General features: G+C 73.3%; 102 protein-coding genes, 1 rRNA gene, 15 pseudogenes and 2 riboswitches (1 of these 120 running past the window's edge). Of the genes and pseudogenes, 61 read left to right on the forward strand and 57 right to left on the reverse strand.

Annotated features, from left to right (window positions below; all coding sequences use genetic code 11):
• From rrf to ACFW6P_RS12475, 11 genes are all read left to right on the forward strand, one after another.
• Positions 1-95, forward strand: a 5S ribosomal RNA gene (rrf, locus tag ACFW6P_RS12425); the annotation flags it as partial.
• A 107-nt stretch (positions 96-202) separates the two neighbouring features.
• Entirely contained in the window at positions 203-811 is a 609-nt protein-coding gene (locus tag ACFW6P_RS12430) for a CDP-alcohol phosphatidyltransferase family protein (RefSeq protein WP_386356119.1), read from the forward strand.
• Between the two features lie 114 nt (positions 812-925).
• Positions 926-3,421, forward strand: coding sequence for a sugar phosphate nucleotidyltransferase (locus ACFW6P_RS12435; RefSeq protein ID WP_386356116.1), 2,496 nt, complete (start codon positions 926-928; stop codon positions 3,419-3,421).
• A 98-nt stretch (positions 3,422-3,519) separates the two neighbouring features.
• A complete protein-coding gene (locus tag ACFW6P_RS12440) occupies positions 3,520-4,434 on the forward strand; it encodes a DUF881 domain-containing protein (protein ID WP_386423612.1) in 915 nt (304 codons plus the stop codon).
• Entirely contained in the window at positions 4,431-4,763 is a 333-nt protein-coding gene (locus ACFW6P_RS12445; RefSeq protein ID WP_006134295.1) for a small basic family protein, read from the forward strand. The genes ACFW6P_RS12440 and ACFW6P_RS12445 overlap by 4 nt, the downstream gene beginning before the upstream one ends.
• A 5-nt stretch (positions 4,764-4,768) precedes the next feature.
• Positions 4,769-5,698: a DUF881 domain-containing protein gene (locus ACFW6P_RS12450; protein ID WP_386423614.1), complete on the forward strand. Its 930-nt coding sequence runs from the start codon at positions 4,769-4,771 to the stop codon at positions 5,696-5,698.
• Positions 5,699-5,759: 61 nt separating this feature from the next.
• A complete protein-coding gene (locus tag ACFW6P_RS12455; RefSeq protein WP_386423616.1) occupies positions 5,760-6,710 on the forward strand; it encodes an FHA domain-containing protein in 951 nt (316 codons plus the stop codon).
• Between the two features lie 54 nt (positions 6,711-6,764).
• Entirely contained in the window at positions 6,765-7,499 is a 735-nt protein-coding gene (locus ACFW6P_RS12460; protein ID WP_386423618.1) for a MerR family transcriptional regulator, read from the forward strand.
• 85 nt (positions 7,500-7,584) lie between these two features.
• Entirely contained in the window at positions 7,585-8,058 is a 474-nt protein-coding gene (locus ACFW6P_RS12465; protein ID WP_386356101.1) for a bifunctional nuclease family protein, read from the forward strand.
• A 295-nt stretch (positions 8,059-8,353) separates the two neighbouring features.
• Positions 8,354-9,040: a MerR family transcriptional regulator gene (locus ACFW6P_RS12470; protein ID WP_386423620.1), complete on the forward strand. Its 687-nt coding sequence runs from the start codon at positions 8,354-8,356 to the stop codon at positions 9,038-9,040.
• 136 nt (positions 9,041-9,176) lie between these two features.
• Positions 9,177-10,745: a DNA polymerase IV gene (locus tag ACFW6P_RS12475; protein ID WP_386423622.1), complete on the forward strand. Its 1,569-nt coding sequence runs from the start codon at positions 9,177-9,179 to the stop codon at positions 10,743-10,745.
• Here ACFW6P_RS12475 and ACFW6P_RS12480 read toward each other — a convergent pair.
• Positions 10,661-11,038 carry a PRC-barrel domain-containing protein gene (locus ACFW6P_RS12480; RefSeq protein WP_386356093.1) on the reverse strand — a complete coding sequence of 126 codons (378 nt, stop codon included), beginning with the start codon at positions 11,036-11,038 and terminating at the stop codon, positions 10,661-10,663. The genes ACFW6P_RS12475 and ACFW6P_RS12480 overlap by 85 nt on opposite strands.
• 112 nt (positions 11,039-11,150) lie before the next feature.
• Positions 11,151-11,246, forward strand: a riboswitch (glycine riboswitch).
• A 176-nt stretch (positions 11,247-11,422) separates the two neighbouring features.
• Here ACFW6P_RS12480 and gcvP point away from each other — a divergent pair.
• Positions 11,423-14,308, forward strand: coding sequence for an aminomethyl-transferring glycine dehydrogenase (gcvP, locus tag ACFW6P_RS12485; RefSeq protein ID WP_386423623.1), 2,886 nt, complete (start codon positions 11,423-11,425; stop codon positions 14,306-14,308).
• Positions 14,309-14,412: 104 nt separating this feature from the next.
• Here the strand turns inward: gcvP and ACFW6P_RS12490 are convergent.
• The 3 genes and pseudogenes from ACFW6P_RS12490 to ACFW6P_RS12500 form a co-directional block, all read right to left on the reverse strand.
• A pseudogene (locus tag ACFW6P_RS12490) lies at positions 14,413-14,942 on the reverse strand (transposase); the annotation flags it as partial.
• Between the two features lie 267 nt (positions 14,943-15,209).
• The gene (locus tag ACFW6P_RS12495; protein WP_386356087.1) at positions 15,210-15,416 is read right to left on the reverse strand and encodes a DUF5999 family protein; all 207 of its coding nucleotides are present in this window, start codon (positions 15,414-15,416) and stop codon (positions 15,210-15,212) included.
• A 399-nt stretch (positions 15,417-15,815) separates the two neighbouring features.
• Complete coding sequence (locus tag ACFW6P_RS12500) at positions 15,816-16,400, reverse strand: hypothetical protein (RefSeq protein WP_386423625.1); 585 nt, start codon at positions 16,398-16,400, stop codon at positions 15,816-15,818.
• Positions 16,401-16,950: 550 nt separating this feature from the next.
• On the opposite strand from ACFW6P_RS12500, the gene ACFW6P_RS12505 reads away from it, so the two are divergent.
• Positions 16,951-18,471 carry a glutamate-cysteine ligase family protein gene (locus ACFW6P_RS12505; protein WP_386356081.1) on the forward strand — a complete coding sequence of 507 codons (1,521 nt, stop codon included), beginning with the start codon at positions 16,951-16,953 and terminating at the stop codon, positions 18,469-18,471.
• A gap of 67 nt (positions 18,472-18,538) precedes the next feature.
• Positions 18,539-19,339 (forward strand): CPBP family intramembrane glutamic endopeptidase, encoded by an 801-nt coding sequence (locus tag ACFW6P_RS12510; RefSeq protein WP_386356078.1) that lies wholly within the window; start codon positions 18,539-18,541, stop codon positions 19,337-19,339.
• A gap of 72 nt (positions 19,340-19,411) precedes the next feature.
• Here the strand turns inward: ACFW6P_RS12510 and ACFW6P_RS12515 are convergent, their stop codons facing one another.
• On the reverse strand, positions 19,412-20,230 hold the full coding sequence (locus ACFW6P_RS12515; RefSeq protein WP_386356075.1) for a PhzF family phenazine biosynthesis protein: 819 nt from the start codon (positions 20,228-20,230) through the stop codon (positions 19,412-19,414).
• 175 nt (positions 20,231-20,405) lie between these two features.
• Here ACFW6P_RS12515 and ACFW6P_RS12520 point away from each other — a divergent pair, with 175 nt between their 5' ends.
• From ACFW6P_RS12520 to ACFW6P_RS12535, 4 genes are all read left to right on the forward strand, one after another.
• The gene (locus ACFW6P_RS12520) at positions 20,406-21,035 is read left to right on the forward strand and encodes a PadR family transcriptional regulator (protein ID WP_386356072.1); all 630 of its coding nucleotides are present in this window, start codon (positions 20,406-20,408) and stop codon (positions 21,033-21,035) included.
• Between the two features lie 44 nt (positions 21,036-21,079).
• The gene (locus tag ACFW6P_RS12525; RefSeq protein ID WP_386356069.1) at positions 21,080-21,217 is read left to right on the forward strand and encodes a hypothetical protein; all 138 of its coding nucleotides are present in this window, start codon (positions 21,080-21,082) and stop codon (positions 21,215-21,217) included.
• A gap of 72 nt (positions 21,218-21,289) precedes the next feature.
• On the forward strand, positions 21,290-22,294 hold the full coding sequence (locus ACFW6P_RS12530; protein WP_386356126.1) for a DMT family transporter: 1,005 nt from the start codon (positions 21,290-21,292) through the stop codon (positions 22,292-22,294).
• A 228-nt stretch (positions 22,295-22,522) separates the two neighbouring features.
• The gene (locus ACFW6P_RS12535) at positions 22,523-23,476 is read left to right on the forward strand and encodes a DMT family transporter (protein ID WP_386423627.1); all 954 of its coding nucleotides are present in this window, start codon (positions 22,523-22,525) and stop codon (positions 23,474-23,476) included.
• Between the two features lies 1 nt (position 23,477).
• Here the strand turns inward: ACFW6P_RS12535 and ACFW6P_RS12540 are convergent, their stop codons facing one another.
• Positions 23,478-24,164, reverse strand: a complete 687-nt coding sequence (locus ACFW6P_RS12540; RefSeq protein ID WP_386356064.1) for a pyridoxamine 5'-phosphate oxidase family protein — start codon at positions 24,162-24,164, stop codon at positions 23,478-23,480.
• Between the two features lie 36 nt (positions 24,165-24,200).
• Here ACFW6P_RS12540 and ACFW6P_RS12545 point away from each other — a divergent pair, with 36 nt between their 5' ends.
• Positions 24,201-25,532: an aminotransferase class I/II-fold pyridoxal phosphate-dependent enzyme gene (locus ACFW6P_RS12545; protein WP_386356061.1), complete on the forward strand. Its 1,332-nt coding sequence runs from the start codon at positions 24,201-24,203 to the stop codon at positions 25,530-25,532.
• A 252-nt stretch (positions 25,533-25,784) separates the two neighbouring features.
• On the opposite strand, the pseudogene ACFW6P_RS12550 reads toward ACFW6P_RS12545, so the two are convergent.
• A pseudogene (locus ACFW6P_RS12550) lies at positions 25,785-26,237 on the reverse strand (EamA family transporter); the annotation flags it as partial.
• Here ACFW6P_RS12550 and ACFW6P_RS12555 point away from each other — a divergent pair.
• Positions 26,237-27,040 (forward strand): annotated as a pseudogene (locus tag ACFW6P_RS12555) (LysR substrate-binding domain-containing protein); the annotation flags it as partial. The pseudogenes ACFW6P_RS12550 and ACFW6P_RS12555 sit on opposite strands and share 1 nt — an antisense overlap.
• Positions 27,041-27,047: 7 nt before the next feature.
• Here ACFW6P_RS12555 and ACFW6P_RS12560 read toward each other — a convergent pair.
• Both ACFW6P_RS12560 and ACFW6P_RS12565 read right to left on the reverse strand, forming a co-directional pair.
• Positions 27,048-27,521 (reverse strand): pyridoxamine 5'-phosphate oxidase family protein, encoded by a 474-nt coding sequence (locus ACFW6P_RS12560; RefSeq protein WP_386356058.1) that lies wholly within the window; start codon positions 27,519-27,521, stop codon positions 27,048-27,050.
• 262 nt (positions 27,522-27,783) lie between these two features.
• Positions 27,784-28,251: a Rieske (2Fe-2S) protein gene (locus tag ACFW6P_RS12565; protein ID WP_386356056.1), complete on the reverse strand. Its 468-nt coding sequence runs from the start codon at positions 28,249-28,251 to the stop codon at positions 27,784-27,786.
• Positions 28,252-28,390: 139 nt separating this feature from the next.
• Between ACFW6P_RS12565 and ACFW6P_RS12570 the strand changes: the two genes are divergently transcribed.
• The 7 genes from ACFW6P_RS12570 (at position 28,391) to ACFW6P_RS12600 (ending at position 34,548) form a co-directional block, all read left to right on the forward strand.
• The gene (locus ACFW6P_RS12570; protein ID WP_386356053.1) at positions 28,391-29,146 is read left to right on the forward strand and encodes a HipA family kinase; all 756 of its coding nucleotides are present in this window, start codon (positions 28,391-28,393) and stop codon (positions 29,144-29,146) included.
• The gene (locus ACFW6P_RS12575; protein WP_386356050.1) at positions 29,143-29,556 is read left to right on the forward strand and encodes a DUF3037 domain-containing protein; all 414 of its coding nucleotides are present in this window, start codon (positions 29,143-29,145) and stop codon (positions 29,554-29,556) included. Before ACFW6P_RS12570 ends, ACFW6P_RS12575 begins: the two co-directional genes overlap by 4 nt.
• Before the next feature lie 290 nt (positions 29,557-29,846).
• Positions 29,847-30,608, forward strand: coding sequence for a 3-oxoacyl-ACP reductase FabG (gene fabG / locus ACFW6P_RS12580; protein WP_386356047.1), 762 nt, complete (start codon positions 29,847-29,849; stop codon positions 30,606-30,608).
• Between the two features lie 12 nt (positions 30,609-30,620).
• Positions 30,621-31,379: an SDR family oxidoreductase gene (locus ACFW6P_RS12585; RefSeq protein WP_386356044.1), complete on the forward strand. Its 759-nt coding sequence runs from the start codon at positions 30,621-30,623 to the stop codon at positions 31,377-31,379.
• Positions 31,380-31,574: 195 nt separating this feature from the next.
• Entirely contained in the window at positions 31,575-33,161 is a 1,587-nt protein-coding gene (locus ACFW6P_RS12590) for an ABC transporter substrate-binding protein (protein ID WP_386356042.1), read from the forward strand.
• 92 nt (positions 33,162-33,253) lie between these two features.
• Entirely contained in the window at positions 33,254-33,937 is a 684-nt protein-coding gene (gene ung / locus ACFW6P_RS12595) for a uracil-DNA glycosylase (protein ID WP_386356039.1), read from the forward strand.
• Between the two features lie 119 nt (positions 33,938-34,056).
• Positions 34,057-34,548 (forward strand): tetratricopeptide repeat protein, encoded by a 492-nt coding sequence (locus tag ACFW6P_RS12600; RefSeq protein WP_386356036.1) that lies wholly within the window; start codon positions 34,057-34,059, stop codon positions 34,546-34,548.
• Positions 34,549-34,774: 226 nt separating this feature from the next.
• On the opposite strand, the gene ACFW6P_RS12605 is transcribed toward ACFW6P_RS12600, so the two are convergent.
• The 3 genes from ACFW6P_RS12605 to ACFW6P_RS12615 form a co-directional block, all read right to left on the reverse strand.
• Complete coding sequence (locus ACFW6P_RS12605; RefSeq protein WP_386356033.1) at positions 34,775-35,293, reverse strand: hypothetical protein; 519 nt, start codon at positions 35,291-35,293, stop codon at positions 34,775-34,777.
• Positions 35,294-35,405: 112 nt separating this feature from the next.
• Entirely contained in the window at positions 35,406-35,918 is a 513-nt protein-coding gene (locus ACFW6P_RS12610) for a DinB family protein (protein WP_386356030.1), read from the reverse strand.
• Between the two features lie 43 nt (positions 35,919-35,961).
• Entirely contained in the window at positions 35,962-36,555 is a 594-nt protein-coding gene (locus ACFW6P_RS12615; protein WP_386423629.1) for a TetR/AcrR family transcriptional regulator, read from the reverse strand.
• 87 nt (positions 36,556-36,642) lie between these two features.
• Here ACFW6P_RS12615 and ACFW6P_RS12620 point away from each other — a divergent pair, with 87 nt between their 5' ends.
• Together ACFW6P_RS12620 and ACFW6P_RS12625 are read left to right on the forward strand one after the other, a co-directional pair.
• On the forward strand, positions 36,643-37,827 hold the full coding sequence (locus ACFW6P_RS12620; RefSeq protein WP_386423631.1) for an FAD-dependent monooxygenase: 1,185 nt from the start codon (positions 36,643-36,645) through the stop codon (positions 37,825-37,827).
• 13 nt (positions 37,828-37,840) lie between these two features.
• Complete coding sequence (locus ACFW6P_RS12625; protein WP_386423632.1) at positions 37,841-38,746, forward strand: Gfo/Idh/MocA family protein; 906 nt, start codon at positions 37,841-37,843, stop codon at positions 38,744-38,746.
• Here ACFW6P_RS12625 and lnt read toward each other — a convergent pair.
• The 5 genes and pseudogenes from lnt to ACFW6P_RS12650 form a co-directional block, all read right to left on the reverse strand.
• Complete coding sequence (gene lnt, locus ACFW6P_RS12630; protein ID WP_386356018.1) at positions 38,670-40,244, reverse strand: apolipoprotein N-acyltransferase; 1,575 nt, start codon at positions 40,242-40,244, stop codon at positions 38,670-38,672. The two genes, ACFW6P_RS12625 and lnt, sit on opposite strands and share 77 nt — an antisense overlap.
• 234 nt (positions 40,245-40,478) lie before the next feature.
• A complete protein-coding gene (locus ACFW6P_RS12635; protein ID WP_386356016.1) occupies positions 40,479-40,658 on the reverse strand; it encodes a hypothetical protein in 180 nt (59 codons plus the stop codon).
• Positions 40,659-40,754: 96 nt separating this feature from the next.
• The gene (locus ACFW6P_RS12640; RefSeq protein WP_386356014.1) at positions 40,755-41,630 is read right to left on the reverse strand and encodes an undecaprenyl-diphosphate phosphatase; all 876 of its coding nucleotides are present in this window, start codon (positions 41,628-41,630) and stop codon (positions 40,755-40,757) included.
• 158 nt (positions 41,631-41,788) lie between these two features.
• Positions 41,789-42,026: pseudogene (locus tag ACFW6P_RS12645) on the reverse strand (transcriptional regulator); the annotation flags it as partial.
• 73 nt (positions 42,027-42,099) lie between these two features.
• Positions 42,100-42,891 carry a TVP38/TMEM64 family protein gene (locus ACFW6P_RS12650; RefSeq protein WP_386356011.1) on the reverse strand — a complete coding sequence of 264 codons (792 nt, stop codon included), beginning with the start codon at positions 42,889-42,891 and terminating at the stop codon, positions 42,100-42,102.
• Positions 42,892-42,928: 37 nt separating this feature from the next.
• On the opposite strand from ACFW6P_RS12650, the gene ACFW6P_RS12655 reads away from it, so the two are divergent.
• From ACFW6P_RS12655 to ACFW6P_RS12665, 3 genes and pseudogenes are all read left to right on the forward strand, one after another.
• A complete protein-coding gene (locus ACFW6P_RS12655; RefSeq protein WP_386423634.1) occupies positions 42,929-43,132 on the forward strand; it encodes a hypothetical protein in 204 nt (67 codons plus the stop codon).
• Positions 43,133-43,137: 5 nt separating this feature from the next.
• Positions 43,138-43,686 (forward strand): annotated as a pseudogene (locus tag ACFW6P_RS12660) (EF-Tu/IF-2/RF-3 family GTPase); the annotation flags it as partial.
• 62 nt (positions 43,687-43,748) lie between these two features.
• Complete coding sequence (locus tag ACFW6P_RS12665) at positions 43,749-44,594, forward strand: spermidine synthase (protein WP_386356005.1); 846 nt, start codon at positions 43,749-43,751, stop codon at positions 44,592-44,594.
• On the opposite strand, the gene ACFW6P_RS12670 is transcribed toward ACFW6P_RS12665, so the two are convergent.
• Together ACFW6P_RS12670 and ACFW6P_RS12675 are read right to left on the reverse strand one after the other, a co-directional pair.
• Positions 44,556-45,890, reverse strand: a complete 1,335-nt coding sequence (locus ACFW6P_RS12670; protein WP_386356002.1) for an MFS transporter — start codon at positions 45,888-45,890, stop codon at positions 44,556-44,558. The genes ACFW6P_RS12665 and ACFW6P_RS12670 overlap by 39 nt on opposite strands.
• 40 nt (positions 45,891-45,930) lie before the next feature.
• Positions 45,931-46,932, reverse strand: a complete 1,002-nt coding sequence (locus ACFW6P_RS12675) for a hypothetical protein (protein WP_386355999.1) — start codon at positions 46,930-46,932, stop codon at positions 45,931-45,933.
• Positions 46,933-47,094: 162 nt separating this feature from the next.
• Here ACFW6P_RS12675 and ACFW6P_RS12680 point away from each other — a divergent pair, with 162 nt between their 5' ends.
• Positions 47,095-47,547: a DUF4442 domain-containing protein gene (locus ACFW6P_RS12680; RefSeq protein ID WP_386355996.1), complete on the forward strand. Its 453-nt coding sequence runs from the start codon at positions 47,095-47,097 to the stop codon at positions 47,545-47,547.
• A gap of 63 nt (positions 47,548-47,610) precedes the next feature.
• Here the strand turns inward: ACFW6P_RS12680 and ACFW6P_RS12685 are convergent.
• Positions 47,611-48,039: pseudogene (locus tag ACFW6P_RS12685) on the reverse strand (UTP--glucose-1-phosphate uridylyltransferase); the annotation flags it as partial.
• Positions 48,040-48,372: 333 nt separating this feature from the next.
• Between ACFW6P_RS12685 and ACFW6P_RS12690 the strand changes: the two are divergent.
• A complete protein-coding gene (locus ACFW6P_RS12690) occupies positions 48,373-50,757 on the forward strand; it encodes a phosphoketolase (RefSeq protein WP_386355993.1) in 2,385 nt (794 codons plus the stop codon).
• Between the two features lie 72 nt (positions 50,758-50,829).
• Positions 50,830-51,453: a DedA family protein gene (locus ACFW6P_RS12695; protein ID WP_386355990.1), complete on the forward strand. Its 624-nt coding sequence runs from the start codon at positions 50,830-50,832 to the stop codon at positions 51,451-51,453.
• 15 nt (positions 51,454-51,468) lie between these two features.
• Here the strand turns inward: ACFW6P_RS12695 and ACFW6P_RS12700 are convergent, their stop codons facing one another.
• Positions 51,469-51,996 (reverse strand): gamma carbonic anhydrase family protein, encoded by a 528-nt coding sequence (locus ACFW6P_RS12700; RefSeq protein ID WP_386355988.1) that lies wholly within the window; start codon positions 51,994-51,996, stop codon positions 51,469-51,471.
• Between the two features lie 110 nt (positions 51,997-52,106).
• Here ACFW6P_RS12700 and ACFW6P_RS12705 point away from each other — a divergent pair, with 110 nt between their 5' ends.
• Complete coding sequence (locus ACFW6P_RS12705) at positions 52,107-52,898, forward strand: acyltransferase (RefSeq protein ID WP_386355985.1); 792 nt, start codon at positions 52,107-52,109, stop codon at positions 52,896-52,898.
• Positions 52,899-52,908: 10 nt separating this feature from the next.
• Here the strand turns inward: ACFW6P_RS12705 and ACFW6P_RS12710 are convergent.
• A pseudogene (locus ACFW6P_RS12710) lies at positions 52,909-53,754 on the reverse strand (EamA family transporter).
• A 97-nt stretch (positions 53,755-53,851) separates the two neighbouring features.
• Between ACFW6P_RS12710 and ACFW6P_RS12715 the strand changes: the two are divergent.
• Positions 53,852-54,424: a helix-turn-helix domain-containing protein gene (locus ACFW6P_RS12715; protein ID WP_386355983.1), complete on the forward strand. Its 573-nt coding sequence runs from the start codon at positions 53,852-53,854 to the stop codon at positions 54,422-54,424.
• A gap of 43 nt (positions 54,425-54,467) precedes the next feature.
• A pseudogene (locus ACFW6P_RS12720) lies at positions 54,468-55,021 on the forward strand (YbaK/EbsC family protein); the annotation flags it as partial.
• Between the two features lie 23 nt (positions 55,022-55,044).
• On the opposite strand, the gene ACFW6P_RS12725 reads toward ACFW6P_RS12720, so the two are convergent.
• Positions 55,045-56,109, reverse strand: coding sequence for a cation diffusion facilitator family transporter (locus ACFW6P_RS12725; RefSeq protein WP_386355980.1), 1,065 nt, complete (start codon positions 56,107-56,109; stop codon positions 55,045-55,047).
• 61 nt (positions 56,110-56,170) lie between these two features.
• Here ACFW6P_RS12725 and ACFW6P_RS12730 point away from each other — a divergent pair, with 61 nt between their 5' ends.
• Entirely contained in the window at positions 56,171-56,530 is a 360-nt protein-coding gene (locus tag ACFW6P_RS12730) for an ArsR/SmtB family transcription factor (RefSeq protein WP_386423636.1), read from the forward strand.
• On the opposite strand, the pseudogene ACFW6P_RS12735 reads toward ACFW6P_RS12730, so the two are convergent.
• Together ACFW6P_RS12735 and ACFW6P_RS12740 are read right to left on the reverse strand one after the other, a co-directional pair.
• Positions 56,517-56,729: pseudogene (locus tag ACFW6P_RS12735) on the reverse strand (FAD-dependent monooxygenase); the annotation flags it as partial. The gene ACFW6P_RS12730 and the pseudogene ACFW6P_RS12735 overlap by 14 nt on opposite strands.
• A 44-nt stretch (positions 56,730-56,773) precedes the next feature.
• On the reverse strand, positions 56,774-57,196 hold the full coding sequence (locus ACFW6P_RS12740; protein ID WP_386356123.1) for a CoA-binding protein: 423 nt from the start codon (positions 57,194-57,196) through the stop codon (positions 56,774-56,776).
• A 412-nt stretch (positions 57,197-57,608) separates the two neighbouring features.
• On the opposite strand from ACFW6P_RS12740, the pseudogene ACFW6P_RS12745 reads away from it, so the two are divergent.
• The 5 genes and pseudogenes from ACFW6P_RS12745 to ACFW6P_RS12765 form a co-directional block, all read left to right on the forward strand.
• Positions 57,609-57,962: pseudogene (locus ACFW6P_RS12745) on the forward strand (hypothetical protein); the annotation flags it as partial.
• A gap of 653 nt (positions 57,963-58,615) precedes the next feature.
• Entirely contained in the window at positions 58,616-59,176 is a 561-nt protein-coding gene (locus tag ACFW6P_RS12750) for a SixA phosphatase family protein (protein ID WP_386355974.1), read from the forward strand.
• Between the two features lie 9 nt (positions 59,177-59,185).
• A complete protein-coding gene (locus tag ACFW6P_RS12755) occupies positions 59,186-59,812 on the forward strand; it encodes a YigZ family protein (protein ID WP_386355971.1) in 627 nt (208 codons plus the stop codon).
• A gap of 191 nt (positions 59,813-60,003) precedes the next feature.
• Positions 60,004-61,167 carry an exonuclease SbcCD subunit D gene (locus ACFW6P_RS12760; RefSeq protein ID WP_386355969.1) on the forward strand — a complete coding sequence of 388 codons (1,164 nt, stop codon included), beginning with the start codon at positions 60,004-60,006 and terminating at the stop codon, positions 61,165-61,167.
• Positions 61,164-64,160, forward strand: a complete 2,997-nt coding sequence (locus ACFW6P_RS12765; RefSeq protein WP_386355966.1) for an AAA family ATPase — start codon at positions 61,164-61,166, stop codon at positions 64,158-64,160. The genes ACFW6P_RS12760 and ACFW6P_RS12765 overlap by 4 nt, the downstream gene beginning before the upstream one ends.
• Before the next feature lie 12 nt (positions 64,161-64,172).
• Here the strand turns inward: ACFW6P_RS12765 and ACFW6P_RS12770 are convergent.
• Positions 64,173-64,618, reverse strand: a pseudogene (locus tag ACFW6P_RS12770) (Lrp/AsnC family transcriptional regulator).
• A gap of 94 nt (positions 64,619-64,712) precedes the next feature.
• Here ACFW6P_RS12770 and ACFW6P_RS12775 point away from each other — a divergent pair.
• Together ACFW6P_RS12775 and ACFW6P_RS12780 are read left to right on the forward strand one after the other, a co-directional pair.
• A pseudogene (locus ACFW6P_RS12775) lies at positions 64,713-65,177 on the forward strand (rhodanese-like domain-containing protein).
• A 45-nt stretch (positions 65,178-65,222) separates the two neighbouring features.
• The gene (locus tag ACFW6P_RS12780; RefSeq protein ID WP_386355960.1) at positions 65,223-65,741 is read left to right on the forward strand and encodes an immunity 21 family protein; all 519 of its coding nucleotides are present in this window, start codon (positions 65,223-65,225) and stop codon (positions 65,739-65,741) included.
• Between the two features lie 94 nt (positions 65,742-65,835).
• On the opposite strand, the gene ACFW6P_RS12785 is transcribed toward ACFW6P_RS12780, so the two are convergent.
• Both ACFW6P_RS12785 and ACFW6P_RS12790 read right to left on the reverse strand, forming a co-directional pair.
• The gene (locus tag ACFW6P_RS12785) at positions 65,836-67,527 is read right to left on the reverse strand and encodes a DUF885 domain-containing protein (RefSeq protein ID WP_386355957.1); all 1,692 of its coding nucleotides are present in this window, start codon (positions 67,525-67,527) and stop codon (positions 65,836-65,838) included.
• 31 nt (positions 67,528-67,558) lie between these two features.
• Positions 67,559-68,050, reverse strand: a complete 492-nt coding sequence (locus ACFW6P_RS12790) for an Lrp/AsnC family transcriptional regulator (RefSeq protein WP_386355954.1) — start codon at positions 68,048-68,050, stop codon at positions 67,559-67,561.
• Between the two features lie 67 nt (positions 68,051-68,117).
• Here ACFW6P_RS12790 and ACFW6P_RS12795 point away from each other — a divergent pair, with 67 nt between their 5' ends.
• Positions 68,118-69,329, forward strand: coding sequence for a trans-sulfuration enzyme family protein (locus ACFW6P_RS12795; RefSeq protein ID WP_386423670.1), 1,212 nt, complete (start codon positions 68,118-68,120; stop codon positions 69,327-69,329).
• A gap of 9 nt (positions 69,330-69,338) precedes the next feature.
• On the opposite strand, the gene ACFW6P_RS12800 is transcribed toward ACFW6P_RS12795, so the two are convergent.
• From ACFW6P_RS12800 to ACFW6P_RS12815, 4 genes are all read right to left on the reverse strand, one after another.
• Positions 69,339-70,592, reverse strand: a complete 1,254-nt coding sequence (locus ACFW6P_RS12800; protein ID WP_386355952.1) for a GNAT family N-acetyltransferase — start codon at positions 70,590-70,592, stop codon at positions 69,339-69,341.
• Between the two features lie 127 nt (positions 70,593-70,719).
• Positions 70,720-72,282, reverse strand: coding sequence for an alkaline phosphatase D family protein (locus ACFW6P_RS12805; protein WP_386423637.1), 1,563 nt, complete (start codon positions 72,280-72,282; stop codon positions 70,720-70,722).
• A 127-nt stretch (positions 72,283-72,409) separates the two neighbouring features.
• On the reverse strand, positions 72,410-73,849 hold the full coding sequence (locus ACFW6P_RS12810) for a PLP-dependent aminotransferase family protein (protein ID WP_386423639.1): 1,440 nt from the start codon (positions 73,847-73,849) through the stop codon (positions 72,410-72,412).
• A gap of 51 nt (positions 73,850-73,900) precedes the next feature.
• Positions 73,901-74,731, reverse strand: a complete 831-nt coding sequence (locus ACFW6P_RS12815; protein WP_386423641.1) for an alpha/beta fold hydrolase — start codon at positions 74,729-74,731, stop codon at positions 73,901-73,903.
• 92 nt (positions 74,732-74,823) lie between these two features.
• Here ACFW6P_RS12815 and ACFW6P_RS12820 point away from each other — a divergent pair.
• A pseudogene (locus tag ACFW6P_RS12820) lies at positions 74,824-75,150 on the forward strand (RNA polymerase subunit sigma-24); the annotation flags it as partial.
• Positions 75,151-75,344: 194 nt separating this feature from the next.
• Positions 75,345-76,091: a GntR family transcriptional regulator gene (locus tag ACFW6P_RS12825; RefSeq protein WP_386355941.1), complete on the forward strand. Its 747-nt coding sequence runs from the start codon at positions 75,345-75,347 to the stop codon at positions 76,089-76,091.
• 268 nt (positions 76,092-76,359) lie between these two features.
• On the opposite strand, the gene ACFW6P_RS12830 is transcribed toward ACFW6P_RS12825, so the two are convergent.
• From ACFW6P_RS12830 to ACFW6P_RS12840, 3 genes are all read right to left on the reverse strand, one after another.
• A complete protein-coding gene (locus tag ACFW6P_RS12830; protein WP_386423642.1) occupies positions 76,360-77,517 on the reverse strand; it encodes an ROK family transcriptional regulator in 1,158 nt (385 codons plus the stop codon).
• A gap of 87 nt (positions 77,518-77,604) precedes the next feature.
• Positions 77,605-78,243, reverse strand: a complete 639-nt coding sequence (locus ACFW6P_RS12835; RefSeq protein WP_386355935.1) for a response regulator — start codon at positions 78,241-78,243, stop codon at positions 77,605-77,607.
• Complete coding sequence (locus tag ACFW6P_RS12840; protein WP_386355932.1) at positions 78,240-78,611, reverse strand: hypothetical protein; 372 nt, start codon at positions 78,609-78,611, stop codon at positions 78,240-78,242. The genes ACFW6P_RS12835 and ACFW6P_RS12840 overlap by 4 nt, the downstream gene beginning before the upstream one ends.
• 382 nt (positions 78,612-78,993) lie before the next feature.
• On the opposite strand from ACFW6P_RS12840, the gene ACFW6P_RS12845 reads away from it, so the two are divergent.
• Positions 78,994-79,422, forward strand: a complete 429-nt coding sequence (locus ACFW6P_RS12845; protein WP_386355929.1) for a hypothetical protein — start codon at positions 78,994-78,996, stop codon at positions 79,420-79,422.
• A gap of 5 nt (positions 79,423-79,427) precedes the next feature.
• Here the strand turns inward: ACFW6P_RS12845 and mug are convergent, their stop codons facing one another.
• From mug to bioB, 13 genes are all read right to left on the reverse strand, one after another.
• On the reverse strand, positions 79,428-79,973 hold the full coding sequence (mug, locus tag ACFW6P_RS12850) for a G/U mismatch-specific DNA glycosylase (RefSeq protein WP_386355926.1): 546 nt from the start codon (positions 79,971-79,973) through the stop codon (positions 79,428-79,430).
• Between the two features lie 13 nt (positions 79,974-79,986).
• Entirely contained in the window at positions 79,987-81,429 is a 1,443-nt protein-coding gene (gene purB / locus ACFW6P_RS12855; protein WP_386355923.1) for an adenylosuccinate lyase, read from the reverse strand.
• 117 nt (positions 81,430-81,546) lie between these two features.
• Entirely contained in the window at positions 81,547-82,320 is a 774-nt protein-coding gene (locus ACFW6P_RS12860) for an SGNH/GDSL hydrolase family protein (protein WP_386355920.1), read from the reverse strand.
• Positions 82,321-82,836: 516 nt separating this feature from the next.
• Entirely contained in the window at positions 82,837-83,850 is a 1,014-nt protein-coding gene (locus ACFW6P_RS12865) for a hemolysin family protein (protein WP_386355917.1), read from the reverse strand.
• Complete coding sequence (locus ACFW6P_RS12870) at positions 83,847-85,187, reverse strand: hemolysin family protein (protein WP_386355915.1); 1,341 nt, start codon at positions 85,185-85,187, stop codon at positions 83,847-83,849. The genes ACFW6P_RS12865 and ACFW6P_RS12870 overlap by 4 nt, the downstream gene beginning before the upstream one ends.
• Positions 85,188-85,470: 283 nt before the next feature.
• On the reverse strand, positions 85,471-85,914 hold the full coding sequence (locus ACFW6P_RS12875; protein ID WP_386355912.1) for a GNAT family N-acetyltransferase: 444 nt from the start codon (positions 85,912-85,914) through the stop codon (positions 85,471-85,473).
• A gap of 146 nt (positions 85,915-86,060) precedes the next feature.
• On the reverse strand, positions 86,061-88,628 hold the full coding sequence (locus ACFW6P_RS12880) for an ABC transporter permease (protein WP_386355909.1): 2,568 nt from the start codon (positions 88,626-88,628) through the stop codon (positions 86,061-86,063).
• A gap of 4 nt (positions 88,629-88,632) precedes the next feature.
• On the reverse strand, positions 88,633-89,448 hold the full coding sequence (locus ACFW6P_RS12885) for an ABC transporter ATP-binding protein (protein ID WP_386355906.1): 816 nt from the start codon (positions 89,446-89,448) through the stop codon (positions 88,633-88,635).
• Positions 89,449-89,614: 166 nt separating this feature from the next.
• Positions 89,615-90,292 carry a class I SAM-dependent methyltransferase gene (locus tag ACFW6P_RS12890; RefSeq protein ID WP_386355903.1) on the reverse strand — a complete coding sequence of 226 codons (678 nt, stop codon included), beginning with the start codon at positions 90,290-90,292 and terminating at the stop codon, positions 89,615-89,617.
• Positions 90,293-90,654: 362 nt separating this feature from the next.
• A complete protein-coding gene (gene bla / locus ACFW6P_RS12895; protein WP_386357664.1) occupies positions 90,655-91,581 on the reverse strand; it encodes a class A beta-lactamase in 927 nt (308 codons plus the stop codon).
• Positions 91,582-91,668: 87 nt separating this feature from the next.
• A complete protein-coding gene (gene bioD / locus ACFW6P_RS12900) occupies positions 91,669-92,400 on the reverse strand; it encodes a dethiobiotin synthase (RefSeq protein ID WP_386357662.1) in 732 nt (243 codons plus the stop codon).
• Position 92,401: 1 nt separating this feature from the next.
• On the reverse strand, positions 92,402-93,682 hold the full coding sequence (locus ACFW6P_RS12905; protein ID WP_386357661.1) for an adenosylmethionine--8-amino-7-oxononanoate transaminase: 1,281 nt from the start codon (positions 93,680-93,682) through the stop codon (positions 92,402-92,404).
• A complete protein-coding gene (gene bioB / locus ACFW6P_RS12910) occupies positions 93,675-94,841 on the reverse strand; it encodes a biotin synthase BioB (RefSeq protein WP_386357659.1) in 1,167 nt (388 codons plus the stop codon). The genes ACFW6P_RS12905 and bioB overlap by 8 nt, the downstream gene beginning before the upstream one ends.
• Positions 94,842-94,991: 150 nt before the next feature.
• Between bioB and ACFW6P_RS12915 the strand changes: the two genes are divergently transcribed.
• Positions 94,992-96,119, forward strand: a complete 1,128-nt coding sequence (locus tag ACFW6P_RS12915; protein WP_386357657.1) for an 8-amino-7-oxononanoate synthase — start codon at positions 94,992-94,994, stop codon at positions 96,117-96,119.
• A gap of 53 nt (positions 96,120-96,172) precedes the next feature.
• On the opposite strand, the gene ACFW6P_RS12920 is transcribed toward ACFW6P_RS12915, so the two are convergent.
• Both ACFW6P_RS12920 and ACFW6P_RS12925 read right to left on the reverse strand, forming a co-directional pair.
• Positions 96,173-96,403 carry a DUF397 domain-containing protein gene (locus ACFW6P_RS12920; RefSeq protein WP_386357655.1) on the reverse strand — a complete coding sequence of 77 codons (231 nt, stop codon included), beginning with the start codon at positions 96,401-96,403 and terminating at the stop codon, positions 96,173-96,175.
• 9 nt (positions 96,404-96,412) lie between these two features.
• Positions 96,413-97,273, reverse strand: coding sequence for a helix-turn-helix domain-containing protein (locus tag ACFW6P_RS12925; RefSeq protein WP_386357653.1), 861 nt, complete (start codon positions 97,271-97,273; stop codon positions 96,413-96,415).
• Positions 97,274-97,486: 213 nt separating this feature from the next.
• Between ACFW6P_RS12925 and ACFW6P_RS12930 the strand changes: the two genes are divergently transcribed.
• Complete coding sequence (locus ACFW6P_RS12930) at positions 97,487-97,945, forward strand: ATP-binding protein (RefSeq protein ID WP_386357651.1); 459 nt, start codon at positions 97,487-97,489, stop codon at positions 97,943-97,945.
• 354 nt (positions 97,946-98,299) lie between these two features.
• Here the strand turns inward: ACFW6P_RS12930 and ACFW6P_RS12935 are convergent, their stop codons facing one another.
• The 3 genes from ACFW6P_RS12935 to ACFW6P_RS12945 form a co-directional block, all read right to left on the reverse strand.
• Positions 98,300-98,773 (reverse strand): C40 family peptidase, encoded by a 474-nt coding sequence (locus ACFW6P_RS12935; RefSeq protein WP_386357649.1) that lies wholly within the window; start codon positions 98,771-98,773, stop codon positions 98,300-98,302.
• A 2-nt stretch (positions 98,774-98,775) separates the two neighbouring features.
• Positions 98,776-98,948, reverse strand: a riboswitch (cyclic di-AMP (ydaO/yuaA leader).
• A gap of 377 nt (positions 98,949-99,325) precedes the next feature.
• Positions 99,326-99,634, reverse strand: coding sequence for a hypothetical protein (locus ACFW6P_RS12940; protein ID WP_386357647.1), 309 nt, complete (start codon positions 99,632-99,634; stop codon positions 99,326-99,328).
• A 7-nt stretch (positions 99,635-99,641) separates the two neighbouring features.
• The gene (locus ACFW6P_RS12945) at positions 99,642-100,277 is read right to left on the reverse strand and encodes an ATP-dependent Clp protease proteolytic subunit (protein WP_386423645.1); all 636 of its coding nucleotides are present in this window, start codon (positions 100,275-100,277) and stop codon (positions 99,642-99,644) included.
• 90 nt (positions 100,278-100,367) lie between these two features.
• Between ACFW6P_RS12945 and ACFW6P_RS12950 the strand changes: the two genes are divergently transcribed.
• The 8 genes from ACFW6P_RS12950 (at position 100,368) to ACFW6P_RS12985 (ending at position 107,222) form a co-directional block, all read left to right on the forward strand.
• Positions 100,368-100,655: a type II toxin-antitoxin system Phd/YefM family antitoxin gene (locus ACFW6P_RS12950; RefSeq protein WP_386357643.1), complete on the forward strand. Its 288-nt coding sequence runs from the start codon at positions 100,368-100,370 to the stop codon at positions 100,653-100,655.
• A gap of 281 nt (positions 100,656-100,936) precedes the next feature.
• Positions 100,937-101,239 (forward strand): urease subunit gamma, encoded by a 303-nt coding sequence (locus tag ACFW6P_RS12955; RefSeq protein WP_386423646.1) that lies wholly within the window; start codon positions 100,937-100,939, stop codon positions 101,237-101,239.
• 11 nt (positions 101,240-101,250) lie between these two features.
• A complete protein-coding gene (locus ACFW6P_RS12960; protein ID WP_386357639.1) occupies positions 101,251-101,562 on the forward strand; it encodes an urease subunit beta in 312 nt (103 codons plus the stop codon).
• The gene (locus ACFW6P_RS12965) at positions 101,555-103,276 is read left to right on the forward strand and encodes an urease subunit alpha (protein WP_386357638.1); all 1,722 of its coding nucleotides are present in this window, start codon (positions 101,555-101,557) and stop codon (positions 103,274-103,276) included. Before ACFW6P_RS12960 ends, ACFW6P_RS12965 begins: the two co-directional genes overlap by 8 nt.
• A 10-nt stretch (positions 103,277-103,286) precedes the next feature.
• A complete protein-coding gene (locus ACFW6P_RS12970; RefSeq protein ID WP_386357637.1) occupies positions 103,287-103,961 on the forward strand; it encodes an urease accessory protein UreF in 675 nt (224 codons plus the stop codon).
• Between the two features lie 84 nt (positions 103,962-104,045).
• Entirely contained in the window at positions 104,046-104,729 is a 684-nt protein-coding gene (gene ureG / locus ACFW6P_RS12975) for an urease accessory protein UreG (protein WP_386357635.1), read from the forward strand.
• The gene (locus ACFW6P_RS12980) at positions 104,726-105,484 is read left to right on the forward strand and encodes an urease accessory protein UreD (RefSeq protein WP_386357634.1); all 759 of its coding nucleotides are present in this window, start codon (positions 104,726-104,728) and stop codon (positions 105,482-105,484) included. Before ureG ends, ACFW6P_RS12980 begins: the two co-directional genes overlap by 4 nt.
• A gap of 157 nt (positions 105,485-105,641) precedes the next feature.
• Positions 105,642-107,222: an alpha/beta hydrolase gene (locus ACFW6P_RS12985; protein WP_386357632.1), complete on the forward strand. Its 1,581-nt coding sequence runs from the start codon at positions 105,642-105,644 to the stop codon at positions 107,220-107,222.
• Between the two features lie 59 nt (positions 107,223-107,281).
• Here ACFW6P_RS12985 and ACFW6P_RS12990 read toward each other — a convergent pair.
• Positions 107,282-107,758 (reverse strand): annotated as a pseudogene (locus ACFW6P_RS12990) (NAD(P)-dependent oxidoreductase); the annotation flags it as partial.
• A 175-nt stretch (positions 107,759-107,933) separates the two neighbouring features.
• A complete protein-coding gene (locus tag ACFW6P_RS12995) occupies positions 107,934-108,662 on the reverse strand; it encodes a lysophospholipid acyltransferase family protein (RefSeq protein WP_386423648.1) in 729 nt (242 codons plus the stop codon).
• A gap of 353 nt (positions 108,663-109,015) precedes the next feature.
• Between ACFW6P_RS12995 and ACFW6P_RS13000 the strand changes: the two genes are divergently transcribed.
• Complete coding sequence (locus ACFW6P_RS13000) at positions 109,016-109,471, forward strand: RpiB/LacA/LacB family sugar-phosphate isomerase (RefSeq protein ID WP_386357628.1); 456 nt, start codon at positions 109,016-109,018, stop codon at positions 109,469-109,471.
• 1 nt (position 109,472) lies between these two features.
• Here the strand turns inward: ACFW6P_RS13000 and ACFW6P_RS13005 are convergent.
• Positions 109,473-110,718, reverse strand: a pseudogene (locus tag ACFW6P_RS13005) (PP2C family protein-serine/threonine phosphatase).
• A gap of 66 nt (positions 110,719-110,784) precedes the next feature.
• A protein-coding gene (locus ACFW6P_RS13010) for a SpoIIE family protein phosphatase (RefSeq protein WP_386357626.1) crosses the window boundary here: on the reverse strand, positions 110,785-111,989 show its 3' end. Its footprint extends 1,252 nt past the window's final position; only the last 1,205 of its 2,457 coding nucleotides appear in the window; its start codon lies off the right edge, out of view — the gene reads right to left on this strand; it ends in the stop codon at positions 110,785-110,787.

The following is a 111,989-nucleotide window of genomic DNA, read 5'->3' on the forward strand; positions in this document are numbered from 1 at the left end:
AAACGCCCGGTTACATTCCGAACCCGGAAGCTAAGCCTTACAGCGCCGATGGTACTGCAGGGGGGACCCTGTGGGAGAGTAGGACGCCGCCGAACTCCTCTTAGAGCTCTGGCTCTTGGGCACAGCCCGAGAGCCAGAGCTTTTTTGCGTTGCGGTAAGGTCAGTGAGCATTGTTCGTACGTTTCCCCCAGGAGGCACCCGGGTGGAGGTTCAGGAGACTCGCGTCCAGACGGACCGTGTGCTCACCATCCCGAACATCCTGAGCATGGCTCGTCTCCTCGGCGTGCCTCTCTTCCTGTGGCTGATCCTGCGGCCTGAGTTCGGTGGGCCCAGGAGTGACGGCTGGGCTCTCCTGGTACTGGCCCTGAGCGGCGTCACCGACTACCTGGACGGCAAGCTCGCCCGGCGCTGGAACCAGATCAGCAGCCTCGGCCGGCTTCTCGACCCCGCGGCCGACCGGCTCTACATTCTTTCGACCCTGGTCGGGCTCACCTGGCGCGAGATTCTGCCTCTGTGGTTGACCGCCGTACTTCTGGCCCGGGAACTGGTTCTGCTGGTGATGGTGGGCATCCTCCGCCGGCACGGTTATCCGCCGCCGCAGGTGAACTTCCTGGGCAAGGCCGCCACCTTCAACCTGATGTATGCCTTCCCGTTGCTTCTGCTCAGTGACGGAAGTGGTTGGATCTCGTCACTGGCTGCTATTTTCGGATGGGCGTTCGCCGGATGGGGTACAACCCTGTACTGGTGGGCAGGAGTCCTCTACGTGGTCCAAGTCCGCCGCCTGGTCCGTGCGGACGCCATGGCCGATTGAACTCGGGGATTGCCCCGGCCTGCGCGCTGCGATGGCCCGATGTCTCAAAGTGCGGGACAATCTTCGCGGGGAAGTCGGCTAGACCGTCGTCTCTTTGAGGAGGACGCTTCCGACATGAAGGCCGTAGTGATGGCCGGAGGCGAAGGCACGCGCCTTCGTCCCATGACCTCAAGCATGCCCAAGCCGCTCCTGCCTGTGGCCAACCGCCCGATCATGGAGCACGTGCTGCGGCTGCTCAAAAGGCATGGGCTCAACGAAACAGTCGTGACCGTCCAGTTCCTGGCCTCGCTCGTCAAGAACTACTTCGGTGACGGCGAAGAGCTCGGGATGGAGCTCACCTATGCCAACGAGGAGAAGCCACTCGGTACCGCCGGAAGCGTGAAGAACGCGGAAGAGGCGTTGAAGGACGACGCCTTCCTCGTCATCTCCGGCGACGCTCTGACGGATTTCGACCTCACCGAGCTGATCAATTTCCACAAGGAGAAGGGCGCTCTGGTCACGGTCTGCCTGACACGTGTGCCCAACCCCCTGGAATTCGGCATCACCATCGTCGACGAAGAAGGAAAGGTGGAGCGCTTCCTGGAGAAGCCCACCTGGGGCCAGGTCTTCTCCGACACGGTGAACACCGGCATCTACGTGATGGAGCCCGAGGTCTTCGACTACGTCGACCCGGACGTGCCCGTCGACTGGTCCGGCGACGTCTTCCCGCAGCTGATGAAGGAAGGCAAGCCGATCTACGGCTATGTGGCCGAGGGCTACTGGGAGGACGTCGGCACCCACGAGAGCTATGTGAAGGCCCAGGCCGACGTACTCGAAGGCAAGGTCGACGTCGACATCGACGGATTCGAGATCTCGCCGGGCGTGTGGGTCGCCGAGGGAGCCGAGGTGCACCCCGACGCCGTCCTGCGCGGGCCCGCCTACATCGGTGACTACGCCAAGGTCGAGGCCGGCGCCGAGATCCGCGAGCACACCGTGGTGGGCTCCAATGTCGTGGTCAAGAGCGGTGCGTTTCTGCACAAGGCCGTCGTCCACGACAACGTCTACGTGGGGCCGCACAGCAATCTGCGCGGCTGCGTGGTCGGCAAGAACACCGACATCATGCGTGCGGCCCGGATCGAGGACGGGGCGGTCATCGGTGATGAGTGCCTGATCGGTGAAGAATCGATCGTCCAGGGCAATGTGCGGGTCTACCCGTTCAAGACCATCGAGGCCGGTGCCTTCGTCAACACCTCGGTGATCTGGGAATCCAGGGGCCAGGCGCACCTCTTCGGCGCCCGCGGCGTGTCCGGGATCCTGAACGTGGAGATCACGCCGGAACTCGCCGTGCGTCTGGCGGGTGCGTACGCGACGACCCTGAAGAAGGGCTCGACCGTCACCACGGCCCGCGACCACTCGCGTGGTGCCCGTGCGCTGAAGCGGGCGGTGATCTCGGCGCTGCAGGCCAGCGCCATCGACGTCCGGGACCTGGAGAACGTGCCGCTGCCGGTGGCCCGGCAGCAGACCGCGCGAGGCAGTGCGGGCGGCATCATGATCCGTACCTCACCCGGGGTGCCGGACTCCGTCGACATCATGTTCTTCGACGGACAGGGCGCCGACCTCTCGCAGGGCAGCCAGCGCAAGCTCGACCGGGTGTTCGCGCGGCAGGAGTACCGGCGTGCCTTCCCCGGCGAGATCGGTGACCTGCACTTCCCGGCCAGTGTCTTCGACTCGTACACCGGGTCGCTGCTGCGGAACGTCGACACGACCGGGATCGCGGAGTCCGGGCTCAAGGTGGTCGTCGACGCCTCGAACGGCAGCGCCGGTCTCGTGCTGCCGAGCCTGCTCGGAAAGCTCGGGGTCGACTCGCTGACCATCAACCCCGGTCTCGACGAGTCGAGGCCGACGGAGACGGGCGACATGCGCCGGTCGGGGATGGTGCGGCTCGGCGAGATCGTGGCGTCCTCGGGGGCCGCGTTCGGCGTGCGGTTCGACCCCGTCGGTGAGCGGCTGTCGCTCGTCGACGAGAAGGGCCGGATCATCGAGGACGACCGGGCGCTTCTGGTCATGCTGGACCTCGTCGCCGCCGAGCGGCGCAGCGGCCGGGTCGCCCTCCCGGTGACCACCACCCGGATCGCCGAGCAGGTGGCGGCGTACCACGGGACCCAGGTCGAGTGGACGACCACCTCGCCGGACGACCTCACGCGGGTCGGCGGCCAGGAAGGGACGATCTTCGGCGGTGACGGCAAGGGCGGCTTCATCGTCCCCGAGTTCAGCAGCGTGTACGACGCCACCGCGGCGTTCGTCCGGTTGATCGGGCTGGTGGCGCGGACGCAGCTCACCCTCAGCCAGATCGACGCGCGGATCCCGCGGGCGCACGTCCTCAAGCGGGACCTGGCGACCCCGTGGGCCGTCAAGGGGCTCGTGATGCGGCGGGTCGTCGAAGAGGCCGGAGACCGCTCCGTGGACACCACGGACGGTGTGCGGGTGGTGGAGACCGACGGCCGCTGGGTGATGGTTCTGCCCGACCCGGCCGAGGCCGTCACCCACCTGTGGGCCGAGGGGCCGGACGACGCCTCCGCGCAGGCCCTGCTCGACGAGTGGTCGGCGGTCGTGGACAGCGCCGGCCGCTAGAACGGGCCGCACGCGCGCGTGCCGGACAAGTGTCCCCAACGGGGCCTGTCCGGCACGCCGGAGGGCCCGTTCGGAGGTGGTGCTCGCGACGTGCGACGATGTGCGGCATGCCGCAGCAACCCCCCATTCGGAGCACTCCCGCGCGGCCCCGGCGCCCGGACGCGTCCATGTCGTTGATCACCAACGTCATGGACCACAGCCTCGACGACGGTTACGCCGAGGCCGCAGAACGGAAGAAGGCCGCGGGCGACGGTGGCCTGCCGAAGACCCTCCGCGCGAAGTTGGGGCTGGCGGCCGGCCTGGTGCTCGCGGCCCTCGTCGTGACCGTCGGAGCCGCCCAGGCCCGGGTCTCGGCTCCGGTGGTGGCCAAGGAGCGGGAAGAGCTGGTCGACCGGATCGACCAGGAGTCCGAGGCGGCGGACCGGCTGGAGGACTCCGTGGACGACCTGCGCGCGGATGTCGGCGCGCGGCAGCGCGAGGCGCTGAAGCACAGCGGGGGCAGCGCGGAGTCCGAGCTGGTGGGGATCTCGTCCGGTTCCGTCGCGGTGCACGGGCCGGGGGTGAAGCTCGTGGTGAACGACGCCAGGGAAGCCGGCACGGGCGGTGACGGCGATCCGCGCGGCAGCTCGGGATTCTCCGACACCGGCCGGGTGCGTGACCGGGACATGCAGCGTGTGGTCAACGGGCTGTGGGAGTCGGGCGCCGAGGCGATCTCCATCAACGGGCAGCGGCTGACCGCGCTGTCCGCGATCAGGGCCGCCGGAGACGCGATACTGGTCGACAACAAGCCGCTGGTGCCGCCGTACACGGTGCTCGCGGTGGGGGACGGGCCGCGGCTGAGCGCGCGGTTCCAGAACAGCGCGGACGGGCTGTATCTCGACGCGCTGCGGGAGAGCTACGGCATCAGGACGGGCATATCCGCGGAGGACGACCTCCGGCTGCCTGCTGCTCCGAGCCTGATCGTACGTACAGCACAGCCGAGCACTGAGAAGAGCGAGAAGGGCACATCGTGATCGCTGTACTGGGCCTCATCGTGGGAGTGGTGGCCGGCCTGTTGGTCCGGCCCGAGGTTCCGGCGGTGGTCGAGCCGTATCTGCCGATCGCCGTCGTGGCGGCCCTGGACGCCGTCTTCGGAGGGCTGCGGGCCATGCTCGACGGCATCTTCGACGACAAGGTGTTCGTGGTGTCGTTCCTGTCGAACGTGGTCGTGGCCGCACTGATCGTGTTCCTGGGCGACAAGCTGGGTGTGGGTGCCCAGCTGTCGACGGGCGTGGTGGTCGTGCTCGGTATCCGGATCTTCTCCAACGCCGCGGCGATCCGCCGCCATGTGTTCCGGGCGTGAGGCCGATGAGCGAACACGACGACCGGCGGGCCGGCGAGCAGGGCGACATCCGTGCCGGCCGGCGCGACGCCAGCGGCCAGTCCGGGAACGGGCTGCGCAGGGAACTGCCCCAGGAGGTGCCGGCCAGGGCGGTGCCCGCCGCCCAGGCCGTCCCCGGCCAAGCGCACGCGCCGGAGCCGGAAACGGAACCGGAGGCGACGTCCGAGCCGCGGCTGACCGGGCGGCAGCGGCTGGCGCAGGGGCTGTGGCCGCCGCGGGTCACCCGGGCCCAACTCATCGTCGCGCTACTGCTGTTCGGCCTCGGGTTCGGGCTGGCGGTGCAGGTGGCGTCGAACAGCGACAGCGACAGTGCCCTGCGCGGGGCGCGGCAGGAAGATCTTGTTCGCATCCTCGATGAACTGGATGACCGTACTCAACGTCTTGAGGACGAGAAGCAAGGTCTGGAGAAGCAGCGCGACGAGCTGGAGAACAGCTCGGACCAGGCCGAGGAGGCTCGGAGGCAGACGATCGAGAAGGAGAGGCAACTCGGCATCCTGGCGGGCACGGTGGCCGCGCAGGGGCCCGGCATCACCATGACGATCGAGGACACGAAGGGGACGGTCGAGTCGGACATGCTGCTCGACGCGATCCAGGAGCTGCGGGCGGCGGGCGCCGAAGCGATCCAGGTGAACGGCGTGCGGGTGGTCGCCGGCACCTATCTCACGGACCCGGGCAAAGGCGTGAGCGTCGACGGGAACAAGATCAACGCGCCCTACCGTTTCAAGGTCATCGGCCAGCCGCAGGACCTCGAGCCGGCGCTCAACATCCCCGGAGGCGTGGTGCAGACTCTCGAGAAGGAACACGCCAGCGTGGTGATCGAGCGGTCGACCAAGATCGTCGTGGACGCCTTGCGAGCAGCGAAGCGGCCTGACTACGCTCGGTCGTCCTCGCAGTGAGCGGGGGGTGCATGGGCGACGTCCGGCGAGGGCATGAGGTTGCGGGGGGTCGGCGCACCGAATGGGTGGTGCGTGGTGGAAACTGTCTGGTGCAGACGGACGTTGTCAGGATGTCCGGGTCCGCCAGAGTGTTCAGTCAGGGTTCGTCCTGCCCCACGGGCGGGTCTGTTTCGGTCAAGGGGAATCGCCCGTGAAGTTGTTTGCGAAGTTGTTCGGCAAGAGCGCGCGAGAGGGCGGCGACAACGCCACCGCTCGTCATCGCGCACAGCCTGACGCGGAAGGCCAGCGGCCGCTCTTCCGCGACCAGGTCGGAGGCCCCGGTGGTGACGTCTCCGGAGGTCAGGGCGCACCGTCGGTTGACCCTGCACAGCCCGGCGGCATAGCTTTCGGTCAACCGTCAGCCTCGGGTGCGGGTGGGCTCTCCGACCCGTACGCGTCCCATGCCCCTGGTGGGCAGCCGCCGCAGGAGGATCCGATGTCGGCTCTGGTGTGTACGAGGTGCGGTAACCGCAACGCGGAGAACAGCCGCTTCTGCTCCAACTGCGGCGCGCCGCTGCGTCCGGGGGCGACCCCGGAGCGTCCGTCCGAGACGACCTCCACGATCTCCATCTCCGGTCTCGAGGCCTACGACAGCGAGACCACCGGCCAGACGCCGATGCCGACGCTGTCCCCCGAGGCGCAGGCCGCCGTGGACGCGCTCCCGCTGGGCTCCGCGCTCCTGGTGGTGCGCCGCGGGCCGAACTCCGGCAGCCGCTTCCTGCTGGACGGCGACCTGACCACGGCCGGGCGTCATCCGCAGAGCGACATCTTCCTGGACGACGTGACGGTCTCCCGGCGGCACGTGGAGTTCCGCCGCGGTCAGGACGGTTCGTTCACGGTGGCCGACGTGGGCAGCCTGAACGGCACGTACGTGAACCGCGAGCGGATCGACCAGGTCGCCCTGAACAACGGCGACGAGGTCCAGATCGGCAAGTACCGGCTGGTCTTCCACGCGAGCCAGCGGGGTTACTGACCCGGATTCCGTCCGGACAGGCCCCGGCGAAGGTCCATCCGTCAGGGAAGGTCCATGCTGCGAACACCGAGCGGCGGTGCCGGACACGGCACCGCCGCCACGGACAGGCTGATGAGCATCGGCACCGTGCTCAACGTGCTGCGCGACGAGTTCCCCGAAGTGACCATCTCCAAGATCCGATTCCTGGAGTCGGAAGGGCTCATCGAGCCGCAGCGGACTCCCTCGGGGTACCGCAAGTTCAGCGCGCACGACGTCGAGCGGCTCGGTCACGTCCTGCGGATGCAGCGGGACCACTACCTGCCGCTGAAGGTGATCCGGGAGCATCTGGAGGCCATGGAGCGCGGTGAGGCGGCCCCGCTGCCCGCTGTGGCCCGTCAGCGCGACGGGGAGGCCGTCGCCGAGCCCTCCGAGGGTCCCGTGGCCGCCAGGATCGGTCGTGCGCAGCTGCTGGCCGCAGCCGGCGTCGGGGAGGCCGAGCTCGCGGAGTGGGAGTCGTACGGGCTCGTCACTCCTCTGGAGGACGGGGCGTTCGACGCCAGTGTGGTCACCGTGGCGGCGCTGGTCACCGAGCTGGGGCGGTTCGGGATCGAGCCGCGTCATCTGCGGATGGTGAAGGCCGCCGCCGACCGTGAGGCCGGTCTGGTGGACCAGGTGGTGGCCCCGCTGAAGCGGCACCGGAACCCGCAGACCAGGGCGCATGCGCAGGACCGCGCGAAGGAGCTGGCGGGGCTGACGCTGAAGCTCCACGCGGCGCTGGTGCAGACGGCGCTGGGAGTGCGTCTGCCCTGAGGGGAGCGGGGCGAGAGGGGCCGGATCAGGCGCCCGATCCCTGCTCGACTACCCAAACGTCCCGAGCACGGCCTAGGGTTGCTGTGTGAACGAGCTCGATGTCGTAGGTGTCCGGGTGGAAATGCCCTCCAACCAACCGATCGTGCTGCTGCGTGAAGTGGGAGGCGACCGCTACCTCCCGATCTGGATCGGACCGGGGGAGGCGACGGCGATCGCCTTCGCCCAGCAGGGCATGGCTCCCGCGCGGCCGCTGACCCACGACCTGTTCAAGGACGTGCTGGAGGCCGTGGGCCAGGAGCTCACGGAAGTGCGCATCACTGACCTGCGGGAGGGCGTCTTCTACGCGGAACTGGTCTTCGCCAGCGGTGCCGAGGTGAGCGCCCGCCCGTCCGACGCCATAGCGCTCGCCCTGCGCACCGGGACGCCGATCTACGGCAGTGACACGGTGCTCGACGACGCCGGTATCGCGATCCCGGACGAGCAGGAGGACGAGGTGGAGAAGTTCCGTGAGTTCCTCGACCAGATCTCCCCGGAGGACTTCGGCTCCAGCAGCCAGTGAGCTCCGGCCGGACCGGACGGCGTAGGAGGCGCAGGTCGGTGACGCCCGGGGGCGGCTCGGCGGACGAGGCGGTCCGCGGCGGGCCCTCCTTGCGTGCGGAGGGGGGCAGGTGCCGGAGGTGAGTGAAAGCGTCTCACGGCCCACGCCGAACGCATTCGGCTAGCCTTTCCCCGCGGTGGGGCACGGGAAACCACTCTTAGGGTGATTATCACCCGGCGTGGCGAGTGTGGCGATCGTTGACGCACCCCTGGTGACTGCCTACCGTCGAGAAGGCAGGTCAAGGACGGAGGTCGGCGTGAGAAGCAGCGGCGGCGGTACGGCTGGGGGTGGCCCCGAGCGCAGTCTCAGGGCGAGCGGTCCGTACCCTCCCACCGGCTCACGGCTCCGCTCGAGCGGGGGAGGATGTGCCCGGCCCGACGGTGCGGCCGATCACGCTCCGCAGCGACCCACGGCGGTGCCGAGCAGCGGAGGGACGACGTCCATGGCGTCCGAGCAGATCGGCTATCGCGGCCCCACGGCGTGTGCGGCCGCCGGCATCACGTACCGCCAGCTGGACTACTGGGCCCGCACCGGGCTCGTCGAGCCGAGCGTGCGCCCCGCCTACGGATCGGGGACGCAGCGGCTCTACAGCTTCCGCGACGTCGTCGTCCTGAAGATCGTCAAGCGGTTCCTCGACACCGGGGTGTCGCTGCAGAACATCCGCACGGCCGTCCAGCACCTTCGGGAGCGCGGGTTCAGCGACCTGGAGCGGATGACGTTGATGAGCGACGGCGCAACGGTCCACGAGTGCACGTCGCCGGACGAGGTCCACGCCCTGCTCCAAGGGGGCCAGGGGGTGTTCGGGATCGCCGTGGGCGTGGTGTGGCGGGACGTGGAGAGCGCGTTGTCGCAGCTGCACGGGGAGCGGATCGACACCGGCGAGACTCTGGTCGGGCCCAACCCGGCGGACGAGCTCGCGCGGCGGCGGAACCGGGCCGTCTGAGGCGGGGCCCGGGCGGTGTGCCCGGCCGCAGGGACGTTTCCTCGTCGGGGTGCGCGGGGCTCTCCGGACGGGGTGAGCGGGAGCGGTCGGGGTGGCCGCCGGGACGTTGTCAGTGGCGTAGGGCAGCATCGGAGTCGTGAGAACCGCGCCCACGATCCTGCATCTCGACATGGATGCCTTCTTCGCCTCGGTGGAGCAGGCGTCCAAACCGAGTCTGCGCGGGAAGGCCGTGGTCGTGGGGGGCCTCGGACCACGGGGTGTGGTGGCCACGGCGTCGTACGAGGCGCGGGTGTTCGGAGTGCACTCGGCGATGCCCGTGGGCCAGGCCCGGCGGCTCGCCCCCCATGCCGCGTACCTGGTGCCGCGCTTCCAGCTCTACAAGTCGATCAGCGAGCGGGTGATGGAGCTGTTGCGGGCGCTGTCGCCCCTGGTGGAGCCCTTGAGCCTGGACGAGGCGTTCGTGGACCTGGAGGCCGGGGGAGAGGCCTGGGACGAGGCGTCGGCGCGACGGGTCGGGGTGCGGCTGCGCGCGGACATACGGGAGGCCACGGGGCTCACGGGGTCGGTGGGGCTGGCCGCGTCCAAGATGCTCGCCAAGATCGCCTCGGAGCAGGCCAAACCCGACGGGCTGGTGGTGATCGAGCCGGGGACCGAGCGGGCGATGCTCGGGCCGATGTCGGTGCGGACGCTGCCGGGCGTCGGCCCGGCGACGGGCGACCATCTGCGGCGGGCCGGGATCACCACGGTCGAGGAGATCGTCGAGGCGGGCGAGGACGAGCTGGTGCGACTGCTGGGGAAGGCGCACGGGCACGGGCTGTACGCCATGGCGCTGGCGCGGGACGACCGGCCCGTGGTGGCGGAGCGCGAGGCGAAGTCCGTGTCGGTCGAGGACACCTACGACGTGGACATCCATGACCGGCTGCGGGTCGGGCTGGAGGTGCAGCGGCTCGCCGACCGGTGCGTGCGCAGGCTGCGCGGGGCGGGGCTGTCGGGGCGGACCATCGTGCTGAAGGTGCGGCGCTACGACTTCTCGACGCTCACCCGCTCCGAGACCCTGCGCGGACCGACCGACGACCCCGCGGTGATCCGTGAGGCGGCCGCCCGGCTGCTGGACTCGGTGGACACGACGGGCGGGGTGCGGCTGCTCGGCGTGGGCGTCAGCGGCCTCGCCGACTACACGCAGGAGGACCTGTTCGCGCAGGCGGCGGGGGAGCGTAGCGTCGCCGCGGGGCCCGTCGAGGAACACGCCGTGGAGCCGGCCGGGGAGCAGCCGGCCCTCGCCGAGCGGCGCTGGCCCTCCGGGCACGATGTGCGGCACGACGAGTTCGGGCACGGGTGGGTGCAGGGGAGTGGCCTGGGGAGGGTCACCGTCCGGTTCGAGACGCCCGGCTCGCGGCCCGGGCGGGTGCGGACCTTCCGGGTCGACGACCCGGCGCTGGAGCCGGCGGATCCGCTGCCGCTGGTGTTACGAAGACCCGGGGAGGGCGGCGCCGCCGGCTCCGCGGGGGCGGAGGCGGCGCGGGACGAGGCGCCGGGTCCGTCTTCCGGGGTGGGCGGGGACCTGTCGTCCGGCGCCCTCGCCGTAGACGTCCGCGGTCCGGCCGGGGGCGGCCACAGGGCTCAGGTCGTCGTTTCGTCCCGGTCCGCCAGCCTGCCGAAGTCACGGTCCGGGAGCGGGGGAGGGGCGGCGACGTCGAGGCCGTAGTGGTGGTAGAGCTGGAGCTCCTGCTCGGGGGAGAGGTGGCGGCCCACGCCGAAGTCGGGGGCGTCCTTGATCAGGGCCCGTTCGAAGGGGACGTGCAGGGCGCCGTCGATCAGTTCGCTGGGCTCCAGGGGGACGAACGCGTCCCGGCTGAACAGGCCGGTCCGTATCGCCGCCCACTCCGGCTCGCCGGTGGCGTCGTCGAGGTAGACCTCGTCGATGGTGCCGATCCTGGTTCCGTTGCGGTCGAATGCCTTGCGGCCGATCAGGTTGCGCGGATCGATCTCGGTACGCACGGGTCCTCCACGTGGTCGCACTCATCCGTATCCCCTACAAAACGGCACAATGGAGGAGGCGGCCACTCGAAGGTCCGTGCGGGGCCCTCGCTGGTACGCTGGCAGCGGCCGCTGACCCCGTGCGGGAGAGTCCTCCGGACATCACCGGAGGCGCCGAAGGAGCAAATCCTCCCCGGAATCTCTCAGGCACACGTACCGCACGGACGAGGTCACTCTGGAAAGCAGGGCGGGTGTCGACGGCTTCCGCTCTCACCGACGGTGAAAGCCGGAGGCCTTCGGGCGATCCGGTGAAGCTCTCAGGTCGAGATGACAGAGGGGGAGGCCGTTCGGGTACCCGCGCCGTGGTGCCCCTCGAAGGTCGTGTCAGACCAGGAGGCCTCCGCAATGACCGCCCATCGCATTCCGCTCTCCGAGCTCGAAGAAGCAATCCCCTTCGAGCAGCGCCACATCGGCCCCGATCACGAGGCCCGCGCCAAGATGCTCGCGCAGGTCGGCTACGGCTCGCTGGACGAGCTGACGGCCGCCGCGGTCCCGGCCGTGATCAAGAGCGCCGAAGCGCTCGGCCTCCCGGGGGCCCGCAGCGAGGCCGAGGTGCTCGACGAGCTGCGCTCCCTGGCCGACCGCAACCAGGTCCTCGGCTCCATGATCGGGCTCGGCTACTACGGCACGTTCACCCCGCCCGTCATCCTGCGCAACGTCATGGAGAACCCGTCCTGGTACACGGCCTACACGCCCTACCAGCCGGAGATCTCCCAGGGGCGCCTGGAAGCCCTGCTGAACTTCCAGACCGTGGTCGCCGACCTCACCGGACTGCCGACGTCCGGCGCCTCCCTGCTCGACGAGGGCACCGCCGCCGCCGAGGCCATGGCGCTGTCGCGGCGCATGGGCAAGAACAAGAAGGGTCTGTTCCTGGTCGACGCGGACGCGCTGCCGCAGACCATCGCCGTGATCCGGACGCGGGCCGAGCCGACCGGTGTGGAGGTCGTCGTCGCCGACCTCGGCGACGGCATTCCGGCGGAGATCGCCGAGCGTGAGATCAACGGCGTGCTGATCCAGTACCCGGGCGCCTCCGGGGCCGTCCGCGACATCAAGCCCGTCATCGACCAGGCGCACGAGTTCGGCGCGCTCGTCACCGTCGCCGCCGACCTGCTCGCCCTGACGCTGCTGAAGTCGCCCGGTGAGCTCGGCGCGGACATCGCCGTCGGGACGACGCAGCGGTTCGGTGTGCCGATGGGCTTCGGCGGTCCGCACGCGGGCTACCTGGCGGTCCAGGAGAAGATGGCGCGGAGCCTGCCCGGGCGACTCGTGGGCGTCTCCGTGGACGCCGACGGCAACAAGGCCTACCGGCTCGCCCTGCAGACGCGTGAGCAGCACATCCGCCGCGAGAAGGCGACCAGCAACATCTGCACCGCGCAGGTGCTGCTCGCCGTCATGGCCGGCATGTACGCCGTGTACCACGGGCCGGAGGGCCTCAAGGGCATCGCGCGGCGCACCCACCGCTACGCCACGGTCCTCGCCGCCGGGCTCGCCGGCGGCGGGGTCGAGGTCGTGCACGGCTCCTACTTCGACACCCTGACCGTGCGCGTCGCGGGCCGGGCCGCCGAGATCGTGGCCGCGGCCCGGGACAACGGGGTCAACCTGCGCCTGGTCGACGCCGACCACGTCTCGATCGCCTGCGACGAGACCACCACCCGGGCCCAGCTGCGGGCCGTGTGGGCCGCCTTCGGCGTCGAGGGCGTCGTCGAGGCGCTGGACGCGGCCGCCGAGGACGGCCTCCCGGCCGCTCTGCTGCGCACCGACGAGTACCTGACCCACCCTGTCTTCCACCAGTACCGTTCCGAGACGGCCATGCTGCGCTACCTGCGCCGGCTGGCCGACCGCGACTACGCACTCGACCGCGGCATGATCCCGCTGGGCTCCTGCACCATGAAGCTCAACGCGACCACGGAGATGGAGCCGGTCACCTGGCCCGAGTTCGGGCAACTGCACCCCTTCGCGCCCGCCGAGCAGGCGGCCGGCTACCTCACGCTCATCCGTGAGCTGGAGGACCGCCTCGCCGAGGTCACCGGCTACGACAAGGTCTCCCTCCAGCCGAACGCCGGGTCGCAGGGCGAGCTGGCCGGTCTCCTCGCCGTGCGCGGCTACCACCGGGCCAACGGCGACGAGCAGCGGACCGTGTGCCTCATCCCGTCCTCCGCGCACGGCACCAACGCCGCCAGCGCCGTGATGGCCGGCATGAAGGTCGTCGTCGTGAAGACCGCCGACGACGGCGAGATCGACGTCGACGACCTGCGGGCGAAGATCGAGCAGCACCGGGACCAGCTCGCCGTGCTGATGATCACCTACCCGTCCACGCACGGCGTGTTCGAGGAGCACGTCTCCGAGATCTGCGCGCAGGTGCACGAGGCGGGCGGCCAGGTCTACGTCGACGGCGCCAACCTCAACGCGCTCGTGGGGCTCGCCAAGCCGGGTCACTTCGGCGGTGACGTCTCGCACCTGAACCTGCACAAGACCTTCTGCATCCCGCACGGCGGCGGCGGCCCGGGCGTCGGCCCGGTGGCGGTGCGCGAGCACCTCGCGCCGTACCTGCCGAACCACCCGCTGCAGCCCGAGGCCGGGCCGGAGACGGGCGTGGGTCCCATCTCCGCGGCGCCCTGGGGCTCCGCGGGCATCCTGCCCATCTCCTGGGCGTACGTCCGGCTCATGGGCAGTGAAGGGCTGAAGCGTGCCACCCAGGTGGCCGTGCTGAGCGCCAACTACATCGCCAAGCGCCTGGAGCCGCACTACCCCGTGCTCTACACCGGCCCCGGCGGCCTCGTCGCGCACGAGTGCATCATCGACCTGCGCCCGCTGACCAAGGCGACCGGCGTGAGCGTCGACGACGTCGCCAAGCGGCTGATCGACTACGGCTTCCACGCGCCGACGATGTCGTTCCCGGTGGCCGGCACGCTGATGATCGAGCCGACCGAGTCCGAGGACCTGACCGAGCTCGACCGGTTCTGCGAGGCGATGATCGCCATCCGCGCGGAGATCGAGAAGGTCGGCTCCGGCGAGTGGCCCGCCGAGGACAACCCGCTGCGCGGCGCCCCGCACACCGCGGGCGCGCTCGCGGGGGAGTGGGAGCACGCCTACAGCCGTGAGGAGGCCGTCTTCCCGGCCGGCGTCTCCGTCGCCGACAAGTACTGGCCGCCGGTGCGCCGCATCGACCAGGCCTTCGGCGACCGGAACCTGGTCTGCTCGTGCCCGCCGCTGGACGCGTACGAGGACTGATCGACCGAGCTGGTCACAGCGAGGGGCTCCGCGACGCGGGGCCCCTCTCCGTCGTGCGGGGGGTGCCTGTTGAGTCGGCACGGAGCCCCGGGTTCGACGTCGTCGGGCGTGCGGGGTTCGCGGAAAGTTCCGTCGCTGAGCATGGCGAACAGGACGCTGACGCGGTGGCGGGCGAGGCGGAGGAGGACCTGGGTGTGGGTCTCGCCGCGGGCTCGGCACGTGTCGTAGTAGGTGCGCGAGGCGGGGCGTGGAGCGCGGTGAACGCGGACAGGAACATCGCGCGTTTGAGCCGCCGGTTCCCGGTTCTGGGGGCGTGTTCGCCGTGGATCGAGGTCCCGGACGACTTGGTCGCCGATGCGAGGCCGACGTAGGAGGCCAGGTGGGCGGCGCTCGGGAAAGAGCTGCCGCCGCCGACGGTGACCAGGAGAACCGCGGCGGTCCTGACGCCGATGCCGGGCATCGAGGTCAGGACCTGGGAAAGAGGGTGAGCCTCCAGCGGTTCGTTGCTCTGGGTTTCCAGGGCCCGGCGTTGTTCGTGGACGGCCGCGAGTGAGACGGTCAGGGGCGGGATGACGATGTCGAGGGTTCCGGTGCCGGGGACGACGACGGTCTGCTCTTCGAGTGCGTCGAAGACGGCCCCGAGGCCGGCGGCCCTCTTGCAGGACTCCGAAACACAACGGCGGGATCGCAGGGCAGCTCCGCATACCGGAGCCCGGCGATGGACACGAAGTCGCCGGCCGTGACGCAGTCGAACCGGTACGGTCCGGTGGCCTGCGCTGAATCGTGTTCCGTCGCTCATGGTCCACGGTGACGGTCGCCGAAAACGCGTCGGGGCCGGTGCGCAGTGTGTGCCTCCGGCCCCTCATGTCTGCGGGCGGGGTCCCGGCCCGCCCGGCGGCCGTCAGGCGGCCGTCATCACCTGGCTGCCCGCGAGCGGACGGTGCGGGGCGATGACCCGGCCGTCCGGCAGGAGCTCACCGGTGTCCTCGAAGAGCACCACGCCGTTGCACAGCAGGCTCCACCCCTGCTCCGGATGGTGCGCCACGAGGCGGGCGGAGTCCCGGTCGGCGGAGTCGGCGGACGGACACGGTGTCTGGTGCTGGCACATGGGTGGGATCTTTCGCTCTGTCGTGATGGACTAGGTGACCGGGCTGGTCGAGTCGGTCGTCGTGTGTGTTCCGCGGCTGGAAGTGTCGTTCATGGCCGCCCCCGTGTGATAAGTCGTCGGAACCCAGTGTTGCCCCACGGGCGTCGTTCCGCAGGGATTTCGCAGCACCGCTTCTCACAGGTTCATGACGCATCACCCGCGCGGGCGGTTCATCCCAACTGCACTGTCCCTTCGGGTGGTTCGCAGTGGCCGGATGGGGCTAGTCCGGTCGGGTCGGCGGCGGTTCGAGGCTCGTGCGAGCCGTTCGGTGCTCGTAAGAGCGGTCGCCGGGCGGAAATGGGCGGATCCCGCCTGCCGGCTGGCGGCGACGGGATCCGTGAACGAGGGTGGCCCGCTGTGTCAGGCGGGGGAGTCGAGCAGCCGGGTCGGGGTCGCCCGGTGGGTCAGCACCGGGAGCAGTTCGGCGACGCGGTGCGGACGGTGGGACGCGATGCCGGGAGGCGCCGGGGCCAGCGGGACGAGCAGGTCGGTGGCGGCGGGATGGCCGGTGCCGCCGTCCGCGGTGCAGTCCTCGTGGAGCCAGAGCGTCAGCATGTACAGGCCCGGCACCGACAGCAGCCGGGGCTGGTACGCCTGCGGCATCGTCTCGGCCAGGCGCAGGGCGCGTTCGGTGGAGGGGATGTACGGCCCCTCGAAGAAGTGGGAGAAGGCCCAGCCGTCGGGCGTGAGCATGGTGTCCGCCGCGGCCACGGCGCGCTCCCCGCTGCGGATCACGAAACGCCACCCGGCCAGGTGCGTCGCCGCCACCCCCTCGGGCGTGACCTGGTCGAGGAGGTGCACCGGCAGCGGGAGCTCGGGTGTGGTGGGCCCCTGTGCGCGCAGCAGGGAGGGAGTTCGGGCCTCGCGCACCGCGGTGGGGGAGGAGAGCGCGGTCAGGACGGAACGAAGTGCGGGCGCGGGAGCCTGGGGGACGTGCAGCGGCATGGTGGGTCGCCTCTCATTCGAAGGCACGGTGGCGCGAGGGCGGGGCGGACGGCGCTGTCAGCTCGCGAAGGGAGGCAGCGGGGCGGGGACCGGGGTCTGAACGAGAGGGGGGCGGGGTCCACCGAACGTCGCGTCGGCGGCCGGACCCATCGACCGTGGGCGCCAACCTGCTGCCTTCTCGCGGAGTTTATACGACACGGGTTCAGACTGTGTTTCCGCTAGCTGTTTCCGGTGAGTAGAACAAGAGTATATTCGGTCGGTGATACGCGAATGTCATCCCGATTCCGGACGGTGGGTCGCGGCGATGACCTCGGTGGATGTCCGCGGACCGGTCGGCCTATTCTCGTCGGCGTTTTTCACGAGTTCGCCGGGTTCGATAGCGGAGCCACGCGTCATGCCGGATGAATGTGCCATCGGTCACACGAGACCAGCGTAGCGGCGGACAGGCCCGTCCGGGGACGTTATCGATCGCTTTCCCTGGGCATCCTCCACCTGACCGGGACCCGGCCACCGGGTCTTCGGCCGGCACCATCCGAGGAGGGACGCTTCCATGGGCGAGAAGGTCGTGGCAGGCGGGTTCGACCTGTCCGATCGCCAGCGCTACCGCGACAAGCTGCGTCAGTGTCTGACGGGCTTGGAGCGACTCCTGGCGGAGAAGCGGTTCGACCGCCCGAAGAACCTCATGGGCCTGGAGATCGAATTGAATCTCGCAGGCTCCGACGGCATGCCGAAAATGTTGAACGGGCAAGTCCTCGAACGCATCGCGAGTCGCGATTTCCAAACAGAACTCGCCATGTTCAACCTGGAAGTGAACATTCCGCCACACCGGCTGGGGGGCCGGGTATTCGACCGGCTCGCCGAGGAACTCCGTACGTCACTGGCATATGCTGACCGAAAAGCCGGAGAGGTCGACGCGGGAATCGTGATGATCGGCATTCTGCCGACCCTCGACCGTGACGACCTGGTCTCGTCGAACCTCTCGGACGTCGACCGCTACACCCTCCTCAACGACCAGATCGTGGCCGCCCGCGGCGAGGAGTTCACCCTCGACATCGAGGGCGTGGAGCACTTGAGCTGCACCTCGAAGTCCATCGTCCCGGAGGCCGCCTGCACCTCCGTGCAACTGCACCTGCAGGTCACCCCGGGCCGGTTCGCCGACGTGTGGAACGCGGCCCAGGCGGTCGCCGCCGCGCAGATCGCCGTCGGCGCCAACTCGCCCTTCCTGTTCGGCCGCGAGCTCTGGCGCGAGTCGAGGCCCCCGCTCTTCCAGCAGTCCACCGACACCCGCCCGCCCGAACTGCAGGCCCAGGGCGTCCGCCCGCGCACCTGGTTCGGCGAGCGCTGGGTGGACTCGGCGTACGACCTCTTCGAGGAGAACCTGCGCTACTACCCGGCCCTGCTGCCGATCTGCGACGGCGAGGACCCACTGGAGGTGATCGACCGGGGCGGCACCCCCTCCCTCGCGGAACTCGTCCTGCACAACGGCACGATCTACCGCTGGAACCGCCCGGTGTACGGCGTCGCCGACGGCGTCCCGCACCTGCGCGTGGAGAACCGCGTCCTGCCCGCCGGGCCCACCGTGCTCGACGTCGTCGCCAACGCGGCGTTCTACTACGGACTCGTCCGCGCCCTGGCCGAGGAGAGCCGGCCGGTGTGGACCCGGCTGCCGTTCGAGGCGGCCGCCGCCAACTTCGACGCCGCGTGCAAGGACGGCATCGACGCCCGCTTCACCTGGCCCCGGCGCGGCCGGTTCAGCGGCACCGCCGAGGTCGACGCGGTCAGCCTGGTCCGCGACGAGCTGCTGCCGCTCGCCGAGGCGGGGCTGGACGCCTGGGGCATCGAGCCGGCCGACCGCGACCTGTACCTGGGCGTGATCGAGGAACGCTGCCGGCGCCGGGTGAACGGGGCGAGCTGGCAGGTCGCGACCTTCCACCAGGCCCTCGACACCGGACTCTCCCGCGAGGAGGCCCTGGCCGCCACGACCCGGCGCTACCGCACGCTGATGCACAAGGGGGACCCGGTGCACACCTGGCCGGTGGGACCGACGGAGCCGCTGCCGCCGCTCAGCTGACGCGCCCGCGGGCCAGTGCCACGCTGCCGCCATACTGATCCGACAGGCCGGTGAAGAGGAGGCAGGTGTGCAGGCGGAGGCGAGCCCGGTGGGCGATTCCATTCCCCAGCAGGGGCTCTCACGGCGGATGCTCCGCGACGAGACACTGCTCGTCCTCGCGCTGTCGCTCGGGGCGAGCGGAGTATCCGCGCTGATCAGCTTCATCGGCTCGGTCACCAGACCGGGCGGGCTCAAGGACCAGGCGGCCACGATGAACGCCTCGGCCGCGCCCGGCCGGCCCTGGCTCGACCTGGCCTGGCAGCTCTTCGGGATCACCACGGCCCTCGTGCCCGTCGCCCTCGTCGCGCACTTCCTGCTGCGCGAGGGCGCGAGCCTGCGCACGATCGGCTTCGACCGCACCCGCCCCTGGCCCGACCTCGGCCGCGGCGCGGCGATCGCCGCGGTCGTCGGCAGCACCGGCATCGCCTTCTACCTGGCGGCCCGCGGCCTCGGCTTCAACCTCACGGTGGTGCCCGAGGCGCTGCCGGAGGTGTGGTGGAAGTACCCCGTGCTGATCCTCTCCGCGATCCAGAACGCGGTGCTGGAGGAGGTCATCGTCGTCGGCTACCTGCTGCGCCGCCTCGGCCAGCTGGGCTGGAGCCCGACGGCCGCGCTGGCGGGCAGCTCCGTGCTGCGCGGCTCCTACCACCTCTACCAGGGCATCGGCGGCTTCGTCGGCAACCTGGTGATGGGCGTCGTCTTCGTCTGGCTCTACCGCCGCTGGGGCCGCGTCGGCCCCCTGGTGGTGGCCCACTCGCTGCTCGACATCGGGGCGTTCGTGGGATACGGGCTCCTGGCGGGCAAGGTGGGCTGGCTGCCGACGGCGTGACGCGCCGGAGCACCGCACCGGGGGCGTACGACGGTGCCGTACGCCCCTTCGTCCGGCTGCCGTCCGTATGCCTCAGGCGAGCAGCTCGCCGTCGATGACGGTGACCGCCCTGCCGGACAGCAGGGTGCGGTCCCCGCGCAGCTCCGTGCGGACGCGGCCGGAGCGGGGCGAGGCCTGGAGGCCGGTGAGGACGGCGCGTCCCAGGCGCTCGGACCAGAACGGGGCGAGCGCGGTGTGGGCGCTGCCCGTCACCGGGTCCTCGTCGATTCCGACGTTCGGGAAGAAGCAGCGCGAGACGAAGTCGTAACCCCGGGACGGATCCTGCGCGCGGGCCGTGGCGATGACGCCGCGGTCGGAGTGGGCGGCGAGGGCCCTGAAGTCGGGGCGGAGGCCGTGCACCGTCCTCTCGTCGGCCACCTCCACGAGCAGGTCGCCGACCTGGGGCCCGGTGTAGCGGACGGTGAGCGGCTCGGCGCCCAGGGCGTGGGCGAGGCCGCCGGGCGGATCGACCGGGGTGAGCGGGGCCGTGGGGAAGTCCAGCGTCAGGGAGCCGTCGTCCCGCCCCGTCGCGACGAGGACGCCGCTGAGGGTGGCGAACCGCACCGGGCCCTCGTGAGCGCCGGTGTGGCGCAGGACGTGGGCCGTGGCCAGGGTCGCGTGGCCGCACATCGCGACTTCGGTGACGGGGGTGAACCAGCGCAACGCCCAGTCGGCCTCGCCGCCCTCGGGGAGGGGGTGGGCGAAGGCCGTCTCGGCGTGGTTGACCTCGATGGCGACGTCGCGCAGCCAGGTGTCGTCCGGGAAGGCGTCCGTGTCGGGCAGGAGCAGGACTCCCGCCGGGTTTCCGGAGAAGGGGCGATCGGTGAAGGTGTCGACGATTCGGATCCGCATGCCCCGACGCTAGAGGCACCGCGAAGCCGGGGACTTAAAGGTCGATCGGCGAGTCCTGGCCCGGATCGCCGGGCCGGGCCACAGCGCGCGGCAGTCGGCAGGGCCTTGTCGGACCCGCTCTTCCGATATATCGTTGAGTTATCGACGACAGATCACGGAATGGAGAGTGGTGGCGATGCGCAGCCACGGTTTCGAACACGGACACGGCGGACCGCGGCACGGCCGGGGCGGTTTCGAGAGCCTGCGTGCCGCCTTCGGCCCCTTCGGCCCGGGCGGCCCCGGTGGCCCCGGCTGGGGAGGGCCCGGCGGCCCGGGCTTCGGGTCCGGCCCCTGGGGTGGCCGAGGGCGCGGCGGGCCGAGGGGAAGGGCGCGGCGCGGTGACGTGCGGGCCTCGATCCTGGCCCTGCTGAAGGACCGCCCGATGCACGGTTACGAGATGATCCAGGAGATCGCCGAGCGCAGCGGCGGCGCCTGGAAGCCCAGCCCCGGCTCGGTGTACCCCACGCTCCAGCTGCTGGAGGACGAGGGCCTGATCGTCAGCGAGTCCGAGGGCGGCAAGAAGCTGTTCTCGCTCACCGAGGCGGGCCGGACCGCCGCCGCTGAGGGGCCCGAGGCGCCCTGGGAGGAGGCCTCCCGCGGCGTCGACTGGGAGGCCCTGGGCGAGATCCGCCAGGCCGGCTTCGGTCTGATGGAGGCCTTCGGCCAGGTCTGGAAGACCGGCAGCAAGGAGCAGCGCGAGAAGGCGCTCGTCGTCATCAACGAAGCGCGCAAGAAGCTGTACCTGATCCTCGCCGACGAGGACTGACCGGCACCCAGGGGCGCCCCCGGAGCGATCCGGGGCGCCCCTGGGTGCCGGTCGACCCGCAGGCCCGCGCGGTCGAGGTCCTCCAGCGCGCCGGAATCGACCCGCACGAGGTGCGCGCCCGGCTGGACGATCAGACCGCCCGGCCCTCGGGATGCGCCGGAGGCGGCGAGACCGCGCACTGACCGGTCCGGCGCCGTCCGGGCAGTGAGACAGGTGTCATGGGGGGTGACGCTCCTGTCATGGCCTGTCATCATGTGCCGGTGCCTATGTCTGACAGCAGTCCGAGCGGGCGCGGCAGGGGTGTGGGGCTGGGCCTCGCACTGGTCTCCGCGGTCGCCTTCGGCGGATCCGGTGTCGCGGCCAAGCCGCTGATCGAGGCGGGCCTCGACCCGCTGCACGTGGTGTGGCTGCGGGTGGCCGGGGCGGCCCTGGTGATGCTGCCGCTCGCCGTGCGCCACCGGGCGCTGCCGCGCCGCCGTCCCGGACTGCTCGCCGGGTTCGGTCTGCTGGCCGTCGCCGGGGTCCAGGCCTGCTACTTCGCCGCGCTCTCGCGCATCCCGGTCGGGGTGGCGCTGCTCATCGAGTACCTGGCGCCCGCACTGGTGCTGGGCTGGGTGCGCTTCGTGCAGCGCCGGCCGGTGACGCGCGCGGCGGCGGTCGGGGTCGCTCTCGCGGTCGGCGGGCTGGCCTGCGTCGTCGAGGTGTGGTCGGGGCTGGGTTTCGACGCCCTCGGGGTGCTGCTCGCGCTCGGCGCCGCCTGCTGCCAGGTCGGCTACTTCGTGCTGTCCGACCATGGCGGTGACGCCGGCGAGGAGACGCCCGACCCGCTCGGCGTCATCGCCTACGGGCTGCTCGTCGGCGCGGCCGTGCTCACGGTCGTCGCCCGGCCGTGGAGCATGGACTGGTCCGTGCTCCGGGGCACCGCGCTCATGGACGGCACGCCCGTCGCCGCCGTCGTCCTGCTGGCCTGGATCGTCCTCGTCGCCACGGTCGTCGCGTACGTCACCGGAATCGTCGCCGTGCGCCGGCTCTCCCCTCAGGTCGCCGGGGTCGTGGCCTGCCTCGAAGCGGTCATCGCCACCGTCCTGGCCTGGGTCCTGCTCGGCGAGCACCTGTCGGCGCCGCAGATCGCCGGGGGCGTGGTCGTGCTGGTCGGCGCGTTCATCGCGCAGTCCTCGACGCCCGGGAAGGGCTCCGGCGACCCGGTGGCGAGGGGGGGACCGGAAAGGGAGTTGTCCCAGCGGGGAACGGCGGCCTAAGGTGCCGATCATGCCTTCCGACGCGCTCGTTCTCCCGCCTCCGGCCGCCTGAGGCGGGCCCTCCGGCCCCCGCGCCCGGTGCTCTTGCCCCCGGGCCGGTCGGTGCTGCCCGCAGACGAAGCCCGCGGACCCCGCTGATCACCTCCGATCCGGGGCCCTTCCCGAACTTCCGCGCACCCGCCCCGGTTCCACCGGCGCGCGCGTCGTGCGCGTCTGCGGAGAGAACCCGTGTCGAACACTTCCCTCGGCCTGCCCGTCGGGCGAGGCCTGCTCTATCTGATCGTCGCCGGTGTCGCGTGGGGCACCGCGGGCGCGGCCGCCTCCCTGGTCTACCGGGCCAGTGACATGGGGCCCGTCGCCCTGTCCTTCTGGCGGTGCGCCGCCGGTCTGGTGCTGCTGCTCGCCGTGCGCCTGGTGCGGCCGTCCGCCGCAGCGGTGGGACGGGAGCCGCTCGGGCGTCGGGTGCGGAGGGCCGGGGTCACCGGCCTGGGCCTCGCGGTCTTCCAGACGGCCTACTTCGCCGCCGTCTCCGCCACCGGGCTCGCCGTCGCCACCGTCGTCACCCTGGGCGCGGGGCCCGTGCTCATCGCGCTCGGGGCCCGGCTGCTCCTGGCCGAGCGGCTCGGACGCGGCGGCGCCGTGGCCGTCATGGGCGCGCTCACCGGGCTGGGGGTCCTCGTCCTCGGCGGCGGGGACACGGCCGCACGGCCCTGGGGCGTGCTGCTCGCGCTGGTGTCGGCGGCCGGGTACAGCCTGATGACGCTGCTCACCCGGCGGTGGGGGCGGGACGGCGCGGCCGACGCCTCCGGGACCACCGTCGGTGCGTTCGCCGTCACGAGCCTGTGCCTGCTGCCGTTCGCCGCGGCGGAGGGGCTGGTGCCGCACACCGGGGATGCCGTGCGGCTGCTGGTCCTGCTGGGGTACGTCGCCGCCGTGCCCACGGCCCTGGCGTACGGGCTGTACTTCGCGGGCGCGGCCGTCGTGCGGTCGGCCACCGTCTCCGTGATCATGCTGCTGGAGCCGGTGAGTGCGACCGTGCTCGCCGTCGTCCTGCTCGGTGAGCGGCTGACTCCGGCGACGGTGGCCGGAACGCTGCTGATGCTGGGGGCGGTCGCGGGGCTCGCGGCGGGGGAGCTGCGCAGGCCCGGGGAGCGGCCGGTGCCGGTGACGACGGCCCCGTAGGTCAGGCGCCGGGCAGGTAGCCGGGCAGGTCCGTGTCCGCCGCCAGGGCCGGGTCGGGGACCGGGGTGCCGTAGGTCCTCCGGACCGGGACCACTCCGGCCCAGTGGGGGAGACCGAGGTCCTCCGGTTCGTCGTTGACGCCGCCGGTGCGCAGCTTCGCGGAGACCTCCTCCAGGTCCAGGCGGATCACGGCCGTGGCGGCCAGCTCCTTGGTGTTCGCCGGCCGGGAGTCGGCCGACCGGCCCGGCACGACCTGGTCCACCAGGGCGTCCAGTGCCCGGCGTTTCTCCTCGGGGTCCGTGACGTCGCGGGCGACGCCGTGCACCACCACCGAGCGGTAGTTGATCGAGTGGTGGAAGGCCGAGCGGGCCAGGACCAGGCCGTCGACGTGGGTGACGGTCAGGCACACCGGCAGCCCCGGGTCGGCCTGACCCGCCGCCCGCAGCGGACGCGAGCCGGTCGAGCCGTGCACGTACAGCCGCTCGCCGACCCGGGCGTACAGCGTGGGCAGCACGACGGGCGCGCCGTCCCGCACGAAGCCGAGGTGGCAGACGTACGCCTCATCCAGTATCGAGTGGACCAGGTCCCGGTCGTAGGAGGCCCGCTTCGCCGAGCGAGTGGGGACGGTGCGGTCGGTCGGCGTGTAGGCGGTGGGCGGCTGGGCCGGCGTCCGCGTGCTCCCCTGCATGGGCGCTCCTTTTTGCACTAGTGCATACTGTTGTTTGTGCTAGGAGAGTATCGGATCAGTGGGCGTCGCGCGGCGGACATTTCCGCGAGCATCGAGCGGGCGGTGGGAGCCGGTGAGCTGCTGCCGGGCCAACTGCTGCCCCCAATGCGGGAGTTGGCGCAGCAGCTGGGGGTGAACCCGAACACGGTCGCGGCCGCGTACCGGACCCTGCGGGAGCGCGGGGTCATCGAGACCGCCGGCCGGCGCGGCAGCCGGGTGCGGCCCGCACCGGCCACGACCGGGCGGGACCACATCAGGGTCGACGTCCCGGAGGGCGTGCGGGACGTGGCGAGCGGCAATCCGGACCCGGCACTGCTGCCGCCGCTCGCCGACGCCTTCGCCGCGGCCGCGGCGCAGGGCGATCGTGAGCCCGTCCTGTACGGACAGGCCCCCGTCGAACCCGAACTGGAGCGCCTGGCGCGGGCCGGCCTGGTCGCCGACGGGGTCCCGGGCGGCCCGCTCGCCGTGGTCTCCGGAGCGCTCGACGGGGTCGAACGGGTGCTGGCGGCCCACCTCAAACCCGGCGACGCCGTCGCCGTCGAGGACCCCGGCTGGGGCCGCACCCTCGACCTCGTGCCGGCGCTCGGCCTGCGGACGGTCCCCGTCGGCGTCGACGACGACGGGCCGCGCGCCGAGGACGTGCGCCGTGCGCTGGAGTCCGGGGCCCGCGCCCTGATCGTGACGTGCCGGGCGCAGAACCCGACCGGCGCCGCGGTGGGCGCCGCACGCGCGCGTGCCCTGCGGTCGGTGCTGCGGCGGTTCCGGGAGGTCCTGCTGATCGAGGACGACCACGGCCACGGCATCGTGGACGTGCCCCTCCAGCCCCTGGCCGGCGCGACCCGGCACTGGGCGTTCGTGCGCTCCGCCGCCAAGGCCTACGGGCCCGACCTGCGCCTCGCGGTGCTCACCGGCGACGCCGTCACCGTCGACCGCGTCCACGGCCGGCAGCGGCTCGGGCCCGGCTGGGTCAGCAGGCTGCCGCAGCGGGCCCTGGTCCGGCTGTGGGCCGACGGCGCGGTGGACGCGGGCGCGGTCGCGACGGCCTACGGGCGACGCCGGGACGCGCTGATCGGCGCGCTCGGCCGGCGCGGTCTGGCAGCACACGGGCGCAGCGGCATGAACGTGTGGGTGCCGGTGCCGGACGAGACCGGGGCCGTCGCACGGCTGCTGCACGCCGGTTGGGCGGTCGCGCCCGGTGCCCGTTTCCGGATGAGCGCGTCGCCCGGGATCCGGGTTTCCGTCTCGACTCTGACGGAGTCGGAGGCCGAACCGCTGGCCGATGCGATCGCTTCGGCCGTGGGGCCGGCGCCGGTGCGGAGTTATGTCTGAGGCGAGGGCGCCGGCGCCGGTGTGGAGTGAGTGAGTGCGACGCGGGGAGCCGGCGAGGGTGGGGAGTGAGCCTGACGCGGGAGTGCCGACGCCCGTGCCGGACTCGGCCGGGGCCCGCGGGGCTGTCGCGCGGCGGCCGGGCGGTCGCGGCCCGTGCCCGCCTCTTGCCATGAACCAGGGTGCCGGCGGCCCCGCCGCTCCCGGCTCGGCGGCCGGGCCGGACGGTGTCGGGTGGGGCCCAGACCCCGGTCCTCACGTCCGCGGCTTCGGGCGGACCTGCGTCAGCGCCGCGCCCGTGAGTACGATCGCCGCCCCGACCGGGGTCGACCAGGCCAGCGACTCGCCCAGGAGGGCGACGCCCGCGGCCGTGGCGATCACCGGGATGAAGTACGTGACCATCTGGGCGGTCGTCGGGCCGACCTCGGCGACCAGGCCGTACTGCACGAGCACGGCGAGGCCCGTGCCCAGGGCGCCCAGGGCGGCGATCGCCAGCAGCGGCACCACCGGCAGACTCGTCGGCAGGGCGGTGAACAGCGGGGTGACGACGGCCAGCTGCACCGTCGCGAGCAGCAGTTGCGCGCCGGTCATCGACAGGTGCGAGTGGCCGGTGCCCGCCAGGGTGCGGCGGACGTAGATCCAGCCGACCGGATAGCTGAGGGAGGCCAGCAGGGCCAGGGCCGTGCCGGTCGCGTCCAGGCCGGTGAACGCAGCAGATGTCCAAGCTGGAGCGGGAGGTCGGCCAGCGGCTCCTGGCCAAGAACGGCCGGGGCGTGCGGCTCACCGACGCGGGCCGGCTGCTCGCCGAGCACGCGCAGCGCATCCTGTCGCCGGTCGAACTCGCCCAGGCGGATCTGGAGGCCCAGCGCGGCCAGGTCGCCGGCGAGCTCAGGCTGGCGGCGTTCCCGACGGCCGCACGCGGTCTGTTCCCCCACGCGCTGTCCGCGCTGCGCGAGCGGCACCCCGCGCTCCGGCTGCGCTCCAGCGAGCTGGAACCGGCGCAGGGCATCGCCGGGGCCGTACGCGGCGATCTCGACCTCGCCGTGGTGCTCGACTGGTACAACAAGCCGATGGCGCTGCCCGAGGGCCTGGTCAAGGCGTCGATCCTGGACGACCCGGCCGATGTCGCCCTGCCGGCGGACCACCGCCTCGCGGGGCGCGACGAGGTGGACCTCGGCGAGTTCGCCGACGACGAGCGGATCACCCGGAACGACGGGGAGTTCTCCCACGAGTGGCTGATGTTCACCCTCCGCTCCATGGGCGTCGAGCCGATCGTCGGCCACCGCGCGGCCGAGACCCACACCCAGCTCGGGCTGGTCGCCGCGGGCCTCGGCGTGTGCATCGCCCCCCTGCTCGGCCGCAACCCCGTGCCCGAGGGCGTCGTGACCGTCCCCGTCCGGCAGCGGGTCCGGAGGCACGTGTACGTCGTCTGGCGCGCGGACGCCGACCGCCGCCCCTCGATCCGGGCGGCGGTGGAGGCCCTGCGGGCGGCGGGGGAGAGCGTCGGCTGAGCCCGCCCTACCGCGCCGCCCCCAGCTTGCGGAAGTCCCAGGAGACGATCTTCCGCGGTGTCAGCCGCACCCAGGCGTGCCGGCCGTCGTGCGGCATCTCCTCCAGGCCGAAGTTCTTGCGGGCGAACAGCGTCTCCGGCACGTCCAGTTCGGCGCACAGCTCCCCCGTGCGCGGAATCTCGCCCACGAACTCGGCCGTGCCCGACAGCTCGGCCCCGCGCAGCTCGTCGTACTCCTCGCCGGTGTCGACGACGATCGCCACCCGCGGGTCGCGCCGCAGATCCGCCCACCGCTTGCTGCGCACGACCGAGTACAGCCACATCGAGGTGCCGTCCCAGGCGAACCACAGGGTGCTCACGTGCGGGGCGCCGTCGGCGGACACCGTGGCGACCCGGCAGGTGCGCTGCGCGGTCAGGAAATCGTCCAGCTCGCCCGGCGTCATCATGATCTTCCGGCCCCGGCGCTGCTGCGTGACGCCCATGCTCCCCCTCTTTCCTTCCCTCACCTCGTGCCAGAGGAGATCCTCTGACATCACGTCAGAAAAGGATGGGTTCTCCACCGCCGGGGCGCAACGCCCGCCCGGCCCGGCCGGCCCGCCGGCCGCGGGCGGGACCGGGCCCCAGGACACCATCGCGGGGGCGCGCTGCGACCGCACCCCGGGGACGATCCGCCGGACCCCGTGCGTGGCCGCCACGCTCGCGGCCACGCACGGGACACCGCCCGCCCGACGCGGGCGCGCGAGGTCAGGCCAGGGTGATCGAGTCACCGTTCACGGTGACCTGCTTCGCCTCCAGCGGCTTGACCGCCGGCCCCTTCTTCACGCTGCCGTCGAGCACGGAGAACCGACTGCCGTGGCAGGTGCAGGAGATGATGTCGTCCTTGAGATCCACCATCGGGCAGTTCTGGTGGGTGCAGATCGTGGAGAAGGCCTTGAAGTCGCCCGCAACCGGCTGGGAGACGACGACCTTCTCGTCCTTGAAGATCTTGCCGCTGCCCTCGGGGATGTCGGCGGTCTTCGCCAGCGCGGCGCCACCGGCCCCCGCTCCGTCGGACGCGCCACCGCCCGCCGCGTCCTGCCCGGCCGACGCTTCGGAGGCCTTGTCGTCCGAACCGCACGCCGTCAGCGCCACGGTGAGCCCCGCCGTGCCCACCGCCGCCACGACGGCTCGGCGGTTCGGTCCCGACAACGGCTGAACTGATTCGCTGGTCATGCTGACGTTCCTTCCGCGGATTCGTGATCTGCCGAGAGGTACGGCCCCCGGCGACCGGCTGTTCACGCACTGCCGAAATCCTGACCCATGGGCGCATGGCCGCCGTCGGCGGGCCCGCCCACGTCAGTAACCTGGGGCGATGCTCAAGGAAGTGATCGCGACCCGTTTCATCGCGCCGCTGCGCGAGGGCGGCTCCCTGCCGGGACTCGTGGAGGCCGACGACCTCGGCACGTACGTCCTGAAGTTCAGCGGCGCCGGACAGGGCCGCAAGACGCTGGTCGCCGAGGTGGTCTGCGGGGAGCTCGCACGCCGGCTGGGCCTGCGGGTGCCGCGGCTGGTCACCGTCGACCTCGACGCCGAACTGGGACTGGGGGAACCCGACGAGCAGGTGCAGAGCCTGCTCCGCTCCAGCGCGGGCACGAACCTCGGCATGGACTTCCTCTCCGGCGCACTCGGCTTCGACCCGCTCGCCTTCCGGGTGGACCCGGAGGAGGCCGGGCGGATCGTCTGGTTCGACGCGCTCGTCAACAACGTCGACCGGTCCTGGCGCAACCCCAACCTGCTCATGTGGCGGGGCGAGCTGTGGCTCGTCGACCACGGGGCGACCATGATCTGGCACCACAACTGGCCGGGCGCCCAGGGCTCGGCGGCCCGACCCTACGACGCCTCCGACCACGCCCTGGCGCCCTTCGCGCCGGACGTCGCCGCCGCGGCGGCCGCCCTGGCCCCCAGGATCACCGAGGAACTCCTCGCCGACGTCACCGCCCGGATCCCGGACGTCTGGCTGGCGGACGAGCCCGGCTTCGCCGCACCCGACGACCTGAGACGGGCCTACGCGCGACCGCTGCTGGCCCGCGCCGCCGTCATCCACGAGCGCATCCAGGGGATCAAGTGAACGACCGGCACATCATCAAGGGCGCTACCCGGGAGCGCCAGGTCTACGAGTACGCGGTCCTGCGCGTCGTCCCGCGCGTCGAACGCGGCGAGTGCGTCAACGCCGGTGTGCTCGTCTACTGCCGCGCCGAGTCCTATGTCGGCGCCCGCACCCATCTGGACGAGGCCCGCCTGCTGGCCCTGGACCCGGAGGTGGACGTGGCCGGAGTCCGCGCCGCCCTGCGGGCCGTGGAGGGCATCTGCGCGGGCGGCCCCGCGGCCGGCCCGGCGGCGGCCGACGACCCCGGCCGCCGCTTCCGCTGGCTGGCCGCCCCCCGCTCCACGATCGTCCAGCCCGGCCCGGTCCACACGGGCCTGACCACGGACCCGGCAGCGGAGACGGAACGGCTGCTGGACGTGCTGGTGCGGTAGGCCGTCGCAGGCCCCGTCCGGCCGTCCGGCGCCTCACCGGCCGTCCGACCGGTCCGCAGAGGCGCCGGGCCGCCGCTGTCCGGGCCCGCGTCCTCCTCCAGGTCTTCCCCGGGCGTCCTTCTGCGGCTGGGCGCGGTCTGGGCCGTTCGGGTGTTCCGCGGCGCCTCGCGGGGCAGGTCGGCGCGGGTGATGGATCACATGCCGCTTCCGGCCGTTGACACCGGGTGCCAGGGCTTCTAGCGTCCTCCACACAAGGTACTAAGCGGTCGCTCACCTGAGGAGAACGAGTCATGCCCACCACTGAGCAGCGGGTCGCCGTCGTGACCGGTGCCGCACGAGGGATCGGTGCCGCCACTGCCGTACGGCTGGCCGCGGAGGGCCGTGCGGTCGCCGTGCTCGACCTCGACGAGGCGGCCTGCAAGGACACCGTGGAGAAGATCACCGCCGCGGGGGGCAGGGCGATCGCGGTCGGCTGCGACGTCTCGGACGAGGCGCAGGTCGAGGCCGCCGTCGCGCGGATCGCCGAGGAGCTCGGCGCCCCGACGATCCTGGTCAACAACGCGGGCGTGCTGCGCGACAACCTGCTCTTCAAGATGAGCGTCTCCGACTGGGACACCGTCATGAACGTGCACCTGCGCGGCGCGTTCCTGATGTCCAAGGCCTGCCAGAAGCACATGGTGGACGCCGGCTTCGGGCGGATCGTGAACCTGTCGTCGTCCTCGGCGCTCGGCAACCGCGGCCAGGTCAACTACTCCGCCGCCAAGGCCGGACTCCAGGGCTTCACCAAGACCCTCGCCAAGGAACTCGGCAAGTTCGGCGTCACCGCCAACGCCGTCGCCCCCGGCTTCATCGCCACGGAGATGACCAAGGCCACCGCCGACCGCGTCGGCATGGGCTTCGAGGACTTCAAGGCCGCCGCCGCCACCCAGATCCCCGTGGCCCGTGTCGGCGAGCCGGAGGACATCGCCAACGCCATCGCCTTCTTCACGGGTGAGGCGGCCGGCTTCGTCTCCGGCCAGGTGCTGTACGTGGCCGGCGGACCGCTCGACTAGAGGACGGCCGACATGACTTCCGCAGAACTCTCCGGCAGGGTCGCCCTGGTCACGGGCGCCAGCCGCGGCATCGGCTACGGCGTCGCCGAGGCGCTCGTCGCGCGCGGCGACCGGGTCGTCATCACCGGCCGCAACGAGGACGCCCTCAAGGAGGCCGTCGAGCAACTCGGCGCCGACCGCGCGGTGTACGTGGCCGGCAAGGCGCACGACGAGGCCCACCAGGCCGTCGCCGTCGAGCGTGCGATGGAGGCCTTCGGCCGCGTCGACTTCCTGGTCAACAACGCCGGTACCAACCCGGTGTTCGGTCCGATGGCCGACCTGGACCTGAACGTCGCGCGCAAGGTCTTCGAGACCAACGTGATCTCCGCGCTCGGCTTCGCCCAGAAGACATGGCACGCCTGGCAGAAGGACAACGGCGGCGCGATCGTCAACATCGCCTCCGTCGCGGGCCTGTCGCCCTCGCCTTTCATCGGCGCCTACGGCGTCAGCAAGGCGGCGATGATCAACCTGACCGTGCAGCTCGCGCACGAGTTCGCGCCCAAGGTGCGGGTCAACGCGATCGCCCCGGCCGTCGTCAAGACCAAGTTCGCCCAGGCGCTGTACGAGGGCCGCGAGGAGGAGGCCGCCGCGGCCTACCCGCTCGGCCGGCTCGGTGTGCCCTCCGACATCGGCGGCGCGGCCGCGTTCCTCACCTCCGGGCAGTCCGACTGGGTCACCGGCCAGACGCTCGTCGTGGACGGCGGCATCTTCCTCAACGCCGGCACCGGCTGACAACCCCGCGCACGCGGTGCGGTACGGGCGCTCCTCGTCGCGGGGGGCGCCCGTACCGGTGCGACCACCGCATAGCGCCAGGAAACGTAGTCAGAGGTTTAGTGATCAAGGAGTGATGGTCCTGGGAGGGTCAGCAGGCTCGGCACTGCGGTATGGTCTGCCGACCCTTGGTATGGCAGATCGAGGAGCGTGCGCGTGTTCAACCGGAACCGGTGCCTGCGGCGGGTGGCGGCCATCGCGTCCATATCGTCCCTTCTCGCCGGGTGCGGCGTGCTGTCGTCCGACACCCCGGACGACGAGGGGCCGATCGTCGTGGGCAGCACCAGCTCTCCCAGCACGCTCGACCCTGCCGCGTCGTGGGACAGCTCCTGGGAGCTGTTCCGCAACATCTACCAGACGCTGCTCAGTTACCCCCCGGGCGCGACCGAGCCCGAGCCGGACGCCGCCGAGAAGTGCGCCTTCAGCGACGCCTCGAACCAGGTGTACCGCTGCGAGCTGCGCGAGGGACTGACGTTCTCCAACGGCGACGCGCTCGACGCCCAGGCCGTCAAGTACTCCTTCGACCGCATCCGCAGGATCAACGTCAACGGCGGCCCCGCCGGACTGCTGGGCAGCCTCGACCGGGTCCAGGCGCCGACCGACCGCGAGGTGGTCTTCCACCTCAACAAGCCCGACGCCACCTTCCCGTTCGTGCTCGCCACACCGGCCATGTCGATCGTGGCCCCCGACTCCTACCCCCCGGACGCCCTGCGCGACGGCAAGGACGTCGTCGGCTCCGGGCCGTACGGCCTCAAGTCGTACGAGGAGGGCAAGGAGGCCGTCCTGGTGCGCAACGACTCCTACAAGGGCTTCGCCAAGCGCCAGAACGACGCGGTCACCGTCCGGTACTTCCAGGACTCCGGCACCATGGTCGAGGCGCTGCGCGACAAGGAGATCGACGTGACCTACCGCGGTCTGGCCGCCGGTGACGTGGTCGACCTGCAGAGCAAGACCTCCCAGTACGAGGACATCCAGCTCGTCGAGGGCACCGGCACCGACATCAACTACCTGGTGTTCAACCCCGAGGACCCCTGGGCGAACAAGAAGGCGGTCCGCCAGGCCATCGCCCAGGTCGTCGACCGGGCGGCGATCGCCCACAAGGTCTACAAGGACACCGTCGACCCGCTGTACTCGATGGTCCCCAAGGGGCTCGTCGGCCACACCACGGGCTACTTCGACGACTACGGCGACCCCGATGTCTCCAAGGCCCGCAAGATCCTCACCGAGGCCGGCATCAACCAGAAGGTCCCGCTCACCTTCTGGTACACGAGCGACCGCTACGGCTCCGAGACGGCCGCCGAGTTCAAGGAGCTCAAGCGCCAGCTCGAGGCCTCCGGCCTGTTCACCATCACCCTCAAGAGCCGCCCCTGGAAGACGTACGTCGCGGGCTACCAGAAGGGCGAGTACCCGGTGTTCGGGCGTGGCTGGTTCCCCGACTTCCCGGATGCCGAGAACTTCATCGCGCCGTTCGTCGGCGAGCAGAACGCCCTCGGCACGCCCTACCCGGCTCCCGAGATCACCGGAACCCTGCTGCCCCGCTCGCGCCGCGAGAGCGACCGCGCGAACGTGGTGGAGGAGTTCAAGGAGGCCCAGCAGATCATCGTGGACGACGCGCGGCTGCTGCCGCTGTGGCAGGGCCGGCAGTACGTGGCGGCCAGCCGGGACGTCTCGGGCGCCGAGCGGGCCCTGGACCCGTCGACGATCATGATGCTGTGGGAGCTGCACCGCAAGACCGCCTGGTAGGGGAGGGGGCAGCGGCGTTCCGGGGCACGCTGTCAGTGGACGCCTGTAGGTTCTGAGGCCTGCAAGTGACCACGGATCGTGAGGACGTTGACGTGACCGACATCGCCATGCTGCCCGAGTCCTGGCGCGGGGTTCTGGGCGACGAGCTGCAGCAGCCCTACTTCAAGGAGCTGACGGAGTTCGTCGAGGACGAGCGGGCGAAGGGCCCCGTCTATCCGCCGCGCGAGGAGGTCTTCGCCGCGCTGGACGCCACGCCCTACGAGGGGGTCAAGGTCCTGGTCCTCGGTCAGGACCCCTACCACGGCGAGGGCCAGGGACACGGCCTGTGCTTCTCGGTCCGCCCCGGGGTGCGGATCCCCCCCTCCCTGCGCAACATCTACAAGGAGATGCACGAGGAGCTGGGCACCCCGATCCCGGACAACGGCTATCTGATGCCGTGGGCCCGGCAGGGCGTACTGCTGCTCAACGCGGTGCTCACGGTCCGCGCGGGCGAGGCCAACTCGCACAAGGGCCGGGGCTGGGAGAAGTTCACCGACGCGGTCATCCGCGCGGTGGCCGACCGCCCCGACCCGGCGGTGTTCGTGCTCTGGGGCAACTACGCGCAGAAGAAGCTCCCGCTGATCGACGAGTCGCGGCACATCGTGGTGAAGGGCGCGCACCCCTCTCCCCTGTCGGCGAAGAAGTTCTTCGGCTCCCGTCCGTTCACGCAGATCAACGACGCGGTGGCGGCTCAGGGCCACGAGCCGATCGACTGGACGATCCCCGACCTCGGCTGAGGACCGGCAGGGGCGGTCCTCTCCGGCTCGGCCCGCGGCCGTACGGAGCGGCCTGAGCCGGATCGCCCGCCCCTGCGGTTAGCGTCGGCGCAACAGCCGGTGAGGGTGCGGAGGGCGCGGTGGCGGAGCGACAGGGGCGGACGGCGCCGGACGCCGTGCTGACACGGATCGGGCAGGTCGTCATGCTGCACCACGCGGGCGACCGGGAGGAGGCCCGGCACCGGCTCCTCGCCCTGTGGGCGGAGATCGGCGAACACGGCGACCCCCTGCATCGCTGCACCCTCGCGTACTACCTGGCCGACACGCAGGACGACCCCGCGGACGAACTGGCCTGGGACCTGCGGGCGCTGACAGCCGCCGACGAGGCCGGGCAGGAGGTGCTCGCGGTCCGCGCGTTCTACCCCTCCCTGCACCTCAACCTGGCCGACGTCTACGCCAGACTCGGCCGCCGCGACGCCGCCCGCTCCCATCTGCGCCGGGCCCGCGAGTCCGCCAGCGCCCTCCCCGGCGACCGTCACGGGGAGAGCGTGTGGGCGGCCATCGCCCGGCTGGAGTCCCGGCTGGGCGGAGGCGGCGGAGGCATGTGGACGCCACCGCGACAGCGGCCCTGACGTGGCCGGTGGGGGTGGGGGTCGATAAGCCCGAGGCGTTACGGCAGCAGGTCGGCGCCCATCCGTCCGGGCGGAGTGCCGACGCCCCGTCCGTGCGGGTCACTGCGAGGTGGCGCCCTCCCGGCCCGTGCGGGGGTGAGCTCCCAACCCGGTCGGCCGCGCGGTGGCACTCACCCGCTCCCCGCGGTGCCCGGCCAGGTGAGGCCCCCGCACCCCACCCCCTGGCTCAGCGCCCGTAGGTGTCACCGCAGATCCTCGCCTCCGGGCTGTCCGGCCGCCAGCCGCCGTGGCGCCGGCCCAGCGCGCACACGCCGGAGGCGTCGGGGACCCGGCGCCGCACCTCCTGGCGGACCGACTCCGGGACCTCCGCCGGGTCGGTGCCCCGGCGTTCGGGGCCGCGGGGTGCCGGAGCGGGGCGCTCCGGGCGGCCGGGGCGGGCCCTGACGCCCCCGGTCTCGGACGGCGGTCGTCCCCGGTCCGGAGCGGCGGCGTGAGGCGGTGAGGCCGGGCGGGACGCGGACGCGTTCGGCTCCGGCCGCCGGGACCCCTCGATGAGCTGCAGCGCCTCGCGGGCCGGGGCCTGCTCGATCTCGGCCTCCGCCTGCCCCTCCGGCAGCGGCGCAGACGGCCGGGACGCTGCCGCCGACGGCCCCGCTACCGGGGGATGCCGGACCGTCGTACAGCCGGAGAGGGCCGAGACGGCCACGGTCACCAGGAGTGCCGCTGTGGTGGTCGTTCGATGCACCCGTACAACTCTGCTGCGTCCGGTCCGCGTCGAGACGGCGGACGGGCGGAGGTTACCCCACACGGGTGACGTCCTACCTCGTACGGGCGGCGCCGGCCCCCGGCGGCTGACGTCAGTCGCCGGTCGCGCCGTCGAGGCGCTCGCGGAGCAGGTCGGCGTGGCCGTTGTGCCGCGCGTACTCCTCGATCATGTGGGTGTGCAGCCACCGCAGGTTGAACCGCTCGCCGGTGCGCCGGTGCGTGCCCCCGGAGAGGTCGTCGAGGCCGAAGCGGGCGGCGTTGCGGCGGGCGGTCCCGATCTCCGACTGCCAGGCGGCGTACGTCTCCTGCCAGGTGTCCGCCTCGGTGAGGTGGAACTCGCCGTCCGGCTCCTCGTCGCTCCAGTAGAGGGGCGGGACGTCCTCGCCGGCCAGCACCCGGCGGTACCAGCTCCGTTCGACGTCCGCCATGTGGCGCACCAGCCCCATCAGGGAGAGGTTCGAGGGTGCCACGGACGCGGACCTGAGCTGCTCGTCGGTCAGACCCTGGCACTTCCACGCGAGGGTCTGCCGGTGGAAGTCCAGCCACCCCTCCAGCATGGTGCGTTCGTCGGCGGTGGTGGCGGGCATGCGGCGTTCGTCGGTCATGCGTGCATCCTGTCCGACCGGCCTCCCGGCGCACCACGGCTTTTCAGTTGCGGAGCATGCCTTCGAGCAGTTCCCGCAGCCCCTCCCGCACGTCCTCAAGGCTCGGCGTCCGGGCGCTGAACGACCCCGCCACACAGCTGAACATCAGCCCGTCCGCCCAGGCGATCAGCGACAGGGTGTGCCGGGCCGGGGCGCGCGAGCCCATCGCGGTGACCAGGGCGGTGAGCTGGTCGCGGAAGCGGGCGCCCGTGGCGTCGAAGCAGGCCCGCAACTCCGGGCGGCGGGTGGCCTCCAGGGCCAGTTCGTAGCGGGCGAGGATGAGCGTCCGGTGCTGGGTCAGGGCCCGGTGGGCCGCCAGGGCCAGGGCCTCGACGAGGGAGTCGGTCCCGGCGCGCGGAGCCGGCATCTCGTGCAGGGCGAGGACGCGTGCCTCGCGGTCGGCCAGCCGCCGCACCGCCAGTTCCAGCAGGGCCTGCCGGGTCCGCGCGAGATTCGAGGTGGAGCCCTGGGGGAGTCCGGCCGCCTCGTCGACCGCCCGGTGCGTCAGGCCGCGCATCCCGCGCTCGGCGAGCAGCGCGAGAGCGGCGTCGGCGACGAGGCCGGAGCGGGAGGGGCCGGTGGTGGTGCGTACGGACATGGACGTCACGCTACCCGGCTCACTATGCCTGTAGTAGCCTCGGCTCCGAAGGGAACTACAGATGTAGTCAATCGTCGAGGAGGGGCCATGGCCGGGTCGCAACGGGCCGTCGTGATCGGCGGTGGGATCGGAGGGCTCACCGCGGCCGCCGCACTGCACCGGCGCGGCTGGCAGGTCACCGTGCTGGAGCGCGCGCGCTCGCTGGAGCCGGTCGGCGCGGCCATCTCCCTCGCCCCGAACTCCCTGCGCGCGCTTGACGTCATCGGCCTCGGCGACGAGATCCGCGACCTGGCCGCCTGGGCCGGGGACGGCGGACTGCGCACACCGGGCGGGCGGTGGCTCTCGCGGTCCTCCGCCGCCGCCGTCGCCGAGCGGTTCGGCGGCCCGCTCGTCATGCTGCACCGCGCCACCCTGGTCGCGAGCCTCGCCTCACGGCTTCCTCCGGGCGCCGTCCGCACGGACAGCGCGGCGGTCCTCGCCGACCCCGGTGACGCCGGCCGGCCGGCCCGGGTCCGCACCGGGGGCGGCGAGCTGGAGGCCGACCTGGTGGTGGGCGCCGACGGCATCCGCTCGGCGGTGCGCCACGCGCTCTTCCCCGGCCACCCGGGTCCCGTCTACGCCGGTTTCACCACCTGGCGGGTCCTGACCCGCCTCCCGGGCGTCGCCTTCGCCTCGCACGAGACCTGGGGCCGGGGCCGTATCTGGGGCACGCACCCGCTCAAGGACGGCCGGGTCTACGCCTACGCCGCCGCCCTCGCCCCGGCCGGGGAACGCGCCGACGACGAGAAGGCCGAGCTGCTGCGCCGCTTCGGCGACTGGCACGACCCGATCCCGGCCGTGCTGGCCGCCGCCCGCCCCGAGGACGTCCTGCGTCACGACGTCCACCACATCACCGACCCGCTGCCCGCCTTCCACCGGGGCCGGGTCGCCCTCGTCGGGGACGCCGCGCACGCGATGCCCCCGACCCTCGGCCAGGGCGGCAACCAGGCCATCGAGGACGCGGTCGTCCTGGCTCATCACAGCGCCGGCCTCGCGGCCTACACCGCCGCCCGGCTCCCCCGTACGACGGCCATCGCACGCCAGGCCGTGCAGGTCGCCCGGCTCAACCTCATGAGCGGCCGTGCCGGGACCGCCGTCCGCGACACCGCGCTGGCCGCGCTGTCCAAGGTCCGGCCCGCCCTGTTCCTGCGGAGCTTCGAGGGCATCGCCGACTGGCGGCCGCCGACGGGGGAGGACGTATGCTCCGAGCGGACCCCGGCGGACAACCGTTGAAGGAGCGCGCCACGTGAAGGTCGGCTGCATCGGACTCGGCGACATCGCGCAGAAGGCCTACCTTCCGGTCCTCGCCTTCCAGCCGGGGGTCGAGCTGCATCTGCAGACCCTTGCGCCCGCCACGCTCGACCGGGTCGGCGAGGGCCTGCACATCCCGGCGGAGCGGCGGCACACGGGCCTCGACTCCCTGCTCGCGGCCGGTCTCGACGCCGCCTTCGTGCACGCTCCCACGCACGTCCACCCGGAGATCGTGACGCGGCTGCTGGAGGCGGGAGTCCCGACCTACGTCGACAAGCCGCTCGCCTACAGGCTGGAGGACTCCGCGCGGCTGGTGGATCTCGCCGAGGAGCGGGGCGTGAGCCTCGCCGTGGGGTTCAACCGGCGCCACGCCCCGGGCTACACGCAGTGCGCCGACCATCCGCGCGAGCTGATCCTCATGCAGAAGAACCGCGTCGGGCTGCCGGAGGAGCCGCGCGCGATGATCCTCGACGACTTCATCCACGTCGTCGACACCCTGCGGTTCCTGGCGCCCGGCGCGATCGACGACGTGACCGTGCGCGCTGGCGTCCGGGACGGCCTGCTGCACCACGTGGTGCTCCAGCTCGCCGGGGACGGCTTCACCGCACTCGGTGTGATGAACCGGCTCAGCGGCTCGGCCGAGGAGATCCTTGAGGTCTCCGGTCAGGACACCAAGCGGCAGGTGGTCAACCTCGCCGAGGTCGTCGACCACAAGGGCCAGCCGACCGTGCGGCGGCGCGGCGACTGGGTGCCGGTGGCCCGGCAGCGCGGGATCGAGCAGGCGGTGCTGGCGTTCCTGGACGCGGTCCGTGCGGGCAGGATGCTCAGCGCCCGGGACGCGCTGGAGACCCACGACCTGTGCGAGCGGGTGGTACGGGCGATTCTGGAGCAGAGCGCCTGAGCCGCACGCTCCGCACGCCCTCGCCGGCGGCCCAGGCGGCGAGCACCAGCATGGCCGCGTGCACGGTCCAGTCGCCGAGCCGGACGTAGGGCGTGGTGCCGTGGGCCAGGGGGACGTCGTAGACGCTCGTGGCGGAGGCGTCCGTGCCGAGGCGTGATCCGACGGGCCGTCCGTCCGGGCCGTAGACGGCCGAGACGCCGGTCAGGGTCGAGTGGACCATGGGGCGGCCGGTCTCGGCGGCGCGCAGGGCGGCGAGGGAGGCGTGCTGCCCGGGCGCCCAGCTGTGCTGGAACGTGGAGGTCGCCGACTGGCCGACCAGCACGTCGGCGCCTTCCCTGGCCAGGTGGCGGGTCATGTCCGGGAAGGCGGTCTCGAAGCACACCATCGGGCCGATGCGCAGGCCGTCCCCGACGTTCATGACGACCTGCTGCGAGCCGCGCCGGCGGTCCTCGCCCGCGGCCTTGCCGACGGAGGTGGCCCAGCCGAGCAGGGAACGGGCGGGGACGTACTCGCCGAAGGGCACCAGCCGCATCTTGTCGTAGCGCTGGCCGGTCAGGCCGTCGGGGCCGACCAGGACGGAGCTCTTGTAGATGCCGGGTTTGTCGGAGCGCCGGGCGTCCACGTTGACCAGGATGTCGGTGTTCGTCTCGCGGGACAGGTCGGCGAGGCGGCGGGCGAGGTCGGGCCGGTCCCCGAGATCGAAGCCCACGCTGCTCTCGCCCCAGACGATCAGGTCGAGATCCCGCCCGGCGAGTTGCCGGGTGAGCTGCTCCTCGCGCGCGAACCGGCGGTCCGCGCTGCGGGGGCCGTCGACGACGCCCGGCTGCACGACGGCGATCCTGACCCGGCCGTCGACGGCGGGACGCGGCGCGAGGGTCCAGGCGGCCGAGGTGGCGACGGCGGTGGCGAGGAGCCCGATCATGGCGGGCATCCGGGCCTGTGGGAGGGCGATCAGCACGGCGACGGCGACGTTCAGGGCCACGACCAGGAAGCTCAGCAGCCACACCCCGCCGACCGAGGCCAGCCGCAGCGCCGGTTCGACCTGCCACTGGCTGCTGCCCAGCATGCCCCAGGGACCGCCGAGGCCCTGCCAGGAGCGGACCAGCTCCGCACCCAGCCACCCCGAGGGCAGGACCAGCAGCGCCGCCGCGACCCGGCTCCGCGCCGGGCTGCCGCCCAGCAGACGGCGCACCATCCAGCCCCACGGGGCCCACAGCGCCCCGAGCAGGGCGGCGATGACGAACGTGAAGACGTGGAGGCTCGGCAGCAGCCAGTGGTGCATGGCCAGCATGAAGCCGAAGCCGCCGCACCAGCCGTCGAACACCGCGCGCCTGCCGGTGGGCGCGGTGCGCAGCAGCAGGAGCCAGGGGACCAGGGCGACGTAGGCCCACCACCACAAGGCCGGGGCGGGAAAGGCGAGGACCGGGAGGGCGCCCGCGACCGCGGCGGCGGCCGAACGCCGCCAGGGGGAGGCGAGCCAATGGCCGAGCGTCTTCATAGGCGCCTCCTACCCCGCGGTGCCTCCAGTGTGCGCCCTATGGACGATCTAGGACAGTGACGCCGGGTGTCAGTTGACCACAGGTGCCGTCCGCCGTCCCGGGAGGCGTCGCCGCTCCTCGCGGGCGGCCACGTCGCTCAGCCGCAGAGGCGGGCGTCGGGGCGGGAGATCCGGGGAAGGACGGGCGGGAACAGCGGGGAAGGCCGGGCGGGAGCAGCGGGGCAGGGCGGGCGCTCAGGCCGCCCTGGCGACGCCGCTGCGGATCGCGGCAGCCCACTCGACGACGAGCAGCTCGTACTCCGCGCGCTCCTCGGCCGACAGGGTGCCGCCCGTGCGCCGCCAGAGCGCACGGATCTCCTCGTTGACCTCGGCAGCGGACCGCACGGAACCAGGGGTCACGGAATCGGGGGACATGCGGACAAGCGTAGGGGCAGGCACTGACAGCCCGCTACCGGACGGCTACCCGGGCGATATGCGGTTGGTCACGAGACCGCGGTCACACCGGCCGCGTCAGTGCGCCGACTCACCCGCGTGCGGGCTCAGCGCACCCGTGCCGACCAGCACGATGATGAGGATGCCGAGCGCGATGCGGTACCAGACGAAGGGCATGAAGCTCTTGGTCGAGATGAACTTCATGAACCACGCGATGACGGCGTACCCGACACCGAAGGCGATGACCGTCGCCAGGATCGTCGGCCCCCACGAGACATGGCCGCCCTCCGTGGCGTCCTTGAGCTCGAACAGGCCGGAGGCGAGCACCGCGGGGATGGCGAGCAGGAAGGAGTAGCGGGCCGCGGCCTCGCGCTTGTACCCCATGAACAGGCCGCCGCTGATGGTGGCGCCGGAGCGGGAGACGCCCGGGATGAGCGCCATGGCCTGGCACACGCCGTAGATCAGGCCGTCCCGTACGCCCAGGTCCTCCAGGGCCTTGCGCTGCTTGGGGGCGCGGTGCCGTCCGCCGCTCTCGTCCCGCGCCGCGAGCCGGTCGGCGACGCCGAGGACGATGCCCATGCCGATCAGCATGGTCGCGGTGATCCGCAGGTCGCGGAACGGCCCCTCGATCTGGTCCTTCAGGGTCACGCCCAGCACGCCGATCGGGATCGAGCCGACGATGACGAGCCAGCCCATCCGCGCGTCGGGGTCGCCGCGCAGCGACTTGTCGGTGAGCGAGCGCGTCCACGCCGACAGGATCCGTCCGATGTCCTTGCGGAAGTAGATCAGCACGGCGGCCTCCGTGCCGATCTGGGTGATCGCGGTGAAGGCCGCGCCCGGGTCCTCCCATCCCGAGAAGGCCGCCGTCAGGCGCAGGTGCGCGCTGGAGGAGACGGGGAGGAACTCGGTCAGCCCCTGGACGAGTCCGAGGATGAGTGATTCGAACCAAGACATGAGGTAGCGGAGTCCAAGTGCCGATCGTGGGACGGACGAGGGGCACACCGGGCCGCCGACTGCGAGGGCGGGTGATGAGGTGTGCTGAGGGGGAAGAGTAGCGCCCCCGGATGACGGCCCCGACACGGGGGTTCCGGACGCCCGGCGGGGAGCGGGGGTCAGGCCGCCGTCGGCCCCGTCGCCGTCCAGCCGGGCGCCTGCGGGCGGGCGGTGAGGTCCTCGTGCCGCACCTCGTCGCCGCGGGCCCGGCAGACGACGGCCGGGGCGGGGGGCCGGCCGCAGGAGTGCTCCGGCTCATCGGGCGCTCGCTGCAGAGCGCCCTGGCCAGGATCCCGGCGTCCACGACGGCCGCAGCCGGGTGGCGAGGAGGTCGCGCGGGGCGCCGGTGTCGCGGACCGGCCGGCCGCATCGGGGGCACCGTCGACCAGGTCGCTCGAACGGCTGTGTGCCCGGCCGGTACGGCGGTGCCTCAGAACCGGCGCAGGCGGTGCCGTTTGCGCCAGGCCACCACCACGCCCGCCAGCGCGGGCAGGGCGATGCAGGCCAGGGCGATCAGGAAGGCGGGGGACGTCGGCGTGGAGGCGCGGGCGCCGGCGACCGCGTAGGCGGCGGTGTTCGGGATCGAGCCGAGGCCGGTGGCCAGCAGGAACGGCAGCAGGCCCATGCGGGAGAAGGACGCGCAGTAGTTCGCCGCCCAGAACGGCACCCCGGGGAACAGCCGCAGCGCCAGCACCGAACGGAAGCCGTGCCGGCTGAGCTGGCCGTCCACGGCCGTCAGCAAGCGGCCCCGCAGCAGGGGCCGCAGAGCGTCCTGGCCCAGCGCCCGGCCCAGACAGAAGGCGATCCCGGCACCCAGCACCGTGCCCGCCAGGGTCACACCCAGGCCCAGCTGCGAGCCGAAGAGGGCACCCCCCGCGAGGTTCAGCAGCGGCCTCGGCACGAACGCCACCGTGCACAGGCCGTACACCACCGCGAACACCGCCGCGGCGGCGGCGCCGCCGAACTGCGGCGGCAGACCCTCGGTCAGCAGCCGCTGCGGCTCGAACAGCAGCACCATGCAACCGCCCGCGGCGAGCAGCGCGACGAGCAGCGACAGCCGGGACCACGGGGACAGCAGGACTCTGGTGCAGCGGGCGGCGAAACCGCTGGGTGGGGCGGTCGAGACGGTCGTGGCCGGGGACGCGGCGACGGCGAGTTCCGCGGTGGCGGCCCGGGGAGAGGCCGTGGCCGTGCCCCCAGAGCGGGTGGTGGCATCGAGCATCCGGTGACACTAACCGACATATGTGTGTGATCGCCGTATGGTCCGTCTCACCGGCGTCACGGGAACCCGGGTCCGGCGCCTCGGTCCAGTCGGAGAAAACCGTTCGACGTGGGAAAAGACGTCGGCGATGATCGGCGTCATGGTCCGGCACGCCTTCGCCCTCGCAGCATCCGTCGTCACGGATGCCCCGAAGGCTGCCGTCGTCACCGTCACGGCCGTTGCCGACGGCGCCCGAAGCTGACCCACGCGCCGTTCCTGCTGCCGGTGGAGAACGTGCTGACCATCACCGGCCGGGGGACCGTCGTGACCGGTGCGGTGGAACGCGGTGTGGTGCGGGTCGGGGACCGGGTCGAGGTGCTCGGCGCGGACCTGGAGACCGTGGTGACGGGCCTGGAGACCTTCGGCAAGCCGATGGAGGAGGCGCAGGCCGGGGACAGCGTGGCGATGCTGCTGCGCGGGGTTCCCCGGGACGCCGTCCGGCGGGGGCATGTCGTGGCCGAGCCGGGCAGCGTCGTGCCCAGTCGCCGCTTCACCGCGCAGGTGTACGTGCTGTCCGCCCGGGAGGGCGGGCGTACGACGCCCGTCTCCAGCGGGTACCGGCCGCAGTTCTACATCCGTACGGCGGACGTGGTGGGGGACGTCGACCTCGGCGAGGCGGCGGTGGCCCGGCCCGGTGACACGGTCGTCATGACCGTGGAGCTGGGGCGTGAGGTGCCGCTGGAGGCGGGACTCGGGTTCGCCGTCCGTGAGGGCGGGCGGACCGTGGGGGCGGGGACCGTGACCTCGGTGGACTGAGGTGGCGGGGGACCGCCGGTCTACCGGCGGTCCCCCGCGCCGCCCGCCCGCACAATGGAGGGGTGAAGGACGCCATCCCCGTGAGCCGGACCACCGACCACGGCACCGCCAGGCTCATGCCCGACGTCGACCGGGAGCGGGCCTGGCTGCTGACCGTCGACGGGGCGCCGCAGTCCTACGTCGATCTGGACGACCCCGCGCACCTGGAGTTCGAGTACGCGCGGCGGCTCGGGCACGTGCTGGACGTCCTCGGTGAGCCGGGGCGGGCGCTGGACGTGGTGCACCTCGGGGGCGGGGCGCTGACCCTGCCGCGGTACGTCGCCGCGACCCGGCCGGGTTCGCGGCAGGACGTCGTCGAGGCCGACGCCGGGCTGCTGGAACTGGTGGCCGAGCACCTGCCGCTTCCCGAGGGAGCCGGTGTCGCGCTGCACGCCGCGGACGCGCGGGAGTGGGTGGAGAAGGCCCCCGCAGACGTCGCCGACGTCATCGTCGCCGACGTCTTCGGCGGCTCCCGGGTCCCGGCGCACCTCACGTCCGTCGCCTTCGCAATCGAGGCCGCGCGGGTCCTGCGGGAGGGCGGGGTGTACCTCGCCAACCTTCCCGATGCCGCGCCCTTCGCCTTCCTGCGGTCCCAACTCGCCACGCTGGCCACGGTCTTCGAGGAGCTCGCGCTGATCGCCGAACCCGGGGTCCTGCGGGGACGGCGGTTCGGGAACGCCGTGCTCGTCGCCGGGCACCGGCCGGTGGACGTCGCCGCCCTCACCCGCCTCACGGCCGGCGACGCCTTTCCGGCCCGCGTCGAACACGGCGCCGCGCTGCGGCAGTTCATCGACGGGGCGCGACCCGTGCGGGACGAGGACGCCGTGCCGTCACCCGAGCCCCCCGACGGGGCCTTCGGCATCGGCTGACGGGGCCTCGGCGGTACCGCCCTGCGTGACGTAGGTGGTCCTGCGCCGCAGGTTGCGGACGTCCGGGACGCACAGCACGGCCGCCGTCACCAGGACGACCAGCCCGGCGCAGCCCCACAGGGCCGCCGTACGCCCGAACGCCTCCTCCGCGGGACCGGCCGCGGCCGTGGCGAGCGGCACCAGGGCGACCGAGCCGAACCAGTCGTACGACGAGACACGGGAGAGCTTCTCCTCGGGGATCTCCTGGTGCAGGGCCGTCATCCAGGACACGCCGAACACCTCCACGGTCGCGCCGGCGACGAACATCACCACCAGCAGCCAGCCGACGGGCACCGGGACGGCGAGGGCGGCCGAGGGCAGGGCCAGCGGGAAGACGCAGACCGTGCCGGCCAGCAGCAGACGGCGCGGCTTCCAGCGGGTCATCAGCACCGCCCCGGCGACGGTGCCCGCCCCGAACGCGCCCAGGGCGAGCCCCCAGGGGCCCGCGCCGCCGAGGTGGTCGCGGGCGACGAGCGGACCGTAGACGGCGTCGGCGGCGGCGACCACCGCGTTGGCGAGGGAGAACTGGACGACGATGCCCCACAGCCACGGCCGGCCGGCGAACTCCCGCCAGCCGTCCCGCAGGTCGGCGAGCAGACCGCCGCCCGGAGCGCGCGGCGGGATGTGGCCGACGTCGAGGAAGGCCCGCAGGGCCCCCGCGACCGCGAAGGCCGCCGCGTCCGCCGCGAGCACCCAGCCGGGCCCGATCACGGCGACCATGGCACCGCCGAGGGCCGCACCGCCCAGGGCCGCGCCCTGCATCGCCATCCGGAACACCGCGAACGCGCGGCCCGCCTGCTCGCCCTCGACGGACGACATCAGCATGCCCTCGGCGGCCGGGCCGAAGAAGGCCTGGCCGGTGCCGCCGAGCGCGGAGAGCAGCATCATCTGCCACAACAGGGCGTCGCCGGTCAGCACGAGGGCGGCGAAGGCGGCCTGCGAGAGGCAGTTCAGGGCGTTGGCCGCGACCATCACATGGTGCCGGGGCAGCCGGTCCGCCACCGCGCCGCCGATCAGCAGGAACAGCACCAGCGGGAGCGTCCGCGCCGCCGCGACCAGACCGACGTCGCCGCCGTCGCCCCCCGACTCCAGCACGGCGAACGCCGACGCCACCAGGGCGCCCTGGCTGCCCAGGTTGGTGACGACCGCTGCCGCGGTCAGCAGGGAGTAGTTGCGGCCGGCCCAGGCGGGCCTGCGGGAGGTGGCGGTGGGGGATGTCACCGGCTGACTATCGCCGGACGGGGGCGCTCCCGCCAAACACGGCCGGGCCCGCCCCGGGGCGGGCCCGGCCCGAAGGTCAGCCTCCGGTGGGCTCGCCGTGCAGCCGGACCGTGCTGAGGATCTTCATGATGGTCTCCTTGGGCACCTCTTCCTCGACGCCCTTGGCCCCGTAGAAGTTCCATGAGACGAAGTCACCGGCGGAGTTCTTGAAGCCGAACGTGACCGCCTTGCCGTCACTCGCGCACTTGCCCTTGGCGGGGGTGTTCTCCGACCAGGCCCAGGCCATGCTGCCCTTCACACCCGACGTGGTGGTGTAGGGCTCGGCCTTCTCGTCGTTCTTGATGCTCTTCTTGTCCGGCTGGGTGTAGCCGCCGTAGACCCACCAGGCCACCTGGTTGACCGCGACCTCGTCGGTGCTCTTCGCGCCGTTCGCGCCCTTGGTGCCGGCACCGGCCAGGGACGTGGTCTCGCTGTTGCCGTCCTTGTTGTCGTCGCTCTTGCACCACTCGGACTTGTAGAAGGCCGGCGCCGACATCACGATCAGCGGCTTGGCGTCGTCCGACTTCTTGTCCTCGAAGCCGACGGACATCGTCGGGGACTCCACCTCCCAGTCCGGCGGGACGTCGAACGCCGTGCCCCACTTGGGGTTGATGACGACCTTCCAGCCCTTGACGGTGGGCTTCGCGTCCTCACCGCCGCGCGGGTTGTCACCCGAGGCGGGCGCGCTCGGCTCGGCCGACGGGCTCGGGGAGGTCGTGGCCTTCTTGCCGTCGTCCGCGGTGTCGTCCTTCTCACCGCCCAGCACCAGGAAGCCGGTGACACCGGCCGCCACCACCACCGTCGTGGCCGCGATGATCGCGATCAGCTTGGTCCGGTTGCCGCCACCACCGCCCTGTGGGGGCTGCGGCGCGCCGGCGGGCGCGGGTGCACCCCACTGCGGCTGCTGCCCGTGCGCGGTGGGCGGCTGCTGATAGCCCGGCTGCTGATACGGATTCGGCTGCTGGTACCCCGGCTGCTGGTAGGGGTTGTTCGTCTGCGGGTTCTGCTCGCCCCCGGGCGGCTGCTGTCCTGGCCACATGGGCAGTCACCCTAGCCGCGCCGCGACACGATTCGGTCACCGCCCGTGGACGGCAACGTAGCAACCCGCGGACGAGGCGGCGCGCACGGATGCGCCCCGGCCCGGTGCGGCGGTCGTCACAGAGCCTGGCCAGCCCTCTCTACCCGTTAGTAACATGCGGCCATGAGCGCAGACCAGATGTCCATCGGCGAGATGCTCGCCGCCACGGTCCCCATGGCCCGGACCCTGAACCTCGAGTTCCTCGAGACCACGCCGGAGCGCGCGGTGGTCTTCCTGCCGGACCAGAGCGAGTACCACAACCACGTGGGCGGGCCGCACGCCGGCGCGATGTTCACACTCGGCGAGTCCGCGAGCGGGGCGATCGTGCTGGCCGCGTTCGGGGACCAGCTCTCGCGGGCCGTCCCGCTGGCCGTGAGCGCCGAGATCGCCTACAGGAAGCTGGCGATGGGCGCGGTCACCGCGACGGCCACGCTCGGCCGCCCGGCCGCCGACGTCGTCGCCGAGCTGGACGCCGGCGAGCGCCCGGAGTTCCCGGTGACCATCGCCCTCCAGCGGGCCGACGGCGCGGTGACGGGCGAGATGACCGTGGTGTGGACGCTGCGCCCCAACGGCTGATCCGGCAGCCGCGCCAGGTGCGCGGACCTGGAGCCCCGGCCGGGTGCCGGGGCCTGCCGCACGTCACGCGGCGGCCTCCCGCCGCGTGGGCCGCGCCGCGTCCAGCCCGGCCGCGTACTCCTTGAGCCAGGCCGTGAACCGCGGCCCCAGGTCCGGGCGTTCGCAGGCCATCCGGACCACCGCGCGCAGGTAGTCGGCCTTGTCGCCGGTGTCGTGGCGCGGACCCCCGAAGACAACGCCGCACACCGTGCCCCCGGCGGCCATCTCCTGGAGGGCGTGGGTCAGCTGGATCTCGCCGCCGCGGCCCGGCGGTGTGCGCTCCGGCACGTCGAGGACCGCCGGATCGAGGACGTGGCGGCCGATGACCGCGTAGCGGCTCGGAGTGAGGTGCGGAGCCCGCTTCTCGACCAGTCCGGCGACGCGGACGACGTCGTCCGCGCCGGTCGCCTCGACGGCGGCGCAGCCGTAGCGGTGGATCCGCTCCCGAGGGAGCGCGGCGTGTCCGGGGACTCGGGGGAGGCGAAGAGGGGCACTCCGAAGGGGAGCGGCGACGAGGAGAGGCAGAAGGAGCAGCCGTAGGCGGGTCGCTGGGACGCCGCACCTGACGTTACCCGTGCGGCGACGCACCTGCCGACTCCTGACCGTTCCGCCGCAGCCCAGGCGCCGGTCGCCGCGTCCGGCCCGGCCCGGCGGTCGCGGATCGCCGCGAGGGTGGGTGGCCGGGACCGCTCGGCCGGGTGACGCATGGCCGAGAGGCGCCTGGCATCGAATCGGAACAGACTGGTACTCCTCCTGAGGCCGCCGCAGAACTGAGGGAGTCACAAAATGCCCGAGGCCCCGCGCCAGGACCGCCCGATCGCACTGACCGACGAGGAACTGCGCACGCTCGACGCCCACTGGCGGGCCGCCAACTACCTGGCGGCCGGTCAGATCTACCTGCTGGCGAACCCGCTGCTGACCGAGCCGCTGCGGCCCGAGCACATCAAGCCACGACTCCTCGGCCACTGGGGCACCTCACCCGGGCTGAACCTCGTGTACACCCACCTGAACCGCGTCATCGGCCGGCGCGGCCTGGAGGCCCTGTGCATCTGGGGCCCGGGCCACGGCGGGCCGTCGGTGCTCGCCAACGCGTGGCTGGAGGGCAGTTACAGCGAGAAGTTCCCGGACGTGTCCCGGGACGCGCAGGGCATGGAGCTGCTGATGCGGCAGTTCTCGTTCCCCGGCGGCGTGCCCAGCCACGTGGCCCCGGAGGTGCCCGGCTCGATCCATGAGGGCGGCGAGCTCGGCTACTCCCTCGCCCACGCCTACGGTGCCGCGCTCGACAACCCGGACCTGCTGGTGGCCTGTGTGATCGGCGACGGCGAGGCCGAGACGGGCCCGCTGGCCGCCTCCTGGCACGCCAACAAGTTCCTCGACCCGGTGAACGACGGCGCGGTGCTGCCGATCCTCCACCTCAACGGCTACAAGATCGCCAACCCGACCGTGCTGTCCCGGCTGCCCGAGGCGGAACTCGACGCCCTGCTGCGCGGTTACGGCCACGAGCCGATCCACGTCACCGGCGACGACCCGGCCGCCGTGCACCGCGCGATGGCCGGGGCGATGGACACCGCCCTCGACCGCATCGCCGAAGCGCAGGGCGCGGCCCGCGAGCGGGGCGCGACCGAACGCCCGCGCTGGCCGGTGATCGTGCTGCGCACCCCGAAGGGCTGGACCGGGCCGCACGAGGTCGACGGCACACCGGTCGAGGGCACCTGGCGGGCGCACCAGGTGCCGCTGTCCGGCGTCCGCGACAACCCCGAGCACCTGCGGCAGCTGGAGAGCTGGCTGCGCTCGTACCGGCCGGAGGAACTGTTCGACGCCGGGGGCCGCCCGGTCGCGGACGTCCTCGCCTGCGTGCCCGAGGGCACCAGGCGGCTCGGCGCCACCCCGCACGCCAACGGCGGACTGCTCGTGCGGGACCTGCCGATCCCCTCCCTGGACGACTTCGCCGTGCCCGTCGACAAACCGGGCACGACCCTGCACGAGCCCACCCGCGTCCTCGGCGACCTGCTCGCCCGGGTCATGCGCGACACCGCCGGCCGGCGCGACTTCCGCCTGGTCGGCCCGGACGAGACCGCCTCCAACCGGCTCCAGGCCGTCTTCGACGCCAGCGGCAAGGCCTGGCAGGCCGCGACCCTCCCCGTCGACGAGCACCTGGACCCGCACGGCCGCGTCATGGAGATCCTCTCCGAGCACGTCTGCCAGGGCTGGCTGGAGGGCTACCTCCTCACCGGCCGGCACGGACTGTTCTCCTGCTACGAGGCGTTCGTGCACATCGTCGACTCGATGGTCAACCAGCACATCAAATGGCTGCGCACCTCCCGCGGCCTGCCCTGGAGGGCGCCCATCGCCTCCCTCAACTACCTGCTGACCTCCCACGTGTGGCGGCAGGACCACAACGGCTTCTCCCACCAGGACCCCGGCTTCGTCGACCACGTCCTCAACAAGAGCCCCGAGGTCGTGCGGGTCTACCTGCCGCCGGACGCCAACACCCTGCTGTCCGTGGCCGACCACGCGCTGCGCAGCCGGGACTACGTCAACGTCATCGTGGCCGGCAAGCAGCCCTGCTTCGACTGGCTGTCCATGGACGAGGCCCGGGTGCACTGCGCCCGCGGCGCCGGGATCTGGGAGTGGGCCGGCACGGAGGACGGCACCGAGCCCGACGTCGTCCTGGCCTGCGCGGGCGACGTCCCCACCCAGGAGACCCTCGCGGCGGCGCACCTGCTGCGGCGGCACCTGCCCGAGCTGTCCGTCCGGGTGGTGAACGTCGTCGACCTGGCCCGGCTGCTGCCCCGGGAGGAGCACCCGCACGGCATGGGCGACTTCGAGTACGACGGACTGTTCACCACGGACAAGCCGGTCATCTTCGCCTACCACGGCTACCCCTGGCTGATCCACCGCCTGGCCTACCGCCGCACCGGCCACCGGAACCTGCACGTGCGCGGCTACAAGGAGGCCGGGACCACGACCACGCCGTTCGACATGGTGGTCCGCAACGACCTCGACCGCTACCGCCTGGTGATGGACGTCATCGACCGCGTCCCGGGTCTCGCGGTGCGCGCCACCGCCGTGCGCCAGCAGATGGCCGACGCCCGCACCCGCCACCACGCCTGGATCCGTGAACACGGCACCGACCTGCCCGAGGTGGCCGAGTGGAGCTGGAACGCCTGAGCCGCGGGGGACGTCTCGAGGAGCCGGTAGGCTTCCCGTGCCCGCAGGGAAGCTCAGGGAAAGGAACCGGCGTTGCACGTCCAGGAGTGGCTCGACACCGTACCCGCGGTGGCCGTCTACGCGCTGGTGGGGCTGGTCATCGGCCTGGAGAGCCTGGGCATCCCGCTGCCGGGCGAGATCATCCTGGTCTCCTCAGCGCTGCTGGCGTCCCAGCACGGTGACATCGATCCGGTCGTGCTGGGCGCCAGCGCCACGGCCGGCGCGATCATCGGCGACTCCATCGGCTACGCGATCGGCCGCAGGGGAGGCCGTCCCCTTCTCGCCTGGCTGGGCAAGAAGTTCCCCAAGCACTTCAGCGAGGGCCACATCGCCACCGCGGAGCGCTCCTTCGAGAAGTGGGGCATGTGGGCCGTCTTCTTCGGCCGCTTCGTCGCCCTGCTGCGCATCTTCGCGGGCCCGCTCGCAGGCGTCCTGCGCATGCCGTACTGGAAGTTCCTCATCGCCAACGTCCTCGGCGGCATCCTCTGGGCCGGCGGCACGACGGCGGTCATCTACTACGTCGGCATCGTCGCGGAGTCCTGGCTGAAGCGCTTCTCGTGGCTCGGCCTGGTGGCGGCGGTCCTGGTGGGTCTGACGTCCATGCTGGTGATCAAGCGCAAGGCGAAGAAGGCCCAGCCGGTGCCCGCCGCGGAGTAGTGCCGCCCAGCCCGCCTACGCGTGCACGTCCCGGTGCGCCTGCGCCAGCTCGGCGTACATCGTGCCGTTGAGGGTGACGCCCTGCCGCTCCTCCTCCGTCAACGGCCGCTTGACCCTGGCCGGGACGCCCGCGACGAGGGAACCGGGCGGCACCACCATGCCCTGCGGCACCAGCGCCTGTGCGGCGACCAGGGAGCCGGTCCCGATCACCGCGCCGTTCAGCACCGTGGCACCCATGCCGACCAGGCAGTCGTCCTCGACGGTCGCGCCGTGCACCACCGCGTTGTGGCCGATGCTCACCCGCTCACCCACTCGCACGGGAAAGCCCGGGTCGGCGTGGAGGGTGCAGTTGTCCTGGACGTTGCTGCCCGCCCCCACGGTGATCGACTCCACGTCCCCGCGCAGCACCGCCCCGTACCAGACGCTCGCCCCCCGGCTCAGCGTGACGCCCCCGATCACCGACGCGGTCGGCGCCACGAAGGCCGTCCCGTCGATCTCCGGTTCCCGGCCGCCGATCCCCGTGATCATGGCCCGCTGACCCATGCCCGCCTCCAGACGTCGTAGACACCGCGCACACCGTACGTCACCCGGTGGGGTGAAGATCACAGGCCTCCGGCGCCGCGGGACGTGCGACCGCTGAGTACCGTGAGCGGGTGCCGAAGCGCAAGAACACGTTCTCATCCTGGCGGCGCGGCCTCGCGCAGCGCGCCGTCCACGCGGGCTGGGCCTGGGTGCGGCGCACCGGCTCCGTCACCGCCGAGCACCCCGGGCGCTACCGCTTCGGCGCGATGGGAACGGGTACCAGACTCGCCTTCCCGCTGGGCACGGTCTTCGGCGAGCCCTGGATCCAGGTCGGCGCGCACTGCATCGTCGCCGAACAGGTCACGCTCACCGCGGGTCTGATGCCCGACCTCGACCTCGGTCCGGACCCGATCCTGCGCATCGGCGACGGCGTCGTGCTGGGCCGCGGCAGCCACGTCATCGCGGACACCACGGTCACGATCGGCAGCGACTGCTACGTCGGCCCCTACGTCTACGTCACCTCCACGAACCACTCCTACGACGACCCGCACGAGCCCATCGGCCGGCAGTGGCCCCGGATGGAGCCGGTGGAGATAGGGCCCGGCTGCTGGATCGGCACCGGAGCGGTGATCCTGCCGGGCGCCCGGATCGGGCGGAACGCGGTGGTCGCCGCGGGCGCGGTGGTCCGGGGCACCGTGCCGGACCACGCCGTGGTGGCGGGCGCCCCGGCCCGCGTCGTACGGCGCTGGACTCCCGCCGACGGCTGGCAGCCGCCCCTGCGTACACCGCCGCCGGTGCCCGTACCGGAGGGCGTCACGCCCGACCAGCTGCGGGCGCTGTCCGGGCTGGACGAGGAGACGGCGGCGCGCCTGGCGGAGCTGGACGATGAGGTGTCGGCCGGGCTGGAACCGGAGCCGGACTGACCCCGCGGGCTCAGTCCGACGCGAGCGGCACCGTCCCCACCAGCGCCAGGTCCGCGCCCGCGGCCTGCACCGCCCGCAGTCGTTCGCGCAGCACACCGCGCGCCGCCATGGCCGTCACCACCGGGTAGAGCGAGGCCGGCACGGCGGCCACCTTCAGCGGGCCCTGCTGCGCGGCGACCGAGTACGTGCCGTTCGCGGCGACGTCCGCCAGACCGACGAAGGCCAGGGCCGGCAGCGAGCGCCAGGGGAAGCCGTCCGCCGGGAGGGCCGGAGCCCCGCGCCACCGAGACGTACAGCCCGGACGGCCACGTTCGTCACCCGCTGCACGAACAACGCGAGGAGCAGCCCCGTGAGCGTGCTCGACGCCTCGGCGATCAGGGCCATCACCGCGCCGAAGCCGAACGCGGCGAGCAGGGTCAGGGCGATGGCCTGGCGCTGGACGGGCGCACCGCGGAACTGGGGGCCGCCGGCGAGGCAGATCCCCGTGACGGCGACCAGGATGCCGAGGCACTGCAGCAGGCCGGGGCGCTCGCCCAGCAGCAGATCCACCCCGACCGGCACGGCCACACCGATCGAGCCCAGCGGCGAGACCACCCCCATCGGGCCGAGCGCCAGCGCCTTGTAGAACGCCAGCATCGCCACCGGCCCGACCAGACCCGCCGCCACGGCGAACCAGCTCGGGGCCCGCCTCGCGCCAGCCGCCGGTCGCCACCACGACCGCGCCGAGCACGGCCACCGCGCCCGACCGGGAGACCACGACCACCGTGAGCGCCGGCGTGCGGCGGGTCAGCAGGCCGCCGCCGAAGTCGGCCGGCCCCCACAGCAGGCCGGTGGCCAGGGCGAGGAGCGCTGTCATGGGACGGAGGCCTCGCAGTACAGTTCGGTGAACGATCAGGTCAACTCCACCATGGTGCACTTTTTTGTGCTGTGACATATAAGATATTGGACGGAACGTGTCGGACCTCGACCTGCTGACCCGGTCTCTGGCGCGCAGCGTCAAGCACTGGCGCGCGGTGCGCGGCTTCACCCTGGACGTGCTCGCCGCCCGGGCCGGAGTCAGCCGGGGCATGCTCATCCAGATCGAGCAGGCCCGCACCAACCCCAGCCTCGGCACCGTCGTCAAGATCGGCGACGCGCTCGGCGTCAGCATCACCACGCTGCTCGAACACGAGCAGGGCCCGAACGTCCGCGTCGTCCCCGCCGAGCAGGCCGTACGGCTCTGGCACACCGACGCCGGAAGCTACAACCGGCTGCTCGCGGGCACCGAGGCGCCCGGCCCGCTGGAGATGTGGGACTGGCGGCTGATGCCCGGCGAGAGCAGCCCGTCGGACCCGCACCCGGCCGGCACGACCGAACTCCTCCACGTCACCGCGGGGGAGCTGACGCTCACCGTCCACGGTGTGGAGCACCGCGTGCCCGCGGGCGCCAGCGTCCACTTCGAGGCGAGCGTCCCGCACACCTACGGCAACACCGGTGACGTGCCGATGGAGATGGTCATGGCCGTGTCGGTGCCGCCCGTGTCCTGAGACACCCGGGCCGGAAACGGTTCGCCCTTGTCAGCGTGCGGCCATGCGCGCACCCACCGGACACTTCGACGACGCCCGCCCGGCCCCCGACTGCCTCGACGAACTCACCGCCCCGGTCGCCGACGCCGTACGCCACTGGAAGGGCGCCGTCCCCGCCGAGCAGCTCGTCCACGTGGACACCGACCCGCGGTGGGCCGACACCGCCACCTTCGTGGAGCACTACGGGCAGGACCCGCTGGAGCGGTCCGCCAACTGCGTGGTGGTCGCGCAAAAGCGTGGCGGCGGGACCACACTCGCGGCGTGCGTCGTGGCGTCCTTCGCCCGGGTCGACGTCAACAACGCCGCGCGCCGCCGGCTCCGCGCCCGCAAGGCCTCGTTCGCCCCGACGGACACCGCGACGGCGAGACCGGCATGGAGCAGGGCGGCATCACCCCGCTCGGCCTGCCGGAGGGCCGGCCCGTGCTGGTGGACGCCGCCGTGGTCGGCCCGCCGTACGTCCTCGTCGGCAGCGGACGCCGGCGCGGCAAGCTGCTGGTGCCCGGCAGGGCCTTGACGGAGCTGCCGGGCGCGGTGGCGCTGGAGGGACTCGGCGTCGCCTGCCTGCGGCCGTGGACGGGTCCTCACGCCGTCGCGTGGTGCGCCAGCGCCAGGTGCGGATCGGTCTCGCCGGGCAGCGGCTCCGGGTCCGCGTGGACCAGGGCCGCGGTCAGCCGCGGCACCGCGTGCAGCAGGGCGTGCTCCGCGTCGACGGCGATGCGGTGGGCCTCGCGCACGGTCACGTCGCCGTCCACCACCACCGCCACCTCGGCGCGCAGCCGGTGCCCGATCCAGCGCAGCCGCAGCTCTCCCACCCCGCGGACCCCGGGAACCCCGGTGAGTGCCTGCTCGGCCCGGTCCACCAGGCCCGGGTCGACGGCGTCCAGCACCCGCCGGAACACCTCCCGCGCGGCGTCGCGCAGGACCAGCAGGATCGCGGCCGTGATGGCCAGGCCCACGACCGGGTCGGCCGCGTGCAGGCCCAGGGCCGAGCCTCCGGCACCCAGCAGCACGGCCAGGGACGTGTACCCGTCGGTGCGGGCGTGCAGCCCGTCGGCGACCAGGGCCGCCGAGCCGATCGCGCGGCCGACGCGGATGCGGTAGCGGGCCACCCACTCGTTGCCCGCGAAACCGACGAGCGCGGCCACGGCGACCGCGGGCACGTGCTCGACCGGGCGCGGATCGAGGAGGCGCTCGAACGCCGTCCACCCCGCGAAGGCGGCGGAGGCGGCGATCGTCAGCACGATCACCAGACCCGCCAGGTCCTCGGCCCGCCCGTAGCCGTAGGTGTAGCGCCGTGTCGCCGCCCGGCGCCCCAGGACGAAGGCGATGCCCAGCGGCACCGCGGTCAGCGCGTCCGCGGTGTTGTGGACCGTGTCCCCGAGCAGCGCCACCGAGCCGGAGACGGCCACCACGAGCGCCTGCGCCAGCGCCGTCACCCCCAGCACCGCGAGCGAGACCCACAGTGCGCGCATCCCGCGGGTCGAGGACTCCAGGGCCGAGTCGACCCGGTCGGCCGTGTCGTGGGAGTGCGGGGTGAACAGATGGGCCAGCCGGTGGCGCGGCCCGCGGGGAGTACCGTGCCCGCCCCCGTGCGGGTGCCGGTGAGAATGGCGGTGGCGGTGGGTGTGCTCGTGCTCCTGGCTCACGTGAGTCCCCTTCCTGCGCGCGGGAGTGGACGTACCCGCGCCCTGGCACCATTATGTGCGTATGAGCGCACGCATGCACCTGTCATCTGCGCACGATGTGCACCCGCGCAGTCCCGGCGAGGAGCAGTTCGCGCTCGCCGCGGAGCTGCTCGCCCTGCTGGGGGACCGGACACGGCTCGCCCTGCTGCACGCGCTGACCGCGAACGAGGCCGACGTCACGACGCTGACGGAGGTGTGCGGGGCGGCGCGGCCCGCCGTCAGCCAGCACCTGGCGCGCCTGCGTCTCGCGGGCCTGGTGGACACCCGCAAGGAGGGGCGCCGGGTGGTGTACTCACTGCGCGACGGCCATCTGCGCCGGCTCCTGGACGAGGCGCTGAACGTGGCGGACCACCGGCTCAGCGACCGTCCCCCGCACGACTGAGCACGGCCCACTCCTCCACGACCCCGGCCCGGGGCCGCCGTTCGACGAACTCGCGGGTCTCGGCCTCCAGCACCAGGCAGTCCACCGAGGCGGCCCGCAGGATGTTGCCGACCGTCAGACCGGCGGGCCCGGCGCCCACCACGACAACCGGAAAACGCTGCGGAGCAGGGGAGTTGCCGGACGCGTGGGCGTGGGTCATGCGCTCATCATGAAGGCGGCGGGAGAGCGCGGGAGCAGTGCCCGCTACCGGTCGCCGTGGCGGGGGAGCCGCGGGATCTCGATGGCCGGGCAGCGGTCCATCACCATCTCCAGGCCAGCCGCGCGGGTGCGCTCGTACGCCGCCTCGTCGACGACGCCCAGCTGGAACCAGACGCCCTTCGCGCCCTTGGCGACCGCCTCGTCCGCGACCGCCCCGGCGAGGTCGCTGTTGACGAACACGTCCACGACGTCCACGTCGAAGGGAACGTCCGCCAGGCTCGCGTACCCCCGCTCGCCGTGCACCGTCTCCGCCTTCGGGTGCACGGGCACGACGCGCTTGCCGAAACGCTGCAGCACGGCCGCGACACCGTACGCGGCGCGCTGCCGGTTCGACGACAGGCCCACCACCGCCCATGTGTCGCCGAGCTCGGTGAGGATCCTGCGGACCGTTGCCTCGTCGCCGTACACCGGGACCTCCTGGAGAGTCGTCATCCAACCGCCGTCGCGGCAGCCGTCGTCCGGACAACCCCGCGGGATGAGAGGGGATTCCCGCCACCCTCCGTGACAGCCGGCCGAAGGGCCGAGCGGGCATCCGGCACGAAGGACCCGAAGGGCGGCCCCACGGGTGGTTCCCGGCGCCGTCGGACCGAGGACCGGCGTCGGTCCACCGGCCCAGCCTCTGTTCGCGGAGGGCGGTGACGGCCAGCGGGCCGAACAGGTCGTCCTCGGCGAGGTCGAGGGCGGGCTCCGACGGTGTGGTCTGGGTGGACGTGTCGGCGGGGCCCTGATGCCGCGCCCGGGAGGACGGAGCCTCCCCCGGGGAGTCCGGGAACGGCCCGGCCCGCCTGCGCGTGCGCGTCCGCCCGCCTACGCTCGCCTCGTGCTCCGCATCATCGACGCCCGTACCGGCGAGCAGGCCGAGGCCGCCCCCGCCCGCCGGGCCCTGACGCGTGTCGAGGTGCACGCGCCCGGCTCCGACCTGACCGACCTGCGCGTGCTGCTCGTCGCGGACGTCCTCGTCCGGGCCATGGAACTCGGCGGCACGCCGGTGTGGGCCCTGCTGACCGGAGGCCGCCGGGCGGAACTACGGGCGGGCGCCACGGCACTCGGCATCCGCCCCTTCGAGGACGCCTCCGCCGCCGGCGCGGGCCTGGGCGAGAGACAGGTCGTCCACGTGGCGCCGGAGGGGACGCCGACGGGCGGCGGGGTGCGGATCGCTGTCGCGGCCGTGCACCAGGGGCGGGCCGGGACGCCCGGTGCTCCGGTGAACGCCGGCGCGGGGCTCACCCCATCGGCCGAGCCGGGTGCTCCGGACGCCCCGTCGGCGGAGCGGGAGGCATCAAACGCCCGGGCAGAAGGGCCGGCGGAGGCGAGTGCTCGGCCGTCGGGGCCGCGCGCGAAGGGCGCCCGTCCAGAGGAGCCGGCAGCGGCCCGTCCGGCGGAGCCGGCCGCGGGGGCGGATGCCCGCCCGGGCGAGTGGGCCGCCCCGCGCCTCCGCCCGGAGGAGTCGCGTGCGGTGGACGGTCTGCTCGCGGAGGTGCCGGCCGGCACCGACCCCGCCGTCCTGCGTCTCGCCCTGCTCTCCCGCCACCACAGGGAAGCGGCCACGCTGGAGGCGGCCGGTCTCGACGAGGCCCGCGCCACCCTCGCCCGCTGGCGCGCGGCCGTCGCACACTGGGCCCGCAGCCCCTCGCGACCGGTTCCGGACGACGTGCGCGGGCGGCTGCGCGGGGCCTGGGAGGACGACCTGGACGTGCCGCGGGTGCTGGACGTCCTGCACCATGTGGAGAACGAACCGGCGGTGCCGGACGGCGCCCGCTTCGAGACCTACGTCTACGCCGACCGGCTCCTCGGCCTCGACCTCGCCGCCGACCTGGGATCCCCGCCATGACGCACCGCACCGCAACGGGCCCGCCGCGCCGCCTGGTCGTGCTGCGGCACGCCAAAGCCGCCTGGCCCGTGGACGTCGCCGACCACGAACGCCCGCTCGCGCCGCGCGGCCGGCGCGACGCTCCCGCCGCCGGGCGAGCCCTGGCCGAGGCCGACTGTCTCCCGGACCTCGCCCTGTGCTCCACCGCCCTGCGCGCCCGCCGGACCTGGGACCTGGCCGCCGCCCAGTGGGGCACGCCCCCGCCGGTCCGCCACGACCGGCGCCTCTACGCCGCAGGTCCCTCGGGACTGCTCGGCGTCGTGCGCGAGACGCCGCCCGAGGTGGAGACGCTGTTGCTCATCGGGCACAACCCCGGCCTGGAGGACCTGGTCCTCGCGCTGGCGGGCGAGGGCCTGGACGACACGGTGGAGCGGGTCCGCACGAAGTTCCCCACCTCGGCCGTCGCCGTCCTGTCCTGGCACGGCACGAGCTGGCAGGCCCTCGGCCCGGGCACCGCGCTGCTCACGTCCGTGACCGTGCCCCGGGGTGTCGAGAAGGAGCACCGCCGCCACGCATAGGCTGGCCGGATGCAGGACGAATACCGCACGGTCGCCCAAGCGGGCGTGCACGAGACCGAGGTCAACCGCTCCCGCTTCCTGTGCGCCCTCGCCCCGGCGGCCACCGAGCAGGAGGCCCAGGAGTTCATCGCCTCGGTCCGCAGGCGGCACGCCGACGCGAACCACACCTGCTGGGCCTACGTCATCGGCGCCGACGCCTCCGTCCAGAAGGCGAGCGACGACGGCGAACCCGGCGGCACCGCGGGCGTCCCCATGCTGCAGATGCTGCTGCGCCGGGACACGCGGTACGTCGTCGCCGTCGTCACCCGCTACTTCGGCGGGGTCAAGCTCGGCGCGGGCGGGCTCATCCGGGCCTACGGAGGAGCTGTCGGCGAGGCCCTGGACACCCTCGGCACGCGCGCCCGCCGCAGGTTCCGGCTCGCGACCGTCACCGTCGACCACCAGCGGGCCGGAAGGCTGCAGAACGACCTGCGGACCGGCGGGCGCGAGGTGTGGGACGTGCGCTACGGCGAGGCGGTCACCCTCGAGATCGCGCTGCCGGACGCCGACGTGGACGCCTTCCGCTCCTGGCTGGCCGACGCGACCGCCGGAACGGCCGGTTTCGCCCTGGGCGGGGAGGCCTGGGGCGACGCCTGACGCCGGCTCGTCCACGCGCGCTGTGATCTGGCCCACCGCGCACAAGCGGACATGTGCGTTGATATGGCGTCCGATGGGCGTGGATGCCGAGGTTCGTGAGGGACCGGGTGCCCGTACGGGTTAGCGTGGTGGGTGCTGACAGCGGGCCGTGGAGTGGCAGTAGGGGGAGACATGCGGGTCGGGGCGGGGTCTTGAGGCTGCTGCACACGTCCGACTGGCATCTGGGCCGGGCCTTTCACCGGGTGAACATGCTCGGGGCCCAGGCCGAGTTCATCGGCCATCTCGTCACGACCGTACGGGAGCGGGACGTGGACGCCGTGGTCGTGTCGGGAGACGTGTACGACCGTGCCGTGCCGCCGCTCGCCGCGGTCGAGCTGTTCGATGACGCCCTGCACCGCCTCGCGGACCTCGCCGTGCCGACGGTGATGATCTCCGGGAACCACGACTCGGCCCGCCGGCTCGGCGTCGGCGCCGGGCTGATCGGCCGGGCCGGCATCCACCTGCGCACCGAGCCGTCGGCGGCCGGCACCCCGGTCGTGCTGGCCGACGCCCACGGCGACGTCGCCTTCTACGGGCTGCCCTACCTCGAACCGGCCCTGGTGAAAGACGAGTTCGGGGTGGAGAAGGCCGGTCACGAGGTCGTGCTCGGCGCTGCCATGGACCGGGTCCGCGCGGACCTCGCGACCCGCCCCGCCGGCACCCGCTCCGTCGTCCTCGCGCACGCGTTCGTCACCGGCGGCGAACCCAGCGACAGCGAACGCGACATCACCGTCGGCGGTGTCGCCGCCGTGCCGGCCGGCGTCTTCGACGGCGTCGACTACGTGGCGCTCGGGCACCTGCACGGCTGCCAGACCCTCGCCGACCGCGTCCGCTACTCCGGCTCCCCGTTGCCCTACTCCTTCTCCGAGGCCGCCCACCGCAAGAGCATGTGGCTCGTCGACCTGGCCGCCGACGGCACAGTGGCCGCCGAACGCGTCGACTGCCCGGTGCCGCGCCCCCTGGCCCGGATCCGGGGCACGCTGGAGGAACTGCTCGCCGACCCCGGACTGGCCGGGCACGAGGAGGCGTGGGTCGAGGCGACCCTCACCGACCCGGTCCGCCCGGCCGATCCGATGGCCCGGATCGCCGAGCGCTTCCCGCACACGCTCAGCCTGGTCCTCGACCCCGACCGGGACCACGAGGAGACCGAGCTCTCCTACGCCCGGCGCCTCGCCGGACGCAGCGACCAGCAGATCGCCGAGGACTTCGTCGCCCATGTGCGCGGCACCGGACCCGACGCACACGAACAGGGCGTGCTGCGCGACGCGTTCGACGCCGTGCGGGCCGACGAGACCCTGCGGGAGGTGGCCCGGTGAGGCTCCACCGGCTCGCGATCACCGCCTTCGGGCCCTTCGGCGGCACCCAGAGCGTCGACTTCGACGACCTGTCGGCGGCCGGGCTGTTCCTCCTGCACGGACCCACCGGCGCGGGCAAGACCTCCGTCCTCGACGCCGTGTGCTACGCCCTCTACGGCTCGGTCCCCGGCGCCCGGCAGGGCGGTGGCCAGGGCACGGCCCTGCGCAGCGACCACGCCGCCCCCGAGGTCCGCACCGAGGTCTCCCTCGAACTGACCGTCGCGGGACGCCGCCTGGAGGTCACCCGCCAGCCGCCCTGGGAACGCCCCAAGAAACGCGGCACCGGCACGACCCTCGACAAGGCCCGGACCTGGCTGCGCGCGTACGACACCGGGGCCGGTACCTGGAAGGACCTCAGCCGCTCCCACCAGGAGATCGGCGAGGAGATCACCCAGCTGCTCGGCATGAGCCGGGAGCAGTTCTGCCAGGTCGTCCTGCTGCCGCAGGGCGACTTCGCCCGGTTCCTGCGCGCCGACGCCGAGGCCCGCGGCAAGCTGCTGGGCCGCCTGTTCGACACCCGCCGCTTCGCCGACGTCGAGAAGCGCCTCGCCGAGCGCCGCCGCGCCACCGAGGCCCGGGTCCGCGACGGCGACGCCGAGCTGCTCGCCGACGCCCACCGCATGCAGCAGGCCGCGGGCGACGCCATGGAGCTGCCCGGCCTGGCACCGGGCGAACCCGGGCTCGCCGAGGCCGTACTCGCCGCCGCCGCCGTGGCCCGCAGCACCGCCCGGGAACAGCTCACGGTCGCCGAGCGCCGCCTCGCCGCCGCCGAGTCCGCGCAGGCCGCGGCGGGCCGCGCCCTGGACGAGGTGCGCGAACTCGCCCGGCTCCAGCGGCGGTACGCGGAGGCGCGGGAACGGGCGGCGCGTCTGGAACAGGGAGCCGAGGCGTACCGGGAGGCGCAGGCGCTCATGGAGCGCTCCCGCAAGGCCGAAGCCGTCGCACCCGCCCTGGAGCTGCGCGAGTCCGCCGACGCCGAACACCGCCGTGCCACCGCCGCCGAGAGCCGCGCCCGCGCCCTGCTGCCCGAGGGCTTCGCCGACGCGGGCGCCGCCGGACTCGCCACCGCAGCCCGCCGCGCCGCCGAGGAGCTGGGCGGGCTGGACGCGGCCCGCCGCGCCGAGCGCCGCCTGGCCGAACTCCTCGACGAACGCGCCGGACTCGACCGGCAGGAGCGTGCCGACGCCGACCTCCTCCAGGAGGCGGAGTCCTGGCTCGACGACTGGGAGGAGACCCGCGCCGGCCTCCAGGCCCGGGTGGACTCCGCGCAGCAGGCCGCCTCCCTCGCCGAGCAGCTCGCGGTCCGGCGCGAGCCCGCAGGGCAGCGCCTGCGGGCCGCGCGGCTGCGTGACGGGCTCGACGAGGACACCGACGAGGCCGTCGAGCAGGTCCGCGCCGCGCGGGAGGAGACGCTGCGGGCCCGACAGCGTTGGCTCGACCTCAAGGAGCAGCGCCTGACCGGCATCGCCGCCGAGCTGGCCGCGCACCTCACCGCCGGCGAGCCCTGCGCCGTCTGCGGAGCGACCGAACACCCCGCCCCCGCCCGCAAGGTCGCCGGGCACGTCGACCGCGAGGCGGAGGAGCGGGCCCTGGCCGCCGTCCAGCGCGCCGACGAGCGGCGCGCCGAGCACGAGCGGCGCCTCGGTGTCGTACGGGAGGCGCTGGCCGCCGCCACCGCCGAGGCCGGTGACGCCCCCACCGCCCTGCTGGAGCGCGAGGCGGCGGAACTTGAGGAGAGGTACGCGCACGCCCGCGCCGCCGCCGCCGGGCTGCACGCCGCGCAGGAGCGGCTGCGGCAGGCCGGGCACGAGCACGAACGGCGTGTCGCCGCCCGGCAGGAGGCCGCCGTCCGGGCCGCATCGCGGGTCGGCCACCGCGAACGCCTGGACCGCGAACGGGCCGCTCTGCAGGAGGAGCTGGAGCGGGCACGGGGCGAGCTGGACAGCGTCGCCGCGCGGGCCGCGCAGCTGGAGCGGCGGGCCGCCCTGCTCACGGACGCCGCCGACGCCGCCCGGGCCGCCGAGGACACCGCCCGGCGCCTCAAGGACGCCGACGCCCGGCTCGCCGACGCCGCCTTCCGCGCCGGCTTCGACACCCCGCAGGCCGCGGCGGACGCCCTCCTCGACTCCCCAGCCCACCGCGAGCTGCAACGGCGGCTGGACGCCTGGCAGCACGAGGAGGCCGCCGTCCGCGCGGTGCTCGCCGAGGCCGACGCCTCCGCTGCGGCCGCGCGGCGGCCCGCCGACGTCACGACGGCCCAGCAGACGGCCGACGACGCCACCCGCCGTCTGCGTGACGCGGCCTCCGCGCACGACGCCGCCGTGCGGCGGTGCGCGGAACTCGACCGGCTGTCCGCCCGGGCCGCCGCCTCCGTGCGCCGGCTGGGCCCGCTGCGTGAGGAGTACGGCCGGGTCGCCCGCATGGCCGGCCTCACCTCGGGCACCTCGGCGGACAACGAACGCCGGATGCGCCTGGAGTCGTACGTGCTGGCGGCCCGGCTGGAACAGGTCGCCGCCGCCGCGACCGTACGGCTGCGGCGGATGTCGTCCGGCCGCTACACCCTGGTCCACTCCGACGACCGCACCGGACGCGGCCGCAGCGGCCTCGGACTGCATGTCGTCGACGCCTGGACCGGCCGCGAACGCGACACCGCGACGCTCTCGGGCGGGGAGACGTTCTTCGCCTCGCTCGCCCTCGCCCTCGGCCTCGCCGACGTGGTCACGGACGAGGCGGGCGGTGTGCGGCTGGACACCCTGTTCATCGACGAGGGCTTCGGCAGCCTCGACGACCAGACCCTCGACGAGGTCCTCGACGTCCTCGACTCCCTGCGGGAACGCGACCGCAGCGTCGGTATCGTCAGCCACGTGGCCGACCTGCGGCGGCGCGTCCACGCCCAGCTGGAGGTCGTCAAGGGCAGGTCCGGGTCGGCGCTGCGGCAGCGCGGCGTCCGCTGAGGCCGGACCGGCTCAGCGGCCCATCGGCCTGCGGGGGAGGGCGAGGAGTACACGACGCTCCTGGTGACCGAGCCCAGGGCCCCGATCCTCCCGGACACCTCCTCCAGGTGCCGCATCGAACGGGCCGTCACCTTGATGACGAAGCAGTCGTCGCCCGTGACGTGGTGCGCCTCCAGGATCTCTGGCGTCACCGCGACGAGGTCGTGGAAGGGCTTGTAGTTGCCGGTCGGATACCTCAGGCGCACGAACGCCAGGATCGGCAGCCCCAACCGCTCGGGGTCCACTACCGCCGCGTACCCCCGGCTGACCCCCGCCTCCTCCATGCGCCGCACCCGCTCGGTGACCGCGCTCGCGGACATGGACACGGCCCGGGCCAGCTCGGCGAAACTGGCCCGTCCCTCCCGCCGGAGGACGTCGAGGATGCGCCGGTCGGTGGCGTCCGGGGAATACGCGGTCATCAGCGAGGGATAGCTGGGAGATCCCCGGCTGATCAAGCCGTGAGCCGGTGATCGCTCCTTCAGGGACCGGCCGGACGGACACAGTTTCTGGTGCATGACCACCACCGTGAATCCCGTTCTGCCCTCGCCCCCGCCGCTCCGGCCGAGGCCGCCGCCCACTTCCGTGCCGGGCTCGCCTTCCACACCGACGTGTCCGACGTGGCCGCCGCCCTCGCCGCCGGCGGCGACCCCGGCTTCGTCCTGGTCGACTCCCGCTCCGCCGAGGCCTGGGAGCAGGGGCACGTCCCCGGTGCGCTCCACCTGCCGACCGCGCTCGTGGCCGGGCAGGCCGGGCGGCTACTGGACCGGGCGGTGCCGGTCGTGACGTACTGCTGGGGACCCGGCTGCGACGGTGCGGCCCGCGCGGCCCTCGCCCTCGCCGAACTCGGCTACCGGGTCAAGGAGATGCTCGGCGGCTTCGAGTACGGGGTGCGCGAGGGCCTAGACCCGGCAGGGGCGCGGGCGCCGCGCTGCGGACCCGCTGACGGCCCCGGTGGGCGCCGGCGCCTGCGGCTGCTGAACCCCTCGTCCGCCGCGGCGAGTTGACCCTGTAGGTTCTTGCGCCATGGTGCGATACGCGGATCCGGGCGTCGTGGAATGGGTGGAGTCGGGCGGCGGGCCGCTGATAGCGGTACCCGAGACCGTCCTGCCGTTCTGGGCGGGCGCCGACGGCGAGGAGACGGCCTCGGACTACGACCGGGCCTGCGAGGTGGACGGACAGGCCGGGCTCCTGCCCGTCGGCGACGCCACCGCCCTCGTCCTGGGCGACGACCCGGCCGCGACGGCGTACCTGCCCGGGCACGGCCTGCTCGTCCGCTGGTGCGCGGCCGACTCCGAGGAGGACGTGCTGGCGAGCGTCGCCCCGGCGGCCGCCTCGGCCGAGTGGGGGCCGGAGCTGACCTGGTCGGTGCCCGGGCCCGTCCGTCTCTTCGACGCGGCCTGGCCCGGGACGGGCCTCGCCGGATCCGACCAGGTCCGGGTCGACCTGGAACCCGGCACCTACGCCGTCAGCGCGGCGCGGGTCCGGCCGGGCCCGGAGACCTGGCTGGACCTCGTCCGGCTCCACCGCCTGTCGCCGCGCTGAAGCACGCCCCTCCAGGGGTGCGGGGAACCGCGCGACCGGCCGGGACGGATCCGCACCCGCCCGGCGACCAGGGCCCCGGGAGCCGGCGCGACGGCTACAGCCGCGACAGCTCGTCCACCAGGTCGTCCAGGCCCAGGGACCCCTGCGACAGCGCCGCCATGTGCCATGCCTTCGGGTCGAAGGCGTCCCCGTGCCGCTTGCGGGCGTTCTCCCGGCCCAGCAGCCAGGCCCGCTCGCCGAGCTTGTAGCCGATGGCCTGCCCCGGCATGGACAGGTAGCGGGTCAGCTCGCTCTCCACGAAGTCCGCGGGGCGGCTGCTGTGCGCGCCGAAGAACTCCTGCGCCAGCTCCGGCGTCCAGCGCTCGCCCGGGTGGAAGGGCGAGTCGTCCGGGATCGTCAGCTCCAGGTGCATGCCGATGTCGATGATGACGCGCACGGCCCGCATCATCTGCGCGTCCAGATAGCCGAGCCGGCGCTCGGCGTCCGTCAGGAAGCCCAGCTCGTCCATCAGCCGCTCCGCGTACAGCGCCCAGCCCTCGGCGTTGGCGCTCACCATGCCGACGCTCGCCTGGTAGCGGGAGAGGTCCCGCGCCACGTGCTTCCACTGGGCCAGCTGGAGGTGGTGGCCGGGCACGCCCTCGTGGTACCAGGTCGACACCAGGTCGTAGACCGGGAAGCGGTCCGTGCCCATGGTGGGCAGCCAGGTGCAGCCCGGGCGGGAGAAGTCGTCCGACGGCGGCGTGTAGTAGGGCGCCGCGGCGCTGCCCGGAGGGGCGATGCGCGACTCCACCCGGCGCACCCGCTCGGCCAGGTCGAAGTGGGTGCCGTCGAGGGCGTCGATCGCCTCGTCCATCAGGCCCTGCAGCCAGTCGCGGACCTCGTCGACGCCCTCGATGTGCGTCCCGTGCTCGTCGAGGTGCGCCAGCGCCGCCCACGGAGTGGCCGCGCCCGGCAGGATCTTCTCGGCCGCGGTCCGCATCTCGCCGAGCAGGCGGTGGTACTCGGACCAGCCGTAGGCGTACGCCTCGTCCAGGTCGAGGTCCGTGCCGTTGAAGTACCGCACCCAGCGGGCGTACCGCTCCCGGCCCACCACGTCCGGGGCGCCTTCGACCGCCGGCGCGTACACGTCCCCCATCCAGTCGCGCAGCCGCACCACGGCCTCGCCGGCCGCACGGGCCGCGGCGTCCAGCTCCGGCCGCAGGGACTCGGGGCCCGACGCCGCGAAGACCTCGAACCAGCCGCGTCCCTCGCCGTCGGCGTCCGCCCACTCGCCCAACTGCTCCGTGAACGTCGCCGTGGCGCGGGGCCCCGCGTACAGCTTCCGTTCGAGGCCGAGCGCCAGACTCGCGCGGTAGCCCTCGAGCGCGGCCGGGACCTGCCGCAGCCGCTCGGCGATCGCCGCCCAGTCCTCCTCGGTCTGCGCGGGTGTCACGGTGAACACCTGCCGCACCGCGTGCGCGACGGAGCTCAGGTTGCTGACGGAGCGCAGGCTCTCGTCGGCCTCGTGCACGGCCAGATCGGCGGTGAGACGCTCGCGCAGCAGCCGGGCGCAGCGCCGTTCGACGGCGCGGTCCGCGCCGGGCTGCCGCTCGGCCTCGTCCAGCCGGGCCAGCGTCCGCCGCGCCAGCTCCGCGAGCGCCTCCTGGCCCTCGGGCGACGTGTCGGGCAGCCTGCTCGAACTCTCCCGCACGCCGAGGAAGGTACCGGTGATCGGGTCGAGGGCGACGAGCTCGTCGACATGGGTGTCGGCGACCTCACGGGGCAGCGGGCTCCTGGTGTCAGACATGCGGCCATCCTCGTACGGCGGACCGCGCACGTCACGCGGATTGAGCCGAGGGCGAAGGCGGCAGCAGCGGCCCGCACTCCCACTGCTGGAAGATAAGCCGGGTCTCCACCCGCGCCACCTCCCGGCGCGAGGTGAACTCGTCCAGCACCAGCCGCTGGAGGTCGGCCATGTCGGCGACCGCGACATGGACCAGGTAGTCGTCCGGCCCGGTCAGGTGGAACACCGTCCGCGACTCCGGCATCGCCCGGATCCGCTCCACGAACGGCCCCACCAGCTCCCGCCGGTGCGGCCTGACCTGCACCGACAGCAGCGCCTGAAGCCCTCGCCCCAGCCTCGCCGGGTCCAGCTCCAGCCGGTGCCCGAGGATCACGCCCGAGCGGCGCAGCCGGGCCACCCGGTCGAGACAGGTCGACGGAGCCACCCCGACCTGGGCGGCGAGATCCCGGTACGTCGCCCGTGCGTCGTTCTGCAGCAACCGCAGCAGATGCAGATCGACCGGATCCAGTACGACACTTTCAGCCATCGGCCGAACGTAGCACGGCGGGCACCCACGGCACCCCGGCCGATGTTCACTCTGTCCTGCCATGGACATGGACACAGCGCGCCCGGGCGCCCACGACGACGTACGCACCACCGCGCGAGCACTGGCCACCGAGGCCGTGCACGCCGGGCGGGACGATCTCGCCCGGCTGGGGCTGCACGCCCCGCCGATCGACCTGTCCACCACCTACCCCTCGTACGACAGCCGCGACGAGGCCGCCCGCATCGACGCGTTCGCCGCCACCGGCGCGGAGCCGGACGGCCCGCCCGTGTACGGACGGCTGGGCAACCCGACCGTCGCCCGCTTCGAGACCGCCCTGGCCCGCCTGGAGGGCACCGAGGCGGCGGTCGCCTTCGCCAGCGGCATGGCCGCGCTGAGCGCGGTCCTCCTGGCCAGGGCCTCGACGGGCCTGCGCCACGTCGTCGCCGTCCGCCCCCTCTACGGCTGCAGCGACCACCTGCTCACCGCAGGACTGCTGGGCTCGGAGGTGACCTGGACCGACCCGGCCGGCGTCGCCGACGCACTGCGCCCGGACACCGGCCTCGTCATGGTCGAGTCCCCGGCCAACCCCACGCTCGCCGAGGTCGACCTGCGGGCCGTGGTCCACTCCTGCGGCTCCGTCCCGCTGCTCGTCGACAACACGTTCGCCACGCCGGTCCTCCAGCGTCCCGCCGAGCAGGGCGCCCGGCTGATCCTGCACAGCGCCACCAAGTACCTCGGCGGCCACGGCGACGTCCTGGCGGGCGTGGTGGCCTGCGACGAGGAGTTCGCGGGCCGTCTGCGCCTGGTGCGCTTCGCCACGGGCGGCGTCCTGCACCCGCTGGCCGGCTACCTGCTGCTGCGCGGCCTGTCCACCCTGCCCGTACGGGTCAAGGCCGCCTCCGCCACGGCCGCCGAACTGGCCGGACGTCTCGCCGCCGACCCGCGGATCGCCCGCGTCCACTACCCGCGCATCGGCGGCGCCATGGTCTCCTTCGAGGTCCAGGGCGACCCGCACGAGGTCATCGCCGGGGTGCGCCTGATCACCCCGGCGGTGAGCCTCGGCAGCGTGGACACCCTCATCCAGCACCCGGCGTCGATCAGCCACCGCATCGTGGACGCCGAGGACCGCAGGGGAGCGGGCGTGGGCGACCGGCTCCTGCGGATGTCCGTGGGCCTGGAGGACGTCGAGGACCTGTGGGCCGACCTCGACCGGGCGCTGGGGCCCCAGGGCGCGGGCCACCGCGTGCGGCGTCTCGGTGAGCCCGCGATCGCCGACTGACCGGCGCCCTCAGGGGGCCGAGGCGTTCCCCAGGCTCGGCACCCGGCCGGCGGCGGGCTCGTCGAGCCGGGCGGTGATCACCAGGGTCCCCTCCTCGACCTGGTAGTCGAGGGGGAGGCCCAGCCCCCGCATCGCCGCCACCATGCCGGTGTTGGACGCCTGCGTCACGGCGTACACGCTCGCGCATCCGGCCTCGACGGCCATCCCGGCCAGCCGCCCGAGCAGTTCGGCACCGACACCCCGCCGCTGCCAGGCGTCCTCGACGAGCAGCGCGACCTCCGTCTCGTCCCCGTCCCACAGCAGGTGACCGAGCGCGACGATCCGCCCGGAAGCGGTCTGCACGGCCAGGGTGCGGCCGAAGCGCGGGCTCAGCAGGTGGTGGAGGTACCGGTCGGCGTCGCCGACCGGTCCGTGGTAGCGGAGCCGCAACGTGCGGTCCGAGCACCGCTCGTGCATCGCCCTGGCCGCCGGAAGGTCACGCGTGTCGGCCCGCCGCACGGTGATGTCGCCGCCCTCGGCGAGCGTCAACACGTCCCGGGCGTGCGGCAGGCGCGGCCCGAGCCGGGCATCCAGTTCCACCAGCGCCCGGGCCCGGGCGAACTCGGTCGGCGTGAAGGGCAGATGGGGTCGCTCGACGGTGATCGTCCCGCCCTCCGGGGCGCGCAGCCGCAGCACCGTGCCGTCGAGGGCGCCCTCCACGGGAAGGCCGTCGAAGACCTGGCCGCCCGCCGGTCCGGGCCGCGACCGGATCGTGCACCGGCCCAGCAACCGGCGCAGCGCCAGGGGCAGTTCGGCGGAGTCCAGGGCGGTGCGGGCGGCGAGCTCCAGCACCCGGGTCGGGGCGTCCACCAGGTCGTGCGCGTCGGCGCGCTCGATCCAGGTGTCGGCGCCCCCGGCCGACCCGACCGCCGCGGTGATGCCGCACGCCTGCACCTCGCCCGGGGCCCGCAGCAGGAACTCGTCCACCGCGCCCTCGGCCAGCGGATGCGTCTGGAGGCTGAGGATGTCGACCCGCTGTCCGGCCAGGGCCGCGCACAGCGCCGCCAGTGAGCCCGGCTCGTCCCGCACGGTCGTCCGCATCTGCCAGAGCGTGTGCGCCCCCGGCACCGGCTCCGGTGCCGGGGACCCGGTATCGCCGGGCGGGGGCGCGTGTTCGTGGCGTCGACTCCGCCAGGCGTGGAAGGCTCCCGCCACCCGTTGCCACGGGCCGGCGGTGCCGTGGTCGTCGTTCCCGTCCGTCACGTGCCTCATCGTTCGCGTCATGCACCCACTGTGACGGAACGGTGTTGCGTGACCGCGAATTCTCTGTGTCCGGCGGGTAAAGGGGGCTTGTTTCCCCCTTTATGTACGCTTCAAACGTTGCGCTCCGTGGCTGTCGTGGACGCCGGGCCTACTGGCCCACCCGGCCCGGCTGGAGCACCTTCGTGAACAACACGCTGCCGTCCTGCTCCCGCAGACGCACCGTCAGCTCGCCGCTGCCGCCGTCGATGTCGACCTCACCGAAGAACTGGTAGCCGCCGGCCGGCGAGACGTTCGCGACGGCCGGGGCCTTCACGAACACCCGGTCCGGGCCGAAGGTGCCGTCGAGCGTGCTCGCCGGGAAGGCGCCGGCGTTGAGCGGGCCCGAGACGAACTCCCAGAACGGCTCGAAATCGCCGAAGGCGGCCCGCGACGGCTCGTAGTGCTGCGCCGAGGTGTGGTGCACGTCGGCGGTCAGCCACAGCGTGCCGGTGATGCGCCGGTGCTTGATGTGCCGCAGCAGCTCGGCGATCTGCAACTCCCGGCCCAGCGGTTCGCCGGGGTCGCCCTGGGCGACGGCCTCGACGTTCCGGCCGTCCGGCACGACCAGGCCGATCGGCATGTCGGAGGCGATCACCTTCCACACCGCCCGCGAGCGCGACAACTCACGCTTGAGCCAATCCAGTTGCTCCCGGCCCAGGATGCCCTGCGCGTCGGCGGGCTGGTCGCCCGGGGAGTTGGCGTTGCGGTAGGTGCGCATGTCCAGGACGAACACGTCCAGCAGCGGCCCGTGCCGCTGAACCCGGTAGACGCGGCCGTCGGGGCGGCGCAGCGTGGAGATCGGGAAGTACTCGGCGAACGCCCGGCGGGCGCGGGCGGCGAGGACGTCGACGCGCCTCTCGGTGTAGCGGCCGTCGGTGAGGATCTCGCCCGGGTACCAGTTGTTCGTCACCTCGTGGTCGTCCCACTGGACGAGGGAGGGGACGCGGGCGTTGAAGGCGCGCAGGTTCTCGTCGAGCAGGTTGTAGCGGAAGTTGCCGCGGAACTCCGCGAGGGTCTCGGCGACCTTCGCCTTCTCCTCGGTGGTGATGTTCCGCCAGGTGCCGCCGTCCGGCAGGGCCACGGTCTCGGTGATCGGGCCGTCTGCGTAGACGTTGTCGCCGCTGCACAGGAAGAAGTCCGGGTCGAGCGCGGCCATCGCGTCGTAGATGCGGTAGCCGCCGAAGTCCGGGTTGATGCCCCAGCCCTGGCCGGCCAGGTCGCCGGACCAGACGAACCGCACCCCGTCGCGGCGCTTCACGGACGCCGTGCGGAAGGTGCCGGTGACCGGCTCGCCCGTGCGGCGCGGGTCGTCCGGGTCGGACAGCAGCACGCGGTAGTGGATCTGCTCGCCCGGGGGCAGTCCGCGCAGCCGGGTCGTGCCGGTGAAGTCCGTGCCCGGGCCCAGCAGCGGGCCGTGCCATCTGCGGGGGTGGCGGAACGACTCGGTGGCCGACGTCTCGACGACCATCCGGGCCGGACGGTCGGAACGCACCCACACCAGCCCGGAGTCGCAGGTCACGTCTCCCGTCTGGACACCCCATCCCGCCTTCGGCCGCCCGGACCGTGCGAAGGCCGGCGCCGCGCCGAGCGTGCCGGGCAGGGACAGGGCCGCCGACGCGGCGAGGGAGCCGCGCAGGACGCTGCGGCGACCGGGAAGGGAACGGTGGGACATGGATGCGCCTCCAGGGACGGGATCCGGCCAGTGTGCAGAGCCACACCTACTGGCGCACCGCAGCGTCCACACGAACACCGAGTGAACACCCGACCGCGGGGTGACGGCAGCGCGCGATCCGGCCGGATCATCCGCCGGCGGCCCGGGCCATCAGCCGTACGCCCTCGGCGATCCGGGCGGGCGGCACATGGGCGTACCCCAGCACGAGCCGCACCTCCTGGGCCCCCGGGTCCTCGTCCGGGCGGTGGGTGTAGGCCGACAGCGGGCGCACCGCCACCCCGGCCGCCGTGACGCGTCCGAGGAACCGCTCCTCGGGTCCGTGGCGCCGCGGCAGGGCGGCGATGACGTGCAGGCCCGCGGCGATCCCTGACACCGACGAGCCGGGGAAGTGCTCGTCGAGGGCGGCGACCAGCGCGTCCCGCCGCTCGCGGTAGGCGCGCTGGCAGCGGCGCAGCTGACGGTCGTAGTCGCCGCGCTCCAGGAAGCGGGCGAACACCGCCTGGTCGAGGGACGGGTGGCCGAGGTCCATGGTGCGTTTGCGTTCGACGACGTCCGCGGCCCAGGACTCGGGCACCAGCAGCCACCCCAGCCGCAGGCCCGGGGCGAGGGACTTGCTGACCGAGCCCGTGTAGGCCACATGGTCCGGGTCGAGGCCCTGGAGCGCGCCGACGGGGGCGCGGTCGTAGCGGAAGTCACCGTCGTAGTCGTCCTCCAGGACGAGGCCGTCCACCTCCCGGGCCCAGTCCAGCAGTTCGGCGCGGCGCCGTGCCGTGTAGGCGATGCCGGTGGGGAACTGGTGCGCCGGTGTCGTCACCACCGCCCGTACGCCCGACGCCCGCAGCGCCCCGGGCGCGATGCCCTCGCCGTCCACGGGCACCGGCACGGGGGTGACCCCGGCCGCGGCGTACAGGGCCTCGTGCTGGGGGCTGCCCGGGTTCTCCACCGCGATCGAGCGCAGCCCGCGCGCGTGCAGCGCGCAGCCGAGCAGGGCCGTCGCCTGGGCCACCCCGGAGACCACCACGATCCGCTCCGGGTCGGCCACCACCCCCCGGCGCCGGGCGAGCAGTTCGGCGAGCGCGACCCGCAGCCGGGGCAGCCCGCGCGGGTCGGGATACCCCAGGTCCTGGTGCGGGAGATCGGCCAGCACCGCGCGCTGCGCGGCGGCCCACGCCGAGCGCGGGAACAGCGCCAGGTCCGGTGTCCCGGGCACGAAGTCCACGCGGGCGCCCGGCGTGCGCGGAGCCAGGTCGTCGGCACGGGGCCGGGCCGCCCGCGCGGCGGCGCCCACCCAGGTCCCGGCGCCCCGGCCGCTGCGCAGATAACCCTCGGCGGTCAGCTGCTCGTACGCCTCGGTGACCAGCCCCCGCGACACCCCCAGGTCCGCCGCGAGGTCCCGGCTCGACGGCAGCCGGGTGCCCGGCGCCAGCCGGCCCGTCCGGACCGCCTCGCGCAGCGCAGCCTGGAGGGCGCGGCCGCGGGTGCGGGCGGGCGCCGAGGCCGCGGGGAGGAGCAGTTCCCAGGCGGCCGAGTGCGGGCCGTCGCCCGGATCGTCGTGCGTTGGCCTCATGGGAGGAGACCATAGAGGCCCCGGGAAGTCCGCCGGCCGCGGCGGTGGGGTTCAGCGGCTGCCGTCGAGCACCACCCGGGCCACCAGCGCCGGGTCGTCGTTCATCGGCACGTGGCCGCAGCCGGGCAGCCGCACCAGCCGGGCCCGCGGGATGACCTTCTTGGCGCGCACGCCCTGACGGGGGACGAGGAGCCGGTCGCGGCTGCCCCAGGCGACGGTGACCGGTGTGCCCACGATGTCGTCGGTGAACCGCACGGTCCTGCCCGAGCGGAGGGTCTCGGAGAACCCCTGGGCGTCGGCCAGCGCGCGGGTCTCGGCGATCACTGCCTCGGGCGAACGGCGGCCCGGGCGCGCGTAGATGGTGCTGGTCAGCAGGGCGCGGCCGATCGCGGGGCGGGCGAGCCGCTCGACCAGGGGCGGCGGCATCCGCCGGGCCGTCTGCCGCATCGCGGTCAGCACGGTGAAGGCGTAGCGGCGCTCGGCCTCGTTCCAGAACCCGGCCGGGGACAGGGCCGTGACGGAGCGGACCAGCCGCGCGCGGGCCAGGTCCAGGGCCAGCAGGCCGCCCAGCGAGTTGCCCGCCACGTGCGGCCGTTCGACCTCGAGGGCGGTGCACAGCGCCCCCAGCAAGGCGCTCATCGTGGGCAGGTCGTGCGCCATGCCGTCCGGGAGCGCCGGGGACTCGCCGCAGCCGGGCAGGTCCACGGCGATCACGTCACGCTCGGCGGCCAGCGCGGGCAGCACCGGGTCCCAGGCCTGCCGGTGATGGCCGATGCCGTGCAGCAGGAGCAGCGGTGCCCCGCTGCCCCGGCGGGTGCAGGCCAGGGTGACGCCCCGCTCGCCCTGGGCGGAGGGGACCTCGAAGGAGACGGTGGCGGTCATGCGGTGCTCCTCGGCTGTACTCGCTGACGGACGCTGTAGACAGCTTGTCAGCAATTGCTACCGACGGGTAGTCCCGGGTGGGGCGCCCGTCTTCCTCCGCGGCCGGCGGCGACCTCGAAGGGCTGATGGCCCTGCTCGCCCGGGACGTCCGGCTCGTCGGCGACCGCGGATGCAAGGCCCGGGCGCCGCTGCGGGTGCTGGAGAGCCCCGACGAGGTGGGCCGTTTCGTCGGCGCCACGCGCAAGGGCCTGCAGGACCTCTCCGTGCGATACCCGGAGCTGAACGGCGGCCCGGCCGCGCCGGTGCTCTCCGGCGGCGAACCGGAGGCCGTCTTCCAGCTCGATGTCACCGACGGGCGCGTCCGGACCGCCTGCGTCGCCCGGAACCCCGGCAAGCTGCGGAAGCTGACGGTCGTGTGAACCGCCGCCGGGCAAACCGCCGGCGAGCCGGTTCACCGAACGCGGCGAACCCGCCACCGAGCGTCCCGTGAACGTTCCCGGCCATTGGTCTTGACCAAGTGTGCGGGCCGCCCTAGGGTCGCAGAGAAGTGCAACAACCTTTAATAAACAAGGGCGTTAAAACGCCGCCGACCACGGCTATTGCGGAGGACAGGGTGGGGACCACGCAGCTGGAATCGGTACCGGAACCGAAGTACTGGCATCTCAGAACGGTGCTCAGTGAAGCGCTCGATTCGGAGTTCTCGGTGGGGGAGATCCTGCCGAACGAGCGCGATCTCGCGGCCCGCTTCGGCGTCGCCCGCGCCACACTCCGCCAGGCCCTGGAACAGCTCGAACTGGAAGGCAGGCTGCAGCGCCGCCGCGGGGTCGGCACGACCGTCGCGCCGCCCCGCGTGGGCGTCTCCCTCGGCACCGGCCCGCACACCTGGCCCGGCGGCCCCGAGGACGCCTGGCAGCCGGTGGACTGCGCGTCGGCGGTGCCGCCCGCGGCCGTCGCCGACGTCCTGGAGACCGGGCGGGAGGAGTGCGTGCACGTCGTGCGCCGCTCCCGCGTCTCGAGCGGGCGGCCGGTGGCCGCCGAGCTGCTCTACGTCCCGGAGTTCTCCGTGCCGGACCTGACCGGCATCGACGCGTCGTCCGGCGCGGCACGCGCGCGTGCCGTGCTGCGCGAGCTGCAGCGGGCCGAACTGGAGCGGCAGGAGAACGCCGTCGAGCTCGGCTCCGCCGGTGCCGACGACGCCAAGGAACTCGACCGGCTCCCCGGAGCACCCGTCCTCGTCGTCACGACCCGTTTCGTCGCGGCGGCGCGCACGGCCGCACTGTCGGTCGCGACGTACCGGGCGGACACGTGCCGGTTGACCTTCGGTGACAGGGGAGGCCTGGAGATCCGCCAGGCGTCCTGAGCCCGGGGGCGCGGCGGGCGGGGGAGTGAGTACCGGTCGGAGCGGCAGGCGTCCCTGATCGGGCCGGGGCCGCCCGGCGTGCGGCGTCCCGGCTGCGGCCGGCCGACCCTACGGCGGACCCGCCCGGCGTGCCGCGTCCCGGCTGCGGCCGGCCGACCCCACGGCGGACCCGCCCGGCGTGCGACACTCGGCGGAGGCCGGTCCGGCGCGGGCGCTGCGTGCGCGCGGTGCGGGGAGGGCGACGTGCACGCACCCCCGGCGGGGATTCCTACCGGCGGACCCTCGTCGTGCCCTCCACGCTGAACAGCTCCTCCTCCACGTGGTCCAGGGCGAGGCGCAGGGCGCCCGTGGCCACGGCCGCGCCCCCGAGGCGGGAGAGCGTCACCTGCGGCGGGCGCAGGCAGTAGCGGGCCAGTTCCCTGCGCAGCGGCTCCAGGACACCGTCCAGTCCCGCCGCCCAGCCGCCCACCACGACCAGTTCCGGGTCCAGGGCGAGGGCGAGGGCCGCCACGTCGTGGACCAGGCGCTGCAGGAAGCGGTCCACGGCGGCGCGGGCCCGCCGGTCGCCCCCGCGGGCCTGGGCGAAGACCTCGGCGACCGCCAGCTCGTCGAGGGGGTGGAGGGGCTCGTCCGTGGTGGACAGAAGCTTCTCGGGCGTCACCTCCCGGCCCAGCAGGTGCAGCGCCCCGATCTCGCCGGCCGCCCCGCCGTAGCCCCGGTGCAGCCGACCCCCGATCAGCGCACCGGCGCCCGGGCTGAGCCCCGCCAGGACGAACACGACGTCGTCCGACTCGGTGGCCGCGCCCTTCCAGTGCTCGGCGACGGCAGCGGCGTTGGCGTCGTTCTCGACCAGCACCGGGCAGTTGAAGGACCGGCTCAGCCGCTCGCCCAGCCGCAGCCCCGTCCACTCCGGCAGCGCGGTCCCGAGCCGCACCGTGCCGTCCGCTTCGACGATCCCGGGCGTCGCCACGCCCACGGCCCGCAGCGACCCGCGCGCGACACCGGCCCGCCGCAGCAGTTCGGCGACGGCCCCGCGCAGCCGCTCCAGCCGCTCGTCGGCCCCCGCCGTCTCCGCCACGTCCCTGGCCTGGGAACCGATCACCCGGCCGTCCAGGTCGGCCAGCAGCGCGGCCACCCGGCGCGCCCCGATCTCCACCCCCAGCAGGTGCCCGGCCTCCGCCCGGAACCGGAACCGCCGCGCCGGCCGCCCCTGCCGCCGGGCGGCCCCCTCCTCGGCCGCCTTCTCGACGACGAGCCCGGCCTCGATGAGCCCTTCCACGACACCCTCGACCGTCGGCCTCGACAGCCCCGTCACCAGGGTGATCTCGGTCAGCGTCGCGCAGTCCGCGGCACGCAACGCGTGCAGCACCACCGCGGAGTTGATCCTGCGCAGCAGCGAGGGGTCCCCGCCGGTCAGCCGCCCCACCGTCCGTCCTCCCAGGTCGTGCGCGTGTTGGCCGGATCGTACTTCGGCGCGGCACACCGCGGCGAGGTCGGGCGCCGGCCCGGGGCGTCAGCCCGGGGCGACGAACCCCGACTCGTAGGCGGTGATCACCGCCTGGGTGCGGTCCCGTGCCCCCAGTTTCGCCCGCACGGCGCTGACATGGGACGTCACGGTCTCCGTCCCCACGACCAGCCGGGCGGCGATCTCCGCGTTCGACAACCCCCGTGCCATCAGCCGCAGCACCTCCGCCTCACGCTCCGTCAGCCGGGCCCGCTCCACCAGGGCCCGGGCCGCGCGGTTGCCGTTCCCGCCGTCGCCGTACTCCGCGGCGAGCTGCCGCACCGAGGCCGGGAACAGCAGCGACTCGCCCTCGGCGATCAGCCGCACCGCGTGCACGATCTCGGCCGGCCGGGCCCGCTTGAGCAGGAACCCGTCGGCTCCCGCCCGCAGCGCCTCGTACACGTACTCGTCGTGCTCGAACGTCGTCACCACCAGGATCCGCGGCGGCTCGTCGACCGTCCGCAGCAGCACGCGCGTGGCCTCGATGCCGTCGAGCAGCGGCATGCGCACGTCCATGGCGACCACGTCCGGCCGCAGCCGACGCACCAGGGGGACGACCGCCGCCCCGTCCGCCGCCTCCCCGACGACCTCGATGTCGGGCTGCGCCTCCAGCACGGCCCGCAGCCCCGCGCGCACCAGGGGTTTCACGCGAGGCCGGCGGACAGGAGGGGGAGCCGCACCGAGAGCATGGCCACGACGTAGCCGAGGACGAGCCGTACCTCCAGCCACAGCACGGTCCGTCCCCGGTCGGCCCAGGTGGCCGAAGGCGCGGCGACGATCTCGGCGTTCGCGCTGTCGTGCCGGTGGCCGGTCAGCAGCAGCCGGGCCTGCAGCCCTTCGACGAGCCGCGTCGCGGGCACCAGGCCGGCGAGCCCGAGCAGGCCGGCCGCCGCGGCCTGCGTCCACCACGACTCCTCGACGAACAGCCACAGGGACGGCCACACGACGGCCGTCGCGAGATGCAGCCATCGTGTGTACGTCACCGCCCGGCCGAACGGGCGCAGCACGCGGACCATGGCGTCATCGTGCCAGCCGCGACGGACAGCGAACCTCCCCCGCACGGGGAAGACCTCGCCACCGCCGGAGGCGCCCGGGCCCCGGCCGACCGGCCACGCCGGCGCCCTGACCGGCATCGACGTCCCAGGCCTCTCGCGGGGGAGTCGGGCGACGGCGAGCTGTCGGCCGGCTCACCTTCCGCGCGCTGCCCGGCCCTGCGCGCGACGGGCACGAGAGCCGACTTCCCGCTGCCGGTCGGAGAGTGGCATCCGCGGCGCCGGGAAGTCCGACCGGGGTGCGGGGGGCAGGGGCCGAGGGCGGGGGACCGGGGCGGGGCACCGGGGGCTGGGGACCGGCCTGATGCACCGCCAAGTGTCAGTGGTCGCGGGTTTACTGGAGTGCATGAGCATCGCACAGCACATCGCCCTGATCGACGAGCTGTGCTACCGCCCCTTCCCGGCGGAGCACGGCCCGTCGGACGTCGGGGTCTCCGGGCCCGGCCGGCACGTCGCGGTGCTCGACGCCGCGACGGACGACGATCCCGCGCGGTGGGCGGTGGTGGTGGACCAGTTGGAGAAGGACCGGGACGCCGTCTGCGAGCTGCTGGCCTCGCGGTGGGGAGACACCCCGCCGTACGGCCTGCAGACCGTTCTCCTGCGTAGCGGGGACGAGGAAATACCCCGGCTCTGGGCCGAGTTGAGCGAGCGCGCGAGTCTCGCGTACATGTGGGAGGTGGAGGGCACCGGCCGCTGGGTCGCCGTGGCGGTCACCGACCGGGATGCGTCGGCGCTTCAGCTGCTCGCCCTCGTGACGGAGGCCGCCCCGCCGTGAGCCGGTCAGTCCCCGGCCGCTTCCCGCAGCCGGGCGAACTCCTCCGCCATCGTCTCGGCCGTCCAGTGCGCGTTCAGGCCGCTCGGGTTGGGCAGGACCCACACCCGCGTGTCCCCGATCGTCCGGACCTGCGGCCCGACCTGGGCCTTGCGGTCGTCGAACGCGGCCCGGTGCGCGGTCACCCCCACCACCGCCAGCCAGCGCGGCCGCAGCTGTCCCACCTTCACCGCGAGCCGGCGCCCGCCCTCGCGGTACTCCTCGGCGCTCAGCTCGTCGGCCCGGGCGGTCGGCCGGGCCACGACGTTGGTGATGCCGAGCCCGTACGACAGCAACTCCCGCTGCTCGGACGGCTTCAGCAGCCGCGGCGTGAACCCGGACCGGTGCAGCACCGGCCAGAAGCGGTTGCCGGGGCGGGCGAAGTGATGGCCCGTCGCGGCGGTCATCAGGCCGGGGTTTATCCCGCAGAACAGGACCCGGAGGCCCTCCGCGACCACGTCGGACACGACGCGGCCGCGGGCGGCCTCCAGTTCCTCGGGCGTGAAGCGCGGCATCGGGAGCCGGGCGTCAGAGGATCGCCCCGGGCGTGTACCCCGCGGCCTGGGGGTGCTGCTTGACGATCTCCTCGATCCGGGCGACCACGGCGGCCACCTGGTCGCCCGCGGCACCGGTGAAGGACAGCTTGTCCGCCATCAGCGCGTCCAGCTGGGTGCGGTCCAGCGGGATGCGCTCGTCCGCGGCCAGCTTGTCGAGCAGTTCGTTGCGCTCGGCGCCCTGCTCGCGCATGGCGAGCGCGGAGTCGACGGCGTTCTCCTTGATGGCCTCGTGCGCGAGCTCGCGGCCGACGCCCGCGCGCACGGCGCCCATGAGGACCTTGGTCGTGGCGAGGAACGGCAGGTACCGGTCCAGCTCACGGGCGACGACCGCGGGGAACGCCCCGAACTCGTCGAGCACCGTCAGGAACGTCTCCAGCAGGCCGTCCAGCGCGAAGAACGCGTCCGGCAGCGCCACCCGGCGCACCACCGAGCAGGACACGTCGCCCTCGTTCCACTGGTCGCCCGCCAGCTCACCGGTCATCGACGCGTAGCCGCGCAGGATGACCATCAGGCCGTTGACGCGCTCGCAGGAGCGGGTGTTCATCTTGTGCGGCATGGCCGAGGAGCCGACCTGGCCGGGCTTGAAGCCCTCGGTGACCAGCTCGTGCCCGGCCATCAGCCGGATCGTCTTCGCCAACGAGGAGGGCGCCGCGGCCAGCTGCACCAGCGCCGTCACGACCTCGTAGTCCAGCGAGCGCGGGTAGACCTGGCCGACCGAGGTGAACGCCTGCGAGAAGCCCAGGTGCGCGGCGATCCGCTGCTCCAGGTCCGCGAGCTTGGCGGCGTCCCCGCCCAGCAGGTCCAGCATGTCCTGGGCGGTGCCGACCGGGCCCTTGATGCCGCGCAGCGGGTAGCGGCCGAGCAGCTCCTCGACCCGGCCGTGGGCGACGAGCAGTTCGTCGGCGGCCGTGGCGAAGCGCTTGCCGAGGGTGGTGGCCTGCGCGGCGACGTTGTGCGAGCGGCCGGCCATGACCAGCTCGCCGTACTCACCGGCCAGCTTGCCGAGCCGGGCCAGCACCGCCACCGTGCGGTCGCGCATCAGCTCCAGCGAGAGCCGGATCTGCAACTGCTCCACGTTCTCGGTGAGGTCGCGGGAGGTCATGCCCTTGTGCACGTGCTCGTGCCCGGCGAGGTCGTTGAACTCCTCGATCCGCGCCTTCACGTCGTGCCGCGTGACCTTCTCGCGCTCGGCGATGGAGGCCAGGTCGACGGTGTCGAGGACGCGCTCGTAGTCGGCGAGAGCGGCCTCGGGCACCTCGATCCCGAGGTCCTTCTGGGCCCGCAGCACGGCGAGCCAGAGCTGCCGCTCCAGCCTGACCTTCTGCTCGGGCGACCAGAGCGTGGCGAGCTGGGCGGAGGCGTAGCGTCCGGCGAGGACGTTCGGGATGCGGGGCTTGGCGGGCGCTGAAGTCACGTGGAGGGATTCTACTGGCGATTCGTGCAGGCCAGCGCAACGGGTGGGTTCGTCGGAACCTACGAGAGGCTCCGGGCGTGTTCCCCCGGCGCCCCCGCGCGGCGCGGCGGGGCCCGCCTACAGTTCGTACGGCAGCAGGTCAGGCCGCTTCGGTGGCAGGCCGTCGCCCGAGGAGCGGCCCGTCAGACGGCGTCCGATCCAGGGGAGCAGGTGCTGCCGGGCGAAGCGCGCGTCCGCCACGCGCCGCATCACCCAGCCCGGCGGCAGCGTCGCCGCGAGCGGCGTGCGCCACTCGGCGTCCTCGGGGTCGTGCCCGAGCGCCTGCCACACGGCCTCCGCGACCCGGCGGTGGCCCTCGGCCGTCAGGTGCAGCCGGTCGACGTCCCACATCCGCGGGTCGGCCAGCGAGGGCGCGCCGTACAGGTCGACGACGATCGCGTCGTGCCGTGCGGCCAGCTCGTCGACGCAGGCGAACAGCTCCTCCATGCGCGGCCGGAACCGCTCCAGCACGGGTCCCTGCCGGCCCGGGCTGCGCATCAGCACGAGCTGCTTGCAGGAGGGGGCCAGCTTCTCCACGGCCTCCTCCAGGAGCCCGCGCACCCGGCCCATGTCGCACTTGGGCCGCAGGGTGTCGTTGAGTCCGCCGACCAGGGTGACCACGTCGGCCCGCATGGCCGCCGCCACGTCGACCTGCTCCTCGACGATCTGCCGGATCAGCTTGCCGCGTACCGCGAGGTTGGCGTACCGGAAGCCGGGCGAACGGGCCGCCAACCGTGCGGCGAGCAGGTCGGCCCAGCCCCGGTAGGTGCCGTCGGGCAGTACGTCCGACATGCCCTCGGTGAAGGAGTCGCCGAGGGCGACCAGGCTGGTGTGGGTGGGGTTCGTCTGCATGGCGTCGAGAACAATATCCCGTGCACATACCCGGCGGTCGGTCGACTGCCTGGCCCTGGTTCCCTGGCCCTGGTTCCCGGCCCTGGCTCCGGTTCCCCGGCCCTGGTTCCGGGCCCTGGCTCTGGTTCCCGGCCCTGGCTCTGGTTCCCCGGCCCTGGTTCCCGGCCCTGGCTCTGGTTCCCGGCCCTGGCTCCGGTTCCCCGGCTCTGGTTCCCGGCCCTGGCTCTGCTTCCCGGCCCTGGCGCCGGCTCCCCGGGCCCGGACGTGCCCGTGAGCCGCCGGGGGTGCGGCACGGCGCAGGACTGGACGGCCGCACCCCTGGAGGCGGGTGTCCCGCGTACGCCCGGCGGTCGGTCGACTGCCGGGCCGTGCTCCCCGACCCCGGGCGTTGCCCGTGAACCGCCGGGGTGCGGCACGGCACGGGGCCGGACGGCCGCACCCCTCGGACGCCGGGCGTCCCGCGTCCGCCCAGCCGGCGCCTCGCACAGGATCCGGCTCCTCATCGGCCGGGCGCCCTCACGCCCGCTGCCCGAACAGCTCCCTCAGAACGTCCTCCATCGTCACCAGACCGGCCAGGCGCCCGTCCGCGCCGAGGACGGCCGCGAGGTGCGTGCGGCTGCCCCGCATGGCCGTGAGGACGTCGTCCAGCGGTGTCCGCTCCCGCACGCGCGCGATGGGCCGCATGTCGCGCAGCCGGAACGGCACGTCCCGCCCGGCGGCGTCCAGCGCGTCCTTCACGTGCAGGTAGCCGACGATCCGCCGCCCCTCGTCCACGACCGGGAAGCGGGAGAACCCGGACTCGGCCGACAGCCGCTCCAGCTCCTCCGGCGTGACCCCGACGCTCGCGTACACCACGCGCTCCAGGGGCAGCACCACGTCGCGCACCGGGCGGCGGCCCAGCTCCAGCGCGTCGTGCAGCCGCTCCTGGGCCCGGTCGTCGATCAGGCCGGCCTCGCTGGAGTCCTTCACGATCTGCGCGATCTCGGCGTCCGAGTAGGAGGCCGCGACCTCCTCCCGGGCCTCCACGCGCAGCAGCTTCAGCAGCGCGTTGGCGAAGGCGTTCACCGTGAAGATCACCGGGCGCAGCGCCCGGGACAGCGCCACCAGCGGCGGCCCGAGCGCCAGCGCGCTGCGCACCGGCTCGGCGAGCGAGATGTTCTTCGGCACCATCTCGCCGAGCAGCATGTGCAGGTAGGTCGCCAGGGACAGCGCGATCACGAAGGACACCGCGTGTCCCGCGCTCCGGGGCACGCCCACCGCGTGGAACACCGGCTCCAGCAGGTGCGCGATCGCGGGCTCGGCGACCACACCGAGCACCAGCGTGCACAGCGTGATGCCGAGCTGCGCGGCGGCCATCAGCGCCGACACGTGCTCCAGCCCCCACAGCACGCTCCTGGCGCGCCGGTCGCCCCGGTCGGCGTAGGGCTCGATCTGGCTGCGGCGCACCGAGATCAGCGCGAACTCGGCGCCGACGAAGAAGGCGTTGACGACGAGCGTCGCCAGACCGATCAGCAGCTGGACGGCGGTCACAGCTCCACCCCCTTCTCGCCGGGCGTCTCGTCGTCGAGGGGCGCGCTCAGCCGGACGCGGGCCGCCCGGCGGCCGGTCGCGTCCAGGACCTCCAGGTGCCACCCGGCGACCTCGAGGGTGTCACCGGTGGCGGGTATCCGGCCGAGCTCCGTCGCCACCAGCCCGGCGAGCGTCTCGTACGGCCCTTCCGGCGCGCGCAGTCCGAGGCGCTCCAGGTGGTCCACCCGGGCGGAGCCGTCGGCCGAGTACAGGGCGTGCCCGGCCTCGTCCGTGCCGGCCGGCGCGAGGTCGGGCAGTTCGTGCGGGTCGTGCTCGTCGCGCACCTCGCCGACGACCTCCTCGACGATGTCCTCCAGGGTGGCCACGCCGGCCGTCCCGCCGTACTCGTCGATCACGACGGCCATCGTGCGCTTGCCGGAGAGCCGGTCGAGCAACCGGTCGACGGTCAGGGTCTCGGGGACCAGCAGCGGTTCGCGCATCAGCTCGGAGACGAAGATCCGGGTCCGCCGCTCGGCCGGCACCGCCAGCACGTCCTTCACGTGCGCGGTCCCGACGACCGAGTCGAGCGTCCCGCGGTAGACCGGGAACCGGGACAGGCCGGTCGCGCGGGTCGCGTTCGCCACGTCCTCCAGGGTGGCCTTCACCTCCAGGGCGACCACCTGCACGCGGGGCGTCATCACGTTCTCCGCCGTCAGGTCGGCGAGGTTCAGCGTGCGCACGAACAGCTCGGCGGTGTCCGCCTCCAGGGCGCCCTCCTTGGCGGAGTGCCGGGCGAGCGCGGCCAGCTCCTGCGGCCCGCGCGCCGAGGCCAGTTCCTCGGCGGGCTCGACCCCGATCCGCCGCACGATCCGGTTCGCCGTGTTGTTGAGGTGCGTGATGAAGGGCCGGAAGGCGGCGCTGAACCAGCGCTGGGCGTTGCCCACGGTCTTGGCGACGGCCAGCGGGGAGGAGATCGCCCAGTTCTTCGGGACCAGCTCGCCGACGACCATCAGGAACACCGTCGACAGTGCCGTGCCGAGGACCAGCGCCACGCTGCGCGACGCCGAGCGGGAGATGCCGAGGCCCTCCATCGGCCCGGCGATCAGCGCGGCGATCGACGGCTCGGCGAGCATGCCGACGACCAGGTTGGTGACGGTGATGCCGAGCTGCGCCCCGGAGAGCTGGAAGGTCAGGTTCCGTACGGCTTTCAGCGCGCCCTGGGCGCCCCGCTCACCGCGCTCCACCGCCCGCTCCAGCTCGGCGCGCTCGACCGTGGTGAGGGAGAACTCGGCCGCGACGAAGGCGCCGCAGGCGAGGGACAGGAGGATCGCCACCAGGAGGAGGAGCACTTCTGTCATCGGGTCACCCCCGTTCCATGGTTCTCCAGGACGGGGCGGAACGCGCGGCGCGGCGCACTGGGAGGCTCGCCCATGGGCGGACGCTCACAACCTTTCATACAGAACCGTGTGGCCACCCCAGGTTAAAGGATGGGCAAAGTCCTCCGATCGGCCGCTCCGGCGGTGACGGGGGAGAAGCGGAAGGCGTCGGCGTCCTCGCGGGCGACGGCCCGGCCCGCGTCGGGTGCCGCGAGGCGTGTACCCGGGAAGAGCCGGTCCGCACCCGCCGGCGCGAGACGGCGCCTCACCGGCTCCCCGGCTCCCGTCCGGCCAGCGGCTTCACCCAGCGCCGCCACTGCTCCTCGGGCCCGTACCCGGCGGCACCCCACGCCCCGTGCGCCCCCTCGTTGCGCGTGAGGACCATCGCGTCGGCCCGCCTCCCGCCCAGCCGCACGAACCGTTCCTCGGCGGCGGCGAGCAGCGCCGACGCGATGCCTTGGCGGCGGTGGTCGGGATGCACCGCCAGCCGGTACAGATGGCAGCGCCAGCCGTCGAACCCGGCGATGACCGTCCCGAGCAGTTCACCGTCCCGCTCCGCCAGGATCAGCGCCTCGGGATCCCGTGCCACGAGCCGCTCCACACCACCGGGGTCGTCGCTGATGCTCGCCCCCTCGGCCGCCACCTTCCAGAAGGCCAGCACGGTGGCGAGGTCCTCGGGCGTCGCGGCCCGGATGCGCGGCTCGTTCATGCGGTGATCAGACCACGCAGGGTCCGGTGCGGCACACCGTTTCAGGATGCGGACGTCGTGAACCCTCCTCACCCCGCCGTGAACCCTCCTCACCCCGCCGTGAATTTTGCTCGTACGGCCTCGGCTCACGGCGAACCGCCGTCCCCTCACTCGTGCGCGATGGCCGCCAGGACGTTCATCCGCGAGGCCCGCAGCGCGGGCAGCAGCGCCGCCACGACCCCCACCACCGCCGAGCCGATCACCACGGCCACGATCGTGCGCCACGGGATCGCCAGGGCGGTCATCCCCTGCAGCGCCAGCACCTGCTGGGTGCACACGCCCCAGATCAGTCCCAGGACGAGTCCCAGGACCGCGCCGAACACGGCGATCACCACCGACTCCAGCCGGATCATCCGGCGCAGCTGACGCCGGGCCAGCCCGATCGCCCGCAACAGGCCGATCTCCCGGGTCCGCTCGACGACCGACAGGGCGAGGGTGTTCACGACGCCGAGCACCGCGATGATGATCGCCAGCCCCAGCAGCGCGTACACGAGGTACAGCAGCACGGCGATCTGGTCGCGCACCAGCTGCTTGTAGTCGGCCAGGTCCCGCACCTGCACCTGCGGATACCGGTCCAGGGTCTTCTCCAGGCCCGCGCGCAGCTCGTCGTCGCCCGTGCCCGGGGCGGCGTTGACGTACAGCGCGGAGTCCAGCCCGCCCGGCGCGTACCGCTCCAGGGTGCCGAGCCCGAAGTACAGCCCGCCCTGCGTCCCGAAGCCCTCGGCGGCGTCCTGGTCGGTGAGGGCGCCCACCGTCAGCCGGCCCTCGCGCCCACCCTGGAACTCCACCGGGACGGTGCTGCCGACCCGTACGCCGTGCTCGCGGGCGAAGTCCCGGTCCATGGCCAGCCGTCCGGGTGCGAGCGCCGCCTCCGAGTCGCCCTGGGCGTAGGTGATGTCGGCGACCTCGTCGAGCCGCGGATCGTAGCCCGTCGCGGTCGTCTCGACGCGGTCGCCGTCCGGCAGGCGCACCGCGACCGGGGTGAGCCGACCGCGCACGACCAGGCCCACGCCCTCGGTGCCGCGCACCGCTTCGGTGACCTCCCGCGGGAAGGGCAGGAAGTTGGTGTTCTGGACGACGAAGTCGGCACCGAGCGTCCTGTCGATCTGCTGGTCGAAGGACTCGGTCATCGACGCGCTCGCCACCGACATCCCGCCGACCAGGGCGATGCCGACCATCAGGGCGGCCGCGGTGGCGCCGGTCCGGCGGGGGTTGCGCAGGGCGTTGCGCTGGCTCATCCGGCCGATCGACCCGAACAGGGCGGGGAAGGCGGCGCCCAGAACCCGGATCACCGGTCGCACCAGCAGCGGTCCGGCGATCACGGTCGCGATCAGGGACAGCACCACCCCGAGTCCCAGCAGGGACGCCGCCGCCGACGTCCGCCCGGACGCCGCGCACCCCGCGAGGGCCGCCGCCCCGGCCACCCCGACGACCGCGCCCGCCACCGCCCGGTTGCGCAGCGGCCGGCCCACCCCGCCGACCTCGGCGTCCGATAGCGCGGCCATCGGCGAGACCCCCGCCGCCCGTCGCGCCGGGAGGTACGCGGCGACGAAGGTGACCCCGAGACCGACGACGTACGCCGCCACCGGCGTCACCCAGCCGACGACCATCTCGTCGATGGCGATGTTCGTGCCGAGCAGGCCCATCAGCGCGATCAGCCCGGCCGCGAGCCCGATCCCGGCGACGAGGCCCAGCGTGGACCCGACCAGGCCGAGCAGCAGCGCCTCTGCCAGCACCGAGCGGCGGATCTGGCGCCGGTCGGCGCCCAGGGCGCGCAGCAGGCCCAGTTCGCGGGTGCGCTGGGCGATGAGCATGGAGAAGGTGTTGACGATCAGGAACACCCCGACCAGCACGGCGACCCCGGCGAAGCCCAGCATCACGTACTTGATGACGTCGAGGAACCCGCCGAGCCTCTCGACGTCGGACTCGGCCTGTTCGTCCGCGGTCCGGAAGTCGTAGGCGTGCGTGCCGAGCGCGTCGGCCACCCGCTGCCGGAGCCGGTCGTCGCCGACCCCGGGCGCCGCGTCCACGGAGATGCTCGTGGCGGCCTCCGGGTCGCCCAGCAGCCTCGTGCGCGCGGTGGATGTGTCGAAGTAGACGAGGGCCGCGCCGGGGTTGGTGGTGGTGAACGTGACGATGCCGACGACCCGGACCTGGAACGAGCCGGGCGGCGCGATCACGGTGAGCCGGTCACCGAGGCGCACCTTCCCGCGCTCGGCGGTCTCGGAGTCGATCAGCGCCTCGGCGGGACCGCGCGGGGCGCGCCCCGAGGACAGCTCCACGGGGCCGCGCCCGTTCGGGTTCCAGGCGCTGCCGAGCGTGGGGGCTCCGTTGGTCGGTCCCACCGGCTCGTTGTCCTCGTCGACGACGGTGAGGCCGCTCATGTTCACCTCGGCCCGGGCCGCCGCGACGCCCTCGACCCGCCGGACCCGTTCGGCGAGCGCCGCCGGAAGGGTGGCCGTCCGGCCGGAGGGCACCGCCTCGTCGAGGCCCTCCTTGGGACTGACCGTGACGTCGGCCGCGGTGGAGGCGAACAGCCGGTCGAAGGTGCGGCTCACGGTGTCGGAGAAGATCAGGCTCCCCGCGACGAACGCGACGGACAGCAGGACGGCGAGCGCGGAGAGCAGCAGCCGCCCCTTGTGTGCCAGGAAGCTGCGCAGGGTCGCCTTGAGCACGGGGTCAGTTCTCCTCTGCGAACACGGTGGCGTCCCCGGAGCGGGTGCGCACGACGTCGAAGCGTTTCATGCGTTCCAGGACCGCCTCCGCCGTGGGCCGCGGCATCTCGTCGACGATCCGGCCGTCCCCCAGGAAGAGCACCAGGTCCGAGTGGGCGGCGGCGCCCGGGTCGTGGGTGACCATGACGACGGTCTGCCCCAGCTGGTCCACCGCCTCGCGCAGGAAGCCCAGCACCTCCAGCCCGGCGCGCGAGTCGAGGTTGCCCGTCGGCTCGTCGGCGAAGATCAGCTCGGGCCGCGAGGCCAGGGCCCGCGCACAGGCCACGCGCTGCTGCTGGCCGCCCGACAGCTGCGCGGGCCGGTGCCGCAGCCGGTCGCGCAGGCCCAGGGTGTCGATCACCTGCCGCAGCCACTCCTCGTCCGGCTTCCTGCCCGCGATGTCCATGGGCAGGGTGATGTTCTCCAGTGCGTTCAGCGTGGGGATGAGGTTGAACGACTGGAACATGAAACCGATCCGGTCCCGGCGCAGCCGCGTCAGCTCACGTTCCCTCAGGCCCGTGATCTCGGTGCCGCCGAGCCACACCTGCCCGGACGAGACGGTGTCGAGCCCCGCCAGGCAGTGCATCAGCGTGGACTTGCCGGACCCGGACGGTCCCATCACGGCGGTGAACCGGCCGCGGACGATGTCCACGTCCACCGCGTCGAGCGCGAGCACGGCCGTCTCGCCCGATCCGTACGCCTTCGTCAGCCCTCGGGCGCGGGCCGCGACACCGTCGGCCGGTGCGAGGCCGGGTGCGTGCTCCGCAGCAGGTGTGGACAAGGCCGTCTCCTCAGGGTGGACGTCAGGGCCGCCTGGCACTGCCCGAGCGTAATGTGGCCCGGCGCACACTCGGTATCCTCCGTGGGTCGGAGTCGCGCCCCTGCCGGTGCCGGCACCTCCGCACCGGCTTCGGGGCGGGAAACGCGGCAGTGGAACGGGTGAAGTGCTACGCGCTGCCGCGCGGGCTCCACGCCGTGCCCAGCACGCAGTACGAACTGGGCAGCACCGGGCCCTCCTCCGGCATCATCATCCGCTTGTAGGGCCCCAGTTCGAACCCGGCGTCCCGCAGCGAGCGCACCGGCTCCCGGGAAAGATGGCAGCCGCCGCTCAGCAACGGCCACACCGTCCGGTCCAGCGCGTGCTGCGTGAGGACCATGGCCCGCCCCTCACCCAGGCCGTGTTCGAAGAACCGCACCTCACCACCCGGCCGCAGCACCCGCCGCAACTCGGACAGGGCCCGGGGCACGTCCCGCACGCTGCACAGCACCAGCGACACGACCGCCGCGTCGAAACCCTCGCTCTCGACCGGCAGCGCCTCGGCCGCGCCCGGCACCACGTCCACCGGCACGTCGGCCCGCCGGGCGGCCTCCTCGGCCAGCTGCCGCAACCGCCGCTCCGGTTCGAAGGCCACGACCTCCGCGACGGTGTCCGGGTAGTGGGCGAAGTTCAGCCCGTTGCCGGCGCCGATCTCGATCACCCGCCCGGACACGCCGTGGAGCAGCCTGTCGCGCACCCGGGCCATGCCGATCCTGGTCTCGGCGGCCACGCTGACCCGGGCGTAGCAGCGGGCGAACAGCGGATGATGCACGGCGTCCCGCGGCACCCTGCCGGAGCGGAGCGGCATGACGACCTCCCTGACGAGGCTGGCCCTACCCCGATTGTCCCCCGCGAGGGCCGGAGGCACCCCCGCAGCAGCAGGACCGCGCCCTCGTTCCGGGCCCTCGACGCGAGCCCTTCCGGGCCCACGTGGACGGGCGGCGGAGGGACCACGTACACCGCGACCTCACCGCCCGGCGCCGCCGGGGGGCCTCGACGCGAGCCCTTCCGGGCCCACGCGGACGGGCCGCGGCGGGAACGCCACGTCTCCACCAGGCTCCCTGGGCGTCCGGAGCCGTCGGGCACGGCGGAGCCGGGGCCGGCGGACCGGCGACGCCGAGCGCGCCCCGGCACGCCACGCTCCCCGCCTGCCGGTGACGACCCCGGCGCCTAGCCCAGTTCCGCCGCGAGCAGCGCCGCCGTCCTGGCCACCAGCGGGTTGTCCGCCGGGGCGTCTTCCTCGGGCTGTGTCGTCAGCACCGACAGCACCAGGGGCCCGCCGTCCGGCGGCCAGGCGATGCCCACGTCGTTGTTGCCGCCGTACCGGCCGCCGCCGGTCTTGTCGGCGATGAGCCAGTCGGCGGGCAGGGCCTTGCGGAACTTCTCGCCACTCGTGGTGTTGCGGAGCAGCCAGTCCGTGAGCCGTGCCCGGTCCCGGGGCTCCAGCGCGTCGCCGACCACCAGACGGGCGTAGGTGAGGCCGATGGCGCGAGGGGTGGTCGTGTCGGTCACCCGCCACGGCTCGGCGCTGTTGAGCTCGGGCTCCCACCGGTCGAGCCGGGTGAACCGGTCGCCGAGCGAGCGGGCGAACCGCGTGACGGCGGTCGGTCCGCCCAGCTCCTTCAGGAGCAGGTTGCCCGCGGTGTTGTCGCTGAAGCGGATCGTGGCGTCGCACAGTTCCCCGACGGTCATACCGGTCGCGACGTGCTCCACGGTGACCGGCGAGTACCCGGACTTCTCGACGTAGTCGGCACCGTAGTGGACGCGCTTGGCCAGGACCTCGCCGTCGCGGTCGAGGTCGCGCAGGACGGCCGCGGCGGCGAGCGTCTTGAACGTCGAGGCCATGGGGAAGCGCTCAGCGGCCCGGTACGAGACCGTCCGCCCGGTGCGGAGGTCGCGGGCGTACACGCCCAGCCGGGCGGTGTGCTCCTGCTCCAGCCGCCGCAGCCGCGCGACCACGCCCTTGCCGTCGCCCGTCGAGGCGCGCGCCGGCGCGGCGGCGAGTCCGAGTGCCGTTCCCCCGCCCAGCACGAGAGCGGTGCGGCGGGAGGGACCTGGGTGAGTCGAGTGCACGGTGTTCCCTTCGGAGATGATCACGTACAAACTCCCCTACGTGTTCTCACCCGCCCCCGATTTCAAGCCCATCCGCCTCGCACTCGGGAGCACCGAGCATCCACCGCCCCCTCATCCCCTTGAGGGCTCGGGCGCCTCCCGGGTGCGGAACGCCTCGGCGTCCCAGGTTCCCTCCAGGCGTGGTGCCAGCCAGTGAGGGGCCGACGTGCGGAACTCGGTGGGGGAGACGGTCCCCGACCCGGCCGGAACCGACCCCAGCAGCGGTGCTTCGGCCACGTCCGGCAGGTCCACGACGTTGCACCGGGCGGCGAGGTCCGGCTCTTCGGGCCAGCTGCCGATCACGAGTCCCGCCAGGTCCAGTCCGCGGGTGCGCAGCTCACGTGCCGTCAGCTCCGTCGGGTTCAGCGTGCCGAGCCCCGCGTGCACCACGACCAGCACGGGTGCCGACAGCAGCTTGGCCGCGTCCGCCAGGGTGCCGCCGGCCGCGTCGAACCGTACGAGCAGTCCTCCCGCGCCCTCGACCAGGACGAGATCGTGCTCGGCGGCGAGCTTGGCGGCGGCATCCGCGATCTCGGGGGGACGCACCGGGGCGCGACCGGCCCGGCGGGCGGCCGTGGCCGGTGCCAACGGCTCCGGGTAGCGGGCGAGTTCGGCCGTCGTCACCGGACCGGCGAGGCGCGCGACCTCGGCGGCGTCCCCCGGCTCGCCGGGCCGCACGCCCGTCTGCGCGGCCTTGAGCACGGCCACCGACCGGCCCGCCGCCAGCGCCGCCGCGGCCACGGCGGCGGTCACGACCGTCTTGCCGACCTCTGTGCCCGTGCCCGTGATCATGAGTACCGGCATGTCATCCCTCCCGTGCCGCCGCGCACACCGCCCGCGCGATCCGCGCCAGGTCCGCGTCGCCCGTGACGTACGGCGGCATCGTGTAGATCAGGTCGCGGAACGGACGCAGCCACACGCCCTCGCGCACGGCGGCCTCGGTGGCCGCCTTCATGTCCACGGCGTGGTCGAGCTGTACGACGCCGATGGCGCCGAGCACCCGCACGTCCCGCACACCCGGCAACGCCGAGGCGGCCGACAGCCCCTCGCGCAGCCCGGCCTCGACCCGCTTGACCTCCGCGAGCCAGTCCTGCCCCAGCAGCAGCCCGATCGAGGCACAGGCCACCGCGGCGGCCAGCGGATTGCCCATGAACGTGGGGCCGTGCGCGAGCACCGGCACCTCGCCGCGTGAAATGCCGTCGGCCACCCGCGCGGTGCACAGCGTCGCCGCCATGGTCAGGTAGCCGCCGGTCAGCGCCTTGCCCACGCACATCACGTCCGGCGTGACGGCCGCGTGCTCCGCCGCGAACAACGCGCCCGTACGGCCGAAACCGGTGGCGATCTCGTCGAACACCAGCAGCACGCCGTGCGCGTCGCACGCCTCGCGCAGCACCCGCAGGTAGGCGGGGGAGTGGAACCGCATCCCGCCCGCGCCCTGCACCACCGGCTCGACGATCACCGCGGCCAGCTCGTGGGCGTGCCGCTCGACCGTCGACCGCAGGTGCTCTGCGTACGCCTCGTCGTACTCCGCGGGGGGCGCGTCCGCGAACACCTGGCGGGGGAGCGCCCCGGCCCACAGCTCGTGCATCCCGCCCTCGGGGTCGCACACCGACATGGGCTGCCAGGTGTCGCCGTGGTAGCCGCCACGCCAGGTCAGCAGCCGCCGCTTGCCGGGACGGCCCAGCGAACGCCAGTACTGCAGGCACATCTTGACCGCGACCTCGACCGACACCGACCCGGAGTCGGCGAGGAAGACGTGCTCCAGCCCGTCGGGCGACATGTCGACAAGGAGCTTCGCCAGCCGTACGGCGGGCTCGTGGGTGAGCCCGCCGAACATCACATGGCTCATCCGCGCGAGCTGCTCGCGCGCGGCCTCGTTCAGCACCGGGTGGTTGTAGCCGTGGATCGCCGACCACCAGGACGACATCCCGTCGACCAGCTCTCCCGAGCCGTCGGCGAGCCGCAGCCGCACCCCGCTCGCCGCCTCCACGACGAGCGGTTCCTGCCGTCCGGGCATCGGCCCGTACGGATGCCACACGTGCCGCCGGTCGAGCTCCAGCAGCTCGGGGACCGTCGGTTCAGGCATTGGGCGCGAGGTCCGTCCCGGCGCCCCGGCGGCGCACGGCGACCAGATCGGTCCGCGGCTCGGCGACCTGCGCGGCGGTCTCCGGCTCCGCGCCGGAACCGCACGCCCCGCCGCCCTGGGAACCGCACACTCCGCCCCCGTCGTGGCAGCCCCCGGCCCGGTGCTCCGGCAGCGTCACCTGATCGGTGCCCTCCACCTCGAACCCGGCGTCCGCGATCATCTCCAGGTCGGCCTTGCCGGCCTGGCCCTCACTGGTGAGGTAGTCGCCGAGGAAGATCGAGTTGGCCAGGTGCAGGGCGAGCGGCTGCATCGTGCGCAGGTGCACCTCGCGCCCGCCCGCGATGCGCACCTCGACGTCCGGGCAGACGAACCGCGTCATGGCGAGGATCCTCAGGCACCGCTGCGGGGTGAGGTTCCACTCCTTGCCGAGCGGGGTGCCCTCGAACGGGATGAGGAAGTTGACCGGTACCGAGTCCGGGTCCAGCTCGCGCAGCGAGAAGACGACGTCCACGAGGTCCTCGTCCGACTCGCCCATGCCGGCGATCAGACCGGAGCAGGCGGACAGGCCCGCCGCGTGCGCCTTGGTGACCGTGTCGACGCGGTCGGCGTAGGTGTGGGTGGTGGTGATCTCCCCGTACGTCGCCTCGGACGTGTTGAGGTTGTGGTTGTAGGCGTCGGCGCCGGCCTCGCGCAGCCGCTCCGCCTGACCGGCGGAGAGCAGGCCCAGGCAGGCGCACACCTCGACGCCCTCGTTGTTCGCCTTGATCGCCTTGATGGTCTCGGAGACCCGGTCCACGTCCCGGTCGGTCGGGCCCCGCCCGCTGGCCACCAGGCAGACCCGCTTGGCGCCCCCGGCCACCCCGGCCGCCGCGGCGTCGGACGCCTGATCGGGTTTGAGCCACGTGTACTTCAGGATCCCGGCCTCGGAGCCGAGCCGCTGCGAACAGTACGAGCAGTCCTCGGGGCACAGACCGGACTTCAGGTTGACCAGATAGTTGAGTTTCACCCGTCGGCCGAACCAGTGCCGGCGCACCTTGCCGGCCGCGGCCACCACATCGAGCAGGTCGTCGTCGGACGTCGCGAGGACGGCCAGTGCCTCGTCCCGGGTCGGCGGCTCGCGCCGAAGCCCCTTCTCCACCAGCGTGTTCAGCAGGTCCATGAGAGTCGATCCTGTCCTACTCGAGTGCCTCGGGCCAAGGAGAGTCCGCACAACAGAGTCGCTCCGAGGTGTGGGTATCGCCACACCCTGGCCTGCTGGTGGTCCCGCTAGTGTCTGTGCACTGCCTACAAAATCCGCGGAGGACCACCCATGGCGTTCGGCTGGATCGACGAGCAGGCGCAACTGCGCCGCCGCGCCGGACTCGTACGGACCCTTCGCCCCCGTCCGGCCGATTCGCCCCTCCTCGACCTGGCGAGCAACGACTACCTGGGGCTGGCCCGCCACCCGGAGGTCACCGAGGGCGCGGCACGCGCCGCGCTGGACTGGGGCGGCGGCTCGACCGGCTCCCGGCTCGTCACCGGCACCACCGAGCTGCACACCGAGCTGGAGGGGGAACTGGCCGATTTCTGCGGCTTCGAGGCGGCCCTGGTCTTCTCCTCCGGCTACGCCGCCAATCTCGCGGCGGTCACCGCGCTGGCCCCGCACGGCTCGCTGATCGTCTCCGACGCGGGCAACCACGCCTCCCTGATCGACGGTTGCCGGCTGGCCCGTGGCACGACCCAGGTCGTGGCGCACGCCGAGCCGGAGGCCGTGCGCAAGGCGCTGTCGGCGCACGAGGGCGCGGCGATCACCGTGTCCGACACGGTCTTCTCGGTCGACGGCGACGCGGCCCCGCTGACCGCACTCGCCGAGGCCTGCCGGGAGCACGGCGCGGGACTGGTCGTCGACGACGCCCATGGCCTGGGCGTCCTCGGCGACGGCGGTCGCGGCGCGCCGTACGCGACGGGGCTCGCGGGCGCCGGTGACGTCGTCGCCACGGTCACCCTGTCCAAGTCGCTCGGGAGCCAGGGCGGCGCCGTCCTCGGCCCCGCCCGGGTCGTCGACCACCTGGTCAACGCGGCACGGACCTTCATCTTCGACACCGGACTCGCCCCCGCCGCGGCGGGGGCGGCCCTGGCGGCCCTGCGGCTGCTGCGCCGCGAGCCGGAGCGGGCCGCGCGGGCCCGCGCGGTGGCGGACGAGCTGCACGCACGCCTGACCACCGCGGGTCTGGAAGCGGTGCGTCCGGACGCCGCGGTGGTCTCGGTGCGGGCGCCCTCTCCCGAGGACGCCGTGCGCTGGGCGGCCGAGTGCCGCGCCGCGGGCCTGGCCGTGGGCTGCTTCCGGCCCCCTTCGGTGCCGGACGGCATCTCACGGCTCAGACTGACCGCCCGGGCGGACCTGACCGGTGAGCAGATCGAACGCGCTGTACGGCTGATCGGCGAGACGCGGCCATGAGTCGGCGTGACACGGCCGTGCGTCGCACGAGGGCGGGCTGATCGGACGGCGTCTCACATACGGTCGACCGCGGACGTGAACTCGGCCCAGCTCCGCGGGGAGAGCAGCAGGGCGGGCCCGTCCGGGGTCTTGGAGTCGCGCACGGCGAGGAGTCCGGCCCACGGCGGGGTCTGCGGACGCGCGGTCTCGACGCAGTTGTTCGCGCCGGTGCTGTAGCTGCTGCGCAACCACCGCACACCGTGCAGTTCGGTGCTCGAGGGGACGTGACGAGGCAGTGCACGCATGGTGCCTCCTTATGCGCCGGCGGCTGTCCCGGCGATGAAATCCAACGAGTCCTCGGGGGAAAGGGCGTGGATCTGAAGGGTGTTGAAGGCCTCCGTGTAGGCCTGGAGGTCTTCTTTCCGTTCGAGGTAGAGGCTACTCGTCAGGTGGTCGAGAACAACCACATCCAAATCAGAAGTGCTCGAGAACGAGAAAATAACAAAAGGGCCTGTGACGCCGATGTGCGCCCCGGCGGCGAACGGCAGCACCTGGAGCCTCACCTGCGGCAAGCGCGCCGCCTCGACCAGTCGTTCGAGCTGCCGGGCCATCACCCCAGGCCCTCCCACCTCCCGCCGCAGCACCGCCTCGTCCAGCACGGCGCTCAGCTCCAGCGGCGGGTCCGCGCGCAGCACGTCCTGCCGGGCCAGCCGCACCTCGACGAGCGTGTCCAGCCGGTCCTCCGGAAGGCTGCCCAGGGCGGCCTTCGTCACCGCACGCGCGTACTCGGGCGTCTGCAGCAGGCCCGGCACGACGGTGGTCTCCAGCGTGCGCATGGCGCCGGCCTGCGACTCCAGGCTGATGAAGTCCCGGTAGGTCGGCGGCAGCACCCCTCGGTAGGCGTGCCACCAGTGGTGCCGGCCGCGGCTGTCGTCGGACCCCGACAACACCATGAGCAACTCGCGAAGCTGGGAGTCGGCCACACGGTAGACATCGAGCAGTGAGCGCACATCGGCCGGTTTCACCCCGCTCGTGCCCGTCTCGATCCGGCTGACCTTGGACTGGTGCCAGCCCACCAGCCGGGCCGCCTCACCGCTGGTGAGCCCCGCCGAGGTGCGCAACGCGCGCAGTTCGGCGCCCAGTTTCCGGCGGCGCACCGCGGGACCGTGCTGCATGGGCTCCTCCTTACTCCTTCCGAGCCACTCAAATACGGTCTCGCGTGGCAGAGTTCACCGCTTTGAGCGACAGATATATGCATATCTTGGTGGATCGCCGCCCTTCGGGAGGGTCCTGGTGGCACTCTGGCGGCGAAGCACCAGTCCGGGACCGTACTCGAACCATCCGCTCCGTGTCGGACTGCGGTTCCGTGGGAAAGGGGCGACGTCGCCATGGCAGACCATCTGGAAGCATCCGTCACTCTGCCGAGTGATCCCGCCTCGGTCTCCGCGGCACGTGCCTTTGTCGTGGGCATGCTCGCGGAGTGGGGGCTGCCGGCGGACACGGAAGTGTCCGACACCGTCCGGCTCATCATCTCCGAACTCGCGACCAACGCCGTCCAGCACACCTTCGGCCAGTCGCCCACCTTCACCGTGGACGTCCTGCTCGACCGCGACGAACAACTGCGCATCGGCGTCACGGACAGTCATCCGCGCTTCCCCCGGCGGCTTCCGGCGGCCGTCCAGCAGGACAACGGCCGCGGACTCGTCATCATCCGCTGGCTGACCGCGGAGTGCGGCGGCAAGCTCCGTATCCGCCCCACCCGAGAGGGCGGCAAGACCATCTCGATCGAGCTCCCGTGGACGATCCCGGCCCGGCCGGTCAGCACAGCGGCCCGGCAGGAGCCGTGATCCGGCGTCGCCCGGGGCGGCGTACGGCGTCCCGGCCTTCCGCGCGCGGCCGTCCTCCCCCGGGCCTGACGCTCCTCTCCGGCACGTCCGCCGTCAGCGGCGCCGACGGCGCTGTGCGGGCGCTTCTCGGCGTGGTGCCGGTCCTTCCGGTTCCTCCGACGGCTGCCTCGAAGGCGTGCCGGAGGGGGGCCGGGCCGACACCGTCCTCGGGCGGTTCCCCGGAGGGGTGCCGGAGGCCGGACGCACCCGTCCCGTCCCGCCGCCCCGCCCGCCGCACCAGGAGCGGCCGGCGCGGACCCGTGTCACGCTCCGGAGTGCGGTGGCGTGTCAGGACGCCGCCGCACTCAGGGCGGTTCATTTCACGCGTCCGTACCAGACGCTCTTGGTCCAGATCTTCTGCAGGCGCACCACGTCCCCGGTCTTCGGGGCGTGCCAGAGCCTGTTCTTACCCGCGTAGATGCCGACGTGGTACACGTTCCGGCCCGAGTGGAAGAACACCAGGTCCCCGGCCTTGCGGTTCCTGGGGGAGATGTGGCGCGTCTTGTTGTACTGCTGGGCGGCCGTGCGCGGCAGCTTCTTGCCCGCCTTCCTGAACGAGTAGAGCGTGAGCCCCGAGCAGTCGAACCGGTACGGTCCGGTGGCCCCGTACCGGTAGGGCGAGCCCTTCTTGGACGCCGCGACCTTGAGTGCCTTCGTCCCATGGGTGGCCGCCGAGGCCTCGGCCGAGAAGCCGGGTGCCACGATCGAGCCGCCCACGGCGGCGATCGTGAGGGCCGAGGCGGTACCGGCCCGGACCATGAGCGACGGAACACGATTCAGCGCAGTCATGCGCACCCCTTCGTCAGCCGCCTGTGAAGGATGACCTGTCGGATTCGGGCTGGCGAAGTTGCCCGGCCGCTGACGCGGCTTCACCCCAAGGGCTGCTCGGATCCGGTCATGGCGTGACCGTCCCGGCGACCCGTCGTGCTTGGGTCCTCCACTCCTGCCGATGCACTTCCGTCGACCGGTCGTCCGTGCGGCGGCAGGACTCGGCGTCCGCCCGGACCGCCCCGCCGCTGTGGCGGGGGCTTGTCGTCAGACAGGGATCTTGCTTCATGCTTGTCCTGATATCCCAACGGAACCGGTTATTTGTGTTGTTACTCACCACTCGCCCGTTCGGGTGGCCGCGTCTGTGTTCGAGCCACGGTGCACCGCTCCGCCGGCCGCCGGACCAGCGGTGGAATGCCCCATTCCGCCCTTCGGGCACGCGCGTCGCGCAACTGTGAGGGGCCAAAAAAAGCACCCCCGTCTACTCCGGACAGGGGTACGTCTTTCGGGCCGTTTCGACTCGGCTCCGGACGCTCCGTCCTCGGGCCGGGCGTCCGGACCGTCGCCTCCGTGTCAACTCACGGAGTCCGTAGGCAGGGTGACCCGCGCCGTGCGCCGCTCGCCGTCCAGGACGCGCAGCGCCCGCGCCAGCGTGGCGGCGTGCAGTTCCGTCTCGCCCCGCTGGTGCATCAGGGCCAGCGCGTCGCGCAGTGCCGTCGCCTTGCCGACCAGTGCCTGGGCGGCGCGCAGTCCGCGGTAGGTGTCGCCGGGCAGGGAGGGGTTGATGCGACCGAGCAGGTCGACGACGTCGAGGTAACGGTCGATCAGCTCCGACTCGGCGCCGGTCAGGGCGGGCAGCGGGGGCAGTTCGGGAGGCAGCACCGGCGGCTCACTCCCCGGTCGGCACGGCCATGGTGGCCTTGCGGTTCGGCACGATCCTGTCGGCCAGGCCGTACTCCAGTGCCTCCTGGGCCGTGAGGACCTTGTCCCGCTCGATGTCCGCGCGGACCTGCTCGCGGCTGCGGCCCGTGTACCGGGCGAGCAGTTCCTCCATACGGGCCCGGATGCGCATCAACTCGTCGGCCTGGATCGCCAGATCGGTGGCCTGTCCGCGGACCGGCTCGGGCAGCGCCGGCTGATGGATCACCAGGCGCGCGTCGGGCAGCACGGAGCGCTTGCCGGGTGTGCCCGCCGCGAGCAGCACCGAGGCGGCCGCGCCGGCCTGGCCGAGGCAGATCGTCTCCACGTCGCAGGCGACGTACCGCATGGTGTCGTGGATCGCCGACATCGCGTGGAACGCGCCGCCGGGAGAGTTGATGTACAGCGAGATGTCCCGGTCCGGCGCCTGGTGCTCCAGGTGCATGAACTGGGCCATCACGTCGTTCGCCGAGGTCTCGTCGACCGGCGTCCCGAGGAAGACGATCCGCTCCTCCAGAAGCTTGGAGTACGGGTCCGTCGTCCGTTGCCCGGACCCGGTGCGTTCGGTGAACTCAGGCAGCACGTAACGGGCGGACGGTCGGGTCATGGGGAACCCCTCCTCACGGGCGGAGCCGTCTCCGGCGACGGTGCTCTGTGTAAAAAATGTACAGGACGTACGTGACGTTATGATGGAGGCATGGCCTACGAGATTCCGGTGACGCAAGCCAGGGCTGAGCTCGCCGACCTGATCAACCGCGTGGTGTACGCCGGCGAGCGCGTCGTCGTCACCCGGCACGGCAAGCCCCTCGTCGCCCTTGTCTCCGCCGATGACCTGCGGCGACTGGAGGAGGACCGGCAGCCGGCGGAGGCCTCGCAGGAGCAGGTGGCCCGTGCGGTCTCGACGGTCCACGAGGTCGTGTCCGCTCCGCGTGAGCAGCAGCGCTTCGGCATCGCCGCGCAGCACCGGGGAGTCGATCCGGCCTGAGGAGGCGGCGCCGGTGCGGGCACGCGGGCGTGATCGAGGCCCGCACCCGTTCCCGCCGCCCCTACAGGACGCGAGCCGTGCACCCGGGTCCGCTGCATCGCGGGTGCACGGTCGTCCGGGTGCCTTCGTTCCGCAGTCAGGGCGGCGGTCGGGGGTCACTCCGGGGTTAACGTCCCTGTAACGCGCCCCCACTAGCCTCCCTCCACGCCACCCGGCGCTTCGCCCCGTGGCCGCGGCAACCGGGCCCGCACGGTCCGGAGCGAGGACTGTGAGGTGGGACGGTGCAGCTGACCCCGCACGAACAAGAGCGACTGCTGATCCACTTGGCGGCCGACGTCGCTCACAAGCGCCGGGCCCGCGGGCTCAGGCTCAACCACCCTGAGGCGGTCGCCCTCATCACCTCGCACATCCTGGAGGGCGCGCGCGACGGGCGCACCGTCGCCGAGCTCATGGCATCCGGCCGGACCCTGCTCACCCGGGACGACGTCATGGAGGGCGTACCGGAGATGATCCACGACGTCCAGGTCGAGGCCACCTTCCCGGACGGCACCAAGCTCGTCACCGTCCACGAGCCGATCGTCTGAGGGGCGCCTGGATGATTCCCGGAGAGATCCTCTTCGCCGACGGCCCGATCGCCTGCAACGAGGGCCGCGCGAGCACCCGGATCACCGTCCTCAACGCCGCCGACCGGCCCGTCCAGGTCGGTTCCCACTACCACTTCGCCGAGGCCAACCCCGGCCTGGAGTTCGACCGCGCCGCGGCGCGCGGCCGGCGGCTGAACGTCGCCGCCGGCACCGCCGTGCGCTTCGAGCCCGGGATCCCGGTCGAGGTCGAGCTCGTTCCGCTCGCCGGCGCCCGCGTGGTGCCCGGGCTGCGCGGGGAGACCGGAGGCGCCCTCGATGCCTGAGATCTCGCGTGCCGCCTACGCCGACCTGTTCGGCCCGACGACCGGCGACCGCATCCGGCTCGCCGACACCGACCTGCTGGCCGAGATCGAGGAGGACCGCTCCGGCGGCCCCGGACTCGCCGGCGACGAGGCCGTGTTCGGCGGCGGGAAGGTCATCCGCGAGTCCATGGGCCAGGCCCGTGCCACGCGGGCGGAGGGCACCCCCGACACCGTGATCACCGGCGCGGTGATCATCGACCACTGGGGCGTCGTCAAGGCCGACGTCGGCATCCGCGACGGGCGGATCACCGGCATCGGCAAGGCGGGCAACCCCGACACCATGGACGGCGTCCACCCGGACCTGGTCATCGGTCCCGAGACCGAGATCGTCGCCGGCAACGGGCGGATCCTCACGGCGGGCGCGATCGACGCGCACGTCCACTTCATCTGCCCGCAGATCGCGGACGAGGCCCTGGCGTCCGGCGTCACGACCCTGGTGGGCGGCGGCACCGGCCCGGCCGAGGGCTCCAAGGCGACGACCGTGACGCCCGGCCCCTGGCACCTGGCCCGGATGCTGGAGGCCATGGAGGCGTACCCGCTCAACATCGGCCTGCTCGGCAAGGGCAACACCGTCTCCCACGAGGCGATGCTCTCGCAGATCCGGGGCGGGGCGCTCGGGCTGAAGCTGCACGAGGACTGGGGTTCCACCCCCGCCGTCATCGACGCCGCGCTGACCGTCGCCGAGCGGACCGGCATCCAGGTAGCCATCCACACCGACACGCTCAACGAGGCCGGTTTCGTGGGGGACACACTGGCCGCGATCGCCGGGCGGGGCATCCACGCGTACCACACGGAGGGCGCCGGCGGCGGGCACGCGCCGGACATCATGACGGTGGTCTCCGAGTCGCACGTGTTGCCCAGTTCCACGAACCCGACCCGGCCCTTCACCGTCAACACCGCCGAGGAACACCTCGACATGCTGATGGTCTGCCACCACCTCAACCCGGCCGTGCCGGAGGACCTGGCCTTCGCGGAGTCCCGGATCCGGCCCTCCACCATCGGGGCGGAGGACGTGCTGCACGACCTGGGCGCCATCTCCATCATCTCGTCCGACTCCCAGGCCATGGGGCGCGTGGGCGAGGTCGTGCTGCGCACCTGGCAGACCGCGCACGTGATGAAGCGGCGCCGGGGACCGCTGCCCGGGGACGGGCGGGCCGACAACCGCCGGGTGCGCCGCTACGTCGCCAAGTACACGATCAACCCCGCGCTCGCCCAGGGGCTGGCCCGCGAGATCGGGTCGGTGGAGAGCGGCAAGCTCGCCGACCTCGTGCTGTGGGAGCCCGCGTTCTTCGGCGTCAAGCCCCACCTCGTCCTCAAGGGAGGGCAGATCGCGTACGCGCAGATGGGCGACGCGAACGCCTCTATCCCCACGCCGCAGCCGATCCTGCCGCGGCCCATGTACGGCGCGATCGGGCGGGCGCCCGCCTCCAACTCCGTCAACTTCGTGGCGCCCCTGGCCGTCGAGGACGGGCTTCCCGAACGGCTCCGGCTGGGCAAGCGGTTCGTCGCCATCGAGTCGACGCGCGGCGTGACCAAGGCCGACATGCGCGAGAACGACGCCCGGCCACGGGTCGAGGTCGACCCCGACAGCTTCGCCGTGCGCATCGACGGGGAACTCGTCGAGGCGACGCCCGCGGCCGAACTGCCCATGGCCCAGCGGTACTTCCTGTTCTGAGGGTGGTGCGATGTCGCGTGCGGCGCTTCTCGTCCTGGCCGACGGGCGATTCCCCGCCGGAGGGCACGCGCACTCCGGCGGTGCCGAGGAGGCGGTCAGGTCCGGGCGGATCGGCGGGGCGGAGAGCCTGGGCGCCTTCTGCCGCGGCCGGTTGCACACCGCGGGGCTGGTCGCGGCGGCCTTCGCGGCCGGCGCGGCGCTCGGAGTCGACCCGGTCGCGCTGGACGGCGCGGCCGACGCCCGCACGCCGTCACCGGCGCTGCGGGTCACCGCGCGCAAGCTGGGCCGGCAGCTGATGCGGGCCGCCCGAGCGACCTGGCCCTCGGCCGAACTGGACCTGCTGGCAGCGGAGTTCCCCAAGGGTGCCCATCAGCCGGTGGTGCTCGGCGTGGCGGCCCGGGCCGCGGGGCTGGGGCCGGTCGACGCGGCGTACTGCGCGGCGTACGAGAGCGTGAGCGGGCCGGCCACGGCGACGGTGCGGCTGCTGAGTCTCGACCCCTTCGACGCGACGCGGGTGCTGGCCCGGCTGGCGCCCGAGGTCGACCGGGTCGTGGACCGGGGCGTGGAGGCGGCTCGGCGGGCCGTCGGCGAAGGGCTCGACGCGCTGCCCGCGGGATCGGCTCCGCTGCTGGAGATCGGGGCGGAGGCACACGCCGGGTGGGGCATGCGGCTGTTCGCCTCGTAGCCGGCCCCACCACTCCACCTTCACCTCACGACCACCTGAACCGGCCGGGAACGAGCAGCCGGACACGACCACAGGAGCCGCCCCGTGCACCTCGACCACAGCCACGACGGACCGGCCGCCGCCGGTGCCGACGCGCACCGCCCCGACGGCGGTCGCCGCGCCCTGCGCATCGGACTCGGCGGACCCGTCGGATCCGGCAAGACCGCCACCGTCGCCGCGCTCTGCCGGGCGCTGCGGGCCGAACTGTCGCTCGCCGTCGTCACCAACGACATCTACACCCGCGAGGACGCGGAGTTCCTGCTGCGTCAGGCCGTGCTGCCGCCCGAGCGCATCACGGCCGTGGAGACGGGGGCCTGCCCGCACACCGCGATCCGGGACGACATCTCCGCCAACCTGGAGGCGATCGAGGACCTGGAGGACACCGTCGGCCCTCTGGACCTGGTGCTCGTGGAGTCCGGCGGGGACAACCTCACCGCGACCTTCTCCAAAGGGCTGGTGGACGCGCAGGTCTTCGTGATCGACGTGGCCGGGGGCGACGACATCCCGCGCAAGGGCGGCCCGGGCGTGACCACCGCCGACCTGCTCGTCGTGAACAAGACCGACCTCGCTCCGTACGTCGGCTCCGATCTGGCCCGGATGGCCGCCGACGCCAAGGCCCGCCGGGCCGGACTCCCAGTGGTCCTGCAGTCGCTGCGGAGCGAGGCCGGAGTCGCGGACGTCGCCGCCTGGGTGCGGGCGCAGCTCCAGGCCTGGACGGCGGGCGGGTGAGCGGCACCGGCGTCCGGGCCGTCGCGCGGATCCTCGCCCGGGCCGACGGGCGGGGCGGCACCTGCCTGCCGGTACTGGAGAGCGAGGGGCCCCTGGCGCTGCGGCGCACCCGGGCCGCCGGGTCCGAAGCCAGGGTGATGCTGGTCGGTGCCATGAGCGGACCGCTGGGCGGCGACCACTTCACCGTGGAGGGCCGGGTCGAGGAGGGGGCACGGCTGTCCGTCGGATCGGCCGCCGCGACCCTCGCCCTGCCGGGACAGGCCAAGGGCGGGGCCCGCTACGACGTCCGGCTCGGCGTCGCCGACGACGCCGCACTGCACTGGACGCCCGAGCCGTTGATCTCCGCCCGGAACAGCGACCTGTGCGTCACCACCCGCGTGGACCTCGCGCCCACCGCGCGGCTCGTGCTGCGCGAGGAACAGGTGCTCGGCAGGGCGGGTGAGGAACCCGGCCGGCTGAAGAGCCGTCTGACCGTACGGATCGCCGGCCGGACCGTGCTCGACCAGGAACTGGCGTGCGGGCCCGGCGCCCCCGGCGGCTGGGACGGGCCCGCCGTGCTCGCAGGGCACCGGACGGTCGGGCAACTGGTCGTGGCCCACCCCGGTTTCGCCTCGAAGCCCGTGACGGCCCGGCTGCTGGGGGAGGGCGCCTCGGTCGTGCCGCTCGCCGGGCCGGCCGCGCTCGTCACCGCCGTCGCGCCGGACGCCCTGCGGCTGCGGCGGCTGCTCGACGAGGGCCTGCGGTCCCTGGCATAGGCGTCCGGACAGCAACATCCCTTCTCCGTTTATCGGATTGGCAAAGAAGGGTGATGGACCCTGTCCTCCGAGGCCTCCCAACGGCGAGGATCCTCCGTACTGATCGCAACGATGTACGGGGAGGTCCCCCTTGAGGGGTACGAGACCGAAGAGGCGCATGGCGGCGCTCGGTTCGGCCGGCGCACTCGTGACGGCCACGCTGATAGGCGGCGCCGTCGCGGCGCCCACGGCGAACGCGAGCGCGAGCAGCGGCTACGGGCAGGGCAAGGACCGCGAGGCGCGGGGCGCCGCGATCGCCGCCGCCCGGGCCGCCGAGGCCGGCATCGACTGGCAGGACTGCCCCGCCGACTGGAACCTGGCCAAGCCGATCCAGTGCGGGTACGTCACCGTGCCGCTCGACTACGCCAAGCCGTACGGCAAGCAGATCAAGCTCGCCGTCGACCGCATCGGCAACACCGGCACGAAGGACGAGCGGCAGGGCGCGCTCATCTACAACCCCGGCGGCCCCGGCGGCTCCGGGCTGCGCTTCCCGGCCCGGGTCACCGGCAAGAGCCCCGTCTGGGCCAACGCCGCGAAGGCCTATGACTTCGTGGGCTTCGACCCGCGCGGCGTCGGCAAGTCGGCGCCCATCTCCTGCGCCGACCCGCAGGAGTTCGTCAAGGCGCCCAAGATGGACCCCGTACCGGACTCCGAGGCCGACAAGCGCGCCCAGCGCAAGCTGGCCCGCGAGTACGCCGAGGGCTGTCAGGAGCGCAGCGGCTGGATGCTGCCGCACATGACCACCCCCAACACCGCGCGGGACCTCGACGTCATCCGCGCCGCCCTCGGTGAGAGGAAGCTCAACTACCTGGGCGTCTCCTACGGCACCTACCTCGGCGCCGTCTACGGCACCCTCTTCCCGGGCCACGTGCGCCGTATGGTCGTCGACAGCGTCGTCAACCCCTCCCGGGACAAGATCTGGTACCAGGCCAACCTGGACCAGGACGTCGCCTTCGAGGCCCGCTGGAAGGACTGGCAGGACTGGGTCGCCGCGAACGACGCGACGTACCACCTCGGCACCACCCGCGCCGCCGTCCAGGACAAGTGGCTCCAGCTGCGCGCCACCGCGAAGAAGGAGCCGCTCGGCGGGGTCGTCGGCCCGTCCGAACTGACCGGCTTCTTCCAGGGTGCCCCGTACTACGACTCCGCGTGGGCGCGGGTCGCCACCGCGATGAGCGAGTACTTCGCCGGTGACCCCCAGGCGATCATCGACGCGGCCGCACCCGACCTGTCGGACACCGCGGGCAACGCCGCCTCGGAGAACGGCAACGCCGTCTACACCGCCGTCGAGTGCACCGACGCCACGTGGCCGACGAACTGGCGGACCTGGGACCGGGACAACACGCGCCTCCACCAGGACCACCCGTTCCTGACGTGGGCCAACGCGTGGATGAACCTGCCCTGCGCCACCTGGCCGGTCAAGCAGCAGACGCCGCTGGAGGTCGGGACCGGCAAGGGCCTGCCCGGGGTGCTCATCGTCCAGTCCGAGCGTGACGCGGCCACCCCGTACGGAGGTGCCGTCGAGCTGCACAAGCGGTTCAAGGGCTCCCGCCTGATCACCGAGAAGGACGCGGGCTCCCACGGCGTCACCGGCCTGACCAACCCGTGCATCAACAGCCGGGTGGACGCCTATCTGCTGACGGGCGAGCTGGACTCCGCGGACGTGACCTGCGCGCCGCACGCCACACCGAAGCCGTAGCAGCAGCCGTTCGTCCGAACGGACGGGGCGGGCCGGAGGTCACACCGGCCCGCCCTCCCTCATGCTCCCCGGGCCGCCAGCCAGGCGTCCTGCGCCGCGTAGTCGAAGAGGTCCGGGTAGACCCCCGCGAGCCGGGGGAACGCCTCCCGCCGGTCCCGCCCGGCCGGAGGGTGAGCCACTCGGCCGTCTCGGGCAGGTTCTCGGCGTGGGACACGACCGGCCGGTAGCCCACCTCACGTTCCGCGGCGGACATGTCGCACAGCACCGGCAGCTCCACCGACCAGGGGACAGGCCCACCGAGGGCGACGGCGCCGCCCCGTCCAGCAGGACGGTCTCCGTCCGCGCGCCCATGACCGCGTCGAGCGCCGCCCCGATCCGCGCCGCCGTCGGCGGCCGCTGGTCACAGGCGTTGAGCACCCCCACCCCCGGCAAGGCCGCCCCAGCCGGACCAGTTCGGCGATGTTCCGGGCGGCCGCCGTGTGGAACACGCTCTCGCCCTCGCATGCGAGCACCCGGCGGCGCCGGCCGTCCAGATGCGTCCCGGACGCCCCCGCGAGAGGCCGCCGTCACCTCCCAGCCGTCCCGGGCCGGCGCCCGTACCGCCGGCCGGCCATCTGCCCGTCCGTCCCGATCACCACCGCACGTCCCATGAGGCGACCGCAGAGCGCCCGGTCCGGCCGCGGGAACGGCTTCCGCCGACGGCGGAGGAGGTCAACGCAGCGGGGTGCGCCGGGTTGTGCGCTCCTTGGCGGCGGCGGCCCGCTCGGCCTCCTCGGCCTTCACGTCGGCCGCGTACCGGTCGACGTACTCCTGCCCGGACAGGGCCAGGATCGCGTACATGATCTCGTCGGTGACGGCCCGCAGCACGGCCTTCTCGTTCTCCATGCCGGCGTAGCGGGAGAAGTCGAGGGGCTCGCCGAAGCGGATCGAGACCCGTCGGATGTTCGGGATGACCTTGCCGGGCGGCTGCGCCTCGAAGGTGCCGATCATCGCGCAGGGGACGACCGGGACACCGGCCTTGAGCGCCATCACCGCGACGCCGACCTTGCCCTTGTACAGCCTGCCGTCGTGCGAGCGGGTGCCCTCGGGGTAGATCCCGAGCAACTCGCCCTTGCCCAGCACACCGAGGCCCTCGCGGATCGCGGCCCGGCCGGCGTCCTTGCCCGAGCGGTCGACCGGGATCTGCCCCGCGCTGCGGAAGAAGAAGGCCGTCAGACGGCCTTTGACGCCCGGTCCCGTGAAGTACTCGGCCTTGGCGAGGAAGGTGATGCGCCGCTTGAGGATCGCGGGCATCAGGAAGTGGTCCGAGAAGGACAGGTGGTTGCCGGCGACGATGGCCGCGCCCTCCGCGGGAACCTGCTCCAGGCCTTCGATGCGCGGCCGGAAGACCAGTCTCAGCAGCGGACCCAGCAGTACGTATTTCAGAAGGTAGTAGAACAAAGCGGGCGCTCCTCGACTCTCGCGGTGGCCTCAACCGCCGCGTTCCAGCAGGTCAACCGGCATGTCGTGGGGTGCCAGTGTAGGTGCAGGCGCTGCCGCCGGGCACCTGGTGGGACGGAGCGCGCTGATCCTTCCTCCCCTGGCTGACGGCCGGTCAGGCGTGCGTGTCCCGCGGTGCTCGCGCGGCCGGGGAGAACCGCGTGACCAGCGTGCTGCGCCGCCCGGGTGACCGGCAGGTCCGACGGCGCGCCTGGCGTGATCACGGCGGGTGCCTGGCGCGCCCGTGGCTCTTGCCGGGGGCAGGCCGCTGTGGGCCGGTGGCGTCCCCCGTCCGGCCGAGTAACCTGCCAGGCATGCGCATCTCAGTTTCCTCGGACATGGACGAGCCCGTCGCCCGCTCCCTCGTGGCCGCGCTGCGCGACCGGGGCCATGAGGTGAGCCCGCACGGCGCGCTGCTGCCCGGGGACGACCCGCAGTGGGCGGTGTGCTCCGAGGCCGCGGCCCGCGAGGTCGCCGAGGGTACGGCCGACCAGGCGGTGGTGTGCTGCTGGACCGGCACGGGCGCCTCGATCGCCGCGAACAAGGTGCCGGGGGTGCGGGCCGCCCTGTGCACGGACGCCTGCACGGCCGACGGGGCCCGCCGCTGGAACGACGCCAACGTGCTCGCACTCAGCCTGCGGCTCACCTCCGAGCCGCTGCTGAAGGAGATCCTCGACGCCTGGTTCGCGGCCCGGCCCAGCACGGACGCCGAGGACCGGCAGAACGTGGACCGGCTCCGGCTGCTCGATCACGGCAGGACTCGCTTCTAGGTCACAGCCGCACGATCACCAGTGCGGTGTCGTCGGTGGCGCCGCCGGACGGCAGCAGTTCCCGCAGGACCGTGTCGGCCAGGACCTCGGGGTCCTGCCCGCGGCGCCGGCGCCGCGAATCGGCCAGCCGGCCGAGGCCCGTGTCGATGTCCTCGCGGCGCCGTTCGACCGGGCCGTCGGTGTGGAGCACGAGCGTGGCGCCCGGTGCGTACGAGATCTCCGCCTGGGGCCGCGGAATGGGATCGATCCGTGCGCGCGTCGAGCGGCGTGTCGGTGGCCTGGTCGAGGACGTCGGTACGGCCGTCGGCGTGGACCAGCACCGGCGGGGGGTGCCCGGCGCTGCTGTAGGCGATGACCTGCCGGTTTGAAGTCGATGAACGTCGTCACCGCGGTCGCCGACTCGGCACCGTCGACCACATGGGCGTAACGCCCCAGCACGTCCAGGGTCTGGGCCGGCCCGGCGGCGACCCGGGAGCCCGCGCTCAGCGCGCTGCGCAGCCGCCCCATCACCCCGGCCGCCTCCAGTCCGTGCCCGACCACGTCCCCCACGGACACGCCGATCCGGTGGCCGTCGACCAGTTCGACGAGGTCGTACCAGTCGCCGCAGACATTCAGCGCGCCCAGGGCCGGCCGGTACCGCACGGCGATGCGGTGGTCCTGGCGGACCTGGCGGCGGGCCGGCAGCATCGCCTCCTGCAGGGCCAGCGCCACCTCCGCTCCCGGGAGTGCGCGCGGCGCAGCCGCTCGTTCAGATCCTGCAGTTCCCGGGCGCGGGTGTACAGCTCGGCCTCCAGCACCCGGGCGCGGGTGTCGTGCCGGCCGCTGGAGCCGCCCCGGGCCCGGATGAGCTCGGTGACCTCCTCGACGCGGTGCAGGATCAGCCGGACCCCCCCGTCGGGGCCGCGCAGCGGCACGTTCACCGGACTCCAGTAGCGCTCCTCCCGGATCCCGGGCCGCTCGGGTGTCTCCACGTCGTAGCGCTGCGGCGCCATGGCATCGCGCTCCCCGGTGACCAGGACGCGGTACAGCGAGGCCTCCAGGGTGCGCATGCCCGTGGCGGTCGGGTCGTGGGGGTTGTCGGGGAAGACGTCGAACAGGTGCCGGCCGATCAGATGCCCACGTGTGCGGCCGGATACGTGGGCGTACTCCTCGTTGACGTCCGCGAAGACGAACCCGGGGGTGAGGAGTGCCACCATGCCGGGCAGGGCCTGGAACACCGTCGCGTAGTCGATCGCCGTATCCGCCATGGCCGCCGCCTCACCACTGCCGCAATCACACCTGTTTCCCACGGTACGAGCCAATCCCGCCCGGGCTCACTCCGGGAGGTCCGTCAGGGACTGCTCGGCCCAGATGATCTTGCCGTCGGGGATGAACCGCGTACCCCACCGCTGTGTGAGCTGCGAGACCAGCAACAGCCCGCGCCCGCCCTCGTCGGTCGTGCGCGGGTGGCGCAGATGGGGGGTGGTGGCGCCGCCGTCGAACACCTCGCACACCAGCGCGCGGTCGCGGATCAGCCGGAGCCGGATCGAGCCGCCGGCGTAGCGGATGGCGTTGGTGACGAGCTCGCTCACCACCAGTTCCGTGGTGAAGACCAGCTCGTCAAGTCCCCAGCGGGCCAGCTGCCGGGTCGCGGTGCGGCGGGCGTCGGCGACCACGGCCGGGTCGGAGGGCAGCTCGAAGTCCGCGACCTGCTCGCTGCCGAGACGTTTCGTCCGTGCCACCAGCAGGGCCACGTCGTCGTGCGGGCGGGCCGGCACCAGCGCGTCGACCACCGTCCGGCAGTACGTGTCCAGCGGTCCCCCCTGCCGCAGTACCCGCCGCAGCCGCTTCCGGCCCGCGTCCACGGCCCAGGTCTCACCGCGGGCCAGCAGCCCGTCGGTGTGCAGGGCGAGGGTGGTCCCCTCGGGCAGGAACAGCTCGACCGCCTCGAACGGCGGGCCGCCCACGCCGAGCGGCGGGCCCTGCGGCAGGTCGACGAACGTGACCGAACCGTCGGGCAGCACCGCGGCCGGGGCGGGGTGCCCCGCGGCGGCCATGGCGCAGCAGCCGTCGACCGGGTCGTAGACCGCGTACAGGCACCCGGCGCCGACGGACCGCCCGCTGCCGTCGCCCGCCGTGTCCGGCTCGCGGTCGTCCCGCGCCGAGCGCGCCACGAGGTCGTCGAGGTGCGCCAGCACCTCCTCGGGCGGCAGGTCCAGCGCCGCCAGGGTGCGCACGGCGGTCCGCAGCTGGCCCATCGCCGCGGCGGCGTCGATGCCGTGCCCCGGCACCTCGCCCACGACCAGCGCGACCCGCGCCCCGGACAGCGGGATGAGGTCGTACCAGTCGCCGCCGAGCCCGGTGAGCTCGTCGGCCGGCCGGTAGCAGGCGGCCACCTCGACGGCGTCCTGATCCGGCAGCCGCTGGGGGAGCAGGCTGCGCTGCAGCACGAGCGCGGCGTCGCGCTCACGGGTGTAGTGGCGCGCGTTGTCCAGGCAGACGGCAGCGCGGGCGACGAGATCCTCGGCCAGGCGCTGGT

The organism is Streptomyces sp. NPDC058741 (assembly GCF_042746715.1).
Lineage (GTDB): Bacteria > Actinomycetota > Actinomycetes > Streptomycetales > Streptomycetaceae > Streptomyces.

Excerpts from the sequence above, each read along its gene's own strand:
- ACFW6P_RS12435 (WP_386356116.1), top strand. The coding sequence starts at position 926 with ATGAAGGCCGTAGTGATGGCCGGAGGCGAAGGCACGCGCCTTCGTCCC.
- ACFW6P_RS12440 (WP_386423612.1), top strand. The coding sequence starts at position 3,520 with ATGTGCGGCATGCCGCAGCAACCCCCCATTCGGAGCACTCCCGCGCGG.
- ACFW6P_RS12450 (WP_386423614.1), top strand. The coding sequence starts at position 4,769 with ATGAGCGAACACGACGACCGGCGGGCCGGCGAGCAGGGCGACATCCGT.
- ACFW6P_RS12455 (WP_386423616.1), top strand. The coding sequence starts at position 5,760 with ATGGGTGGTGCGTGGTGGAAACTGTCTGGTGCAGACGGACGTTGTCAG.
- ACFW6P_RS12460 (WP_386423618.1), top strand. The coding sequence starts at position 6,765 with ATGCTGCGAACACCGAGCGGCGGTGCCGGACACGGCACCGCCGCCACG.
- gcvP (WP_386423623.1), top strand. The coding sequence starts at position 11,423 with ATGACCGCCCATCGCATTCCGCTCTCCGAGCTCGAAGAAGCAATCCCC.
- ACFW6P_RS12495 (WP_386356087.1), bottom strand. The coding sequence starts at position 15,416 with ATGTGCCAGCACCAGACACCGTGTCCGTCCGCCGACTCCGCCGACCGG.
- ACFW6P_RS12500 (WP_386423625.1), bottom strand. The coding sequence starts at position 16,400 with ATGCCGCTGCACGTCCCCCAGGCTCCCGCGCCCGCACTTCGTTCCGTC.
- ACFW6P_RS12505 (WP_386356081.1), top strand. The coding sequence starts at position 16,951 with ATGGGCGAGAAGGTCGTGGCAGGCGGGTTCGACCTGTCCGATCGCCAG.
- ACFW6P_RS12515 (WP_386356075.1), bottom strand. The coding sequence starts at position 20,230 with ATGCGGATCCGAATCGTCGACACCTTCACCGATCGCCCCTTCTCCGGA.
- ACFW6P_RS12520 (WP_386356072.1), top strand. The coding sequence starts at position 20,406 with ATGCGCAGCCACGGTTTCGAACACGGACACGGCGGACCGCGGCACGGC.
- ACFW6P_RS12540 (WP_386356064.1), bottom strand. The coding sequence starts at position 24,164 with ATGCAGGGGAGCACGCGGACGCCGGCCCAGCCGCCCACCGCCTACACG.
- ACFW6P_RS12560 (WP_386356058.1), bottom strand. The coding sequence starts at position 27,521 with ATGGGCGTCACGCAGCAGCGCCGGGGCCGGAAGATCATGATGACGCCG.
- ACFW6P_RS12565 (WP_386356056.1), bottom strand. The coding sequence starts at position 28,251 with ATGACCAGCGAATCAGTTCAGCCGTTGTCGGGACCGAACCGCCGAGCC.
- ACFW6P_RS12570 (WP_386356053.1), top strand. The coding sequence starts at position 28,391 with ATGCTCAAGGAAGTGATCGCGACCCGTTTCATCGCGCCGCTGCGCGAG.
- fabG (WP_386356047.1), top strand. The coding sequence starts at position 29,847 with ATGCCCACCACTGAGCAGCGGGTCGCCGTCGTGACCGGTGCCGCACGA.
- ACFW6P_RS12585 (WP_386356044.1), top strand. The coding sequence starts at position 30,621 with ATGACTTCCGCAGAACTCTCCGGCAGGGTCGCCCTGGTCACGGGCGCC.
- ACFW6P_RS12610 (WP_386356030.1), bottom strand. The coding sequence starts at position 35,918 with ATGACCGACGAACGCCGCATGCCCGCCACCACCGCCGACGAACGCACC.
- ACFW6P_RS12615 (WP_386423629.1), bottom strand. The coding sequence starts at position 36,555 with ATGTCCGTACGCACCACCACCGGCCCCTCCCGCTCCGGCCTCGTCGCC.
- ACFW6P_RS12620 (WP_386423631.1), top strand. The coding sequence starts at position 36,643 with ATGGCCGGGTCGCAACGGGCCGTCGTGATCGGCGGTGGGATCGGAGGG.
- lnt (WP_386356018.1), bottom strand. The coding sequence starts at position 40,244 with ATGAAGACGCTCGGCCATTGGCTCGCCTCCCCCTGGCGGCGTTCGGCC.
- ACFW6P_RS12635 (WP_386356016.1), bottom strand. The coding sequence starts at position 40,658 with ATGTCCCCCGATTCCGTGACCCCTGGTTCCGTGCGGTCCGCTGCCGAG.
- ACFW6P_RS12640 (WP_386356014.1), bottom strand. The coding sequence starts at position 41,630 with ATGTCTTGGTTCGAATCACTCATCCTCGGACTCGTCCAGGGGCTGACC.
- ACFW6P_RS12650 (WP_386356011.1), bottom strand. The coding sequence starts at position 42,891 with ATGCTCGATGCCACCACCCGCTCTGGGGGCACGGCCACGGCCTCTCCC.
- ACFW6P_RS12655 (WP_386423634.1), top strand. The coding sequence starts at position 42,929 with ATGGTCCGTCTCACCGGCGTCACGGGAACCCGGGTCCGGCGCCTCGGT.
- ACFW6P_RS12675 (WP_386355999.1), bottom strand. The coding sequence starts at position 46,932 with ATGTGGCCAGGACAGCAGCCGCCCGGGGGCGAGCAGAACCCGCAGACG.
- ACFW6P_RS12680 (WP_386355996.1), top strand. The coding sequence starts at position 47,095 with ATGAGCGCAGACCAGATGTCCATCGGCGAGATGCTCGCCGCCACGGTC.
- ACFW6P_RS12690 (WP_386355993.1), top strand. The coding sequence starts at position 48,373 with ATGCCCGAGGCCCCGCGCCAGGACCGCCCGATCGCACTGACCGACGAG.
- ACFW6P_RS12700 (WP_386355988.1), bottom strand. The coding sequence starts at position 51,996 with ATGGGTCAGCGGGCCATGATCACGGGGATCGGCGGCCGGGAACCGGAG.
- ACFW6P_RS12730 (WP_386423636.1), top strand. The coding sequence starts at position 56,171 with ATGAGCGCACGCATGCACCTGTCATCTGCGCACGATGTGCACCCGCGC.
- ACFW6P_RS12750 (WP_386355974.1), top strand. The coding sequence starts at position 58,616 with ATGACGCACCGCACCGCAACGGGCCCGCCGCGCCGCCTGGTCGTGCTG.
- ACFW6P_RS12755 (WP_386355971.1), top strand. The coding sequence starts at position 59,186 with ATGCAGGACGAATACCGCACGGTCGCCCAAGCGGGCGTGCACGAGACC.
- ACFW6P_RS12780 (WP_386355960.1), top strand. The coding sequence starts at position 65,223 with ATGGTGCGATACGCGGATCCGGGCGTCGTGGAATGGGTGGAGTCGGGC.
- ACFW6P_RS12785 (WP_386355957.1), bottom strand. The coding sequence starts at position 67,527 with ATGTCTGACACCAGGAGCCCGCTGCCCCGTGAGGTCGCCGACACCCAT.
- ACFW6P_RS12790 (WP_386355954.1), bottom strand. The coding sequence starts at position 68,050 with ATGGCTGAAAGTGTCGTACTGGATCCGGTCGATCTGCATCTGCTGCGG.
- ACFW6P_RS12795 (WP_386423670.1), top strand. The coding sequence starts at position 68,118 with ATGGACACAGCGCGCCCGGGCGCCCACGACGACGTACGCACCACCGCG.
- ACFW6P_RS12800 (WP_386355952.1), bottom strand. The coding sequence starts at position 70,592 with ATGACGCGAACGATGAGGCACGTGACGGACGGGAACGACGACCACGGC.
- ACFW6P_RS12805 (WP_386423637.1), bottom strand. The coding sequence starts at position 72,282 with ATGTCCCACCGTTCCCTTCCCGGTCGCCGCAGCGTCCTGCGCGGCTCC.
- ACFW6P_RS12810 (WP_386423639.1), bottom strand. The coding sequence starts at position 73,849 with ATGAGGCCAACGCACGACGATCCGGGCGACGGCCCGCACTCGGCCGCC.
- ACFW6P_RS12815 (WP_386423641.1), bottom strand. The coding sequence starts at position 74,731 with ATGACCGCCACCGTCTCCTTCGAGGTCCCCTCCGCCCAGGGCGAGCGG.
- ACFW6P_RS12840 (WP_386355932.1), bottom strand. The coding sequence starts at position 78,611 with ATGGTCCGCGTGCTGCGCCCGTTCGGCCGGGCGGTGACGTACACACGA.
- ACFW6P_RS12845 (WP_386355929.1), top strand. The coding sequence starts at position 78,994 with ATGAGCATCGCACAGCACATCGCCCTGATCGACGAGCTGTGCTACCGC.
- mug (WP_386355926.1), bottom strand. The coding sequence starts at position 79,973 with ATGCCGCGCTTCACGCCCGAGGAACTGGAGGCCGCCCGCGGCCGCGTC.
- ACFW6P_RS12860 (WP_386355920.1), bottom strand. The coding sequence starts at position 82,320 with ATGCAGACGAACCCCACCCACACCAGCCTGGTCGCCCTCGGCGACTCC.
- ACFW6P_RS12870 (WP_386355915.1), bottom strand. The coding sequence starts at position 85,187 with ATGACAGAAGTGCTCCTCCTCCTGGTGGCGATCCTCCTGTCCCTCGCC.
- ACFW6P_RS12875 (WP_386355912.1), bottom strand. The coding sequence starts at position 85,914 with ATGAACGAGCCGCGCATCCGGGCCGCGACGCCCGAGGACCTCGCCACC.
- ACFW6P_RS12890 (WP_386355903.1), bottom strand. The coding sequence starts at position 90,292 with ATGCCGCTCCGCTCCGGCAGGGTGCCGCGGGACGCCGTGCATCATCCG.
- bioD (WP_386357662.1), bottom strand. The coding sequence starts at position 92,400 with ATGCCGGTACTCATGATCACGGGCACGGGCACAGAGGTCGGCAAGACG.
- ACFW6P_RS12905 (WP_386357661.1), bottom strand. The coding sequence starts at position 93,682 with ATGCCTGAACCGACGGTCCCCGAGCTGCTGGAGCTCGACCGGCGGCAC.
- bioB (WP_386357659.1), bottom strand. The coding sequence starts at position 94,841 with ATGGACCTGCTGAACACGCTGGTGGAGAAGGGGCTTCGGCGCGAGCCG.
- ACFW6P_RS12915 (WP_386357657.1), top strand. The coding sequence starts at position 94,992 with ATGGCGTTCGGCTGGATCGACGAGCAGGCGCAACTGCGCCGCCGCGCC.
- ACFW6P_RS12920 (WP_386357655.1), bottom strand. The coding sequence starts at position 96,403 with ATGCGTGCACTGCCTCGTCACGTCCCCTCGAGCACCGAACTGCACGGT.
- ACFW6P_RS12925 (WP_386357653.1), bottom strand. The coding sequence starts at position 97,273 with ATGCAGCACGGTCCCGCGGTGCGCCGCCGGAAACTGGGCGCCGAACTG.
- ACFW6P_RS12930 (WP_386357651.1), top strand. The coding sequence starts at position 97,487 with ATGGCAGACCATCTGGAAGCATCCGTCACTCTGCCGAGTGATCCCGCC.
- ACFW6P_RS12935 (WP_386357649.1), bottom strand. The coding sequence starts at position 98,773 with ATGACTGCGCTGAATCGTGTTCCGTCGCTCATGGTCCGGGCCGGTACC.
- ACFW6P_RS12945 (WP_386423645.1), bottom strand. The coding sequence starts at position 100,277 with ATGACCCGACCGTCCGCCCGTTACGTGCTGCCTGAGTTCACCGAACGC.
- ACFW6P_RS12950 (WP_386357643.1), top strand. The coding sequence starts at position 100,368 with ATGGCCTACGAGATTCCGGTGACGCAAGCCAGGGCTGAGCTCGCCGAC.
- ACFW6P_RS12960 (WP_386357639.1), top strand. The coding sequence starts at position 101,251 with ATGATTCCCGGAGAGATCCTCTTCGCCGACGGCCCGATCGCCTGCAAC.
- ACFW6P_RS12965 (WP_386357638.1), top strand. The coding sequence starts at position 101,555 with ATGCCTGAGATCTCGCGTGCCGCCTACGCCGACCTGTTCGGCCCGACG.
- ACFW6P_RS12970 (WP_386357637.1), top strand. The coding sequence starts at position 103,287 with ATGTCGCGTGCGGCGCTTCTCGTCCTGGCCGACGGGCGATTCCCCGCC.
- ACFW6P_RS12985 (WP_386357632.1), top strand. The coding sequence starts at position 105,642 with ATGGCGGCGCTCGGTTCGGCCGGCGCACTCGTGACGGCCACGCTGATA.
- ACFW6P_RS13000 (WP_386357628.1), top strand. The coding sequence starts at position 109,016 with ATGCGCATCTCAGTTTCCTCGGACATGGACGAGCCCGTCGCCCGCTCC.